The following is a 115343-nucleotide window of genomic DNA, read 5'->3' on the forward strand; positions in this document are numbered from 1 at the left end:
GAGCGAATCATGTGCCAGCGCGCCTCGCGCATGACGGAGCCGAGCGTCAGCGAGGCGCAGGCATGAGCGCGGGCGACGAGATCCGCGAACCGTCCGACGAGACCGGCACGCGGCGGATCGGTAGGGACAGCGTGGTCCGCGTCGGAGTACTGCTCTGGCTGGCCGCGGTCTATATGGCGCTGTGGGGCGACCTGAGCGTCGGCAACCTGGTGGGCGGGCTGGTGGTGGGCGCGCTGATCATGGTGGCGCTGCCGCTGCCCAGGATCCCGGTGAGCGGTCGGCTCAATCTGCTCGCCATGGCCGAGGCCACCGTGGTGTGCGCCTATTACGCGCTCGAATCCAGCCTCCAGATCGCATGGTTCGCGATCCGCCCCGCGCCGCCGCCGGTTTCCGGCGTGCTGCGGGTCGGCCTGAGCACGAAGTCGGACCTGGTGCTCGTGCTCACCACCGACCTGCTGAACCTGATCCCCGGCACCATGGTGCTGGAGATCGACCGGAACCGCTGCCTGGTCTACGTGCACGTGCTCGACGTCGGCAGCGACGCCGCGGTGGCGCGGTTCTACCACCAGACCCGCCGCCTGGAGCGGCTGCTGATATCCGCTTTCGAGCGGCCCGTCCTGAAATCCGACCGGAGGTGAACGCGTGACCGTTGTCGCCGTGCTCGCGGGCGTCCTGCTCGCGGCCGCCGCCGTCATCACCAGCTACCGCATCCTGGCCGGGCCGAGCACGCTCGACCGGGTTGTCGGGATCGACTCGCTGATGGCCATCGCGGCGTCCGGGCTCGCCGTGTGGGCCGCCTACACCGGCGACACCACGGTGCTGCCCGCCATCGTCGCGCTGGCGCTCGTCGGCTTCCTCGGTTCGGTTGCCGTCTCCCGCTTCCGCGTCAGGGACGACCGATGACGGCCTGGCAGTGGCTCGCGGCCGCGCTGATCCTGAGCGGCGCCGCGCTGGCCTGCACCGCCGCGATCGCCATCGTCCGCTTCCCCGACACCCTCACCCGCATGCACGCCGCGACCAAACCGCAGGTAGTTGGGCTGCTCCTGGTGCTCATGGGCGCGGCCATCGAGCTGCGCGGCAAGGGCAACGTGTGGTTGCTCGCACTGGTCGGCCTGTTCACGCTGCTCACCGCCCCGGTGATCGCGCACCTCATCGGCCGCACCGCCTACCGCGAGCAGCGGCACCGCGACGGACTGCTGCGCGTCAACGAACTCGGCGACGAGCTCGACTGAGAGGACACGGCCGCGCACTCCCTGAGGCCTCGTCAGCGCAAAGCCTGCGCTCAGCGACCGTCAGGCGAGGACGTCGTCGAGAGTGGTGGCCGTGATGATGCTTGCGGACGATGGATTCGGCAGGTCGGCGGCGCTATGGCTCGGCGATGAACAGTTTCCGCTCACCCGGTGTTGATCAGGCGAGGACGTCTTTGAGGGTGTCTGCGGTGAGGATGCGGCTGGTCCAGGTTCGTAGCTGGGTGGAGTTGCCGGCGTGGACGGTCTCGATGATCTCGGCGGGTAGCGACCCGAACTTGACGGTCAGCTGTTCGATCAAGGTTTCGACGCGCCCTTCGGCGCGGCCTTCGGCGCGAAGCCGTTCGGCGGTGGTCATGATGGCCTCCTTGGCTCGGGGACCGAGTCGATCGAAGGTGTTCTCGACGGTCTACGAGCCGGTCTGCTCCTTGCGCACGATGGATTCGGCAGGACGGCGGCGCTATGGCTCGGCGATGAACAGTTTCCGCTCACCCCGGTGTTGATCAGGCGAGGACGTCTTCGAGGGTGTCGGCGGTGAGGATGCGGCTGGTCCAGGTTCGTAGCTGGGTGGAGTTGCCGGCGTGGACGGTCTCGATGATCTCGGCTGGTAGCGACCCGAACTTGACGGTCAGCTGTTCGATCAAGGTTTCGACGCGCCCTTCGGCGCGAAGCCGTTCGGCGGTGGTCATGATGGCCTCCTTGGCTCGGGGACCGAGTCGATCGATGAGCGGTTCCAGGTCGGCTTCCTGGGTGTCGCCGACAAGAAGAATGTACGACGTGACGCACTGAAATTCATCTGTGCCGCCGGGACCGTCCAGGATGGCGTGCAGGTCCTCGATCAACGGCAACAACTCCACACCCAGGTCAGTGTTGCCGGGGACGATCTTGTGCAGGGCCAGCATCACGCGGGCGGCGGGGTCAGGTCGCGGGCGCGCAATGCGGGCAGGTCGAGGGCGGCTACGTCGTCCAAGAGGAATCGGAAGCGCGGCAGATGCGGACCCAGCGCCTCCCGGGCGGGCGGATCCAGATCGATGAGCTCGGCCAGCTCTGTCGGCGCAGTCCACCGGCGGCCGGTGTGGTTGCTGTGGACCACCAGCGGTACCACCGCGGGCAGGGTGCGGGTGTCGGGGTGCTCGCGCAGGTAGTGGTTCCAGATGCTGACCAGATAGTCCAGCATCCGAAACGGCATGAGCGGGTCGCTGCGGCTTTGGTGTTCGATCAGCAGGTAGATATAGGCGGTATACCCGTCCAGACGGGTCCGGAACAGCAGATCGCTGTAGCGGGAGCGCAGTTGCTTGGACACGAAACTGCCCGACTGCAGCTCGAGCCCCTCCCAATCCACCCGCGCGGCAACGGCTTCCGGCAGCACCGCACGCAACTCCGACGCCGCGTCGGTGGGTCGGCCCAGGACGTGCCGGAAATACGCGTCGTGCGAGTTCGAGGGCGGCGTGGCGGACATGCCCGCGAACCTACTCGCAACCGCTATCGCCAGGTGCGGGCATGACCGCAGTTCTATTGCGCTCACAGCGAATTCGGACATCCAGTGTCGCCCGATTCCGGGCTCCGCCCTCGGACGACACCCTCGTGGTTTGGTCCGCTTAATGCTGGAAGCGGAGAGCCTCGTGTTCGGTGGATCGACGCTCAGCGCAGCAGCCTCAGCGATCCACGAACCCAACGCCCGCCGGGATTCGCAAATCCACGGCTCAGCGCTCGACCGGCTCGACCTCACGCACCACGACCACATACTCCCGCTGCCCCGCGAACCACGTCGCGTGGAACGCCGCCGCCATACCGGCCAGCAGCGCCAGCACGATGGTCCCGGCGGGCACCGCGTATTCCGCCATCGGCACCGCCAGATAGCGATAGGACAGCAGCAGCACGGCCAGCACCGCCGCCCCGAGCGCAACGAGGCGGATACGGAACCACCCCCAGCCGCGCTCCGGCTCGCGCAGCGCGGATTCCACGGTCAGGCACAACACCGCGCCCGCGACCAGGTCGACGCCGTAGTGGTAGCCGAAGCCAAGGGTGGCGGCCAGCGTCGCGAGCAACCAGAAGGCGCCGCCCCAGCGCAGCCAGCGCGGCGCGGGCGACCCGTCGGCGTCACGGCGGGTGTGCAGGAAGACCGACAGCGCCCACGCGGTGTGCATGGAAGGCATGCAGTTGCGTGGAGTCGCCGCGTCGAAGGGCAGCGGCGCGGGATTGCGGTCGATCGGCGGGAGCACGCCAGGCCAGTAGTTGCCGACCTGGAGTCCGTTGCCGTCCGCCCCGAAGGCGAACATCGGCCCGACCACCGGAAAGAGCACGTAGACGATCGGTCCGATCAGCCCGAGCACCAGGAAGGTGCGAACCAGGTAGTGGCCCGGCCACCGCCCGGAGTCGACCACGCGCCGCAGCTGCCACACCGCGACCACGATCGCGGCCACCGGCAGCTCGATGTAGACCCAGTGCAGCACGGCGTAGACGACCGGTCCGAGCGTGTCGACGACCCGGCCCATCACCCAGGACGGATCGCCGAGCGCGTGATCGGCCAGCATCACGTACTCGTCCAGCACGTCCGGACTGCTCATCACGGTGATGTGCAGCCAGACGTCGCCGACCTTGGTGGCCAGGATCAGCAACGCGCCGAGGGCGGCGGCGTGCAGCGCGTTGCGCCGCTCGACGCCGGTCCAGCGCAGCCAGGCGATCAGGGCCAGTGCGGTGAGCACGATCACCGGACCGTTGCCCACCGTGGGCGCGTCACCGGAAAGCAGACGCGCGCCCGCGCACACCAGGTCGATGATCACCGCCGCACCGAGCGCGACGAGCCTGCGCTGCATCGAGATACCGACCAGCGCGAGGATCAACCCGGCCCACGGCAGCGACATCGATTTCGGCGTGCCCGCGTAATCGCGCCACAGGCTTTCCAGCGGACCCTCGAATCCCCGCTGAAAGGCGACGATCTGGAGCACGATCAGCAACGTGGGCACCGACGCGACAGCCGCTGTCACCCAGACCCGGGACGGCGGTATCTTCAACCGCCGCACCACACTTCCTACGCTGGAACCCGGGTCTTCGACAAGCACGTCGACCATAGTAAACGGGGGATGAACGCCGTCCCCCTGACCAGCTGAACGTCAGACGACCGCTCGCAGTAGCGAAACGCTACTTGTCGAGCTCCTTGACGAGCGCGTCCACCACCGCGATCAGGTCTCCCTGGGTCGCGGCGGCCACCTTGCGCTGGCGCTGATAGGACGCTCCACGCTGGGGTATCTCCGCGACATAAGACAATTCGTCGGAGCAGCCGAGCCGCTTGGCCGTCGGTTCCAGCCGGTTGAGCACGTCCGTCAGGTCGTCGGTGACCAGCCGCTCGGTGTTGTCGGAATCTGTGATGACAATCGCATCGAGGCCGTAACGCGCTGCCCGCCACTTGTTCTCCTGAACATGCCATGGCGGTAGCGATCCGAGGTCCTCGCCCTCTTCGACGCGGCGGTCGAGATCCACGATCAGGCAGTGGATGAACGCTGCGAGCGAGGCCAATTCGGCCCTGGTGGAGATGCCGTCGCAGATTCGCACCTCGATGGTGCCCCATTTGGGTGCAGGCCTGATGTCCCAGTGCATGCCGCCCAGCTGCTCGATGACACCCGTCTGCATCTGGTCGTGCACGAAATGCTCGAACTGCGTCCAGTTCTCGAACTGGAACGGCAGTCCCGCGGTAGGCAGCTGCTGGAACATCAGTGTGCGGTTGCTCGCGTATCCGGTGTCGGAACCGGCCCACATCGGCGAGGATGCCGAGAGCGCGAGCAGATGCGGGTAGGTGAGCAGCAGCGAGTTCAGGATCGGAAAGACCTTCTCCCGGTGCGAGACTCCCACGTGCACGTGTACGCCCCAGATCATCATCTGGCGGCCCCACCACTGGGTGCGCTCGATCAGCTCGTCGTAATGCGGCGAACGGGTCAGCTGCTGCGCCGACCACTGGGCGAACGGGTGGGTGCCCGCGCAGAACAGATCGACGCCGAGCGGGTCGGCGGCGCGGCGCACCGTGTCCATCGTGCCGCTCAGATCGTCCACCGCGGCGCCGACGGTGTCGTGCACGCCGGTGACGATCTCCACGGTGTTGCGCAGCAGCTCCTTGGTGACCTGCGGAGTGCCGTCCCAGGCCCGCAGGTCACCGACGGCATCGAAGACCGCTGCCGCGGTGTTGGACAGGTCGCGCGTCACCTTGTCGACGAGCGCGACCTCCCATTCGATGCCGATGGTCGGCCGGGGCGAACCTGGAAATGGAACTTTCTCGATTGCCCCGCCCATAACGACACCTTGTCTACTGGACTACACCGCACGCAACGCGGCCGCCCGCGTCACCGGTCGCCAGTGTGTTGTCGTCCGGGCCTGCCACGCCGTCGGCACGGACGTAACGATTGGGAATGTTGCCGAAGTTGTCGGCATCGGCGTGGATGATCAACGCCCGATTCTTCAGATCGTCGAGGGTCACCGTGTCGGTGGTGGTGACGAGCTTGCCCTGGCCGTCCGAGCGGACCTGCAGCGAGGTCAGATCGCCGCTGGCCGGGTGGGCGTTGGCGCTGCCCACCTGGAGGTGGCCGCCCGCCGAGAGGAAGTCACCGGCCGCGCCGCCCGTGGGCGCCACCGAGTTGGCCTCGCACTTACCGACCTGGTGGAAGTGCAGGCCGTGGAAACCCGGCTTGAGGCCGTGCGCCTCGACGGTGACCACGAGGTGGTTGCCGTCCTTGGCGATGTTCGCGGTGGCGACCGAGCTGCCGGAGGCGTCCTTCAGCTCGACCTTGGTGCCCGGGTCGGTGGCCGGGCTGCCGTGCTCGGTTCCGGTCCCCTGCCCCTCGGCCGGGGCGGAGGCACCGGTCCACATCGGCGGAGTGGTTCCCTTGACGTCGCTCGACTCCTGGCTGTTCGTGCAGGCAGCGAGGCCGAAGACCGCGACCGCAAGCACCGGGGTCACAGTCCGCCAGGACGGGCGACGAGTTGTGGACGGGGCCATCGGGGAACTCCTTTACGAGTACCGAGTTTACGAGTAAAGCTGGGTGAACACTGTCGTTACCGGACAAGATGATGCCACGCCCGCCGTGTCGCGCCTCGAAGGGGCCGGGCGCGCCGCGCTCCTGTCTCAGTTACCCGTCAAAATGACGAGGACACCCGGAGAACCGTCTCCGATTCCCGCCGACTTGGGCGCGGCGGTCGCGCCGAGCTGCGTGGCGATCACCATCGCAGCCTCCCGTTCGCCAGCCGTATTCCCGTAGTACACAGTCGTTTTCGCGATATTGCCGCCCGCGTAGTTGCCCGGCGAGACATTGGTCCAGCCGCTCGCCGACAACTCCTCGGCGGTACGGGCGGCCAGACCGGGGACCAGACTGTTGTTCAGTACGCGCACCGGCACGGCCCGATCGGCCGTCGCCGCGGGCGCGCCAGCGGTCGTCGTCGGGGCGGCCGACGTGGTGGGCGCGTCGGTCGTCGGCGCCACCGTGGTCGACGCCACCGTGGTCGGCGCGGCCGTCGGCGCGGGCGCGGCCGAGGTGACCTGCTGGGCCGCGGTGGCCGAGGACGACTCCTCGGCGTTCGTGCCGTCGGAATCGGAACTCGACAGCGACATCGCGCCGAGACCCGCGAAGACGATGGCCAGCGCGATCAACACCATCGCCAGCGCGCGCAACGGTGGCCCGCCGGAGGTGGGATTGGTTTGACTCACGCTGTCGACCCTAGTCGCATATCGGGTCCCACTGCCTGCATCACGACCCGAAGACGTGTCATACCTGGAAACCGAGACGCCGTGCGGCTCTGGCCTTCTGCCTGCTCGCGCGAAGCCTGCGCAGCCGCTTCACCAGCATCGGATCGACGGCCAGCGCTTCCTGCCGGTCCACGACGGCGTTGAGCACCTGGTAGTACCGGGTCGGTGACATACCGAACAGTTCGCGGATGGCCTCTTCCTTGGCGCCCGCGTACTTCCACCACTGCCGCTCGAAGGCCAGGATCTCGTGTTCGCGGCGGCTGAGGCCGCTGCCGTCGTCCTCGGCCTTGGCCGAAGCGCCCGCCGTCGTCTCCTCACTCGCGGAAGAGCTGTCCTGGATCGCGGAAAGATTCCGAGCCGCTGCGCCGTCCATCTCGCTCCCTCGCCGAGTTACCACCAGACGAAAAATGGTGCTTGTACGTCGCGGATCATTCAACCACGCGCCAACGGGGATGCTCCCCTTCGTCCCGGCGTGTTGACAACGCCCAGGTAGGCGTACCTCCGCATGCGCTCCGGCCATGCGCAGTCCGAGGACGGACCTCGTCCAGCAGCGCCTGTCGGGCGTAACCTTCGCTCCGGCCATGCGCAGGGCTGTCGACGGACTGCGTCCGGCAGCGCAGGTAGGCGTACCTCCGCATGCGCCCCGGCCATGCGCAGGACTGTCGACGGACCGCGTCCGGCGGTGTAGGTAGGCTTCGTTCCCATGGCAATCCTCCCCATCGTGATCGTCGGTGACCCCGTGCTGCACAACCCGACCGAGCCGGTCACCAAATCACCGGAGGACCTTGCCCCGCTGATCTCGGACATGTACGAGACCCTGGACGCCGCGAACGGCGTCGGGCTCGCCGCCAACCAGGTCGGGGTGTCGCTACGCCTGTTCGTCTACGACTGCCCGGACGTCGGTGCCGACGGCGAGACCTACCGGCGCCGCGGCGCGGTGATCAACCCCGTGCTGGAGACCTCCGAGATTCCGGAGACCATGCCGGACCCCGACCACGACGAAGAGGGCTGCCTCTCGGTGCCCGGCGAGCAGTTCCCCACCGGCCGGGCCGACTGGGCGCGGGTCACCGGCACCGACGAGCACGGCGAGCCGGTGTCGATCGAGGGCAACGGCTTCTTCGCCCGCATGCTCCAGCACGAGGTGGGCCACCTCGACGGCTTCCTCTACGTGGACGTGCTGATCGGCCGCAACGCGCGCGCCGCGAAGAAGTCGATCAAACGAAACGGCTGGGGCACACCGGGTCTCAGCTGGATTCCGGGTACCGTTCCCGATCCCTTCGGACATGACGACTGAGCCCGCCCCCGCGCAGATCCCGCTCGGCCGCCGGGTGGTGATGCGCTACGAACTGCCCGCCGGGTATCCCCAACCGCTGACCGACGTGATCGGCGAACTCGTTTCGCTGGATCCGCCGACGGTGCGCGGCGCCGACGGCCGGGTGGTCTCGGTGTCGCCAGACCGGGTGGTCGCACTGAAAGCCATCGGGCCGAGGCCGATTCGGACCAGAGAGATCAGAGCGCTCGAGGCGGCCGCGGCGGACGCGTGGCCTGGCGTCGAGAGCGCATGGCTCGACGGCTGGCTGCTGCGCGCCGGGCACGGCTACACCAATCGCGCCAATGCGGCTGTGCCGCTGGGGGATTCCGGACAACCCGCAGAACTCTCCACCGACACCCTGCATCGCATCGGCGAGTGGTACACCGCGCACGGCCTGCCGTTGCAGCTGCTGCTGCCCGATCGGCTCGCCCCGGTGCCGCCCGGCTGGCGCACCTGGAACGAAACCCTCGTGCTCGGCATCGACATCACCAATTTCGTACTGCCGCAAGGCCCGCCGATGGTGCGGATCGCGCAGCACCCCGACGAGGCGTGGCTCAGGCTGCACCGCTATCGCGGCGAAGAGCCTGCGGCGCAGCATGTTCCGGAGCCGGTGACCGAGGTGCTGACCGCCGTGCACGAGGGCGAGCTCGGTTTCGCCTCGCTCGGACTGCCGAGCCCCATCGCCATCGGACGCGGCGCGCGCACCACCGCGCCGGACGGTCGCCGCTGGATCGGGCTCACCTGCGTCGCGGTGGCCGCCGAACACCGCAGGCACGGCTTGGCCACCCTGGTCTGCGCCGAGCTGATCCGCTGGGGGCACGAGCGCGGGGCCACCCACGCCTACGTCCAGGTGTCGGCCGATAACGCGAGCGCGCTCGAGCTCTACCGCGGCCTCGGTTTCCTGGACCATCACGGCTATCGCTACGCGGCTCCGCACGGCGGAGAATAAGACTCGACGGCAAGAGGAAGGCATTTCGTGCGTCTGGCGACTTGGAACGTCAATTCGATCCGCTCCCGTCTCGACCGGGTGGCGGCCTGGCTGGACCGCCAGGACATCGACGTGCTCGCCATGCAGGAAACCAAGTGCCGCGACGACCAGTTCCCGTTCGAACGCTTCGAGGAACTCGGCTACGAGGTGGCCCACCTGGGCATCAACCAGTGGAACGGTGTGGCCATCGCGTCGAGGGTCGGCCTGGATGACGTGGAACTCGGCTTCCCCCATCAACCCGGTTTCGACAAGGACGCGGGCGAATCCCTCATCAGCACACCGGTCGTCGAGTCGCGTGCGCTCGGCGCGACCTGCGGCGGCGTGCGGGTATGGAGCCTGTACGTGCCCAACGGCCGCACCCTCACCGACCCGCACTACACCTACAAGCTCGAATGGCTGGAGACGCTGCGCGACAACGCGGCCGCCTGGCTGACCGATGACCCGCAGGCCAAGATCGCGCTCGTCGGCGACTGGAACATCGCGCCGACCGACGACGACGTGTGGTCGCCCGCGTTCTTCGAGGGCAAGACGCACACCTCCCAGCCCGAGCGCGACGCGTTCACCGCCATCGTGGACACCGGTTTCGCCGACGTCATGCGGCCATTCGCACCTGGACCAGGCGTCTACACCTACTGGGACTACACCCAGCTGCGCTTCCCGCGTAAAGAAGGCATGCGCATCGATTTCGTGCTCGCCTCCCCCGCCCTCGCCGCCGCCACCACGGACGCGGGCGTCGATCGCGAGGAGCGAAAAGGCAAGGGCGCCAGCGATCACGCCCCGGTCATCGCCGAATTCGACATTCCCCTAGAGCGCCGCTGACGGCGGCGGGGAGGGTGCTGCGTCAGCCCGCCGACGCGTTGCCGCGAGTGGCGCGGCCGTAGCGTTCGCGGGCCTGTCGGGGGGTGACCGTGACGGGGTGCTGCGGCACCCCGGCGGCGAGGTGTTCCCGGTAGAGGCGCGCGGTCATCGGGCCGAGGAAGCTGCCGAGTACGGCGAGTTTCGCCCGCTCGTTGCCGAGCACCTCGATCGCGGCTCGCATCGGCAGCCGGTAGGCCGCGTCGACCAGGGCGGGTTGATCGAAACCACCGGTCGACCGCATCCAGGCGGGCAGCGTGGCGATGGCGGCCGGTGCGACAAGCCGGCTGCCCGCCCATAGCTTGAAGCCGCGGTCGCGCGGGGTGTGCAGCAGGTAGTGCATGCCGCGGTGCGCGCGTTCGGAGCTGCACAGCGTCGGCCGGACGGCGGCGAAGTACTCGCGGACCTCAGCGCGCGAGGACGGCACGTCGGCGGCCTTGCAGGTCTGCAACTCCGCGGCGATCACGCATTCGGCCCAGTAGCGCCGCTCCTCCTCCGGCGAAAGCGGCCCGGGTCCGTAGACCTCGTAGCACTCGAGCACCGAATGCCAGCCGGTCACGTGGATCCACAGCTGCGACGCGGGATTGTTCGCGCTGTAACGCTTTCCGGTGATCGGCTCGATGCCGATCGCCTGCGCGTGCACTGCCATCAGGTGCTCGGACGCCTCGATGGCCATCCGGCTGTCGGCGACGGCCGCGATGAGGAAGTAGGCGAAGGTGTGGTCGAGCCTGCCGGTCGGATCCTTGTAGATGCCCTCGACGTCGGCGACCGCCGCGGTCAACGCCGGGTCGAAATGCTCGAGAACCACCGAGCGCTGGAAGCCGATGACCGCGGTCGGCGCGGTCCAAACCTTCCACGTCGGCGAATCCGGGCCGAAGAATCCGTAGTCGACCTCCCGGATAGTCCGGGCGGGCGCGTCGAATTGCGGCCGCGTTGCGGTAGCGGTCATCGTCTGCTCCCTTGCATGCGATGCTCCGGCTTTGCCGGAGATTCGTTCCTGGTGGTGATCGGGGCCATGCGCCTACGGGTTCATGGCGTAGGTGCCCGCGTGCGCGCGAGCCTCGGCGAGCACCTTGTCGAAGCGGGCGGCATCGGTTGCCGGGCGGCGAACCAAGTCCAGTGCCCGTGCCTGCTGCGCTTTCGTCGCGTTCGGCTTGCTGTGCAGGGCGAGCGCGTTCTTGGCGAACTCCCGCACGAAGACGTCGAAGAGCTGATCGAGCACGGCGGCGTCGGCGCCATCGATCGCGGCCTGTTCGAGGATCAGCTGCGCGTACGGGATCGCCGTGAACAGCTCACCGATCGCAAAAAGGAAGTCCACGTCGCGCTGCTGTTCGGCGGTGGGCTCGGCCACCGTCAGCAGCGTCTGGAAGGCGAGCGCCTGCTCCAGGAACACCGCGACGTTGGGCACGTGGGCGAACTTCTCGAAGACCGGACGCCAGTCGGCGAAGCGGATGCGGCCCAGACCCGCGCTCGGCCCCTGCCGGAACAGGAATTCGTCGTCCGTGGCGTCGCGGCGGGTCGGCACCTCGGGATACTCCGCGGCCGCCAGTTCCGCGCGCAGCTTGGGCACCGCCGCGCCCGCCCGCGGTGCGAGTCTGCGACTGGACCAGCTCAGCGCCGAGGACACCACCCGCACAGCGACTTTGGGTGCTACCGCGGCCCCGGGCAGCACGCGCAACGCGGCCAGCCCGGCATCGGACGGATGGAACATGTAGTTGGCCAAGAACTTCAGCGACAGCGCCATGTTCACGTGTACCGTGCCCTCCAGGCGCGGCAATCCGAACAGGCCGAGCATGGCCATCGGAAAGTACATGTCGTTCTCGAAGCCGCGGGCGGCGATCACGTCGGCGAGATCCTCGATGACGCGCTGACCCTGGCGCGTCACGGTCATCTTCTCGATCGCGTTGAACAGCAGGTAACGCCGGTCTTCGGGGTACGCGGAGCGCAGGTAGTCGATGGCGCGCTCGCTGTAGAGCTTCATGCCGATCAGCCGCGCGTATGAGTCGGTCAGCAGCGAGCGCACCTGCGGGAACTCGGTCACCCGGTGCCCGAACAGGATTCGGTTCTCCGCGTGCGTGATCGACTCGTAGAAGGCGTGTTCGCAGGCGCCGACCGCGCCGAAGCCGAGGTTGAACTTGCCGACGTTGACGGTGTTCATCGCGGCGTGGAATGCGGCCTCGCCGCGATGCAGCACGTCCTCCTCGGCCACCGGATAGTTCTCCAGATCGAAAGCGGCCACGTACATCTGACTGTCCACCACATTGCGGCGCAGCTTGTAGTTCTTGTGCTTGCTGTCTGCGACGAAGAACAGATACCCCTCGTAATCCTCCTGCGCCGGTTTGACATTCAGCGCCTGTGCGCTGTCGATGATCGGCTTGTCGGCGCGCCGGCCGAACACCGAGACCATGCCCGCCAGGTTGCCGTTGCCGATGTAGTGCTTGCCGCCGGTCGCGGTGAAGCCGCCGCCGCGCTTCGGCTTCAGCACCATGTCGGTGGAGTACACGTCGGCGCCGTGCTCCTTCTCCGACAGGCCGAACGCGAAGATCTCGCCGGAGTCGAGCAGCGCAGCGGCGCGCTGCTTGGCGGCCTTGTTGTCGCTCTGCCAGATCGGGCCGAGCCCGAGGATGGTGACCTGCCAGACGTACCAGTAGGACATGCCGTAAAAGCCGAGGATCTTGCTCATCATCGCGATCCGGCCGGTGTCCCAGCGCTTGTTCGGATCGCCGTTGGCCTCGGCCGCCGGGGTGAGGAAGGTCGCGAAGACCCGCTCACGCTTGACGAAGTCGAGGAAGTCGGAATACCAGACGCGCTCGCGGTCGTCCCGCTTCAGCGCCGCCTTGCCGCGCCTTTCGAACCAGTCGACCGTGGCGCGCAGCAGTCGCCGGGTCTCGGCGTCGAACTCGGCGAACTCGCAGGTCTTCGGGTTGAACAGGGTGCCGGTCATCGGTGACTCCTCGGCCGTCTCGGCGGCGCCCGGCATCCGACCGGGCCACTTCATTCGCGACCGTAGCATTATTATTCACAAATGTAGGAAACTGGCGAGGGCCTGCCCCGTCACCTGCCCCTGGCAGGTACTCTTGTGCGGAGTCGGCGCACGAGCGGCCCCTGCGTTCCCGTTGCAGGTACTCAGCCAGAGAACCACGCCAGAGCAGGTACACCTGCTCACGCTATGTTGGTGCCCATGGGTACCGAGCAAGCCGTGCGAACGCGTCAGCGCGCGCGGCACCTCGGACCGGAACGCCGCCGCCCGCAGGTGCTCGACACGGCGCTGGCCATCGCCGTCGAGCACGGCGTCGCGTCGGTCACCATCGCCGCCGTCGCCGAGCGGATGAACGTCACCAGGCCGGTGGTCTACGCCTGCTTCGCCGATCGCGTCGCACTCATCCAGGAACTGATCCGCCGCGAGGAGGGCCGCCTCCTCGAAGGCCTGCTCGAGGCCACCCCGCGCCGCGCGGTCGACGCGGGCGAGACCGTCTTCGTCGAGGGCTTCCAGACGCTGCTCGAGATCGCCGCGGCCCGGCCGGATTCGTGGCGGCTGCTCTACGGCAATCCCGATCCCGCCGTTGCGGATTCGTTCGGCCGTGGCCGCAAGCTCGCGGTCGAGCGGTGCACCCAGCTGCTGCGTCCCACACTGCGCGCGTGGGGCACCGAGGACGCCGAACGGAAGCTGCCGATCCTGGTGGAACAGTGGGTCTCGGCGGGCGAGGGCGCGGTGCGCTCACTCCTGGCCGACGAGGGCGACTGGACGCCGCAGACGCTCGGTGCGTTCGTCGGCGCCGCGGTCTATCGCGCGTTGCGCCAGGCGTAGCGCGATTTCGGACGCGGCTCGCTCGTCCGATATTTCTCCGACTGTTCCGTCCTGGTGTCGTCGAAATGCCATCAATCAGCGCGATACATCGACGGATTTGTGGCACGGGCGGGCGCGTTTCCCGATCGGCGCGGGCGTCGGCTCACTACGATGGAGATCGACTGATCCGACCAGCGATCTGGCGGGAGGTGCGAGCATGGCGTTCTATCGGCAGGTCGGCGCGGTGCCGCCGAAGCGGCACACCCAGCACCGCGACGAGCACGGCAAGCTCTACTACGAGGAGCTGATGGGCGAGGAGGGCTTCTCCGGCGATTCCGCGTTGCTCTACCACCGCGGACTGCCGCCCGCCATCGTCGACGCCACGGTCTGGGAGCTGCCGGACCAGACGACGACGCCCAACCATCCGCTGCGCCACCGGCATCTGCGCCTGCACGATCTGTTCCCCGGCGACGTCGCGGCCGAGACCGACCCGGTGACCGGCAGACGCCTGCTGCTCGGCAACGCCGACGTGCGGATCTCCTACGTCGCGGCCAAGGGCGCATCGCCCTTGTACCGCAACGCGATCGGCGACGAATTGGTGTACGTGGAAGCGGGCGAGGCTACCCTGGAGACTGTCTTCGGCACGCTGCCGGTCCGCCAGGGCGACCAGGTTCTCATCCCGCGCGCCACCACCCACCGCTGGCTGCCCGCCGGAACGGAGCCACTGCGTGGGTATGCGATCGAGGCCGCGAGCCACATCACGCCACCCAAGCGCTACCTGTCGAAATTCGGTCAGCTGCTGGAGAATTCACCGTACTGCGAGCGCGACCTGCACGGCCCGGACACTCCGCTGCTCGAATCCGGCACCGACGTCGAGGTCCTGGTGAAGCATCGGGCGAGCGGCCGGGTGGTCGGCACCCGCATGGTCTACGCGACACACCCGTTCGACGTGGTGGGCTGGGACGGGTGCCTGTACCCGCTCACATTCAACATCGCCGACTTCGAGCCGATCACCGGACGGGTGCACCAACCGCCGCCGGTGCACCAAGCGTTCGAGGGGATCAACTTCGTGGTGTGCAATTTCGTGCCGCGCAAGGTCGACTACCACCCGCTGTCGATTCCCGTGCCGTACTACCACTCCAATGTCGACTCCGACGAAATCATGTTCTACTGCGGCGGAAACTACGAGGCGCGCAAGGGTTCCGGGATCACGCAGGGTTCGGTGTCGGTGCATCCCGGCGGCTACGCGCACGGACCGCAGCCCGGCGCCTACGAGCGCAGCATCGGCATCGAGTTCTTCGACGAACTGGCCGTCATGGTGGACACCTTCCGCCCGCTCGAGCTCGGCGAGGGCGCGCTGGCCTGCGAGGACCCCACCTACGCGTGGACGTGGTCCGGGCGGGGTCCGCAGTGAAAACCCGCCTCGACGTGCCGGACGATTCGCTGTTCGGTCTGGAAAACCTGCCCTACGGGGTGTTCGCGCCCGCTGGCGGCGAACATCGGGTCGGCGTGCGAATCGGTGATCGGGTCATCGATCTCGCTCTGGCGCTGGAGGATTCGACCTTCGCCGCAACGGACCTGAATCCCTTTCTGGCGCAGGGTCCGGCGCGCTGGCGCGAGGTGCGCGAGCGGGTGCGTGAACTGGTCGAATCCGAGATACCCGGCGAGGCGGTGTATTCCCTCACCGACGTGTCGCTGGCGCTGCCGATAAGCGTCGGCGACTACGTGGACTTCTACGCGAGCATCGACCACGCCACCAACCTCGGACGCCTCTTCCGCCCGGATGCCGAACCGCTGCTGCCGAATTGGCGGCATCTGCCGGTCGGCTACCACGGCAGGGCAGGCACCGTCGTTGTCTCCGGCACCGATGTCGTTCGGCCGAACGGCCAGCGCAGAACCGACTCGGGCGCACCGGATTTCGGACCTTCCCGGCGGCTCGACATCGAGGCCGAACTCGGCTTCGTCGTCGGCGTCGGTTCCGAACTGGGCAGGCCGATCGATATCACCGAGGTCGACAACCACCTGTTCGGCGTGGCACTGGTCAACGACTGGTCGGCCCGCGACATCCAAGCCTGGGAGTACCAGCCGCTCGGACCGTTCCTCGGCAAGTCGTTCGCGACCTCGCTATCGGCTTGGGTAACGCCGCTGGCCGCCCTCGACGCGGCGCGGATAGCACTGCCGGAACAGTCCCCGCCGCCACTGCCCTACCTCGCCGCCGATCAGCCGTGGGGGCTGAACATCGACCTGACCGTGCGCTGGAACAGCCACATCGTCACCCATCCGCCCTACGGACGCATGTACTGGTCGCCCGCGCAGATGCTTGCGCATTTGACCGCCAACGGTGCCGCGACCCGCACCGGCGACCTGTTCGCCTCGGGAACCATCTCCGGTCCGGAGCCTGGACAGCGTGGATCGTTCATCGAATTGTCCTGGGGCGGAAAGGAACCCGTACGCGTCGGAGAAGACCTGCGGACGTTCCTGGAGGACGGTGACGAGGTGGTTATCACCGCGTCCGCTCCTGGTCCGGGCGCTGCCCGCCTTGGACTCGGTGAAGTGCGCGGGCGAATTCTGCCTGCCCGCGATCGGTTCTGAGGGGGGTCGCCCGGGCCGGCTGCGCCTGCGGGCCTGGCTTCGGGCTTGGCACGGCGCGTGCATGTGGTCGGCGGTTTCCAGTGCTCACGGTGTCGCAGTGGGTGTGCCTGCGCAGCATTTGGTTTGGAGCTCGGCTCGGTGTTGTGTGGCGCGTGCGGTTGGTCAACGGCGCCCAGCGCTCACCGTTCGTAGTGGTGTGCTCGCCCAGCGTTTGGTTTGGAGCTCGGCTCGGTTTCGTTCGGCGCATGCGGTTGGTCGACGGCGCCCAGCGCTCACCGTTCGCGTGGTGCGCCTGCTCAGGTTTCCGCTCGAGCCGGGCTGGTTTTGTGCGGCACGTGCGTTTGGTTGCCGGTTCCCGGGGTTCACCGCTTGCAGTGGGTGCGCCTGCCCAGGTTTTCGCTCGAGCCGGGCTGGTTTTGTGCGGCACGTGCGTTTGGTTGCCGGTTCCCGGGCTTCACCGCTTGCAGTGGGCACACCTACCCCATGTTTTCCTCCAACGGTGCTGGGCGCCTCGCCAGCGGTACCCGGCTTACCTCCCGCTATCGAGAGCGCAAGCCGGACTTCCAGCCCGGTCAACCGGCTGTGGTTGCCTCTAGAGCCCGGTATCGAAATGAAAGCCCTTTCCGTGTCAACTCCGCAACCACCATTTCTCTCCCGTCGATAGAGAAATGGTGGTTGCGCTGGATCGACGGTAGTCAAATGGTGGCTGATCGACCTCCAACAGCCACCATTTGACTACCGTCGATTCCCGGCCACCACTCGACTCCCATCGATCCGCTCCCACACCCGCCACACCGGGCAGGGGCGAACCCCCCGCCACATCAGCACCACAACCCCCCGACAACCCCACCGGTGGGCGGTCCCACACACCGTGTGCACGCCTCGCATAGGCACCGGCTATGCGAGGCGTATGGAAAGTGTGTGACCCGGAAAGTGACGTACCTCCCCCGGCCCGTCCCACAGAACGCAACCACAACCGGTCGACCCCGCCGCAACCGCAACAACATGCACCCAACAGCGGGAGGTAAGCCGGGTACGGCTCTCAACGCGCCCAGCACCGTTCGAGGCAAACCTGGGACCACCACACGTGAATAGCCTGGCGCACAACCGGAACCACGTCCCCCAACGCACCCACGACGCCCGACCGAACGAAACCACCCGACGCCACCTACCAAAAACGCAACCACAGCCGGTCGACCCCTCCAGGACCGCAACAACGCGCACCCAATGGCGGGAGGTAGACCGGGTACTCCACCCAACGCGCCCAGCACCGTACGAGGCAAACCTAGAACCACTGCACGTGAATAGCCTGGCGCACAACCGGAACCAACGTCCCCTAACGCACCCATCGCACCCGACCAGACGAAACCCACACCCACGCAACCCAGAAGAACCCCGCAGTGAAGGGCAGGCCGAACCTACGGCCCCGCATCTCCCGAGGCACCCGCCCGAGCGAACCCTGCCCACACAGCACCCGTCCAGCGACGGGACATGGCCCAATCCACAGAACGTGACGCCCCACACTTTCACCTATGGACGTGGCCAGCATCACCACTCCCGCCGATTCAGTTGGGTCGACCACCCGGTTTACCGTTCGGTGAATCACCCATCGGACGGGAGCCCGCGGCAATGTTGACCACCCTCGCTCGGTTCGCTGTCGCGCGCCCACGCGTCGTTCTCGGCCTCGCCCTGCTGCTCATGCTGTTGTGCGGCCTGTTCGGGGCGACCGCGCAGTCGCACATGAAGTCCGGCGGGTTCGTCACTCGAGATCTGGAGTCGGTCAGGGCCGCCGACTTCATCGCCGACCATTTCACCGGCGGCGACCCGAACTACATCCTGCTCATCACCGCCGAGGACGGGGTCGACAGTGCGGCGGCGAAGGCGGCCGCGCAGCGGGCGACCGACCAGCTACGCACTTATCCCGAGGTCAACGGCATCCAGTCGTACTGGTCGGCGCGGCCCGATTTGGCGCAAGCGCTGCGCGGCAGCGACGGTCGCAGTGGGATCGTCGTGGCCAGTATCGAGGGCGACGACGGTGAACTCAGCGAGCGCGCGGCGAAGATCAGCGAGACGGTGCAGACCAGCGGCGATGGCGTCACCGTCCGCGCGGGCGGGCTGGCCGCTGTCTTCGCCGACATGAACTCCCAGATCAGCGAGGACCTGATCGTTGCGGAGGCCATCGCGGTGCCGCTGACCGGGCTCTTGCTGATCCTGGTGTTCGGCAGTGTGGTCGCCGCCGCGCTGCCGATCGCGATCGGCCTGTTCGCCATCGCCGCCGCGCTGGGCATTCTGCGGGCGCTGACGGCGGTCACCGACGTCTCGATGTACGCGCTGAACATGACCACCGCGCTCGGTCTCGCGCTGGCCATCGACTACAGCCTGTTCATCGTCAGCCGATACCGGGAGGAGCTGGCCCGCGGCCTGGATTCCGGTGCGGCCGTGGTGCGCTCGATCCAGACAGCGGGCCGAACCGTGGTGTATTCGGCCTTGGTGGTCGCGCTTTCGCTGGCGGCGCTCGCGGTGTTCCCGCAGTACTTCTTCAAATCGTTCGCCTATGCGGGCATGGCGGTGGTCGCGGCGGCTGCGGGAGCCGCTGTCGTCGTCCTGCCTGCGATTCTGGTGCTGGTCGGCGAGCGAGTGAACGCACTGGACCTGCGAGTCCCGTTGCGCCGCATGCTCGGTCGGCCCGCGCCCGCGGAGCAGACTCCTGAGCGCAGCCTGTGGTACCGGTGGGTCGTCGGGGTGATGAAGCGCGCTGTGCCGGTCGCGGTGATCACGACCCTCGCACTGTTGCTGCTCGGATCCCCTTTCCTGTCCGCACATTTCGGGTACCCGGATGATCGTGCGTTGACACAGTCCGCGCCGAGCCGCCAGGTCGGCGATGCGCTGCGCAGCGACTTCTCCGCCGATCTCGGCGCGAGCACCTACGCGGTGCTGCCCGGTTTCGACGGCGGCCAAGCCGAGATCGGGGCGTACGCCGCGGCGCTGTCCAAGGTGGCCGACGTGCCCGCGGTGCTGTCGAGCGAAGGCGTCTACGTCAACGGATTGCGCGCCGCCGCGGCGCCGCCCGGAATGTCCAGCGCGGAGGGCGCTTTCCTGTCCATCGGGACCCGCCTCGATCCGTACTCGACGGAGGGCAAGGATCAGCTCGCCGAGTTCCGGGCGATCCCCGCGCCGGGCGACGTGCTCTTCGGCGGCGCCGCCGCACTGAATCAGGATTCGGTCTCCGCGATCGCGGACCGGCTCCCGCTCGCCGCCGCGCTCATCGCCGTCACCACCTTGATCCTGCTGTTCCTCTTCACCGGCAGCCTGCTGCTTCCGGTGAAAGCCCTGCTGCTCAATATTCTTTCGCTGGCCGCCACCTTCGGCGCCATGGTGTGGATATTCCAGGACGGGCATCTGTCCGGACCGCTCGGCTTCACCCCGACCGGCAAGCTCGACCTCGCGATGCCGATCCTGATGTTCAGCCTCGCGTTCGGCGCGTCGATGGACTACGAGGTGTTCCTGCTCTCCCGGATCAGGGAGGAGTGGCTGGCCGGCGAGAAGACCGCGGCGGGCAACACCCACGCCGTCGCCATGGGCGTGGCCAGGACCGGCCGGATCTTCACGGCCGCCGCGCTGTTGATGAGCATCGTCTTTCTCGCACTCGCCAGTTCCGGTGTCGCGGCCATGAAGCTGTTCGGCATCGGGTGTGCGCTGGCGGTGCTCAGCGATGCCACGGTGATTCGCGCGCTGCTCGCACCCGCGCTGATGCGGGTGATGGGGACCGCCAACTGGTGGGCGCCCAAACCCCTTGCGGCGCTGCACCGGCGCTTCGGCTTGTCCGAGGAATCGGAGGTTCCGGCGCCGCGAGGCGGCGACGTCACTTCCGGAGCCGGCGCTGAAGCTGCCGAACAGGTTCCGGCTGTAGTGCGCGAATAGCACTGAACCGCAGCCGCACAGGTTGTGGCTATAGTGCGCGATCAGTACTTCAACGCCGTGAACAAGTTGCGGTGCGTGAATAGCGGTGCGCCGCAGGGCTTACGGCTGCATGCCTCGCCCGACGTAGACCACGCCGACGAATTCGGTCAGGTCATCGATCAACGTCTGCGCGTCGTCGCGCGCGCCCCCGTCGTCGTGATGATGCAACGAATCGGCGACCAGCTCGAACATGCCGCCGATGGTGGCCAGCGCCAAGGCCAGCCGCCTGCGCTGCGCACGCTCGTCCGGCGCGGGGCCCGCCGACCATTCGCCGTCCAGGAACGCCGCCGCCCAGCGCCGGTTGTGTCGGCGCTGTTTCTCCACCGTCGGCGAAATACCGCCCGCCTCACCGAAAGTCACCTTCGCCAGGCGCGGATCGTCGGCGATCGCGTGCACGAACGCGCCGATGACCGCCGCAGCGCGCTGTGACCAGTCGCGTCCCGCCACCTCCGCCGCGACCTCGGCCACGCGTTGCTGGACCTGCGCCGTGATCTGCTCGAGCAACGCGACGTAGCAGGCTTCCTTGCTGTCGAAGTGGTCGTAGAACCCCTTCGTGCCGACGTAGGCGCGCTGGCAGATCTGTTCGATCGACGTGCCCGAAAAGCTCTGTTCGGCAAACAGTTCGGTGGCGGCCTCCAGCAGTTGACTGCGTCGCTGCGCGCTGCGCTGCTCGGCATCGAGGCCGCGGATCCGCCGTCGGGGTGGAGCCGGGTCGGGCCGCGCGGCGGATTTGCTGCGGGTCATGTCACGACCATAGCGGCAGTCCTTTCAGAAAGAAGTCTTGTTGGCAACTGGAACTCATGCTGTAATCGCTGAACCGACGAGGAGGGACCGACGTGTCAGTGATCGAAGGCGATTCGGCCGGAAGAAGCTCCGCGTTCGCGCGCGTTGTCGTCGCCGCGGCGATCGTCGCGTTGGCCGTCGCGCTCGCGGGCGGAGCATCACCCGTTCCAGCGGCGGCGATGCCTCTGCCGCAACATGATTCGTTCTACGAGCCACCACGGGACTTCGCCGACGCCGAGCCGGGGACAATCCTCCGCTCGCGCGAGGTGCGGCTCGCCGTGCTCACGCTGCTGCCGCTGAACGTGCGGTCCTGGCAGTTGCTGTATCGCACGACCGACCTGTTCGACGAACCGGCGGTCGCGGTCACCACCGTGGTGCTGCCCGCGGGCGCAGACCCGAACCGCTCCCGCCCGCTGGTGTCGCTGCAGTTCTACTACGACAGCGCAAGCCCGTCCTGCGCACCGTCGTACGTGCTGCGGCAGGGTGCGGGACTGCCCGGCGTCGAGGGCATCCACTCCAACAGCGAGCTGATCGCGCTGGCCGCGCTGATCAGCCAGGGCTGGGCCGTGTCGATCCCGGACTACGAAGGCCCGGAAGGCCATCTCGCCGTCGCCAAGGAACCCGGGTACATGACCCTCGACGGAATCAGGGCCGCACAACGATTCGAGCCGCTGGGCTTGGACGGTGCGAATACGCCGGTGGCCCTGTGGGGTTATTCCGGTGGCGGGATGGCCTCCGGGTGGGCCGCCGAAATGCAGCCGAGCTACGCGCCGGAACTGAACCTTCGCGGCGCCGCGCTGGGGGCGCCTGCCTCGGATGTCGAATCGTTGCTGCACGTCAACGGATCCATGTTCGCGAGCTTGATCGGCATCGGGATCGCGTCGCTGTCCAACGCCTATCCGCGCTTCCACGAGGTGACCTACCGGCACCTCACGCCCGAGGGACGTGCGCTGCTGGACCGAACCAACGCGCAGTGCCTCCCGCGCAACGCGCTCAGCCAAATGTTCGTGGATTACCAACGGCTGCTGACGATTCCGATCGCCGAGTACCTGGCGCTGCCGGAGATCCGCGAGGTGTTCGACGCGACCGTGCTCGGCGGCAACGCCCCGACCACACCGATCCACCTGTACCAAGGCGTCTTCGACGAAGCGGTGCCGGTGTGGACCAACGACCGCCTGGCCCAGCAGTATTGCGCGGCGGGCGCCTCCGTCGTGTACAAGCGCGACCACCTCAGCGAGCACCTGACGTTGCCCTCGCTCGGCATGGCCGACACCTTCGATTGGCTGAAGGGCAGGCTGGCGCCGAACGCGCCGGAACAGGTCGGCTGCCGGACCGAGAACGTGGTGTCCATGCTCGCCGACGTCGACGCGCTGCTGACTCAGCTCGAGATCAATCTGAACGCAGGCCTCGGCGCACTCGGGTTCCCGATCGGCCCCAGCGAACGCTGACCGCGGCCGCACATTTTCCCTCCGGATGGTGCGATGAATTCGGCCGAGCTGGGAAGTCTGCACAGGCGAGGACCGACCCACGTCAGGAGATGGCCATGCAGAAGATCGTCACGAATCTCTGGTACGACACCCAGGCCGAGGAGGCGGCGGAGTTCTACTGTTCGCTCTTCCCGGACTCCAAGATCACCGACATCCAGTACTACGGCGAGGCGGGACCGCGCGAGGCCGGGCTCGCCATGGTCGTCGACTTCGAACTGAACGGTCAGAAGTTCACCGCCATCAACGGCGGCGGCGAGTACCACTACACGCACGCCATGTCGCTGCTGGTCAACTGCGAAAGCCAGGTGGAGGTCGACCGCCTGTGGCTCGCGCTGCTCGCCGACGGCGGCCAGGAGATCGAGTGCGGCTGGCTCAACGACAAGTACGGCATCCCATGGCAGATCTGGCCGGTACAGGCCAACGAGCTGATGAAGGGCGATCCCGCGGCGGTCGCGCGCGCGACCAAGGCCATGCTCGGCATGAAGAAGATCGACGTCCAGGCCATGCGGGACGCCTACGAGGGGGCCTGACCGCCGCATTTCACTTCGCCGAATCCCGCGCCGTGAGTCGCTGGCCTGCGCGACCGCGCGCGGGTTCAGGTCATCGCCGGGCGTGTCCGCTCGGCGGGCGGGTATGGTCGGGCGGGAAATTTCACATCGCCAACGGGGGCTCGCACCAGCGGGCTGAGAGGACGGCTAGCCCGAAAAGGGCGGCGAGGGCCGTCGACCGTATGAACCTGACCGGGTAATGCCGGCGTAGGGAGGAGAAGCATGGCCACCGCCAACGGAGCCGCCGCGCCCGTCGACACCGTGACCACCGGTCCCATCGAGGGCAGCGTCAAGCACTACCAGGAAGTCGACGACCTGCGCATTCCGGTGCGGCGGGTCAATCTGACGACCGGCGAGCACTTCGACGTCTACGACACCTCGGGCCCGTACACCGACGACAACGCGACCATCGACCTGGAAGCCGGTCTGCCCAAGCTGCGCGACACCTGGGCCAAGCCGCAGGTGGACGGCCCGCCCACCCAGCTGGCCTGGGCGCGGCAGGGGATCATCACCCCGGAGATGCGGTTCATCGCCGCCCGCGAGGGCGTCGAGCCCGAGCTGGTGCGCGACGAGGTCGCGGCCGGGCGCGCGGTCATCCCGGCCAACCACAAGCACCCGGAGCTGGAGCCGACGATCATCGGCAAGAAGTTCCTGGTGAAGATCAACGCCAACATCGGCAACTCCGCGGTGTCCTCCTCCATCGCCGAGGAGGTGGAGAAGATGGTGTGGGCCACCCGGTGGGGCGCGGACACCATCATGGACCTGTCCACCGGCAAGAACATCCACGAGACCCGCGAGTGGATCCTGCGCAACTCCCCCGTCCCGGTCGGCACCGTGCCGATCTACCAGGCGCTGGAGAAGGTGAACGGCGATCCGACCCAGCTCACCTGGGAGATCTACCGCGACACCGTCATCGAGCAGGCCGAGCAGGGCGTGGACTACATGACCGTGCACGCCGGCGTGCTGCTGCGCTACATCCCGTTGACCGCCAAGCGGGTCACCGGCATCGTCTCGCGCGGCGGCTCCATCATGGCCGCGTGGTGTCTCGCCCACCACCGGGAGTCGTTCCTGTACACGCACTTCGAGGAACTCTGCGAGATCCTGGCGAAGTACGACGTGACCTTCTCCCTCGGCGACGGCCTGCGTCCCGGCTCCATCGCGGACGCCAACGACGCGGCCCAGTTCGCCGAGCTGCGCACCCTCGGCGAGTTGACGAAGATCGCGAAATCCCATGGCGTGCAGGTGATGATCGAAGGCCCCGGGCATGTGCCGATGCACAAGATCGTGGAGAACGTGCGGCTCGAGGAGGAGCTGTGCGAGGAGGCGCCGTTCTACACCCTCGGCCCGCTCGCCACCGACATCGCGCCCGCCTACGACCACATCACCTCGGCCATCGGCGCCGCGATCATCGCCCAGGCGGGCACGGCCATGCTCTGCTACGTCACCCCGAAGGAGCACCTCGGCCTGCCCAACCGCGACGACGTCAAGGTCGGCGTGATCAGCTACAAGATCGCCGCGCACGCCGCCGACCTCGCCAAGGGCCATCCGCACGCTCAGCGGCGCGACGACGAATTGTCCAAGGCCCGTTTCGAATTCCGCTGGCGCGACCAGTTCGCCCTCTCGCTCGACCCCGACACCGCGCGGGAGTACCACGACGAGACCCTGCCCGCGGAACCCGCCAAGACCGCCCACTTCTGCTCCATGTGCGGCCCGAAGTTCTGCTCCATGCGCATCTCCGCCGACGTGCGCGAGTACGCGGAGAAGAACAACCTCACCGACGTGGAGGCCATCGAAGCAGGCATGGCGGAGAAGTCCGCCGAGTTCGCGGATTCGGGGAAGCAAGTTTACCTGCCGGTGGTTTCGTAGGTTTTCTGGTTTGCGCCCGTCCCGGTCTGTGTGATCGGGGCGGGCGTTTGCCGTTGCAGGGGTCCTCGGTGGAGGCGGTTTCGTCCGGTTGGCCGTTGTAGGACAGGGATTCCGGGGTGAACGTGCTCAATCACGCTCGGCTTCTGGGGTTCTTCTGGGGTGCGTGGGTGTGGATTTCGTCTGGTCGGGCCCCTGTGGGTGCGTTGGGGGACGTGGTTCCGGTTGTGCGCCAGGCTATTCACGTGCAGTGATCCCAGGTTTGCCTCGAACGGTGATGGGCGCGTTGAGAGCCGTACCCGGCCTACCTCCCGCTGTTGGGTGCATGTTGTTGCGGTTGCGGCGGGGTCGACCGGTTGTGGTTGCGTTCTGTGGGTCGGGTCGGGGGAGGTGCGTCACTTTCCGGGTCACTGGTAGATGCGTGATCTGCGGCAAAAGCGGACGTTCTCGGAGGGTTAGCAGTGGCCTGGCCGTTGAACGACCTGCGCGGTGGGTCGATCCGTCCATAGCGGATGATCACTGCAGTCGCCGGTATGGTGCTGCGGCGGCAGTGGAGATGAGGCGTGATGACGAGGGAAGAGGGCTTCGATCGTCGGATCGAACCGTTCCGGACGGAGCTGCTGGCGTACTGCTACCGGATGCTGGGCTCGGCGCACGACGCAGAGGACCTGGTCCAGGACACGTATCTGAGGGCGTGGCGCGCGCGGGATCAGTACGACGCTACGCGCAGCTCACTGCGCACCTGGCTCTACCGGATCGCGACCAACGCCTGTCTGACCGCGCTGCAGGGTCGCGGCGGCCGACCGCTGCCTTCGGGACTGGTCGCCGCGGCGGCTCCGCTCGGGCCGCTCGTCCGTGGAGAGCACGCAGCCTGGCTGCAGCCCTTACCGGATTCGTTGCTGGACACCGGCGATCCGGTCGGGACCGTGATCGACCACAGCAGCCTGCGCTTGGCATTCGCCTCCGCCCTGCAGCACCTGTCGGCGCGGCAGCGCGGTGCGCTGATCCTGCGTGAGGTGCTCAGCTTCTCCGCGGCCGAGACGGCGGAAATCCTCGATACCACCGTCGTATCGGTGAACAGCTCCCTGCAGCGGGCGCGCACCCGCCTGAAGGAGATCGGGGTCGGGCTGGAACGAGTCAGCGAACCGTCCACGGCTGAGCAGCGCGCCTGGGTCGAGCGCTATATGGCGGCGTTCGTGCAAGCCGACATCGAGGGCCTCAAGCGTCTGCTCACCGAGGACGTCATCATGGAGATGCCGCCGATGTTCAACTGGTTTTCCGGCCGCAGCAACTACGGCCTGTTCATGGAATGGGTCTTCGAGATGGCCGGGAAGGACTGGCTTCTCGAGCGGGTCGCCGCCAATGGCGGCCAACCCGGATTCGCCGCCTATCAGCGCGTCGATGGCCGCTACGAACTGCACACGCTCCAGATCTTCACAGTCACCGCCGAGGGCATCAGCCGGAACTCGGTGTTCCAGGATCCCGCGATTTTCGCGGCTTTCGGCCTGGCGGCCCGACTCGACGCTTAGCCCCCGAGACTTTTTCAGCGGGCGCGATGAGTTCGGACGCCGCCGCCGGTATGTATTCCCGAGGTCGCCGGAACACTCCCGGCGGTCCGATCAACAAGGGAGACTCCGATGTCGAACAATCGTGCCGCCGACGAGGCCGCAATCCAGGCAGTGCTGGCTGATTCCTACAAGGCGTGGGAGGCGGGCGACGCCGACGCCATGGTCGCCAACTACACCGCGGACGCGACCGCCATCATGACCGGCTCGCTCCGAGACAGCCGAGAGGTGATCCGCCAGAACATGGCACTGGCCTTCGAGGGGCCGCTCGCGGGCAGCTCGACCTACAACAAGCAGCTCAGCATCCGTTTCGTCGGTAAGGATGCCGCGATCGTCATCAGCGAATCCGCCATCCTGTTCGCCGGCGAGACCGAAGTTCCCGCCGAGGAGCGCAAGGTGAACGCGACCTGGGTCTTCGAGAAGCGCGACGGCCAATGGCTGATCGCCGCCTATCACAACAGCCCGGTACTGGCGCCTGCGTGAGCCGCGGCGTGAACTAGCCACCTCGCTGAACGGACGGCCCTCATCCGCCAAGGCGATGAGGGCCGTCCGTCGCGGTCATGCCCGCCGCGCAACTGCGGAACATTCGCACGCAATTCAGCATGTGCGGGCGTCCGGCCGGGGTGCGTTTGCCAGCTCAGAACGCCCGGGTCGCGGCATTATCGTGCGTTCACTCGGGCCGACCGGGGTGGCGTTGGCTGCCGAAACGTGAGGGGCAGCGGCCGGGCTGTGGCGCAAGACCCGCTTCTGTCGTTCGAGATTCCGGGAGCCGTAGCGGCCAAGTGCTCGCGCTCGGTGGGCCAGCCCTAGTGGCTCACGTGTGGAACTGAAAAGCCTTCAGGCACAAGCCGGTTCCGTAGTGTTCGCGTCGAAGAATATGACATAGGGGTGCCGTAGCATTCGCCGAGAATCGGGCGGATATGGCGCCCAACGAGATGTAGAAAGCCACAACATGGGGAAAGGGCCACGAACCGATGGGAACTGGAGCGTGAGTGAGGGTCGGCCCGCCGCCATGGCGGGCCTCGGAGAGGTGCTGTCGTGCATCGGGCCGACCTGTGGGGACACTATCGACTGGATTGCGGTGGAGCGGATCTACGGAACCTCTTTGCCGACCGACTATCGGGCCTTCGTCGCAGCCTTCGGCAGCGGCATGATCGAGCAGATGGTCGCCATCTTCATCCCTGTTGTCTCTGCGGCCGAGCCACGGATGCTCAAGGTCTCGAGGCTCTCGGAGGCAGCGCTCACGGCCGATGAGGTGAACCAGTGGGCTCTCGCCGACCGGGGCCGGTATCGGTTGGAGGACCTGCTCATCTGGGGCGGAACAGCCGCAGCCGACACACTGTGCTGGATCACGACGGATCCGGACCCGGACCGATGGCCGGTCGCGGTGTACTCGCGCGGGGACCTCGAGTGGTCGGTGTACCCGTGCGGTATGGCCGAGTTCCTACTCGAGCTCCTGCGCAACGAGTGGCAGCGGTGGCCGATCAGCGACGACTCGCTCCAGGACGCGGTGGACCCGCGCTTCCTGCACGACAAGGACGAGGCAGCCTCATACGAGGCGGGGCTCGATCCCTGGGAGTACTGATCCCGACAACCTGCTCAATCACGCACGGAGAACTTCGTCTGGTAGCGGCTCGCAAACCCAAACGCACATCGGCATGAGCGCGCGTCCGGTCGGTTTGCTGGCTATGCGCCCGGGTGCGCCAACTGGCCGCCTGCGGGGACGCAGAACTGGCCGTCCGTGGGGAATCTCGACTGGCCGCTGACACTACCGTCGATCCAGCGCAACCACCATTTCCCTATCGACGGGAGAGAAATGGTGGTCGCGGGGTTGACACGGGAAGGGCTTTCATTTCGATACCGCGTCTCTAGAGGCAACCACAGCCGGTCGACCGGGCTGGAAGTCCGGCTTGCGCTCTCGACAGCGGGAGGTAAGCCGGGTACCCCACCCAACGCGCCCAGCACCGTTCGAGGAAAACATGGGTAGGTGTACCCACTACGAACGGTGAACCCCGGGAACCGTCAACCAACCGCATGCGCCGAACGAAACCGAGCCGAGCTCCAAACCAAACGCTGAGTGAGCACACCACTACAAAGGTGAACGCTGGGCACCGCCGACCACACGCACGCCGCACAAAACCAGCCCGGCTCGAGCGAAAACCGAGCAGGCGCACCACCACGAACGGTGAGCACTGGGCACCATCGACCAAACGCATGCGCCGAACAAGAAGAGCCGAGCTCAAGCCGAAACCCTTTGCAGGCGTAGGTTATTGATGATCTCCTACCGCACAGTGCTGTCGATAAGCCGCCGTGCAGCCTTGTCGGTTCGGCCGACATCTCCGGTAATGATCCGATCCTGAAGTATCCCCCGCAACCCCGAAACCAGCAGAGTCGCAACAACGTCCGCATCATCCACACCCAACCCCCGCAGTCCGTCGGCGAGCGTGGCGACGAAGGTGGCGATGGCGTCGGTGGCGTAGGCGGCGTACGGCCCGTCGGACGCGCACGCCGCGCCGAGCACTTGGAGCATCACCTTGACGCTCGTCGCACCCGCGCCGGTGGTGTTGGCGCGCCAGAAATCCCACAGGCGGGCGCGCAGGGCGGGGGCGTCGGTGATGTCGGCGAACAGGGCTCTGATGTTCGGGCGCTGGGTGGCGAGGGCTTGGACCAGCAGCTCTTCCTTGGTGTCGAAGTAGTAGATGAGCATGCGCGAGCTGGTGCCGAGTTCGGCGGCGAGCGGGCGCAGCGAGAGTTCGGCGAGGCCGTGCGCGGCGATGTAGTCGACGACGCCGGAGAGGAGCTCGGCGCGTTTGGCGTGGTCGAGTGGGCGGGCCATGGGTTGACTGTAGCGAGTGCTACAGGTATTCATAACTCCGTGACTGTAACACTCGCTTCAGAAACTACGGATTCCGTCGTCGTCACCGCCTACGCGGCCACCACTTCGCTCGCCGACGACATGGATACGACCTGGTCGGAGCTGTTGCGAGGACAGACGGGCATCGGCGTGCTCGACGACGACTTCGTCGCCGAATACGACCTGCCGGTCCGCATCGGCGGCAAGCTGAAGGCGCATCCGTCCGCGCAGCTGAGCAGGATCGAGCAGCGCAGGCACTCGTATGTCGAGCAGCTGGCGCTGATCCTCGGCAGGCGGGTATGGCAGGCGGCGGGCGCGCCGGAGGTCGAGGGCGAGCGACTGGCGGTGGCCATCGGCACCGGCCTCGGCGGCGGCGACGCGCTGATCGACGCCGTCGACGCCCTGCGCGCGGGCGGCTACCGGAAGGTGTCGCCCATGTCGGTGCCGATGGTGATGCCGAACGGTCCGGCCGCCACGGTCGGTCTCGAAATCGGTGCCAAGGCAGGCGTTTTCGCCCCCGTCTCGGCGTGCTCCTCGGGCTCGGAGGCTATCGCGCACGCGTGGCGGCTGATCCGATCCGGCGAGGCCGACGTGGTGGTCACCGGCGGCGTCGAGGGCCACATCCACGCCGTGCCGATCGCGAGCTTCGCCATGATGCGCGCCATGAGCATCCGCAACGAGGAACCCGAACGCGCCTCGCGCCCCTTTGACCGGGATCGCGACGGCTTCGTCTTCGGTGAGGCGGGCGCGCTCATGGTGCTCGAATCCGAACGGCACGCCAGGGCGCGCGGCGCCGAGATCCACGCCCGCGTGCTCGGCGCTGGCATCACCTCCGACGCTTTCCACATCGTCGCCTCCGACCCGGAGGGCATCGGCGCGGCCCGTGCGATGCGCAAGGCCATCGAGACGGCCGGGCTGAACACTTCCGACATCGCCCACGTCAACGCGCACGCCACCTCGACTCCGATCGGCGACGCGTCGGAAGCCAACGCCATCGCCGCCGTCACCCCGCACGCCTCGATCTACGCACCGAAATCCGCGCTCGGGCATTCCATCGGCGCGGTCGGCGCCCTCGAATCCATCCTGACCGTGCTCACCCTGCGCGACCAGATCGTCCCGCCCACCCTCAACCTCGACAACCAGGCCCCCGACATCGATCTCGACATCGTCGCGGGCGCGCCCAGACGGCAGCGGATCGACTACGCGGTGAACAACTCCTTCGGCTTCGGCGGCCACAATGTCGCGCTGACCTTCGGCCGGGCCTGAGCACAGACAGTCGATGTCCAACTACACCGAGCGACCCCGGCGTCCGACCGTAGCCGCCGTAGACCGACCCGCAACTCGGGGCTTCCGACCGCGCATCCGCCCAGGCTATCGCGTGCAGGGATGAGCCCAGGAGGTGATACGCAGTCGCCGCGATGCCGAAGTGCTCCCGGCGTATACGGGGATGAGCCCGGTCGACAAGTCGTCGACTACCAGGCCGACGGGTGCTCCCCGCGCATGCAGGCATTACGGCTCGATCCCCTGAGCCCACGACTGCGGTGGGCGCGGCTGGCCTGCCCATCGAGCGTGGCAGAATCGTTAACCGGACGAACTATTCGACGACCGGCAGCGGCGCCGGCCCGAAGGACGGACGACGACGTGAGCAAGCGTCAGCGAGCGAACCACCGACACGGCGTGCTATCGCGCACGACGCAACCGAGCGTCAGCGAGGCACAGTCGTGAGCGAAGCCTTCTACCTCCCGGATGCGGACGACCCGGCGCGGTTCATCTCCACCGAACTCACGCGCGGGCCGTGGTCGCCGGACGCGCAGCACGCGGGCCCGCCGTCGGCGCTGCTCGGGCACGTTATCGAGCGCTGCGAGCCGCGCGCAGGATTCCAGGTCGGGCGGGTCGCGGTGGAGATCCTGGGGCCGGTGCCGCTGGAACCGCTGTTCGCCGAGGCCCGCGTCACCCGGCCGGGGCGCAGCGTGGAGTTGCTGGAGGCGACGCTGTCCACCGAGCGCGGTCCGGTGATGAAGGCCAATGCGTGGCGGTTCAAGCTGGCCGAACCCGAACTATCGCTGCCCGAGGAAATCCAGCCGACGGGCATGCGTCCAGGTCCGGAGCACGCGCCCGCTCCCACTCCCTTCCCCGCCGCGCACGACGTCGGCTTCCACACCGCCATCGAATACCGTTTCGTCACAGGCGCTTTCGGCGAGCCCGGGCCTGCGATCTGCTGGATTCGGCTGAAGTATCCGATCGTCGCCGGCACCACCCCGAGTCCGCTGGAACGGACGCTGGCCGCGGCCGATTCGGGCAACGGTGTGAGCGCGGTGCTCGACTGGTCGCGCTACCTGTTCATCAACACCGATCTCACCGTCACCCTGCACCGCCAGCCGGTGGGCGAATGGGTCTGCCTCGACGCGGTCACCTACCCGCAGCCGCACGGCATCGGCCTGGCCGAATCGGCGCTGTTCGACGAGAAGGGCCCGCTCGGGCGCAGCACCCAGACGCTCTACCTCGGCACTCGCTGAGCTACGGCCGGGTGGAGATCTGCTGGATCGCCCATCCGTTGCCGTCGGGGTCCGAGAAGAATACGAACCCGACGTTGTCGAGCGGATCCGGCATCTTCGTCGGACTCTCGCCGAGTACCTGGATCTCGCTGACCTCCACGCCGCGTTCGTCCAGTTCGGCGCGCGCCTTGCGCAGATCGGGGACCACCAGCTGCACGCCCTGCAACGAACCGGGCGCCATCGATGGAACCGCACCCTTGCCGATCACGATCGAGCAGCCGGAACCGGGCGGGGTCAGCTGCACGATGCGGATGTCGTCGCCGATCTCGGTGTCGTGGTCGACCGTGAAACCCAGTTGCCGCGCGTAGAAATCCTTGGCCCGGTCGATGTCGGAGACCGGAACCACGATCACCTCGAGCGTCCAGTTCATGGCGAACCCCTTCACGTCAGATGTTTCGTTCCTACCAGGCTGCAGCCAGACTCCGTGCCCCATTCCCGCGCACTGCCGCCAACGCCGGGGTCGTAGCGGCCGATCCCGCGGAGCGAATGACGGCCACCAGGATCACATGAGAAAGGCGGCAAGGCACGAAACGCTGGGTGTTCACAGCCCCCGACACCAAGCGACTTCACCTTGCGCGAGCCGGGGTGCGCCCACCCGAACCTGTCGGCACGAGGCGAACTCGGCAGCCATTCCGCGTGACCGCCGACAGCACATCAACCGCGCGGCTGCCAGCGCCAAGCGAATTCGCCTGGCTCCGGCGGCGGGCCGGGCAGATCACCGTCCGCGGCGAGGCCCGCGACGAGCAGCGCCAGCGTCCGCCTGCGCAGCTGGGCGGTGCGTTCCGCGTCCGGCATGGCGATCGCCGAGCAAGCCTCCAGGATCAGCCCCAGATCCTGCGGATTCACGTCCGCCCGTAGCCGGCCGGAAGCGTGGGCGCGACGGATCAATTCGGCGTTCACCTCGCCCGCGTGCACCACGTCGGGCCACATCGCGTCGTCGGGGGTGAAGGTGCCCGCCAGGTGCACGGTGAGCGAGTGCACGTCGGCGTCGACCACCCGCTCCAGGAAGCCGGCCAAACCGCGCCAACCGTCCGAATCCTCCAGTGCCGCATCGGCTTCCGCGTTGTAGCGACGCAACCCCTCGTGGCAGAGGGTGCGCAGCAGCACCTCCTTGCTCGGGTAGCGGCGATACAGCGCGCTGATGCCGACGCCCGCCCGCTCGGCGACCGCGGCGATCGGGGCGTTGGCGTCGGCGAGGAACACCGTCCGCGCCGCCTCCAGAATCAGCCCGTCGTTGCGGGCGGCCTGCGCCTTGCGGCCGGGCAGGCCCTTGCGAGCTGGGACTCCTTGCGTCTCCGACATGACTTCAGCCTAACACTTGAAACGGAATGATCCGTTCTGTTACGGTTGAAACAGAACGAAGCATTCCGTTTCAATTAAGGAGCGCCCGATGGCCGCCATCACCCCCTTCCGCATCGACATCCCGCAGGCCGAGCTCGACGACCTCCAGGCGAGGCTGGCCCGCACCCGGTGGGCCGATCAGATTCCCGGCTCCGGCGATAGCTACGGAGTGAGCGTCGATCGCGTGCGGCACCTGGTCGACTACTGGCGCACCGGCTTCGACTGGCGCGCGGTGGAGTCGAAAATCAACGCCCACCCGCAGTTCACCACCGAGATCGACGGACAGACCGTGCACTTCCTGCACGTGAAATCGCCTCGCGACAACGCCTTTCCACTGATCCTCAGCCACGGCTGGCCCGGCACCTTCGTCGAGTTCCTCGACATCGTCGACCCGCTCTCCGCGGCGGGCTTCGACCTGGTGATCCCCTCCGTCCCCGGATACGGATTCTCCGGCCCGACACAGGAATCCGGCTGGGACAACAGCCGGATCGCCAAGGCGTGGGCGGAGCTGATGAGCAGGCTCGGGTACGCCCGCTACGGCGCGGTCGGTAACGACGGCGGCGCGCAGATCTCCGCCGAGGTCGGCCGGGTCGATGCCGAACACGTTGCGGGCGTGCATGTCTCGCAGGTCTACTCGTTCCCGTCCGGGGATCCGGCCGAGCTGACCGACCTGACCGAGGACGAGCAGCAGTCGCTGGCGACGCTGGAGTGGTTCGCGCAGAACAAGATGAGCTTCAACATCCTGCAGGCGCAGCAGCCGCAGACCTTGGCGCACGCGATCACGGATTCACCGACCGGGCTGGTCGGCTGGAACGCGCAGTTGCTCGGCCCCGAGCTGGACGACGAATTCGTGCTCACCAACATCGCGATCCACTGGTTCACCAACACCGCGGGCTCGGCGATCCGGCAGTACTTCGAGAACGCCAAGGCGCAGCATCCGTCCGGACCGACCACCGTCCCGCTGGCGCTCTGCGGATCCACCGGCGATTTCCACGGCATCCGCCGCTTCGCCGACCGCGACCACAAGGCCATCGTCTCCTGGCGGACCCACGATGTGCCGACTCACTACCTGCATCACTCGGCGCCCGAGCTGATCGCGGGCGAGATCACCGCGTTTTTCGCGGCGTACCGGTAACGCCGAAGCGGCGCGCATCCGCCCCCGGGTGCGCGCCGAGCGTGTGGACGTTCGCTTATGTCATCGAGAGTCACGGCCATGGTTCGTCTCACCTCCCGCTGATGTACTGGATTCACCAACGGCACACCGGCTTTCATCGAGAGGGAGAACACCATGAAAATCGCAGTCTTCGGAGCCACCGGCAGCGTCGGCCGCCTGGTCGTCGAGCAGGCGCTCGAGCAGGGTCACGAGGTCACCGCCTTCACCCGCGACGCGGCGGGCATCGCCCAGCGGCACGAGCGGCTTCGGGTGGTGGAGGGCGACGTCTTCGACACCCACCAGGCCGAGCGGGCGGTCGCCGGTCAGGACGCGGTGCTGATCGCGCTCGGCGACGGCCGCAAGGGTCTGGTCCGCTACGCCGGGACCAAGTCGGTGGTGGAGGCGATGCAGCGGACCGGGGTGAAGCGGCTGATCTGCCAGAGCACGCTCGGCGTCGGCGACAGCCGCGACAACCTCAACTTCCTGTGGAAGCACGTGCTGTTCGGCATGCTGCTGCGCCGCGCCTACAACGACCACGTCGAGCAGGAGGCATTCGTGCGGGCCAGCGACCTGGATTGGACCATCGTGCGGCCGAGCGCGTTCACCGACGGGCCGCGCACCGGCAGCTACCGGCGCGCGTTCCCCGGCTCCGAGCGCGGGCTCACGCTGAAGATCGCGCGGGCCGACATCGCCGACTTCTTGCTCGAGCAGCTCACCGATTCGACCTATCTGCACCGGACGCCGGGCATCTCGAACTGATGCCAATCCCCCACGGCAACGAACTCGCCACGCCTACAAGAGGATCGACGGCAGTTCCCACACAGGCCACGCACCCCTCACAGCGCCAGCGCTTATGTGAGGCGTGTAAACCCTGTGTGCGATCACCTGCCGCGACCCACGCCCTCTCAATCGCGCGTGGGTCGTGGCAGGTCTGGTTGCCGAGCGGCGGCGGGACGAAGCGGACGCGACACTCGACCGGCGCGACCACCACGGTTCAGGCGTGCTCGTGCAGCTCGCCCCACGCCGGGAACGGGTCATCGAAGTCGGACCAAACCTCTGGGCCCGCGGCGAATTCGGCGTCGGTCAGCAGCGCGTCGTCCAGCAGGGCGCGCACCCGGTCGCCGTCCAGCCGCACGCCGATGAAGACGATCTCCTGCCCGGCGGGCACTTCCAGCGACGACCACCACGCGGCCGGCTCGAAGGTCAGATTGGGTCCCGCCTGCGACCAGATCGCCGCCAGACTCGCCCGGCTGGCGATCCAGCAGAATCCCTTGCTGCGCAACATGCCTCGCAGCTGGTCCAAAGCCGATGCCAATCGACCCGGATGGAACGGACGCTCGGCGGTGTAGGTGATGCTGCGGATGCCGTACTCTTCCGTCTCCGGAACATGGCCGCCGGCAAGCTCTTCGGCCCACCCCTCGGTCTCGGCCGCGATCACCGGGTTGTACCGTCCGGTGCCGAGCACCTCACCGAGTTCGACCACGCCGCGCTCGGTGCGCAGCACGCGAGCGCGCGGATTGAGCCGTCGCACCGTTGCTTCCACCGTCCCGGCGGCGTTCGCGCTCACCAGGTCGGTCTTGTTGATCAGCAGCACGTCGGCGAATTCCACCTGGTCCACCAGCAGATCGGCGATGCTGCGCTCGTCGCCCTCGCCCGCCTCCAGATTCCGCTCCGCGAGCGCCTGTCCGCGCACCAGCTCGCCGAGGAAGGTCGAGGCGTCCACCACCGTCACCATGGTGTCCAGCCTTGCGATGTCGCCGAGCTTGAAGCCGTCCTCGAATTCCCAGTCGAAGGTCGCCGCCACCGGCATCGGTTCGGAGATCCCCGTCGATTCGATGACCAGCTGATCGAAGCGCCCCTCCCTGGCCAGCCTGCCCACCGCCTCGATGAGGTCCTCGCGCAACGTGCAGCAGATGCAGCCGTTGGTGAGCTCGACCAGCTTCTCCTCGGTGCGGTCCAGGTGCCCCTGACCCGCGACCAGCGCCGCGTCGATGTTCACCTCACTCATGTCGTTGACGATGACCGCGACTCGGCGGCCCTCGCGGTTGGCCAGGATGTGGTTGAGCAGCGTCGTCTTGCCCGCCCCGAGGAAACCGGACAGAACGGTGACGGGCAACGGGTCGGAGCGCGTGGAAGTGGTCACGAGTTAATGATAATGGTTTTCATTTGCCCGATAGTGATCGGGTGGGTGCTGCCTTTCAGGGGTTAGGGTCGGGCTGTGAAACTGCTGCCCCTTCCCGCCGACGGACAGACCCCGGTCCGCGTCCTCACCATCGCAGGCACCGACTCCGGCGGCGGCGCCGGAATCCAGGCCGACTCGCGCACGATGGCGATGTGCGGAGTGCACGCGTGCGTCGCGGTCGCGGCGGTGACGGTGCAGAACTCGGTGGGCGTGAGCGGCTTCCACGAGATTCCGCCGCAGATCGTCGCCGACCAGGTGCGTTCGGTGGTCGGCGATATCGGCGTCGGCGCGGCCAAGACGGGCATGCTCGCCTCGACGGCCATCATCGAGGCGGTTGCCGAGGTCTGCCGCGAGGTGGGCATCGGCCGCGACGGCGCGATTCCGCTGGTGGTCGATCCGGTGGCGGCGTCCATGCACGGCGACCCGCTGCTGCACGCGGAGGCGCTGGATGCGGTGCGCCACACGCTGATTCCGCTCGCCACGATCGTGACGCCCAACCTCGACGAGGTCCGGTTGATCACCGGAATCACGGTCACCGACCAGGCCGAGGCGCGCCGCGCGGCCGAGGCGCTACACGCCCTAGGCCCGCGCTGGGTGATCGTGAAGGGCGGACACATGCGCTCCTCCGAGCTGAGCACCGACCTGCTCTTCGACGGCGAGAACTTCCACGAATTTCCCGCGCCGCGGATCACCACCGGCAACGACCACGGCGGCGGCGACACCCTCGCGGCCGCCATCGCGTGCGCCCTCGCGCACGGCTACCCGGTGCCGGAGGCGGTCGAATTCGCCAAGGAATGGACCCGCCGATGCCTGGCCGCCTCCTACGATCTCGGCGCGGGCCACGGTCCGGTCTCACCGCTGTGGCGGCTGAGTCATTCCTGACGTCCGCGCCGTCTCGTGCGGTGAGCCGGGCGGGAAAACTTGTCGGTGGGTGGGTCCATACTGAGGTTGTCGCGAACACGGCCGGCCTCAACGGCGCGGCTCGGCAGGAACAACGGCGTTCGCAGTGGACGCGGCAAGGCCCCGCGTGCCGTCCGCGGCGGCGGCACCCCGGGGCGGCTCAGGACGATTCGGCCGAAAAGGCTCGGTGCAGGGGCAGATCGGCGTCGATGACGATGCCGTTGAGACGCGCGTTGGCCTCGGCGAGCGCCGAGACGATCTCGGCGATGTAGGCGACGAACCTCTCGATCGGCATGGCGTTGGCCTGGAGCCGATTCGCTCCGAGCCACCAGTCGGTGGCCGAGGCAATCGCGCCGAATATCGAATAGTTGACGAGCTCGACGCTGGCCACGTCGATCGACTCGTCCTCGACCAGACCGGCGAACAGCTCGGCGGCCCGGCGCGCCGACTGTCTGGCCGATTGCAGCGCCCGCTCGGACTCGTCGGCCTGCTGGGTGAAGTGACTGTGCAGCATGAAACGGAAGACGTTCGGATGCTCGGTCACCACCAGCGCGTACTCCGCGGCCCCTCGGCGCACCAGTTCGCGAGCCGAGTCGTTGGAGAGATCGATGCTGGAGATGATGCGCTCCCACAGCATGTCGCGCACCCGGTCGACGACGGCGTTGTAGAGGTCGGTCTTGTCCTCGAAGTGCCGGTACAGCTTGGGCTTCGCGGCGCCCGCTTCCTTGGCGATATCGCCCATGCTGGCGTCGGGGCCGAACTTGTCCAGCGCGCGGAACGCCGCGTCGACGAATTCGTCGCGCACCTTCACCCGATGCGCACGCCACCGCTCGGTGCGGGCGTCGACCCGCTTGGGGCGCGCCTTGTCGACTTCCCGGCGGCTGTGCATCACGGATCCGACCGTACCAATCCCTCACCCGACCTCGGGCAACTCGGTCGGAACCGGGAACGGCGGGGTGCTCTTGCCCGTGATACGAAAGCGCCGCCACGGATCGGGATCGCCGACGTAGCCCTCGCGGGCGCTGTGTTCGGTGCGGATGGTCACCTTGGTGCGCGGCTCGTCACCGAGCGCGACGGCCAGGTCGTCGTTCGGGCGGATCCGGCCGAACCACCGGTAGATGCCGTCGATCGGTTCCCGATAGCCGCGCAATTCGACCTGCACCGGGATCTCGCGACCATGCACGACGAGGATCGCCGCGCCCAGGTAATCGGAGCCCGCGTGCGGGCTGTCGGCGAAGGCGCTGTTCATGTCGGCTCCTGCGTTCGCTCCTGAAATCCCGCTCGACCTCGACCGTTGACATCGAGTGAGACGTGGGACACACTCGTCAATGTACACGGAACTAGCGGTACTGGGTACTAGGAGTTCCGCATCGCGGTTCCTCGTACCTCCGCCTTTCCGGCACAGCGGATTGACACCCAGCAGAGAGAGCTGGTGAGGACAATGACGTCCAGCCACGACTACGGCTTCCGGCCCGCCACCACGTCGTCCGGCGGGGCCGTCCGACGCCGCCACCACATCGGTGATCGGCAGACCACCGCGCGGCGGCTGCTGTTCGCGGGCGCCGCCGAGGCGGCCTACGATCCCGATCTCGACATCGACTGGGACGCGGCGCCCGATCCCGCGAAGCATTGGCTTCCACCGGAACGCGTTTCGCTGTACGGCAGCAGGTTGTGGGAGCGGCTGACCCCCGAGCAGCGGCGCGAACTCGGTAAGCACGAGCTGGTCAGCATGCTCGGCATCGGCATCTACGCGCAGTCGATGCTCTCCATGCTGATGTTCCGCGACGTCATAGAAGGCCGCGATCCGGTAGACGATCACATGCGATTCACGCTCGCGGCGATTCACGACGAGAGCCGCAACTCCACCATGTACAGCAGGCTGATCAACGCGGCCGGCCTGCCGCCCTACCGGCCGCCGGCGCCGCTGCGTGCGCTGACCAAGCTCACGCTGTGGATTCCGGACGGTCCGAGCGCGCTCGGCTTCCGCTTGCTCGTCGAGGAGATGGCGGCACAGCTGCTGCGCGAGCTCACCGCCGACCCGGACATCCAGCCGCACCTTCGCCAGCTGGCCATGCTGCACGCCGCTTCCAGCGCGCGCCACATCGAGGCTACGCGCGCGGAATTGTTGCGCGCCATCGACTCTCGCGGTCCGATCCGCGTCGCGCTGCACCGCTGGGCGCTCAGCGCAGTGGCGGCGGTCGCCTACGCGACACTCGTGCACCCGGCCGTCTATCGCGCCGTCGGCATCCATCCGCTCGCCGGAGCCGCGGCCGCGGTCACCACCGGCGCCTATCGACGCAACGCACGCGCCGCGACCGCGACCGTGCGCGAGTTCCTCCGCGAAACGCAACGGCCCCACGGCATGTCGAGCGTTCGCTCGATCACGAACAGGAGAGCGGTGCGATGACCACCGAAGCCAAACCCATCGTCACCACCGCGGGCGCATCGACGGTGCGCCGCAAGACGGTCGGCGACCGGCAGAAGACCGCCAAGCGCCTGCTGCGCTCCTCCGCCGAGCGCGCCTACGACGGCGAGGTGGACATCGATTGGGACGCGCCGATCGAGCCGGGCAAGCACTGGATGCCGGAACACCGGCAGTCGCTGTACGGCACCGCGCTGTGGGAACGGCTCACCCCGGAGCAACGCACCGAACTCGGCCTGCACGAACTGGTCAGCGTGCTCAGCTTCGGGATCTTCGCGGAGGCGGGGCTGAGCACGATGCTCTTGCGCACCGTGCTGGAGAGCGAGCAACTGGTGGACGATCACACCCGCTACGCGCTGGCCGAGATCGGCGAGGAGACACGGCATTCCACCATGTTCAGCCGCCTGGTGAATCTCACCGGCTTGCGGCCGTATCTGCTGCCTGAGCCCTGGCGCAAGCTGGGCCGCCTCGCCGCCTTCATCCCGCTCGGTCCCTCGGCCCACGCGGGCACCCTGCTGATCGAGGAGATCCTCGACCGGTTGCAGCGCGAGGCCATGAACGATCCGGACCTGCAACCCCATGTGCGCCAGCTGATGAAGATCCACGTGTTGGAGGAGGCGCGCCACATCACCTACGCCCGTGAGGAATTGGTGCGCGCCATCGAAGCGCGCGGCAAGGCGGCGAACGCCTTTCACCGGCTGGTCTTCGCGGTGATGGTGCTCGGCGTGTACCCCGTGCTGATCAATCCGCGTGTCTATCGGTCGGTGGGCATCGATCCGCTGCACGGCTTCCTCGCCGCCTTCACCTCACCGAATTTCCGGGCGAACGCGACCTTCGCGGGCGAACCGCTGCTGCGTTTCGCGCACGAGGTGGGCATGCTCGACGGCGCGGTGACGCGACGGCTCTACCGCATGTCGCGCAGCGTGCCGCAGGACATTCTCGACGACCTCGACCGCCGTGCGGCGGCGTGACCCGTGGGAGTGAAGCGATGGCGACGCGGCATTCGGTTCCGGTGCACACCGAGGTACTGATCATCGGCAGCGGATTCTCCGGCCTCGGCATGGGAATCGCACTGGACAAGGCAGGATTCGGCGACTACCTGATCGTGGAGAAGGCCGACGACATCGGCGGCACCTGGCGCGACAACACCTATCCGGGCTGCGCCTGCGACGTGCCGACCCACCTGTACTCGTATTCCTTCGAGCCACGATCGAATTGGCGACGTCTGTTTTCCGAGCAGCCCGAGATCTTCGGCTATCTCCAGGAAGTCGCGGCCAAGTATCGGCTGCACGGCCGAATCCGATTCGACCAGCGCATGATTCGCGGCTATTGGGACGAGGGCGAGCGGCACTGGCACGCCTTCAGCGCCGACGGACAAGAGTACGTCGCGCGCTTCATCGTCTCGGCCATCGGGGCGCTGCACATTCCGAGCATTCCGGAATACCCGGGCAGTGCCGAATTCGCGGGCGCGGCGTTCCATTCGGCGCAGTGGGACCACGCGGTCGACCTGCGAGGAAAACGGGTGGCGGTGATCGGGACCGGGGCGAGCGCGATCCAGTTCGTCCCGGAGATCGTCGGCGAGGTGGGCGCGCTGACCGTGTTCCAGCGCACCGCACCGTGGGTGCTGCCGCGCGCCGACGTGGTCTTCTCCGATCGGTTCCGCGCCGCGTTACGCCGGGTGCCCGGACTGCGCTTCGCGCTGCGCAACGGCATCTACTGGGGCGCGGAGGTCGGCGCGTACGCGATGACCCGCAGGCCCGACCTGCTGAAGACGCTCGAATGGCTCGGCAAGCGGCACATCGCGCGCCAGATCGCCGATCCCGCGCTGCGCGCCGCGGTGACGCCGGACTACCGCGCCGGCTGCAAGCGGCTGCTCGGCTCGGACACCTACTATCCTGCGCTGGCCGACCCGAAGACGACGGTGGTCACCGACCGCATCGACCACTTCACCGCCGGGGGCATCGTCACCGCGGACGGCGTCGAGCACCCGGCCGACGTGATCGTCTACGGCACCGGATTCCACGTCATCGATTCGTTCACCAACCTGTCCATCACCGGACGCGACGGCGTCGACCTCGCCGCACGCTGGACCGTGGAGGGCGTGCAGGCGCACCGCGGGATCACCGTGGCCGACATGCCGAACGCCTTCTTCCTGCTCGGCCCGAACACCGGGCTCGGCCACAACTCGGTCATCTTCATGATCGAATCGCAGATCCACTACGTGCTGGACGCGATCCGGCAGGTGCGGGCGCGCGGCGCGGTCGCGCTGGTGCCCCGGCGGGCGGCACAGGACCGATTCAACGCCGAACTCCAGCGCAAGCTGGTCCGCTCGGTGTGGAACACCGGCGGCTGCCGCAGTTGGTATCTGGACGAGCACGGCAACAATCGCACGCTGTGGTCCGGCTTCACCTGGCAGTACTGGCTACAGACCAGGCGGCTGCACGCGGACGAGTACGAGTTCATCGGTCCCGCGGCGCGCCCGACCATCGTGCTGGAAAACTCTCCCGCCCAAACCTTTCCGACCACGATCACCGGCAACTGAAAAGGGGATCCCGTGCGCCACTTCGACAACAAGGTCGCCGTCATCACCGGCGCCGGCTCGGGCATCGGCCGGGCGCTCGCACTGGAGCTGGCGCGGCGCGGCAGCCGCCTCGCGCTGTCCGATATCGACACCGGCGCAGTGGCCGACACCGCGGGTCGCTGCGAAAAGCTCGGCGCCACAGCGATTCCCTATCAACTCGACGTCGCACAGCGGGCCGCGGTCTACGCGCACGCCGAGGACGTTCGCACCGAATTCGGCGGCGTGGACCTGGTAGTGAACAACGCCGGGGTGGCGCTCAGCGCCGACGTCCTCGACATGGGCTGGGACGATTTCGACTGGCTGATGAACATCGACTTCTGGGGCGTCGCGCACGGCACCAAGGCCTTCCTGCCCGATGTGATCGCCTCCGGCGACGGGCACATCGTCAATATCTCCTCGGTCTTCGGCCTGATGGGGATTCCGTCCCAAAGCGCCTACAACGCGGCGAAATTCGCGGTGCGCGGCTTCACCGAGGCGTTGCGGCAGGAAATGCGCATCGCCCGATATCCGGTCGGGGTCACCTGCGTGCATCCCGGCGGCGTGTCGACCGCCATCGCCGCGAACGCGCGCGGCATTCCGGACGGGGTCGACCGGGAGACGGTGCGCCGCGGCTTCGAGCTGATCGCCATGACCAGCCCGGAGACGGCCGCGAAGATCATCTTGCGCGGCGTGCGCAAGAACAAGGCGCGCGTGCTCATCGGGCCGGACGCCCGCGGCTTCGACCTGGTCCCGCGGCTGCTCGGGCCGCACTACCAGGATCTCGGCGTGCCGCTGTACCGGCTGGGCAAGCGGGCCGCGCGCCGGTTCGGCGTCGAGCTGTAGGCGGGGACCGATGACGCGGGCCAATTCCCACGTGCACACACTGGAAGTGGTGGAGGTGATCAAGGAGACGGACGCGGCGGTCTCGCTGGTGTTCGAGATTCCCGACGTGCTCGTCCCTCGATTCCGTTACCACCCGGGGCAATTCCTCACCCTGGAGGTACCGAGCGAGCGCACCGGATCGGTGGCCCGCTGCTATTCGCTGTCCAGCTCACCGCATCTGGACGACGACGCGATCGTCACCGTGAAGCGCACGCCCGGCGGCTACGCCTCGAATTGGTTGTGCGACAACGCCGCTGTCGGCATGCGGCTGCGGGTGCTCGCGCCGTCCGGGGTGTTCGTGCCGAAATCGCTCGACGCCGATCTGCTGCTGCTTGCGGCGGGCAGCGGCATCACCCCGGTCGTGTCCATCGCGAAGTCGGCGCTGATCGCGGGTTCGGGCACGGTGCTGCTGATCTACGCGAACGACGACGCGAGCGCGGTGATCTTCGGCGCGGAGCTGACGGACATCGCGGTCGAATTCCCGGATCGGTTCACGGTGGTGCACTGGCTGGTCGACGAGCGCGGGCTGCCGACGACGTCCGCGCTGCGCGACCTGCTGCTCCCATACCCGCGCTACGACGCATTCCTATGCGGCCCAACACCTTTCATGGCTGCTTGCACGGCGGCGCTGCGCGCGATCGGGATGCCGGAGTCGCACATCCACCACGAGAAGTTCCAGTCGTTGACCGGCGACCCGTTCGCCGACATCGAACTGCCCGGCGGGGACGCCGAATCCGATGCGGCCACCGCTACCGTGACACTCGACGGACGCACGCTGGAACTGCCGTGGCCGCGCACCCGCACGTTGCTCGACGTGCTGCTGGCCAACGACTACGACGCGCCGTTCTCCTGCCGAGCGGGCGAGTGCAGCGCATGCGCCTGCACGGTCCGGGCGGGCGAGGTGCGGATGCTGCGCAACGAGACGCTGGTCGACGCCGATCTCGCCCTCGGCCTGACCCTCGCGTGCCAATCCGTTCCCGTCTCCGACCACGTCCACATCGACTTCGATCAGTAATCGTTTGCCGAAACGGCAAAGAATCTGGCTCGACTTCTCCACTTGCGTGCACCATGCTCTTGCGGGTTGTTCCCGCAGTTCATCACCGGCATACGCAGGTCAGGAGAGGCGTTCGATGACCGAAACCACCGCTCAGAATTACTGGGAAGACTTCTACCGTGAGCGCGATCAGGTCTGGACCGGCAAACCGAATGTGTTGCTGGTCCGCGAAGCCGCCGATCTCGCGCCCGGCACCGCGCTCGACCTGGGCTGCGGCGAGGGTGGCGACGCCATCTGGCTGGCCGAGCGCGGCTGGCGGGTTCGGGCGGCCGACGTGTCGGCCATCGCGCTGGCGCGGGGAGCCGAGCGCGCCGCCGCTGCGGGCGTCGGAGACCGAATCACCTGGGAGCGGCATGATCTCGCGCATTCCTTCCCCGAGGGCTCGTTCGATCTGGTGTCGGCCCAGTTCCTGCATTCGCCGGTCGCCGCGGACGGTGAACGCGACAAGATCTTGCGGCTCGCCGCCGAGGCCGTCGCGCCAGGCGGTGCGCTGATCATCATTGGACACGCGGGCTGGCCCACCTGGATGACCGAGCCGCCGTCCATCGAATTCCCCACCATCCCAGGCACACTCGCCGCTCTCGAGCTGAAGCCAGGGGAATGGCGGGTCGAGATCGAGGAGGTCGTCGGTCGCGAGTGGCCCGGTCCCGAGGGGCAGGAGGGCCGCAGGGAGGACACGGTGCTGCGCATCCGGCGACTGCAGTAGGCGTACCTCCGCCTTCGCTCCGGCCATGCGCGGGGCTGAGGACGGACTGCGTCCGGCTGCGTTGGATGTGCATACCTCCTCGGGTCTGCATACCCCCAGCAACCTCACAGCCCGGTACCAGCGTCACGGCAGCTGCGCCACCGACGGTGATCACCATGACCGAAACCGTGGCCGTCGCCAGCGCGGCGGAGCAGAACCGAGCCGCGGGCCGACCGCCCGTGCTCGACGTGGTGATACCCGTCTACAACGAGGAGACCGACCTGGGCGTCTGCGTACGCAGACTGCACGCGTACCTGGGTGGCGGCTTCCCCTTCCCTGCGCGTATCACCATCGCCGACAACGCGAGCACGGACACGACCCTCCAGGTCGCCCAGCTGCTCGCGGCGGAATACGACGACGTGCGCGTCGTGCACCTGGACGCCAAGGGCCGCGGCCGGGCGCTGCGCGCCGTGTGGGAGCACTCCGACGCGCAGGTCGTCGCCTATATGGACGTCGACCTGTCCACCGACCTCGACGCACTGCTGCCCCTGGTGGCTCCGCTGGTCTCCGGTCACTCCGACCTCGCCATCGGCACCCGCCTGTCCGCGGGGTCGCGGGTGGTGCGCGGACCGAAGCGCGAATTCATCTCTCGCAGCTACAACCTGATCCTGAAGGCCGCGCTGCGCATCGGCTTCTCCGACGCGCAGTGCGGTTTCAAGGCGATGCGCACCGATGTCGCGCGGCGGCTGCTGCCGCTGGTGCAGGACGGCGAATGGTTTTTCGACACCGAACTTTTGGTGCTCGCGGAACGCGCGGGCCTACGCATCCACGAGGTGCCGGTGGACTGGATCGATGATCCCGACAGCCGCGTCGACATCGTCGACACCGCGCGCAAGGATCTCCAGGGCATCTGGCGGCTCGGCCGGGCCATGGCCACCGGCGCACTGCCGCTCGACGACGTGCGGCGGGCCATCGGGCGGGAACCGCTGGTGCCCGGCGTGCCGGTGGGCATGGTGGGCCAGGCGGTGCGGTTCGCGCTCGTCGGCGTCGTTTCGACCATCGCGTACCTGCTGCTCTACCTGCTGTGGCAACCGCTCACCGGGCCGCAGGCGGCGAACCTCCTCGCGCTGCTGGTGACGGCCGTCGGCAACACCGCAGTCAACCGTGCCTTCACGTTCGGTGTGCGCGGCACGAACGGTGCTGTCGCACAGCACTTCCAGGGTCTGCTGCTGTTCGGGTTCGGCCTGCTGGTCACGAGCGGTTCGCTGTTCGCGCTGCATCGCTGGGCGCCGGACGTGGCCGTGCAGTGGGAGCTGCTGGCACTGGTGGTCGCCAACCTCGTGGCGACCCTGGCGCGGTTCATCGGATTGCGCTGGGTCTTCCGGAACGCGGGCGACCGCCAGTACCCGACGACCGCGGTGGACGGGGGAAGCCGATGAGCACCGCGACGCTGGCTCCGTCAGAATCCGTTCCGCTTCAGCAGAACTCGGTTTCGCCGAGGCACAATCGCTGGGAGTACCCGGCACTCGCCGCGCTGCTTGTCGGGACGGCGGTGGCCTACCTCTACAACCTCGGCGCGAACGGCTGGGCGAACGCCTTCTATTCAGCCGCCGTGCAGGCGGGTTCGCAGTCGTGGATGGCGTTCTTCTTCGGCTCCTCCGACGCGGGGAACTCGATCACCGTCGACAAACCGCCCGCCTCGCTGTGGCTGATGGAACTCTCGGTGCGTCTGTTCGGCCTGAGCAGCTGGAGCATTCTGGTGCCGCAGGTGCTGCTCGGCGTCGGCACGGTGGCGCTGCTGTGGGCGACGGTGCGGCGCTCGTTCGCCCCCGCCGCCGGTCTGCTCTCCGGGCTGGCGCTCGCCGTGACTCCCGTCGCCGCGCTGATGTTCCGGTTCAACAACCCCGACGCGCTACTGGTGTTCCTGATGGTCGCCGCGGCGTGGGCCATGCTGCGCGCGGTCGCGGACGGCCGCTGGCGCTGGCTCGTGCTCACCGGCGCCTTCATCGGTTTCGGCTTTCTCGCCAAACAGTTGCAGGTGCTGCTCGTGGTGCCCGCGCTCGCGCTGACCTACCTGATCGCGGGTCCGCCCGCGCTGGGCAAGCGGATCGCGCAACTGTGCGCGGCGGGCGCTTCGATGGTGCTGGCGGCGGGCTGGTGGCTGCTGACGGTGGAGTTCTGGCCCGCGTCCTCGCGGCCGTGGATCGGTGGCTCTCAGAACAATTCGATCCTGGAGCTGACCCTCGGCTACAACGGCCTTGGCCGGTTGAACGGCAACGAGACCGGCAGCGTCGGCCCCGGCGGCGAAGGCGGCCGTGGCATGACATGGGGTGACACCGGCATCACCCGGCTGTTCGAGCCCGCGCAGGGCGGGCAGATCGCCTGGCTGATCCCCGCCGCATCGATAGCGCTGATAGCAGGAATCATCCTGTGCGCCAAGGCCCCTCGGACCGACGGCAGACGCGCCGCGCTGGTGCTGTGGGGCGGATGGCTGCTGGTGACCGGCCTGGTCTTCAGCTTCATGGCCGGGATCTTCCACCAGTACTACACCGTCGCTCTCGCGCCCGCGATCGCGGCGTTGGTCGGCTCCGGTGCGGTCCTGCTGTGGCGCGAACGGGACCGCGTCCTGGTGAGGGTGGCGCTGGGCGTCGCGACGGGCGCGACAACCGCAACAGCCTGGGTATTGCTCTCGCGCAGCTCGGATTTCGTGCCGTGGCTGCGATGGGTGGTCTTGGTGGCCGGTGTCACCGCGACCGTTGCGCTGCTATTTCCCTTGGGGCGCAGGCGTTCCCTCGCCGCTGCACTCACCGTCGCGTTCGTCGGCTTGGCCGGACCGGTCGCGTACACCGCCCACACCCTGGCAACACCGCATTCCGGTCCGATCCCGACGGCAGGACCGAATGTCGGGTCAGGCTTCGGCGGTCACCCCGGTGGCGGACCGGGCGACGATGGCGGTATGCGCGGTGGGCCGATGATGCCGGGGCGCAACAGCCAGGGCAAACGCATTAGCCCGGAAGGCGGAACCATCGGCAGCCCAGCCGGTTTCGGTGCGCCGACCGGTGGATTCCTGAGCGCGAGCACTCCGGGCGACGAGCTGGTCGCGCTGCTCGAGGACAACGGCGACGCCTACACCTGGGTGGCGGCCACGGTCAGCTCGAACAGCGCGGCGGGCTATCAGCTCGCCACCGAGCTGCCCGTGATGCCGATCGGCGGCTTCAACGGCACCGATCCGTCGCCGACGCTGGAACAGTTCCAGCAGTACGTGGCCGATGGCAAAATCCACTACTTCCTCGGCGGCGACAACACCCCGAACGGCGACCAGTCCTCGGAGAGCGCGAAGATCACCGCCTGGGTCCGCGCCACCTTCACCCCGGTCGAGGTGGACGGAGTCACCGTCTACAACCTGACCGCCCGCTGAACCCCACTGGCGCACCGGCGACTTCGCAGACGTTCGGCACGCTTCGCAGAGGCTGTAAACCCTGCGAAGCGTGCGTATCCTCTGCGAAGTCGCCTGTGCTGGGTGCTCAGCGGGCCGGGTAGGTCGCCTCGAGCCACTCGGCGAAGGTCGGGCCCGCCAGGGTGGCGTGCGGTCCGGGGAGCAGGGTGCCGTCCTCGAACCGCTCGCGGTCCGGGTTGGCCGGGTCGCTCACCTCCTGCACCTCGATCGCGTCGCCGCGCCGGGCGGCGAGCAGCGCGGCCGCGCCCGCCATGGTCTCCGGCTGGGGGCCGGCGATCTCCGGGAACGGTCCGTCGGTGGTCTCCGGGGCGGGGTTCACCGCCAACTCGACGAGCTTCTCGGCGACGGCGCGGGCGGCCACCAGCTGGGTGCGCATGTTGGGCAGGTAGGCGACCTCACCCTGGGTGCCCCACTGCATCATCACTTCGACCAGCTCGTGGAACTGCGCGGCCCGCAGAATCTGCACCGGCAGCGGGCCTTTCGCGAGTTCCTGCTCATGGGCCAGCTTCGCGGCGTTGTAACCCGCGACCGTGCTGTCGATGCCGATGATGGACGCCACGACCAGCCGCGCGACCCCGGCCTCGCGGCCTGCCTCGTGCAGGTTGCGCGCGGCGGCGGTGAAGAACGCGGTGGCGATGTCCTTGTCGGCCGACGGCGTGCTGGAGGCGTCGATCACCACGTCCACCCCGGCCAGCGCCTCGACGAGGCCCGCGCCGGTCTCGATGTCCACGCCGTTGGCGCGGGAGAAGGCCACCACCTCGTGGCCCTGTTCGTTGAGCACGTCGACCACGTGGCGGCCGAGGCGTCCGGTGGCTCCGGCGACGGCGATCTTCTTGCTGGCGTTCATGTCCCGCTCCTTGTGTTCCGCTGCGGCGGTGTTCCGCGTTCACAGGGAGGACGACACGGGGCAGTTGAGTGTGACATCGCAAAGAACACGCAGGTCAGGAGCTGCAGGTGCCGCCCACTGCGGGAACCGCGCAATGCGGGAACCGCGCAATGCGGGAACCCCGCAGTACAGGAACCGCGCAATGCGGAACCGCGCGATGCGGGAGCCCAGCAATGCCGAACCGCGCGGCGCGGGAGCCCCGCAATGCGGAAGCCGCACGAGTCAGAAGCCGCGCAGTGCAGACCTCAGCGTGGCGCGGCGAGCGCCGAGTGCAGCGTCGCCGACCACTGCTGGACGATCTCCTTGCGGCGGGCCGAGTCGTCGGTGAGGACGTCGGCGAGGCCGAGGCCGCGGGCCAGGTCCAGGGTCGCCTGCACCAAGTGGTGCGCGACCGGATCGGAGTCGTCGACACCGAGCGCCTCGACGGCCCTGCGGTGTGCGATCCGTCCGAACTTCGCTTCCAGCGGCACGATCCGTTCGCGCAGGACCGGGTCGGCGGCGGCGTGCGTCCACACCTGCAACGCCGCCTTGAACAGCGGGGACGTGTAGGACTCGACCAGTCCCGCGACGACGGCCTCCGTCCGGCCAACGCCCTCGGCAACCCCCGCGATCGTCCGCGCCTCCGCCTTGGCCTGATCCATGCGCGTGTCGAACATGTACTCCAGCGCGCCCGTGATCAAGTCCTCCCTGGTCGGGAAGTGGTGCTGGGCAGCACCGCGCGACACCCCGGCCCGTTCGGCGACCACCGCGACCGTCGCGGCAGCCCAGCCCATCTCGGCCAGGCAGTCGATAGACGCCTCGAGCAGGCGCTGCCGTGTTGCCCGGCTGCGGTCCTGCTTGGGTTCGTGGGGTGTCGCCATGGCGCTATTCTGCCCAGCTCGGTGCGCGCCGCTGCAGGAAGGCCAGCATCCCCTCGTGCACCTCGGGGGTGCCGAAGAAGCTCGCCGAACGTCGCGCGAGCTCTTCAGCGGAGGCGTCGAACGCGGTCAAGATGTCCGTGTTGACCAGACGCTTGGCCTCGGCCAGACCCTGCGGCGAACCTTTGCGCAGCTCGCCTACCAGCCGCGCGACCTCGGCCGCCGGGTCATCGGCGGTGATCGTGACCAGCCCGATCTCGGTGGCGACCTCGGCGCCGAACTTCTCGCCGGTGAGGTAGTAGCGGCTCGCCGCACGCGGGCTCAGCCGCGGCAGCAGGGTGAGCGAGATCATGAATGGCGCGAGGCCGATCCGCACCTCGGTGAGCGCGAAGGAGCTGCCCGGTCCGGCCACCACCAGGTCGCAGGCCGCGACTATGCCCATGCCGCCCGCCCGCACGTTGCCGTCGATCTGCGCGATCACCGGCTTCGGGATCTCCACGAGCCTGCGCAGCACGCCGATCATCACGCGGGTGCGCTGATCGGCGGCCACCGCGGGGTCGGTGTCGCTGGCCTCGCTGAGGTCGGCGCCCGCGCAGAAGGTGTTGCCGGTGTGCGTCAGCACGATGCCGCGCACCGCGGGATCGGCCCACGCGTCGTCGAGGCCGCGGAGCAGATCGGCGACCAAGCGCGAGGACAGCGCGTTGCGGTTGTGCGGAGAGTCGAGAGTGAGGACCGCGAAGCCGTCGCGGACCTCGTAGCGAACGAGCGGCGCGGTGGAAGTGTCGGTCATCGGGGTCTCCTGTGATTCGTCGATCGGGGACCCCGCTCCGTCCTTCGGATCGTTCCGAAGCCGCGCTTGCGATTTCGGCGGACGGAGCGGGATCGGCTGCGTCAGTAGGACTTCGGCAGACCCAGCGAGAACTGGGCGACGAAGTTGAGCACCATCTCCCTGCTGACCGGAGCGATCCGGCCGATACGGGCCGCGGCGAGCATGGCGGCGAGTCCGTAGTCCGCGGTGAGACCCGCGCCGCCGTGCGTCTGGATCGCCTGATCCAGCGCCTTGATGCTCGCCTCGGCCGCCGCGTACTTGGCCATGTTCGCGGCCTCGGCGGCGCCCATCTCCTCGCCCGCGTCGTAGAGCGTGGCGGCCTTCTGCATCATCAGCTTGGCCATCTCCAGCTCGATCTTCACCTGCGCCAGCGGATGCGAAATACCTTGGTGCGCACCGATCGGCGTCTTCCACACGGTGCGCTCCTTGGCGTATTCCACCGCGCGGTCGATGGCATAGCGACCGAGGCCGACGGCCATCGCGGCGCCCATGATGCGCTCCGGGTTCAGACCGGCGAACAGCTGCATCAGCGCCGCGTCCTCCTTGCCGACCAAGGCGCTGGATGGCAGGCGGACGTCGTCGAGGAACAGGGTGAACTGGTGGTCCGGTTCGATGATGTCCATCTCCTGCGCCGTCTTGGTGAAGCCGGGCGAGTCGGTGGGCACGATGAACAGGGCTGGCTTGAGCTTGCCGGTCTTGTGGTCCTCGGTGCGCGAGACGATCAGCACCGCCTCGGCCTGGTCGACACCGGAGATGAAGATCTTGCGGCCGTTGAGGATCCAGTCGTCACCGTCGCGGCGGGCGGTGGTGGTGATCTGGTGCGAGTTCGACCCGGCGTCCGGCTCGGTGATGCCGAAGACCATCTTGCCCGAGCCGTCGGCGAGCTTGGGCAGCCACTCCTGCTTCTGCTCGTCGGTGCCGTACTTGGTGATGATGGTGCCGCAGATGGCCGGCGAGACCACCATGAGCAGCAGGCCCGCGCCCTGCGCGGACAGCTCCTCCATCACCAGCGCCAGCTCGTACATGCCCGCGCCACCGCCGCCGTACTCCTCCGGCAGGTTCACCCCGAGGAAGCCGAGTTTGCCTGCCTCGTCCCATAATTCGGTGAGCGGCTCGTGCTTGCGCGCCTTGGGCAGCACGTAGTCGCGGTAGCTGTACTTCGCGGCGAGCGCGGCCACCGCGGCCCGCAGCTGCTTGCGCTCGTCGGATTCGATGAAGGTCATGGGTTTACTGCTCCTGGTTCTCGTTGACCGCGTCGTCGGGATCCACGACGGCGAGGACGGCGCCGATGTCGACCTGCTGGCCGACGGTGACATTGAGCGCGCTCAGCACGCCCGCGGTGGGCGCGGCGATGGCGTGTTCCATCTTCATCGCCTCCAGCCACAGGATCGGCTGCCCGGCGTCCACTCGGCTGCCGGCTTCGGCGCCGAGCCGGATCACGCTGCCCGGCATGGGGGCGAGCAACGAACCGGTGGCCACCTGGTCGGCCGGATCGCTGAAGCGCGGCAGCCTGCGCGCGCTCACCGGCCCGAGCGGCGAGTCGACGCAGACCAGATCGCCGTAGCGCGCGACGGTGAACGCCCGCCGCACCGGTCCGCGTTCGCCGGGCACGCTCAGCACCACGCGCTCGGGGCTCAGCTCCACCAGCTCGACGTCCTCGTGGCCGTCCACCGTCACGCCGGAGCGGGTGAACCGGTAGCCGACCTCGTGCACGCCGCTGATGCGGCTCTCGTAGGACTTGCGCTGCGACTGCGAGGGCAGATTGCGCCAGCCGCTCGGCAGTCCGCCGCCGACCCGCGCCGCCACGCGGTTGACCGCGGCGTCCGCGAGCGCGGCCGCGACGATGGACAACGCCTCGTCGGGCTCGGAGACCAAAGGCGCTGCGAGCGTCGACAATCCGTGCGTCTCGAAGAACGCCGTGTCGGTGTCGCCGGCCAGGAAGGCGGGGTGACGCAGCACCCGCACCAGCAGGTCGCGGTTGGTCACCAGGCCGTGGATGCGGGCGCGCTGCAAGGCCGTGGCGAGCAACCGGGCCGCCTCGCTCCTCGTCTCGGCGTAGGAGATGACCTTGGCCAGCATCGGGTCGTAGTGCACGCCGACGACCGAACCATCGACGACGCCGGTGTCCAGGCGCACACCTGCGCGGTCGAGCAGATCGAATTCCGTGGTGACCGAGGGGATGTCGAGCCGGTGCACGGTGCCGCTCTGCGGCTGCCAGTCGTGCGCCGGGTCCTCGGCGTAGAGCCGGACCTCGATCGAATGTCCGCGCATGGCGGGAGGTTCGGCGGGTAGCCTGCCGCCCGCGGCCACGTCCAGTTGCAGGCGTACGAGATCCAGTCCCGTCGTGCATTCGGTGACCGGATGTTCCACCTGGAGACGGGTGTTCATCTCCAGGAAGAAGAAATCGCCCTGCTCGTCGGCGAGGAACTCGACGGTGCCCGCGCCGGTGTAGCCGATCGCGCCCGCGGCCAGCCGAGCCGCCTCGAACAACCGCTCACGCATGAGGTCGATCCGCTCCACCAGCGGCGACGGCGCCTCCTCCACGACCTTCTGGTGACGGCGCTGAATGGAGCACTCGCGCTCGCCGATCGACCAGATCGTGCCGTGCGTATCGGCCATCACCTGGACTTCGATGTGCCTGCCGGTCTCCAGGTAGCGCTCGCAGAACACGGTCGGATCGCCGAACGCGGATTCCGCCTCGCGCCGGGCCGCCGCGATCTGCGGTTCCAGGTCGGCGAGCTCGCGCACCACCCGCATGCCGCGCCCGCCGCCACCGGCCGACGCTTTGATCAGCACCGGCAGGTGCGCGTCGGTGACCTCGGTCGGGTCCAGTTCGGCGAGCACCGGCACGCCTGCGGCGTCCATCATCTTCTTGGACTCGACCTTCGAGCCCATCTGCTCGATGGCCTCGATCGGCGGTCCGATCCACACCAGACCCGCCCCTTGCACCGCACGCGCGAATTCCGCGTTCTCCGAAAGGAATCCGTATCCGGGATGGATGGCGTCGGCTCCGGCGGAGAGTGCGGCCTCGACGATCAGCTCGCCGCGCAGGTAGGTCTCTGCGGGCGTGTTGCCGGGAAGCCGGACCGCGGCGTCGGCCTCGCCGACGTGCGGGGCCGCTGCGTCCGCGTCGGAGTACACCGCGACGGTCGCGAGGCCCATCCGCCGGCAGGTGGCGAAGACGCGGCGGGCGATCTCGCCGCGATTCGCGACCAGAACGGTCGAAATGGACGCGCCCGTCGCCAGGCCGCTCGAATCACTGTGCGCTGCGCGCTCGCCCGTCACCGAATCACTCTGTGATGCTGTCATTTTCGGCCTCACATCCGGAAGACGCCGAAGCCGTCGGCGCCCTTGATCGGGGCATTGTGGATGGCCGAGAGCGCCATGCCCAATACCGTACGGGTGTCGCGGGGATCGATGACGCCGTCGTCGTAGAGCCTGCCCGACATGAACATCGGCAGCGATTCGGCCTCGATCTGCGCCTCGATCATGGCGCGCATGCCCGCGTCGGCCTCCTCGTTGAACGGCACGCCCTTGGCCTCTGCGGCGGCGCGGCCGACGATCGAGATGACACCGGCCAGCTGAGCGCCGCCCATGACCGCGGATTTCGCGCTGGGCCAGGCAAACACGAAGCGCGGATCGTAGGCGCGACCGCACATGCCGTAGTGCCCCGCGCCGTAGGAGGCGCCCATCAGCAGCGAGATGTGCGGCACCTTGGAGTTGGAGACCGCGTTGATCATCATCGCGCCGTGCTTGATGATGCCCTTCTGCTCGAACTCCTTGCCGACCATGTAGCCGGTGGTGTTGTGCAGGAACAACAGTGGCGTATCCGACTGGTTGGCCAGCTGGATGAACTGCGCCGCCTTCTGCGCCTCCTCGGAGAACAGCACACCGCGCGCGTTGGCGAGGATGCCGACCGGATAGCCGTGCAGCTCGGCCCAACCGGTGACCAGGCTGCTGCCGTACAGCGGCTTGAACTCGTCGAAATCGGAGCCGTCCACGACGCGCGCGATCACCTCGCGCGGGTCGAACGGGATCTTCAGATCGGAGGGGACGATGCCGAGCAGCTCCTCGGAGTCGAACAGCGGCTCGATCACCTCCGCGCGTGGCGCGGGACCCTGCTTCTTCCAGTTCAGGCGCTTGACGATGGACCGGCCGATGCGGATCGCGTCCTGCTCGTCTGCGGCCAGGTAGTCGGCCAGACCCGATGTCCTGGCATGCATTTCGGCGCCGCCGAGGGATTCGTCGTCGGACTCCTCGCCGGTGGCCATCTTCACCAGCGGCGGGCCGCCGAGGAACACCTTGGAGCGCTCCTTGATCATCACCGTGTAGTCGGACATGCCAGGGATGTAGGCGCCGCCCGCCGTCGAGTTGCCGAATACCAGCGCGATGGTCGGAATGCCCATCGCGGAGAGCTTCGTCAGGTCGCGGAACATCCGGCCGCCGGGGACGAAAACCTCTTTCTGCGTGGGCAAGTCGGCGCCGCCGGATTCCACGAGCCCGATCACCGGCAGCCGGTTCTCCATGGCGATATCGTTCATGCGCAGGTTCTTGCGCAGCGTCCACGGGTTGGAGGTGCCGCCGCGCACGGTGGGATCCGGTGCGACGATCATGCATTCGACGCCTTCGACGATGCCGATGCCCGCGATCACACTGCCGCCGACGTGGAAATCGCTGCCCCACGCCGCCAGCGGGCACAGCTCGAGGAACGGCGAGTCCTCGTCGATGAGCAGTTCGATGCGCTCGCGCGCGGTCAGCTTGCCGCGCTTGCGATGCCGCGCCATCTTGTCCGGGCCGCCACCCGCGACGTTCTTGGCGAACTCGGCGCCGATCTCGGTGAGCTTGGCGTTCATCGCCTCCGCGGCGGCGCTGTACTCGACCGAACCGCTGTCGAGTGTGCTGCGCAGAATCGTCATGACTGGTACCCCAATCGTTTGGCCGCCAGTGCGGTCAGGATCTCGGTGGTGCCACCGCCGATGCCGAGGATGCGGATGTCACGGTACTGGCGCTCCACCTCGGACTCGCTCATGTAGCCGAGACCGCCGAAGAGCTGGACGGCCTGGTTGGCCACCCACTCGCCCGCCTCGACCGCGGTGTTCTTCGCGAAGCACACTTCGGCGATCAGATCGGTCTCGCCATTGGCGCTGCGCTGCACCACATCTCGGGTGTAGACGCGGGCGACGTCGATGCGCCGGGCCATCTCGGTCACCGTGTTCTGCACGGCCTGCCTGCTGATCAGCGGGCGGCCGAAGGTCTCGCGGTTGCGCACCCATTCGAGGGTCAGCTCGAGACAGCGCTGCGCCTGCGAATATGCCTGCACCGCGAGGCCGACCCGCTCGCTGACGAACGCGCCCGCGATCTGATAGAAACCGGAATTCTCCTGTCCCACCAGGTTTTCCACCGGCACCCGCACGTCCACGTAGGACAGTTCCGCGGTGTCGGAGGCGCGCCAGCCCATCTTGTCCAGCTTGCGGCTGACGGTGAAACCGGGCGTGCCCTTCTCCACGACCAGCAGCGAGATGCCTCCCGAACCGGAGCCGCCGGTGCGCACCGCGGTGACCACGAAGTCGGCGCGGCAGCCGGAGGTGATGTAGGTCTTCGCGCCGTTGACGATGTAGTGATCGCCGTCCCGGCGCGCGGTGGTGGTGAGGTGGCCGACGTCGGAGCCGCCGCCCGGCTCGGTGATGGCCAGCGAGCCGATCTTCTCCCCGGCCAGCGTCGGGCGTGCGAAGCGCTCGATCAGGTCCTCGTTGCCGGAGGCGATGATGTGCGGCACCGAGATGCCGCAGGTGAACAGCGAGGCGAACAGCCCGCCGGACGCGCCGGCCTGGTGCATCTCCTCGCAGACGATCATGGCGTCCACGCCGTCGCCGCCGGAACCGCCCGCCGACTCGGGGAACTGCGCGCCGAGCAGGCCGAGCGCGCCCGCCTTCTTGTGCAGCTCGCGGGGGATCTCGCCGTCGCGCTCCCAGTCGTCGAGGTGCGGCAGGATCTCGCGCTCCACGAAACCGCGCACGGTGGAGCGCAATTCGCGTCGCTCCGGCGTGTTCCAGGGACTGACTACGGCACTGGTCATGAGAGCAGCTCCACGGGGATATCGAGGTGACGGGACCGCAGCCATTCGCCGAGCCCCTTGGCCTGCGGATCGAAGCGGGCCTGGTAGGCCACGCCCTTGCCGAGCAGGCCGGAGACGATGAAGTTCACGGCGCGAAGGTTCGGCAGCACGTGCCTGGCGACCGGCAGGGAAGCGGCCTCCGGCAGCAGTTCCTTGATCCGGTCCACGGTAAGCGTGTGCACCAGCCAGCGCCACTGGTCGTCGGTGCGTACCCAGACGCCTACGTTCGCGTCGCCGCCCTTGTCGCCGCTACGCGCCAGCGCGACGGCGCCGAGCGGGGCGCGGCGAGTTTCGCCCGCAGCCAACGGCTCCGGCAGATACGGTTCCGAAATACTTTCCAGCGCAGCGGTTTCCGTCGCGGACGCGACCTCGATACGAGTGCCGTCCGGCAGCACCGCGGAGTGCGGCACTTCGGCGGCGTCGACGAATCCGGGCGTGAAGACGCCATACGGCGAGCCGTTGCCGGGCAGGGTGGTGAAGGTACACCCGGGGTAGCTGGCCAGGGCGAGTTCCACCGCGACGTTGGAGAAGGCGCGGCCGACTTTGTTCGGGTCGGGGTCGCGGACCACGCAGCGCAGCAGCGCGCTGGCCTGCTCCTCGGTGTCGGCGTCCGGCCGGTCCAGCCGGGCCAGCGTCCACTCCAGCTCGGCCGGGCGCACCGGCAGCCAGGATTCCAGCTGACGTTGCGCCAGTGCGGCTTTCGCCGCGATGTCCAGGCCGGTCAGCACGAATTCCATCTCGTTGCGGAAGCCGCCGAGGGTGTTCAGCGAAACCTTGAGCTGCGGCGGCGGCGCCTCGCCCCTGACGCCGCTGATGAGCACCCGGTCCCGGCCCTCCTGGCTCAGCCGGATGCTGTCGAGCCGCGTCGTGACGTCCGGGCCCGCGTAACGCGCGCCCTGGATCTCGTACATCAGCTGGGCCTCGACCGTGTCGACGGTGACCGCGCCGCCGGTGCCCTCGTGCTTGGTGATCACACTGCTGCCGTCACGGCGGATCTCGGCGATCGGGAAGCCCGGCCTGCCGAGATCGGCGAGCTCGGTGAAGAAGGCGTAGTTGCCGCCGGTGGCCTGGGTGCTGCACTCGATCACGTGTCCCGCGACCACGGCGCCCGCGAGCGCGTCGTAATCGGTTCTGCCCCAGCCGAAGTGCGCCGCGGCCGGGCCGACGATCACCGAGGCGTCGGTGACCCTGCCGGTGACCACGATGTCGGCGCCCGCGTTCAAGCATTCGACGATGCCCCACGCGCCGAGGTAGGCGTTGGCCGTGAGCGGGTTGCCGAGTCCGAGTTCGCTTGCGCGCGAGAGCAGATCGTCGCCTTCGACGTGCGCGACCTTGGCGTCCAGCCCGAGATCGGCGGCCACCTTGCGCAGCTTCTCGGCCAGCCCGGCCGGATTCAGGCCGCCCGCGTTGGCGACGATCTGCACATTGCGTTCCAGCGCGAGCCCGAGGCAGTCCTCGATCTGCTTGACGAAGGTCTTGGCGTAGCCGAGGCTCGGGTCCTTCATCCGGTCCCTGCCCAGGATCAGCATGGTCAGCTCGGCGAGGTAGTCGCCGGTGAGCACGTCGAGCTGCCCGCCCTCGAGCATCTCGCGCATGGCGCTGAGCCGATCTCCGTAGAACCCGGAACAGTTGCCGATGCGGATGACATCCGGATCGGCGGCCAACTTTGTCATCAGCCGGAGGCCTCCTTGCGGTGGAGTTCACGTTCCGGAACTCAGCATCACATCCGATCGGAAAAAAATCAAGCGTGCGTGCTTGTTAATAGTTCAAGCAGGTCAGGGGCACGGCGGCATACCCGCCGGGGCCCTTTGGAGCCGCAACCCACCAGAATGGATCCATGTCCACCGACGTCACCGTGATCCTGCTGCTCGCCCTCGCCGGCTTCCTGATCGGCGGCGCGTACTCCACCTGGAAGACCTCTCGCCCGCTTTCCATCTCCTTGGCAGTCTGCGCCATCCTCGCCGCGGGCGGGGCCATCGCCTGGGGTTTCTTGTAGTGCGCCTTGCAGGCCCTCACCCTCCTTGATGGCGCGGGTGAATTGCACACGGATGCCGCTCGGCCTCCATGCGCAGGGAGGTAGGGGTGACGTCCTCGATCAGTTCGGCCCGTGGGTTTCGCCTGAACATCGCTGCCACAAACCGTGCATACGCTTCACACCGGCACCGCCTCTGTGAAGCGTATGAAACCTGTGTGGAAAGTTCCTAGCCGTTTCGAGACAGGCGGAAGATGCGGAGGTCTTCCGGGACGCCGCTGAGGGGTGCCGCGAAGAAACTGCGTCGGTAAGGCTTGACGGTCAAGCCGAGTTCGGTGAGGGTTTCCGGCTCCAGGGATTGGAGGGTGGCCTCGGAGAGCATGGTGTTGCCGTTGCCGCCCGCCTCCATGACGCGCGCGGCGATGGTGACGTCGACGCCGAGCCAGTCGCCGCCGATCTCGCGCGGCGAGCCTGTGTGCAGGCCCATCCGCATGCGCGGGCGGTAACCGCGCAGGTCGACCTGGCTGAGGTTGCGCTTGGCCTGCACGGCGGCGCGCACGGCGCGGTCGGCGGAGGGGAACACCGCCATGACGCCGTCACCCATCCGCTTCACCACCCGGCCGCCGCGGTCGGCGATGGGCGGTTCGATGGCCTTGGCCACTTCGCGCAGCAGTTCGAGGGTCACCTCGTCGCCCGCCGTCAGCGACCAGCTGGAGAAGGCCACCAGGTCGGTGAACATGACGGTGATCTCTTCGCTGCCCTTGCCGCGGCCGACGCGCTCCAGCATGGCCTGCCAGACCTGCAGCGCGCCGAAGCCGATCTCGCGGGCCGCGCTTGGATTGTCGCCGACGAGCTTGTCGGCGGCCCTGGCGACCGCGCGGGCGCCGCCAGGCCCGCTGACGGACAGCGGATCGCCGAAGGACGGGTCACCCGGAAGTTGTTCGCGCGCCTTGCGGAGCACGTCGATCAGATCCGGGCGCTGGTTGGCCGCGTTCATCAACGCCGCGATCTGTTTCTTGCGAAGAGCCCGCCCCGAACGACGGGCGCCGTTGGCCTCGTCGGCGGGCGACAACGGAATCACGACCTCGGATTCGACGCCGCCATCGTCCTCCGGCCGCGACCCTGGTTCGGCACCGCCGGACGGTGTATCGCTCACGCCCCGAGCGTATCTCAGCCCGCGCAGCGTCGGCCGGTTACCAATCATCGGCGGGAAACAACCACCGGCCCGGCGGTGAAGGGGGATTGTCTTCACGCGCCGGGCCGGTGACGCGCACAGCCCGCCGGGCAGTGGCGGACAGTGCTACGGGGCCGCGAACCTCCCGACAAGGTCGCTTCCCCGCGCCCGAGTGGCGAGGGAGGCAACTCGGGCAGCTCTTCGGTTTTCTCAGGCGTCGCGCTTGTTCACCACGACCAGCGCCGCGCCGAACACGAGGGCGACGAAGGCCGCGAAGTAGAGCAGCGCGGTCCAGGCGCCCCAGTGCCACGGCAGCGCGGTGTCCTCGAGCCCGAGGAAGCGGTTGGCGTTCTGGAAGGGCAGGAACACCTGGATGTTGCGGCCGTACTTGCCGAAGGCGCCGACGATCGGCTCGATCAGCACCGGCCACACGATCAGCAGCGACAGCGCGCCCGCCGACTGGCGGATCAGGGCGCCGACGCCCACCGAGAGGAAGACGACCAGCGCGGCGAAGATCGGCACCGCGTAGAAGACCTTCAGATCGCCGTCGGTCAGGCTGAGCTTGCTGCCGACATCGCTGTCGGTCAGACCCGCGAGGATGAGGAAGCTGAGGAAGGTGAGGATCGCCGACAGCACCGCGGCGCCGACCGCGATCATGCTCGCCTTGGTGACCAGCACCACGGAACGGTGCGGCACCGCGAGGAAGGTGGCCTTGATGGTGCCGAAGCGATATTCGCTGGTCACCGCCAACGCGGCCAGGATCATGATCAGGATGTAGCCGAAGCCGGGGATGAACGAGACACCGGTGATACCGAGGCCCGCCATCACGTTCTCCGCGAACGGCGGTTCCGGAGCGATCGACGGGTCTTCCTTGTAGGCGTTCATCGACACGTTCAACAGCAGGCTGAACAAGGCCGTGATGCCGAGGGCGAACACCACCGTGAGGGCGGTGCACCACCAGGGCGACCTGGTCGAGGTGAGTTTGATCCGTTCCGCTGCCAACACGCCCATCAGAGCGCACCTCCCATCGCTGTGTAGGACGCGGCGTCCGCGGGTCCCTTCGTGGTTACGCCGGCTGCCGCCTCCGGGCCCGTCGCTCCCGCCGGGTCGAAACCTTCGCCGTGGTACTGCACCGAACCGCCTGTCATCCGCATGAACGCCTCCTCCAGCGAGGCACGCTGCGGCGAGAGCTCGAACAACGTGATGTCGTTCGCGCCAGCCAGCTTGCCGACCGCGTCGCTCGGCACTCCGGCCACCAGCAGCGCCGCTCCGTCCGAACCGTCCTCGCGCACAGTCATGCCGTTCGAGGTGAGCAGGCTGCGCAGCTGGTCGAGCTGCGGGCTGCGCACCCGCACGGACTGCTCGGAGGCGCGTTCGATGAACTCGCGCGTCGTGGTGTCGGCGATCAACTGACCGCGACCGATCACCACCAGATGCTCGGCGGTCTGCGCCATCTCCGAGAGCAGGTGACTCGAGACGAGCACCGTGCGGCCCTCGGATGCCAGCCGCTGCATGAACCGGCGGATCCACAGGATGCCCTCCGGGTCGAGGCCGTTCACCGGCTCGTCGAACAGCAGCACCTCGGGATCGCCGAGCAGCGCGCCCGCCAGGCCCAGCCGCTGCGACATGCCCAGCGAGAAGCCGCCCGCGTTCTTGCCCGCGACCTCGGAGAGGCCGACGAGACGCAGCACCTCGTCCACCCGCGACTTGGCGATGCCGTTGGAGGCAGCGAGCCACTGCAAATGCGAGCGTGCCGAACGGTTCGGATGCACCCACTTGGCGTCCAGCAGCGCGCCGACGGCGCGCAGCGGATGGTCCAGCTCGTGGTACTGCTTGCCCTTGATGAGCGCGGTACCCGCGGTCGGTTTGTCCAGGCCCAGGATCATCCGCATCGTGGTGGACTTACCGGCGCCGTTCGGTCCCAGGAAGCCCGTCACCTGTCCGGGTCGCACGATGAAGGACAGATCCTGAACCGCGGCGGTCTGGCCGTAATGTTTGGTCAGGCCCCTCAGTTCGATCATGGGGTCCAGCATTCCGCAAAACCGCGCGTCGCGCGTCCCTACTGAGTTGTCGATCCCGTCATCCTTGCGGATGAGTTGGCCCCTGAGTCCCGGGTTCAGAGCTCCGGGGAAGACGCCTGGGCCCAGAAGCGCTTGGGGATGCGGCCCGCCTGCCTGGCGAGATGGCCCGCGCGGACGGCGTCGGCCATCGCCGCGGCCATCAGCTCGGGCCGCTTGGCGCGGGTGACGGCGGTCGCGAGCAGCACCGCGGAGCAGCCGAGTTCCATGGCGAGGGCGGCGTCGCTCGCGGTGCCGATGCCCGCGTCCAGGATCACCGGGACGCCCGCGGCGGCCACGATCATCTCGATGTTGTGCGGGTTGCCGATGCCGAGCCCGGTGCCGATCGGGGCGCCGAGCGGCATGACGGCGGCGCAGCCCGCGTCCTCCAGACGCCGCGCCAGCACCGGGTCGTCGGAGGTGTAGGGCAGCACGACGAAGCCCGCGTCCACCAATTGTTCGGCGGCGCTGAGCAATTCGATCGGATCCGGAAGCAGGGTGCGTTCGTCGGCGATCACCTCCAGCTTCACCCAGTTGGTGTCGAGCGCCTCGGCGGCCAGCTGCGCGGTGAGCACGGCCTCGGCGGCGGTGCGGCAGCCCGCGGTATTGGGCAGCGGCATGATGTCGAGACGCTTCAGCAGGTCGAGCACGCCGGTGCCGCCCGCTGCGTCCACCCTGCGCATGGCGACGGTGGTGAGCTCGGTGCCGGAGGCGATCAGCGCCTCCTCCAGCACGGCGAGGCTTTCGGCTCCCCCGGTGCCCATGATCAGCCGGGAACCGAACTCGCGGTCGGCGATTCGTAGCGGGGACTGCGTGATCACATTGCCTCCGTAGCACTGTCGAACGGTGCACGTCGACCGGGGAAGCGCAATGCCTTCGGTCGCGCCTCGGCGTCCAGTGCCCGCTCAACCACCCTGGACCGCCGTCAGCACCTCGAGGGTCCAACCGCGACCGACCTGCTCGTCCCAGCGCGACTTCGGGAACACCGCGCCGTCGACGGCGAGCGCCACTCCCTGACAGGGCAGCTCGAGGCGGGCCAAAAGCTCACGGACGGTGAGCGGTTCGGCGAATTCGTAATCCTGCCCGTTCACGGTGACGCCGATGGGAACGGATGTCGCGGTCATCGAACTCCTCCTGCTGTGGATAGGGACGACGCGCCCGGCGTCGTCGAAAAGCGTTGCGGGTCAGCGGCTTGCGCCTCGGTAAGCACCGTGCCGTCGAGCAGAGCGAGCACCGCGTCGACGGTCAGCGGCACGGTGAGCATGCCGTTGCGGCCGTGTCCGGTGGCGGCGATCACCCGATCGGCGAGCCTGCCGATCAGCGGCAGGTTGTCGGGGCTGCCCGGCCGGGAACCCGCCGCGGCCTCGGCGAGTTCGTATTCGCCGATGCCGGGCAGTACGGCCTCGGCGTCGGCGATCAGGTCGCGGACCCCGGCCACCGTCACCGCCGTGTCGAAACCGGCCTCGTACTGCGTTGCGCCAACGACGATTCCGTCCCGGCGCGGGACCAGATACACCGGCCTGCCGTGCACCCTGGCGCGGATCACCCGCTGCGGGGCGGGCGCCGCGCCCGGCCGGTGCCTCAGCCGCAGGATCTCCCCCTTGACGGGTCGCACCGGCAGTCCAGGCCACAGTCGCGCCGAGGCCGCGCCCGCGGCGAGCACGATCTGGTCGAAGGCGAGCGCGTCCAGGTCGGTGATCTCCTCGGCGCGCAGTTCGACGCCCGCGGCGGCCACGGCGTCGCGCAGGCCGTCGAGCAGACGCCGGTTGTCGGTGGCGGGTTCGGCGGAAGCCAGCAAACCGGCGCGCACGGTGCGGGCGAGCGTCGGTTCCAGCGCGCGCACGCCCGCGCGGTCCAGCACGCGCAGTTCGTGACCGTGTCCGCCCACCCAGTCCGCGACGGTGCGCAGGTCGGCGGCGTCCGCGCCGTCCAGCGCGACGGTGAGGGTCTCGTCGGCGACGAAGACCTGTGCGCCCGAGACGGATTCCAGCCTGGCCGCGAACTCCGGCCAGCGAGCCAGCGCGGCGGCGCCGAATTCGAGAACGCGATCCTCACCGGGCCAGCCCTCCGAGAGCGGAGCCAGCATCCCGCCCGCGACCCACGAGGCGCCCGATCCGACCGCGGGATCGAACAGCGTGACCTGCCATCCCGCCTCGGCGGCCCGCCACGCCACCGACAGCCCGATGACGCCGCCACCGACGACGGCGAGAGTCCGCATGCTGTCCACCTACCTCATCCGTGCGGGGGTACTCACGCACCGTCCCGGCGCGCCGCGGCCGACGTGCTCGTCCCGCCTTCTGTTCGCATCCCCACGGTAGCGCGGCTACCGTCGAAGGCGTGCAACCCTCCCTCCCGAACCGAACGCTGCCGCCACGGGAGCGCCTCGCTACCGCGCGGCTCTATCTGTGCACCGACGCCCGGCGCGAGAAGGGCGATCTGGCCAAGTTCGCCGAAGCCGCGCTCGCGGGCGGGGTCGACATCATCCAGCTCAGAGACAAGGGATCACCGGGCGAGGCCAAATTCGGGCCGATGGAGGCCAGAGCCGAACTCGGCGCGCTCGCCGAGCTCAAGGCCGCGGCCCGCAGGCACGGCGCGCTGCTCGCGGTGAACGACCGCGCCGACATCGCGCTCGCCGCGAACGCCGACGTGCTGCACCTCGGCCAGGGCGACCTGCCGCCCTGGTACGCGCGCCGCATTCTCGGGCCGGACGTGGTGATCGGCCGCTCGACACACAACCGTGCCCAGACCGGGCTCGCCGCCATCGACGAGCACATCGATTACTTCTGCACCGGTCCGGTGTGGACCACCCCGACCAAGCCGGGCAGGCAAGCCTCGGGCATCGACCTGATTCGCTCGACTGCCGACGCGCACCCGACCCGGCCGTGGTTCGCCATCGGCGGGATCGATCAGCAGCGGCTGCCCGAACTGCTTGCGGCGGGCGCCGAGCGGATCGTGGTGGTCCGCGCCATCACCGAGGCCCGTGACCCCGAGGCCGCCGCCCGCGAACTCAAGTCCGCGCTGCTGGCCAACGCGAGGCTGTAGTCAGGACAGCACCTGTCCCCTGGTCAGCGAGAGCACAGTGACCGGGGGCGGCAGCTGTTCTGCGGCCGGTTCCTCGGTCGCCGCGTCGAGGATCCGCGCCACGCCGCCCGGGCCTTCCGGATCCGAATGCAACCAGATGAATCCCTGATCGGCGAGGTCGACGGTGCGTGGAAGGGCCTCGGCGACGGCTCGCGAATCATCGAGCTCGGTGAGACAGGCCCTGGCCGGGACGGCGCGCAGTGCGGGCCAGGCGACAGCGAAACCGGGGTGCAGCGGCCGCGCCTCGACCTCGCCCTCCGGTACCCAGGCCAGTTCGGTGCTCTCCCGGTTGGCGCTGGTCGGCAAGGTCATCACCGCGTCGGCGATCACCGTGGTGTAGGTCCAGCCGCTCAGCGCGGACGCCGTCACGCGTTCCGCGCGCACCCGGACGTCCGAGGGGTGGATGCCCGCCTCCTCCCATGCTTCCCGCACCGCCGCGTGCACCGGGGTCTCGTGGCTGTCGCGCGCACCGCCGGGCAACGCCCAGGTACCGCCCTGATGACTCCACGGAGCGCGATGCTGGAGCAGCACCGCCGAGCCGCCCGCGGCAAGCGGCGCGCGCAGCAACAATCCGGCAGCACCGAACTTGCCCCAGTGCTTCAGTCCGTCCGGACCTCGCGACCACCCGTCGCCGTCACCGCGCATCGCCAACCATCCTCATCCAGCCGTGGCAGGGGGTGTTCGACACGCCACGGCACCGGTAGGACCACAATAAACTGCGACACAGGGGCACAGATGGGGCGCGGACCCGGAGGTGGACGATGGCTCGGACCGAGCAGCTTGCGGCGGTGCGACCGCCGTCGGTCGCTGCCGAGCACCCGCGCAAACACCTCCGCGCCGTGTCCGCCGCGGCCGTCCGCGAGCACCTCGATCTCGCCAATCTGCGGTCCTTCGCACACTCGTCGCCCGGCCGGCTGATTGCCCTTGGATTGCTGCTCATCGGCCTGTGCGTGACCGCGGGCGCGGTGACGGCGGCGACGGTGAGCGATCGCCAAGAGCAACTGCGCATTCTGCTCGACGAGACCGAGCCGAACGCGCACTCCGCGCACCGCCTCTACACGTCGCTGTCCATCGCCGACGCCGCCGCGAGCACCGCGTTCATCGCGGGCGGTGTGGAGCCGGAGCCGGTGCGCGACAGATACTCCCAGGCGGTCGGCGAGGCGGCGGCCGAGCTGGTCACCCAGTCCGGGCGCGCCGACACCCGCGCCGACGCACGACTGCGGACCGGCATCGCGACCGGTCTACCGGTCTACTCCGGCTTGGTCGAAACCGCGCGCACCAACAATCGCACCGGTCATCCCGTCGGCGCGGCCTATCTGAGCGAAGCGTCGAATCAGATGCAGACCACCCTGCTGCCGATGGCCGGGGAACTCCAGGACCATCGCTCCGAAGCCGTGGACGCCGCGCAGCGCGCCCACGTCCGCCCGCCGTGGACGGCCATCGGCTTGCTGATCCTCGCCCTGGTCGTCCTGGTCTGGGCGCAGACTCAACTGGCGAGGCGGTGGCGGCGCACCTTCAATGTGGGCCTGCTGCTCGCCTCCGGCGCGATGCTGATCCTCCTGGCGTGGACCGTGATCGCGGGATCGATGTCAGCTGTCTCGATGATCAGCGGCCGCGACGACGCGGCGGTGCCCGCCTCCCGGCTGATCGAAGGCCGCATCGTCGCCCAGCAGGCCCGCGCCGCGGAGACGCTGAAGCTGGCGCGCCGCGAACTGACCGGCGACTACGACCGCACCTTCGATGCCAGCATCGCCCGCCTCGGCGAACTGCTGGGCGGCTACCCGGGTTCCGCGTACGCCGCCGACGACGTCGCGAATGCCCGTGCCGCACTGGAGCGTTGGCGGATATCACACGAGCGGATGAACGAGGCGCTCGCGCGCGGCGATTTCCACGGCGCGGCGGTGGTGGCCACCGGACCGGGCGTTGCCCAGTCCACCGCGAACGTCGACGCGCTCGACAGCTCGCTCGACAACGGCATCACCGAGACGCGGAGCACCCTGCGCTGGGAGATCTCCCAGGCCATTCGCGTGCTCGGCTTCCTCGCCACCGGCGCCTTGGTCCTCGGCATCGTCGCCGCCGCCTATGTCGGCCTCGGCCTGTGGCCTAGATTGCGGGAGTATCGATGAACACAGCATCGATGAACACGGCACGCGGCCTGCTGGCCGCCGCACTCGCCGCCACCGCCTTCCTCGGCGGCTGCGCGGCGCCCCCCGATACCGCGGGCACCGCCAAGGTCGGCTCCTACACCGAGCCGCCGCTGCCCGCGAAAGCCACTCCGGTAGAGACCGATACGCCGCTGCCGAACCCCGACGAGCTGCAGTGCGGTGACCCCACCGCCAGCCTGCGGCCCACCGGATCCGGCCGGGCCGCCAGCGGCCCGACCCTCGACGCAATCCGTGCCCGCGGCCGGTTGCTGGTCGGCCTGGACACGGGCAGCAACCTGTTCAGCTTCCGCGATCCGGAAACCGGCTCCATCGAGGGCTTCGACGCCGACATCGCCCGCGAGGTCGCGCGCGACCTGCTCGGCAGCCCGGATCTGATCGAATTCCGCGTTCTCGGCTCGGCCGATCGGGAGCGGGCCCTGCAGGAGCACACCGTGGACGTGGTCGCCAAGACCATGACCATCACCTGCGAACGGCGCACGAAGGTCGCGTTCTCCACCGTCTACCTGCGGGCCGACCATCGGATCCTGGCCATGGAGAACTCCGGCATCACCGGCGTCGCCGATCTCGCGGGCAAGCGGGTGTGCGTGGTGCGCGGCACCACCTCGCTGGACCGCATCCGCCGCGAACAGCCCGCCGCAGCCCTGCTGACCGTGCCGACCTGGGCCGACTGCCTGGTGGTGCTGCAACAACGGCAAGTCGACGCGGTGAGCACCGACGACGCGGTCCTGTTGGGCCTGGCCACACAGGACCCGTATACCGAGCTGGTCGGCGGCAGCATCAGCGTCGAACCGTACGGCATCGGCATCCCCAAGGAAGCCGACGATCTGGTGCGATTCGTCAACGGGACCCTGGAGCGGGTGCGCGCCGACGGCACCTGGACCCGGATGTACGAGCGGTGGCTCGCCGCACTCGGCCCGACGCCGAGTCCGCCCGCTGCCACGTATCAAGACTGAGGGGCGATGACGACGCGATACCTCCCCTTCCCGCGACCGGACGACGGCAACGAGCCGATGGGCTCCGGACCCTCCGGCTCGGAGTCGGGCGACGCCGAAGCGCCGCCGACTATCCGCTGGTCGGATCCACTCGCTCACCGGCAGGACAGCGACGAATCATCCGGGGGCACAGCCCATTCCGATGACGAAGGACCGGCAACCCAGCTGAGCCCGCCGTCCTCGCGCACCGACGACGACGAGCACACCGGGCCGGTAGCGGACCGCCGGACGGAGTCCGCCGACACTGCGGCGGGAGGCGCCGCGACCGCCGCGGCGCAGCCTCCGAACCAAGCCGTCGAACCGACCGGCACCATGGCGTTCGCCGAACCGCCAAGCACGATGGCCGCCGAAGTCAGCGACGAGACCCTCCGCTCCGAGCCGGATTCCGCTGGGGCATCGCGTACCTCGGGCCGCAGCGTGCGGTCCCGGCCATCGGTGCGCAGGCTCGGCGGCGGCTTGGTGCCGATCCCGACGGTCCCGCCCGCGGACCCGATGGCGGCGGTGCTCACCAATCCGGTGGTCGCCGAGAGCAGGCGCTTCTGCTGGCGCTGCGGCAAACCCGTCGGCAGGGCGACCGCGGTGCGCCCGGCGACGACGGCCGGCGCCTGTGAGACCTGCGAAGCGTCTTACGATTTCCGTCCTTCGCTGCGCCCTGGCGATATGGTCTCCGGCCAGTACGAGGTCCAGGGCTGTCTGGCGCACGGCGGGCTCGGCTGGATCTACCTCGCGATCGACCGCAACGTCAGCGACCGATGGGTCGTGCTGAAGGGCTTGCTGCACGCGGGCGACGCCGAAGCGCAAGCGGTCGCGGTGGCCGAGCGCCAATTCCTCGCCGAGGTCACCCATCCCAGCATCGTCAAGATCCACAACTTCGTCGAGCACCCCGGTCTTGACGGCTTCCCGATCGGCTACATCGTGATGGAGTACGTCGGCGGACGTTCGCTGCGCGCGGTGCTCGACACCTGCGAACGGCCCGCGCGGCTGCCGGTCGCCGAGGCGATCGCGTACGTGCTGGAAATCCTGCCCGCGTTGGACTACCTGCATTCGACCGGCTTGGCCTACAACGACCTCAAGCCCGACAACATCATGATCACCGAGGACCAGGTCAAACTGATCGACCTCGGCGCGGTCACCACGTTCGACGCGTACGGAAACCTGTACGGCACCAAAGGATTCCAGGCACCGGAGATCGGCAAGACCGGCCCGACGGTGGCCTCCGACATCTACACCGTCGGTCGCACACTCGCGGTGCTCACCCTGAACATGCCCATGGAGCACGGCCGCTACCTGGACGGCATCCCCGATCCCGCACAGCAGCCCGTGCTGGAACGCTACGAGTTCTTCCACCGCCTGCTGCTCACCGCGACCGATCCGGACCCGGCGCGCAGGTTCGGCTCGGCCCGCGCGATGGCGGCTCAGCTGTCCGGCGTCTTGCGGGAAATCCTCGCGCTGGACACCGGCGCCGAGCATCCACAGTTGTCCACGGTGTTCAGTCCACAGCGCACCAGCTTCGGCGCCGAGGAACTGATCAGCCAGACCGACGCCTACGTCGACGGCATCGGCCGCAGCAGCCTGCTGCGCTCCGCGGACATCGCGGCGGCGCTGCCGATTCCGCTGATAGACCCGGCCGACCCGTCCGTTCCCCTGCTCGCCGCCGCCGTGCACCCGGAGCCGCGGCAGGCGCTGGAGGCGCTGCACGAGGCTCGCGAACGCGCCGCCGCCGATCCCGAGAACGCCCCGGAGACTTTGGATCTGGAGCTCTCTCTCGCCGAGGCCAGGTTGCGGCTCGACATGGGCGAGCCTGCCACGGTGCTGTACCTGCTGTCCCGAATCCCGGCCTACGACTGGCGCATCGACTGGTACACCGGTCTCGCGGAGCTGCGGGAGCAGAACTACGAGCGGGCGTTCGCGGCCTTCGAGTCGGTGCTGCATGTGCTGCCCGGCGAGATCGCGCCCAAGCTCGCACTCGCCGCGACCGCGGAACTGATTCTCCAGCACTGGGATTCGGATGATCCGGAACAGTGGCGGGCGTACGCGGAGAAGTTCTACGGCACCGTCTGGCGCACCGACCGCGCGGTGGTGAGCGCGGCATTCGGGCTGGCCAGGCAGCTCGCGGCGGCGGGAGGGGTCGAGGCCGCGGTGGACGCGCTCGACGAGGTCCCCAGCTCCTCGCGCTGCTACGCCGCGGCGCGGATGACCGCGGTGCTCTTGCTGCTCACCGCGTCCCCGGTGGCCGAGCTCGACGAGCCGACGCTGCACGTGGCAGCCTCGCGGGTGCAGATGCTGCCCGCCGGTGAGAGCCGCGCGCTCCAGATGCGGGTGCTCGTGCTCGGCGCCGCGCTGGCCTGGCTGCAAGCGGGCAACACTCCGAAACGCCCCGACGCCAAGCTGTTCGGCGCCGCGTTCACCGAACGGGATCTACGCGACGGCACCGAATCGGGGCTGCGCGCCCTCGCCCGCCACGCGCCCGGCCGCGAACATCGCTACGCGCTGGTCGATCTCGCCAACAGCATCCGCGCCCACACCTGGTTCTGACCCGAGAAACCCGGCCGCTGCGGCGGAACAGCGGCCGGGCCGGATCCGGGCGCGGGAGCAATCGGCAGCCGGGAAGGTCCGCGGGCCGCGCCGCGCCGGGGGCAGCCGGAGCGGCTGGAGGGAGGCGAGGGCGTCGCTCCCAACGGCCCGCGGGGCTCCTCGGATACCTGGCGACCCCGATCCGCTTTCCATCCTGGCGGGGCGACCATGAGGAATCCGTGAGGTTTTCTAGAGTGTGGCTACCGCTCCGAAACCACCCGACGGGCGGCGCGGGCGATGGCGAGTTCCTCGTTGGTCGGCACCACCAGAACCGCTACCCGAGCATCCGGCGGGGAGATGAGTCGTGCGGCGCGGTCTGCGGCGGTGTTGCGCGCCGCGTCGACCTCGATGCCGAAACCGGACAGGCCGGCCAGCGCGTCGGCGCGGACATCCGGGCTGTTCTCGCCGACTCCCGCGGTGAACGTAATGGCGTCGACGCCGCCCAGCTCTACCAGATACGCGCCGAGGTAGCGGCGCAGCCGGTGGATGTAGACGTCGTAGGCCAGCTGGGCAGCGGCGTCGCCCGCGTCGATCAGCCTGCGCAGTTCGCGGAAGTCGTTGACACCGGACAGGCCCTTGATGCCCGAATCACGATTGAGGAGTTCCTCGATCCGCTCGATGTCGAAGTGAGCCGAGCGCACCAGGTGACCGATGATGCCGGGGTCGATGTCGCCGCCCCGCGTACCCATCACCAGGCCCTCCAGCGGCGTCAGGCCCATGCTGGTGTCGATCGGCCTGCCGCCGCGGATCGCCGACGCGGACGCGCCGTTGCCCAGGTGGAACACGATCTGGCGCAAGGTTTCCTGGTCGCGACCGAGCACCTCGGCGACCCGCGCTGACACGTATTCGTGCGAGGTGCCGTGAAAGCCGTACCTCCGGATGCCATGCGCGGCGGCGACTTTCGCGTCGATGGCGTACGTCTTGGCCGCGTCGGGCAGACCGTGGAAGAACGCTGTGTCGAACACCGCGACCTGCGGCACGCCGGGCAGCAGTTCCCTGGTGCTCTCGATCCCGGTGACATTGGCCGGATTGTGCAGCGGGGCGAGGGCGGAGAGCTTCGAGATCTCCTCGACCACCTCGTCGGTGATCAGCGTCGGCTCGTAGAACACCTCGCCGCCGTGCACCACCCGGTGCCCAACCGCCCGCACGCCCGCACCGGCCAGGTCGTAGCCCGTCTCCGCGAACAGGTCGAACACCAGCTGCAAGCCGGCCTTGTGGTCGGCGATCGCCTCGGCGCGCTCGACGGTGCGGCCCCCTGCGCGGTGCTCGACAGCCCCTTCCCGCTCCCCGATCCGTTCCACCAGACCGGAGGCCGCCACGGCGCCCGTCTCCGGGTCGAGCAGCTGGTACTTGATGGACGACGAGCCGGAATTGATCACCAGCACAAGGTCATCGGCCGCGTTGCTCATCATGCCTCCTGCGTCTTCCTGCGACCCCGCACCGTACCGATGCGCGGCCCCTACCCGCGGCAACCCTGCTCACCGCACGTTTGTTCCTGGTGGGCGAGTGCGGAGTCTCACTGCCCCTGCGCCTGGATGGCGGTGATCGCCACGGTGTTGACGATGTCGGCGACCAGCGCACCGCGCGAGAGGTCGTTGACCGGCTTGCGCAGGCCCTGCAACACCGGGCCGATCGCGACGGCGCCCGCGCTGCGCTGCACCGCCTTGTAGGTGTTGTTGCCGGTGTTGAGATCCGGAAACACGAACACCGTGGCCCGTCCGGCCACCTCGGACTCGGGCAGCTTCGCGTCGGCGACCGTCGGTTCGATCGCCGCGTCGTACTGAATCGGGCCCTCCACCAACAGTTCCGGGGCGCGCTCGCGGACCAGCTTGGTCGCCACGCGCACCTTGTCCACGTCGGCTCCGCTACCGGATTCGCCCGTGGAGTAGGACAGCATGGCGATCTTCGGGTCGATGCCGAACCGCGCGGCGGTCTGCGCGGAGGAGATCGCGATATCGGCCAACTGCTCGGAGGTCGGGTCGGGAACGACGGCGCAGTCACCGTACGCGAGCACCCGGTCGGCCAGGCACATGAGGAACACGCTGGAGACGGTGGCGACGCCCGGCACCGTCTTGATGATCTCGAAAGAGGGCCGGATGGTGTGCGCGGTGGTGTGCGCCGCGCCGGAGACCATGCCGTCTGCGATGCCCTTGTAGACCATCATGGTGCCGAAATAGGAGATGTCCGCGACGGTTTCGCGGGCCCGCTCCAGCGTCATGCCCTTGTGCTTGCGTAGTTCGGTGTACTCGGCGGCGAACTCGTCGAGGTAGCCGGAGGTGCGCGGGTCGAGCACCACGGCCTCGGAGATGTCGACGCCGAGTTCGGCGGCGCGGGCCCGGATGGCCGACTCGTCGCCGAGGACGACCAGATCGGCGATCTTGCGCTGCAACACTCGACCCGCGGCGCGCAGGATGCGGTCGTCGTCGCCCTCGGGCAGCACGATCCGCTTGCGATCGGCCCTGGCCTGCTCGATCAGCTGGTACTCGAACATCTGCGGGGTGACCACCGAGCTGCGCGGAACGCTGATGCGCCGCAACAACTCCGGCGCGTCCACATGCTGCTCCATCAGGGCGAGCGCGGTGTTCACCTTGCGCGGGTTGCCCGCCGACATCCGTCCCCTGGTGCGGTACGCGGCGCTGGCCGTGTCATAGGTGCCCAAGCTCGTGGTGAGGATCGGCAGCTTCTGCTTCAGGCCTGCCATCAGGCGCGCGACGGCGGGGTGGGGCAGCATATCGCCATTCATGATGATGCCCGACAGCGACGGAAAGCCCTCGGCCTCATGGGCGTTCACCACGCTCAGCAGCACGTCCGACCGGTCGCCCGGCGCGATCACCACGACACCGTCGACCAGCCGCTCCAGAATGTGCTCGGCGGTCATGCCGCCGACCATGACCTTCAGCGCCTCGCGTTGCAGCAATTCCGGGTCACCGCTGTACATTTCGCCGTCGACCGCCTCGCACAGCTCCGCCATTGTCGGCGCGATCAGCAGCGGCACCTCCGGCAGCGACCAAGACGGCACGTCGAAACCGCTCAGCACGGAGCAGATTTCCTTCAGCTCGTCCGGATCGCAGCGGTTCGCGACGATCGCCACCAGCGCCGCGTGCTCCTGCTGCAGTTCGCTCGCACACAGCTCGACCAGCTGCCTGATCTCGACCGGGGTGCGGTCGGAGCCGCGCACCACGAGCAGCACCGGCGCGCCGAGGTTCACCGCGATCCTGGCGTTGAACCGCAGCTCGCTCGGGCTTGCCACGTCGGTGTAGTCGCTGCCGATCACCACCACCGCGTCGCAGACCTTGGCCACCTCGTGGAAGCGCATCACGATCTCGCTGATCGCGGCGTCCGGATCGTTGTGCACCTGTTCGTAGGTGACGCCGACGGCCTGGGCGTAGTCGATGTCGGCGGTGCTGTGCTCGAGCAGCAACTCCAGGATGTAGTCGGGCTCGGTGGTCGAGCGGGTGATCGGACGGAACACCCCGACCCTCGCGGTGGTGGCGCACAGCATCTGCAGCATGCCGAGCGCGACCGTCGACTTGCCGGTGTCGCCCTCCGGCGAAGCGATGTAGACGGTGGACGGAGCGGATTCGACCATGATCCCGAGCTTAGTGAGCCGACACGGCGAGGCCCGGCCAACCGATGGCAAATATTCGGGAAATCACGTTCGGCGGCGACCTCGCCTATATTCCGGCATATGACGACGCAGTTCCCGGACCGGCAGTGGGGTTCGCGCACCAACATCCTGTCCCGCGTGGCGAACCGTTTCGCGGCGACCGAACCGGGGTCTTGGGTGATTCGCAAGATCACCCCGCTGGACCGCCAGGTGCTGGAGCGCACCGACGCCAAGTACACGATTCTGGGACCGATCGGCGCGCCGGTCATCCTGCTGACCACCACGGGCCGCAAATCGGGTCAGCCGCGCACCCAGCCGCTGCTGTACGTGCACGACGGCGACACCCTGTACGTCATCGGCAGCAACTTCGGCCAAGCGCACCACCCGGCCTGGACCACCAACCTGCTCGCCGACCCGAACGCGACCGTCGCCATCGCCGGCGAACGCATCCGCGTCACCGCGACGCCGGTCGAGGGCGAGGCCAAGGAGCCGATCTTCCAGCGTTTCGTGGAAGTGACCGGTGCGTACGCCGCCTACCGCGACCGGACCACCCGCGATCTGCGCATCTTCGCGCTGACTCGCGCCTGAGTCGGTCAGGCGGCGAGGCGAGAGACCGGAGCGCGATGATCGGTCACCGATCAATCGCGCGAGGGGTCGGGTTGCCATGGGACATATGGTCGCCCGTCGGCTTCTGCTGCTTGCTCGGCTGAATGTAGCTGGAACGCAGTGATGCCGCCGCCGTCCCACGGGCCGACCGATCCGGCGGCAACCGCGGCAGACGACTTGGACGTCAGGTCGATCTCGTTGCGCACCACGGTGATCGGGCGGTCCGCGAGAGTGAACCAGTCCAGGTCGAGGAAATCGTGGCTGCCCTTGGTGAGGGCGCCACGGCGCATGGCGTCGGCGAGGCGGGTGGCCATGCCCGCGGTCCGCAGGTGGCCCTCGTTTGCCTCGAACAGGCCGGCACCGGCGTGCAGGTAGCCGGTTTCGAAGAGGGAGACCACCATGGCGAGCAGGCTGAAAGCGCGCGGGTCGTCGTTGGCGCGCGCCATGAAAGCGAAGACCTCGATCTCGTTTTCCAAGGTGGTGCCGTACCCGGCGAGCACGTGCACCCAATCGTGCTGGGCCAGCAGTGGCGGCGCCGAACCAGGCAGACCCGGGGTGACGAAGCCGCGATCGCGGTAGAAGTCCGCGACGCCGCGGCCGAGGGTCCCCACCGGCAGGTCGCGCAGCGACGCCCAGCGTGCGGCCAGCGCCGGGTCGTCGCTGACCTGGCCCCAGGAACTGTCCAGGCTGTCGGTGTGCAGCGCGGTGAGCCTGCGCGGGTCGAGGCCACCGAGGTATCCGTTACGTGCGAAATCGACCGCGGCGAGATCGATGGCGCCTTCGGCGTACTTGTGCGCCACCGCGATCATGTCGTCGTCGACGTCCAATGCGTCGGCGAACTCCCGCAACCGGGTCGCGACCACCGGCGGCAGCGGCCGCACCACCAGCGCGGCCAGCAACATGGTCTGCACGATCCGTTCACGGAAGATCCGGTTGCGCCGAGCCAATCGGACCGCGAATTCCGGCGCGGTGATGGACTCCACTGTCGCCAACTCGACCCGGTGGCCGGTCATGGACAGGAACAGCGCGGGAATCAGCAACTGCTGCAACGGTGTCAGACCGTCCTCCCCCTGCGCGGCCGTGACCACGCCGCGCGCGAGTAACTGCACCTCGTCGAGGTCTGGCGGTGTCAGCAGTACATCGTCCATCCGGTTCACCCTCCGGGCCTCTCGAGCATCGGTTTTCACGGCTCATTATCGATGCGAATCGGCTTCGGCGCGTAGTTGTTTCGCCGTCGGCGTACGCGCTGCATCCCTTCACGCGACGGGGCTGAACGGTGCCCAGCGTTTGATTACCCAGGCACCGCGGACGGACGGTCGCCGCCATGCTGCCCCGGGCGGATGTCCCGGGGCAGCGGTGTCAGCGTTTCTTGGCCCGTTACTGCAGGGGGATCCGGCTGGCCATGAGGCCGGCGAAGATGGTCAGCAGCACCTGCACTGCTGTCGGCCAGTCGACCAGAAAGCCGACGGGCACCGCCAGGATGACCGCCGCGTACAACTCCCAGAAGGGAACCTGCCCCGAGGGTGTCGGCTGTGGGCGGTGATCTTCGACGGGCGGGGTTACGCTCATGGAGACTCCGTTCTTCGCGCATTCAACAGGGGACGGGGTTACCGCTGCCCTCACCTCTGGCCAGGTGGGGGCAGCACCCGTTTGAGAGAGTGGCACGAAATCGCGGCAAGAGCAGCCTTGCTCTCGCCGTTGAACCTGCCTCCGAACCACCCGATCAGTACTGCCGTACTAGAAATTTCGAGTAGTCGGTTACCTTCGATTCCGGCCGCTGCCTGCTGCGATCAGGTACGGTCCATCAGCCTTCGGATAGCCGGATCCGAAGGTGCGTTTGTTATGAAACCGTTACAGCGATTCCGCGATTGCGCCAGGTATCCAAACCCAGTTCACAGCATGTGTTCAGGCGATGGCAGCACGCCCACCTCGGGCGTACGTTATCAATTCGTTACCCTGCGAGGTGGCCTTGGCGGGTTCTCGTCAACACTTCGACACCAGCAAGAGGGCGACGATCCGTTACCCGCTCCGGGATCCCACGTCGCGTCCTATCGTGGTGATATGCGGATCTCGGTGGCGGCGGACGAGTGCGTTGGCGTGGCAAAGGAACTGGTGGGCGAGCTGGGGAGGCGCGGGTTCGAGGGGGTGCTCACGCACGGCGCGCTGTCGGAGAGCGAGCGAGACGACTGGGCGTGGGCCAGCGAGGCGGCGGCGCGTGACGTCGCCGAGGGTCGCGCCGACCAGGCGATCGTCTGCTGCTGGACCGGCACCGGCGCGTCCATCGCGGCCAACAAGGTCGCGGGCGTTCGAGCCGCACTGTGCGCCGACGCCGCGACCGCCGCAGGCGCGCGCAAGTGGAACGACGCGAATGTGCTTGCGCTGAGCCTGCGTTCGACCTCGGCGGCCGAGCTCACCGAGATCCTCGACGCCTGGTTCGCGGGCGAGCCGAGCACTGACGTGGCCGACCGGGCCAATATCGCGCATCTGACCAAGATCGAGCGGGGGCACTGAGCCCAGCGAGGTACCGCGCACGGCCGCAACCCTCGATCCATTGACAGCATGCTGTCAAATATGACAGAATACTGTCATGCCCACGAAGACAGTGCACACCGCCATCTACGACACCCTCGCCGACTGGGAGGTCGGAGCCGCCACCGCCCACATCAACAATCCGGCCTGGCAGATCGCGCCCGGAACCTTCGAGGTCAAGACCGTCGGGCTCACCCGCGACCCGATCACCACCAAGGGCGGCATGCGGATCGCGCCCGATCTGACGCTGGCCGAGCTGTCCCCCGCCGAGAGCGCGATGCTGATCCTGCCGGGCGCCGACACGTGGATGACCGGCGAACTCACACCGTTCGCTCGCAAGGCGCGCGAATTCCTCGAGGCGGGCGTGCCGGTCGCGGCCATCTGCGGCTCGACCTTCGGCCTGGCGCAGGAGGGCTTGCTGGACGACAAGGCGCACACCAGCAACGTGGCCGAGTTCCTCGCCTACAGCGGTTACGCGGGCGCAGACCGCTATGTCGAGCAGCCCGCGGTGACCGACGGCAACGTCGTCACGGCTTCGGCGACCGCGCCGTTCGAATTCGCCCGCGAGGTGCTCGGACTGCTCGGCGTCTACGAACCGCACATTCTCGACGCCTGGTACCGGCTCTTCGCGCACAACGATCCGGCGGCCTACACGGTGCTCGACGCCTACGACAAAGCAGCGTCGCGGGCATGACCGACACACCGGAACAGGAGCTGTTCAGCACCGCCGCGATCACTTCGTTCCGGCTCAACGGCCAGTTTCTCGCCATCGCCGAGGAACTGGCCAAGCCCGCCGGGCTGACCGCGGCGTGGTGGCAGGTGCTCGGCGCGGTGCTTCGCGAGCCGCTGCCGGTGGCGGGCATCGCGCGCGCCATGGGCATCACCCGGCAGAGCGTGCAGCGCATCGCGGACCTGCTGGTGGACAAGGGGCTCGCCGAGTACCGCCCGAATCCGGCGCACCGCCGCGCGAAGCTGGTCGCCCCCACCGAGGAGGGCTACGCGGCGGTGCGGCGGATCCATCCACGGCACGCGGTGCTCGCCGACCGGCTCGCCGCCGAACTCGGCACGGACGAATTCGCCCGCATCGTCGAGGCGATCACCCGTCTGTCCGCTGCGGTGGACGCGATCACCGAGCGCGAGGACTGACGGTCGACGAGCTCCCGGCGACCCATTGGCCGCCGAACTCGGCGCGAAGAACTCACACGCACCGTCGAAGCACTGACTCGGCTGTCCGCCGCGGTCGACGCAATCACCGAGCGCGAGGACCGGCGGTCAAAGGGCTCCCCGCGATCCACTAGCCGCCGAACTCGGCGCGAGGGAACCCACGCGCACGGCAGACGGCGACGAGCGCCCGCGAGAATTCGCGTCAGTCGAACGGCTTGTGCGTGCGCCCCACCAGATCCGCGACCGAGTCGATGACCCGCGTCGGCCGGTACGGGTACTGCTCGACGGACGCGCGGGTCGAAATGCCGGTGGTCACCAGGATGGTTCGCATGCCCGCCTCCAGTCCGGAGATCACGTCGGTGTCCATGCGGTCGCCGATCATCACGGTGGACTGCGAGTGCGCGCCGATGCGCCGCAGCGCCGAACGCATCATGAGCGGATTGGGCTTGCCGACGTAATACGGTTCGCGCCCGGTCGCGCGGGTGATCAACGCGGCGACCGAACCGGTGGCGGGCAGGACGCCCTCGCGGGACGGCCCGGTGGCGTCCGGATTCGTGGCGATGAAACGAGCGCCGCGTTCGACCAACCGGATGGCGGTGGTGATGGCCTCGAAGGAGTAGGTGCGGGTTTCGCCGAGCACGACGTAGTCGGGGTCGCTGTCGGTGAGCACGTACCCGATCTCGTGCAGCGCGGTGGTGAGCCCGGATTCGCCGACCACGTAAGCGGTTCCGTTCGGGCGCTGGTCGTTGAGGAAGGTCGCGGTGGCCAGCGCGGAGGTCCAGATGGCCTCCTCCGGGATGTCGAGACCGGTCTGGCGCAGCCGCGCTTGCAGATCGCGGGGTGTGCGGATCGAGTTGTTGGTGAGCACGAGGAACGGCGTCTCGTTGGCGCGCAGTTCGGCGAGGAACTCGTCGGCGCCGGGCACCAGGTGCTCCTCGCTCACCAGCACCCCGTCCATATCGGTCAGGTAGGACAGGATCGGCTCTTTGTCTGCGTTCACCAGACAATTGTCGGTTATCGGCCGTCGGGAGGCATCGGACCCGGCCCAGATGCGGCCGGTCACACACCCCGCCACCGCCGTGACTATGGTCGATGCAGGCCGTGCGAGAACCCGATCGCGCGTGCCCGTCCGTCGGATGCGGCGGAGCGATCTCGCTCAGCCCACGGGATGCGGCACCGATCGGCGCGTCCGAACGACCGACGGGATGCGGAAGGCCGCATCCGCACAGCGAAGCGACAGGAGTGGCGCACATGGGTGATCTGAAGCTCGGATACAAGGCGTCGGCGGAACAGTTCGGACCGCGCGAACTGGTGGAGATCGCGGTGCTCGCGGAGGAGCACGGCCTGGACAGCGCCACGGTGAGCGACCACTTCCAGCCCTGGCGGCACAAGGGCGGGCACGCACCGTTCTCGCTGGCCTGGATGGCCGCGGTCGGCGAGCGCACCAAGCGCATCCAGCTCGGCACCTCGGTTCTCACGCCGACCTTCCGGTACAACCCCGCGGTGATCGCGCAGGCCTTCGCCACCATGGGCTGCCTGTACCCGAACCGCGTCATGCTCGGCGTCGGCACCGGCGAGGCGCTCAACGAGATCGCCACCGGCTACACCGGCGAATGGCCGGAATTCAAGGAACGTTTCGGCCGTTTGCGCGAATCGGTCGACCTGATGCGCGCGCTGTGGACCGGCGACCGCGTCGACTTCGACGGCCAGTACTACCGGACGGTCGGCGCGTCCATCTACGACGTGCCCGAAGGCGGCATCCCGATCTACATCGCCGCGGGCGGACCGCTGGTCGCGCGCTACGCGGGCCGCGCGGGTGACGGCTTCATCTGCACCTCGGGCAAGGGCATGGACCTCTACACCGAGAAGCTGATGCCCGCGGTGGCGGAGGGCGCGGCCAAGGCGGACCGCACCGTCGACGACATCGACAGGATGATCGAGATCAAGATCTCCTACGACACCGATCCCGAACTGGCGCAGGAGAACACGCGCTTCTGGGCGCCGCTCTCGCTGACCGCCGAGCAGAAGCACAGCATCACCGACCCGATCGAAATGGAAGCCGCCGCCGACGCGCTGCCCATCGAGCAGATCGCCAAGCGCTGGATCGTCGCCAGCGACCCCGACGAGGCGGTCGCCCAGATCCAGCCCTACCTCGACGCGGGCCTCAACCACCTGGTCTTCCACGCTCCCGGCCACGACCAGCGTCGCTTCCTCGACCTCTTCCAGCGCGACCTGGCTCCCCGCCTCCGCAAGCTCGGCTGACCCTCGCAGACTTTCCACACGCTTCGCAGGGGCCGCAACCTCTGCGAAGCGTGTGAAGTCTCTGCGAAGACCTACTTCGGCTGGGTGTGCGGCTTTTCGCATACCAGTAGGTGGAACTGCATGCGGCCGTTGCTGATACGGCGGTCCTCTCGGAGTACGAGGCCTGCGGCCTGCAGGTGTTCGACGATTTCGGCGATCGGCCGCAACCGGAATCGGTTCTCGGTGAACGGCATTCGGGCCATATCGGCGGGATCGCCGACGCCGAGCACCACCCGGCCCGATGGGCGCAGCACCCGCGCGAGCTCGGCGAACGCTGCGCCGAGGTCATCGATGAAGTAGACGGTGTTGGTGCTGATCGCCGCGTCCAGCGAGGCCGTGGCCAAGGGCATTTCGTGCATGGCCCCGGCGTGGAGCACGAGTCGACCCGCGGCGATTTCGGCGCGGTACCGCTTGCCCGCCTGGTCGAGCATGGTCGGCGCGATCTCCAAGCCGTGCACGGTGCCCGTCTCGCCGACCGCGGCCAGCAACTCGTCGAGGCCGATCCCGCCACCGAAACCGACATCTGCCACCGTCGCGCCCGCACCCGCTTCCGTGGCAGCGACGGCGGCGGCCACGGTTGTGTAGTTGCCGCGGTTGAGAATTCGACCGACCACGCGTCCGGCTATCCCATGCGGCCGTCCCAACTGCGAGGCGACCGAGTCCCACAAACGATCTGCAATCCGCATGCCGACCATCATCGCCACCGACCGCGCGGAACGGAACACCAACGCGCAACCTGGTCCCCGCCTCGGCAAGCTCGGCTGACCCTCGCAGACCTTCCACACGCTTCGCAGGGGCCGCAACCTCTGCGAAGCGTGTGAAGCCTCTGTGAGGACCCATCTACTCCGCGGCGGACCGGGCGAGGCGGCGGACCATGAGCGCAGCCGCGCCGAGCACCACCAGGTACGCGATGACGTACGCGTTCATCAGCAGCGGCGCGGCGGGCCAGGACGGCGGCAGCAGGAAAACGCCTACGCTGACCCAGGTTTCGCTCCAGCGGTAGGTCCAGCCGCCGATCCACAGGTACAGGACGGCGGCGACGATCCACCAGCGCGGGTTCACCTGCGCCCGGTGCACCAGGTAGACGAGCAGGGGCACGAACCACACCCAGTGGTGCCCCCACGAGAACGGGGAGACCGCGCAAGCGGTCAGGCCGGCGAGGGTGACCGAGAGCAGCCGTTCCCCATGCCGATGCAGGGCGGTGGCGACGACCAGGCCGGCGGCCAGCACCGGCAACGCGAGGAGCAGCCACAGCCACAGCGGCGCGGGCCCGTGCACCAGGTGGGCGAGGACGCCGCGCAGGGATTGGTTGGCGGGGTGGGTGTCCGGGGCGATGCGCTCGGACTGGAAGAAGGTCGTCGTCCAGTACGTGCTGGAATCGGCGGGCAGCACGAACCAGGTCAGCACGATGGAGGCGACGAAGGTCAGCGCCGCCGTGCCCGCCGAACGCCATTGCCGCGACGCGAGCAACTGGACGACGAAATAGAGCGGCACGAGTTTGATGCCCGCGGCGATGCCGACGCCGATGCCGCGCAGTCTCGGTAGACGCACGAAGGCCGTCGAAAACCCGCGCACGTCCGGCGCGGAGGCGGAGGTACCCCCGCGTTCCTCGCGCGAGAAATCCCAGAGCACCAGCAGCATGAGAATGAGGTTGATCTGCCCGTAGAACAGCGTGGTGCGGACCGGTTCGATGAAGGTGCAGGTGAGCGCGAGCAGGGCGCTCCCCGCGGCCAGTCGCCCGGAGAACCGGTAGCCGAGCAGCCGCCAGCTCATCATGATGCAGCCGAACAGCACGCCGAGGTTGAGCGTCAGCCAGATGGAGCTGAGGTATTGCCAAGGTATGAGGTTGGTCGGCAGGAAGACGATCGCCGAGAACGGGGTGTAGGTGTAGAGCAGCCCGCGGAGGGTGGGCTCGGTGTAGAGGGGCTGGTCGTGCAGGATGCGCGAGGCACCATCCCGATAGACGTGCACGTCGAGCCCGCCCACCAGGATGCCCGCCTTGTCCAGCCACGGATCGACGGTGGTGAAGATCAGCGTCACCGCGGCGATCGCGCAGGCGAGCAGGAGAAGCAGCGTCGCGTTGGTCGGCGATGCGATGCGCGGAGTCGACGGCGTGACCCGGGTGTTCACGCAGGCGGACCCGCGCACGGCGCCCGGTCTTCGAGCTGCCCGAGACGATGGAAAACGCCTGCGCACAGCCGTGTTCGAGCCGTGTCGAGGCAACCGATCGATGCCTGCGTCGGGATGGTCCTCCGTGTCGACGGAGGCTTCACAGCGACTTTCGTTACCGAGCCTCATCGACTTCGACCATAACCGCCGCCGTCCGGCCGGTGGCGGCCGAGTCGACGGGCATCGCCTGCGCGGCAGCGAATTCGAGCTTCGGACCGCGCCGATCAGCTGCGCCGCAGACTCATTCGATCGCGGGGAACGGAATCGTATCCGCCGGTTCGATTCTCGGCAGTTCGTCTCGGCGCAGCGGGAGGGTCGGCTGCTCCGTGCGGTGCAGCGGCAGCGTCGGGGCGGGGTCGTCCGCCTGACGCTCCCTGGCCGGGAGGTGGTAGAACGCGCGGGCGTTGTCCTCCAGGACCGCGTACATGTCGACGCCGACCACGTCGCAGATCAGGTCGACATCCGCGTCCCTGAACGGCCGTCCCGCCCGGGTGCCTGGCAGGTCGGTGCCGAACATCAGCGCCTGCGGGTTCACGGCGTGGATGCGGCGCACGGTGTCGGCGACGTTCATCGCGACCCGTCCGAAACCGGTGGCCTTCACGTGGGCGCCGCGGTCGACGAGATCGAGCAGGTACGGCAGGCCCTCGTCGGACATCCCGAGATGGTCGACCGACAGTGCCGGCAGCTTCGAGATCACCGGTTGCAGCGACGCCAGCATCTGACCGTCCATGTACAGCTCGACATGCCAGCCTGCGAGCTCGTGGGCGCGCAGCGCCTGCAATGTCATCTGGGTGATGTCGGCGGCGGCACGCTTGAGATTGAAGCGCAGCGCGCGCACACCGACGCGGTCGAGTTCGAGGATCTCCTCGTCGGAGGCGTCCAGGTCGAGCCTGGTCACGCCGACCCATCCTTCGCCGAGCTCGGCAAGCGCCGCTTTCAGATAGGTCTGATCGGTCCCCTGGAACGACGCGCTGACCACGGCCCCGCCGCCGATGTCGAAGCGGGACATCCGCTTTCGATAGTCGGCAATGGTGTACGGGTCGGGCAGGTAGCCCTCGTTCTCGATCAGCGGAAACCGCGGATCGATGATGTGGACATGGGCATCGAACACTTGTACAGAATGCCAGGGGCGGGTGAACCTTTCCATGGGGAGGTTCTCTGGATGGGTACCTCCAACGGGAAAGACCGGGCTGCTCGTGCACGCTCTACGCACAGGTTCACCAGCCAGGGGCGGTGAACCTGTGCGTAGACGGCGCACAGACAACCCGGTCTCATCCGTTGGCAGGTGCACAAGCGGAGAACTACACCTCAGCAGGTAAACCTGCTCACACCTTGTGCGGCTCGCTGGCGCGGAGCATGTCCTCGCGCTCGACGACCTTGACCCGCTCGCGGCCCTCGGGCTCGCCCAGTGCGCGCTCGTGGGCATCGAGGCGGTACCAGCCCGCCCAGGTGGTGAACGGGATGCCCTTGCCCTCGAGGAATTCGAGGACGGCCTGCGGGTCCGGGTTCTCGGCCGGGGCGAAGCCGGGGGCGTCGTCCAGCAGGCAGGCGATGGTCTCGTTGGCGTCGCCCTTGGTGTGGCCGATCAGGCCGACCGGGCCGCGCTTGATCCAGCCGGTGACGTAGGTGGCGGGCAGGTAGCGCGCCGGGCCGTCCGCGTTCTCGTCGGCGATGACGCGGCCCGCTTCGTTGGGCACGGTGCCCGCCTGGTCGTCGAACGGCAGCTGGTTGATGTTCTGCGACAGGTAGCCGACGGCGCGGTAGATCGCCTGCACGTCCCAGTCCTTGAACACCCCGGTGCCCTTGACGTTGCCGGTGCCGTCCAGCTGGGTGCGCTCGGTACGCAAACCGACGACCTTGCCGTTCTCGTCACCGAGCACCTCGGCCGGGGACTCGAAGAAGTGCAGGAACAGCTTGTGCGGGCGGTTGCCCTGATCGCGGATGGCCCACTGCTCGAGGGTGTTGGCGACCATGTCGACCTGCTTGGAGTGGCGGCGCGCGGCCTCCGAACCCTCGTCGTAGTCGATGTCCTCGGGATCGACGATGACCTCGATGGTCGGCGAGTGGTCGAGTTCGCGCAGCTCCAGCGGGGTGAACTTGGCCTGCGCCGGGCCGCGGCGGCCGAACACGTGCACCTCGACGGCCTTGTTGGCCTTGAGTCCGTTGTAGACGTTCGGCGGGATCTCCGTCGGCAGCAGCTCGTCACCGGTCTTGGCCAGCACCCGCGCCACGTCCAGCGCCACGTTGCCCACGCCGAGTACCGCGACCTTCTCCGCGTCCAGCGGCCACGAGCGCGGCACGTCCGGGTGCCCGTCGTACCAGGACACGAAGTCCGCCGCACCGTAGGAGCCGTCCAGATCGATGCCCGGGATCGGCAGCGCGCGGTCGGCGTTGGCGCCGGTGGAGAAGATCACCGCGTCGTAGAAACGACGCAGGTCGTCGAGGGTGATGTCGGTGCCGTAGTCGATGTTGCCGAGCAGGCGCACCTGCTCCTTGTCGAGCACCTTGTGCAGGGCGGTGATGATGCCCTTGATTCGCGGATGGTCCGGAGCCACGCCGTAGCGGATCAGCCCGAACGGAGCGGGCATACGCTCGTACAGGTCGATGCTCACGTCGGCATCGGACTTCATCAACGCGTCGGCGGCGTAGATCCCGGCCGGTCCGGCGCCCACGATCGCAATGCGGAGCGGGCGGGTCGCCGCGGTGTCAGCGTCAGGCCCGGAGGAGGCAGCCTGCGTAACCACGGAGGGCCCGGGAACACCGCTCGTTGATGCTGCACTCTGTTCGGTCATCTCTTACGCGCACCCTTATGGTCGAAACGTTCAATGGCGTCCGTCTTAGCTTAGGCTAAGTTGACGGACCGCTTGTTTGCACCCTGCGCCACGAGCGCTGGTGATGCTGGCTCGTGGCTCCACGGTCCCCAGGTCGCTACGACGGTGCACTGCCATATGGCTACGGCAGCAGATCTCAATCTCGCGATTCTATCGGTGCCGCCCGTGATCACCCGCGCCGGTGCGGCGAACCGGCTGGCTGCCCACCTGCGCGAGCGTCGTACCGGTTCGCCCCCTTCTCCACCATAGCGGCGTCGTTCGGGCCGGTACGGGGTCCGCGCGGCCAATGACGGGGCCGGGCGTCGGATACCCGCGCCGACCAGGGATGATCGATCCATGACCGAGCAGCATTCCCCCGACGAAAGCGAACCGATCGTCGTCGATCAGACCGACAAGCGTTCCATCGCGCCGTTCCTGGGCGCGGCCGTGTTCGCCGTCGTCGTGCTGGTGGCCATCGGGCTCGGCGGAGTGCTCTCGCCCGCTGAGAAAAATGTCACAGAGGCCGAGAAGATCGCGAGCGCGGTCGGCAATTTCGTCGAGGGCGCCAACAACACCGACATGGTGCCGCCACCCGGTACGGGCTGCCCCGATTTCGACCCGGCCAAGTCGCCGTTGGCCGGGCAGGAAGGCGTCGGCAAGACAATCGAACTCATCGCCGTCACCGATCAGACCATGAACGGCGATCGGGCCAAGGCCACGGTGACCACGAAGGTCGACGGCAAGGAGCACACCGCGACCTGGAACCTCACCAGGTCGGACGGCAAATGGCTGGTCTGCAATGTTTGACACGGTGACCTCGGTGCAGGCAATCTCAGTCACTAGGTCATGAGAACCAGCGCCAAGCCCCGGCTGGCTGGTCGGCAACCCTCCTCCGCGGTGGGGTGCTCCGGGTGACGACCTGGCCGCGCACCGAACCTGGTGCGGCAAGTGCGGATTCACAGGAGGTTCCAGATGAGTTATGCCGGTGACATCACCCCGCAGCAGGCGTGGGAGGTGTTGCGCGACAACCCCGCCGCCGTCCTGGTGGACGTGCGCACCGAGGCGGAGTGGCGCTTCGTCGGAGTGCCCGACACCAGTTCGATCGAGCGGCCCACCGTGCTGATCGAATGGGTGGACGGCACCGGCGCGCGCAACCCGGAGTTCACCGAGCAGCTGAGCAAGGCGCTGGAGGGCCGCGACCCGGAGGCGCCCGTCGTCTTCTTGTGTCGCTCCGGCCAGCGTTCGGCGCACGCGGCCACCGTCGCCACCCAGCTCGGCATCGGACCGTCCTACAACGTCATCGAGGGCTTCGAGGGCTCGCTCGACACGTCCGGACATCGCGGCGCGACCGGCTGGCGCGCCACCGGCTTGCCCTGGCGGCAGTCGTGATCACCGGCGGCGCATTCGACAAGCCGCTGCCCGAAGGCGTCGGCCCCGCCACCCTCGGCGTACGCGGCGGCCTGCGCCGCTCCGGCTTCGAGGAGACCTCCGAGGCGCTTTATCTCACCTCCGGTTTCGTCTACGAAAGCGCGGAGGCGGCCGAGGCGGCGTTCACCGGCGAGGTGGAGCACTTCGTCTACTCCCGCTACGGCAACCCGACCGTTGCCATGTTCGAGGAGCGGATCCGTCTGATCGACGGCGCCGAGGCGGCGTTCGCGACCGCCAGCGGCATGTCGGCGGTGTTCACCGCGCTCGGCGCGCTGCTCGGCGCCGGTGATCGGCTGGTGGCCGCGCGCAGCCTGTTCGGCTCCTGCTTCGTGGTGTGCAACGAGATCCTGCCGCGCTGGGGCGTGGAGACCGTGTTCGTCGACGGTGACGACCTCGACCAGTGGGAGCAGGCGCTGTCGGTGCCGACCACCGCGGTGTTCTTCGAGACGCCGGCCAACCCCATGCAGACCCTGGTCGACGTGCGCCGGGTCACCGAGCTCGCGCACGCCGCGGGCGCGAAAGTGGTGCTGGACAACGTCTTCGCCACTCCGCTGCTGCAGAAGGGCTTCGAACTCGGCGCGGACGTCATCGTGTACTCGGGCACCAAGCACATCGACGGCCAGGGCCGCGTCCTCGGCGGCGCGATCCTCGGCTCGCAGGAGTACATCGACGGACCGGTGAAGACACTCATGCGCCACACCGGCCCCGCGCTCAGCCCGTTCAACGCGTGGACCCTGCTCAAGGGTCTGGAGACGATGCCGCTGCGGGTGCGCCACAGCACCGAGTCGGCGCTGCGGATCGCGCGCTTCCTGGAGTCCAACAAATCGGTCAGCTGGGTGAAATACCCCTTCCTGGAATCGCATCCGCAGTACGACCTGGCGCGCGGCCAGATGTCGGGCGGCGGCACAGTGGTCACCTTCGAGCTGAACGCGCCCGCCGACGAGGGCAAGAAGCGCGCCTTCGAGGTGCTGAACCGGTTGCGCGTCATCGACATCTCCAACAACCTCGGCGACGCCAAGACCCTCATCACCCACCCGGCCACCACCACCCATCGCGCCATGGGCCCGGAGGGCCGCGCCACCATCGGCCTCTCCGACGGCGTGGTCCGCATCTCCGTCGGCCTCGAGGACGTCGAAGACCTCCTCGCCGACCTCGACCACGCCCTGAGCTAGGGGCCTCGCGCACGCCGCCCAGCGCCGACAAACGCTGGGCGGCTCTTGCTTTCGTGCCGACAACTTGCTGCCACACACCCTGCGTACGCCTCACATAGCCAGCGCCTATGTGAGGCGTGTGCAAGGTGTGTGGCGACATCAGATTCGCTCGCTTGGCACCCAGGTGCCGAGAAGGTGGGCGGGGTTGCCGATCGTCGCGGCGCGCCTGAGGCGGCCCAGCCAGGGAGCAGGGGTGTCCAGGTCGCTCCATGTCCAGCGGACGACGAGCCAGCCGAAAGCACGCAACTCGTCTTCGCGGGCCTTCTCGGCGACGACGACTTCTTCCGCCGTGCGCGAGCCGCGCAGGGCCGCGCCGTATTTCATCAAGCCATCGAATTCGCCGATCACGCCGAGGGCGGGAAAGAGGAAGTCGACGCGTCCGATGAATCGCCCGCTCGGGGATTCGAGGACGGCTTGCGGTTCCGGACGAGGCAGGCCCGCGACATCCAGGACGACGCGGCTGCGTGACTCGCCCGCGCTTTCGGAGCGACCGTCCAAGAACTCGACGACCCGACGTGCGGCGGGTGCCCCCGGGCGCCCTGCCGCGCGGGCGAGTTGGCCGGATAGTTCGGCGCGCGTGGTCTTTCCGAGCCGTAGTGCGCTGTCGCCGATGACTACCGCCTGTTCGAACGGGACAGTGCGAGCCAGGTCGATGACGGTTCTGGCCGCGCTGGTCACCCGCAGTCCGTCGATTCGCACCACCTCGTCCGGCTCGATGCGCGTCGCATGCACCGTGACCCGACGGGTAACGCGGCCGCCCGTGGACCGATCGCGCGTCAGATGGACTTGGCCCATCGGGACGTTCCAGTGCGTCAATCCGTGCGCGACCGAAGCCGACACGTGGCTCACCACCGCCTCGTGACTCGCGCCCGCCGCGACGGCTCGAGTCAGCACCAAGTGGCGCTCTTCGAGGCACAGACCCTCGGTCTGCTTCGCCTGGATATACGCGCCGCGGTGCACCCTCCGCCATTTTGGTCCGTGCAGTTCCCGATCGGTGAACCCCGCTGCCACCGCACGACATCGGGAAACAGGGAAGGGTGCGTCCATGGCTCGATCCTGCACCCTTCGCGCACGTGTCCTCCCCTGATCCACTAGCACCTGTGGACAACTCCCGCCTGGGGATAACCTGGGCGCCACATACTTTTCATACGCCTCACACAGGCACTGGCTATGCGAGGCGTATGTGGGATGTGTGGGAACTACGCGATGAAGGCGCCGGTGATCCAGGTGGCGGTGGCGAGGAGGGCGCCGAGGAGTTCGATCAGCATGGAGAGGCCTACGCCCTTGAGGGCGTGTTTGGTTGCCTGCCAGGCGGGTTGGTTGCGGCCGAGGCGTTGGAGTTCGGAGAGGTATACGCCGAGGACGAAACCGACGAACAGGCCGACGACCGGGATGACGAAGAAACCGATGATGCCGAGCACCGCGCCGAGGAGCAGGGCTCGGTTGGAGACGCCCGCGTCCTTCATCTTGCGACCGGGCCAGGTGTACTTGATGATCCCGGAGAGCACCAGGAAGACCGTGCTGATCGCGAAAACGGTCCATGCCGTCGCGCCGCCGGTCATGATCGCCCAGGCAAGGATGGCGCCGAAGACCAGGATCACGCCGGGCAGGATCGGGATGATGATGCCGAGCAGTCCGACCAGGATCAGGAGGCCGATGACGACCTCGCCCCACACGCTCATGCCCGCGCCTCGCTGGTGCCCGACTTCGGCACGTGCCTGACCCGCTGACCCATGATTCGCTCGCTCACCGCTTGGTTCCCTCCCGTTTCCGCGCATTGGCACGCTGCTGGGATTCTCGCCTACCGGGCCGTCCGGTGCACGACGGAGGGTTCCGATAGAAAGTGGCGGCGTTATTGTCATACTGTCAATACATCCGCGGGCGATGCCCGGGGGACCGCACCGCCGGGCGGTGCGCAGGGATCAACGACGAACCGAGGTAAGGCGTGACCACACCATCCACCGCCACCGAGCAGGGCCCGCTCGCGGGCATCAAAGTTGTCGAGCTGGCCGGTATCGGCCCCGGTCCGCACGCCGCGCTGTTGCTGGCCGATCTCGGCGCCGACGTGGTGCGGGTGCAGCGGCCGAATCTGCTGCCCGGGTTCATGGAGCGTCCGCAGTGGCGCGGCCGGACCATCATCGAGGCGAACCTCAAGGACCCGGCCGACATCGAGAAGGTGCTCGGGCTGATCGAGAAGGCCGACGTGCTCATCGAAGGCTTCCGTCCCGGCGTCACCGAGCGCATGGGCCTCGGCCCCGACGAGGCGCTTGCGCGCAATCCGCGGCTGGTCTACGGCCGGATGACCGGCTGGGGCCAGGACGGCCCGCTGGCCGACCGCGCCGGTCACGACATCAACTACATCTCACTGACCGGCGTGCTGAACGCAATCGGCCGCAAGGGCGAGCGCCCGGTGCCGCCGCTGAACATGGTCGGCGACTTCGGCGGCGGCTCGATGTTCCTGGTGTTCGGCATCCTCGCCGCGCTGGTGGAGCGGCAGAGCTCCGGCAAGGGCCAGGTGATCGACGCGGCGATGATCGATGGCGCGCTTGCCCTTTCGCACATGATCTGGGGCATGCGCGGAGTCGGCCTGTGGTCCGACGAGCGCGGCACCAACCTGCTCGACACCGGCATGGCCTTCTACGACACCTACGAGACCTCCGACGGCAAGTACATGGCCGTCGGCGCGATCGAGCCGCAGTTCTACGCCGAGCTGCTGAAGGGTCTGGAGATCGACCAGGAAGGTCTGCCGATGCAGATCGACCCGAACGGCCAGGATCAGCTGAAGAAGCTGTTCGCGGAGAAGTTCAAGACCAAGACCCGCGACGAGTGGGCCGCGATCTTCGAGGGCACCGACGCCTGCACCACTCCGGTGCTGACGCTGACCGAGGCCACCGAGAACGCGCACATCGCCGCGCGCAACGGGCTGGTCGACATCGACGGCGTGGTGCAGCACGCGCCCGCGCCGCGCTTCTCACGCACCCCGGCCGCGATCCCGACGCCGCCTCCGACCGAGGCGACGCCGATCGAATCCGTCTGGGCGGACTGATATTTCGTTGCGGATGCCCCGTGGCCGACCGACCACGGGGCATTCGCCTGTCGCGCACCGCCGATCGGTCCGCTGCGGCAATGCGCGGCGTGCGACATTGGCGGCATAGCAATTCGCGGCATACCGACGCTCGCCGTATGCCGCGCTTCGATTCGTTCGAGCGACCATGACGGACGCGTTGACCTCGATCGAGCGACCACGCCAGGCCACGCACATATCGCGCCGGACGACCACCAGGCCACGCACGCATCGCGCCGGACGACCACACCGGGCCGCACCCGCCCGACCAGGTACCAGCTCGCGAAATCAATAGCAGGTCAACGGATTCAGCGGATCGGCGGCGCGGGGAGTGAGTGCCTCGTAAGCGGAGGCAACGGCTTTCACCGCCAGCCGCAGATCGCCCTCTTGGTGCGTGAACGGCAGACGTAGGAACCGCTCGAAAGCGCCCTGGACGCCGAAACGCGGTCCGGCGGCGAGCAATACGCCGTGATTGGGCGCGGTGGCGGCGAGCGCGGTGGACACCGGAGCGGGCAGCTGGGCCCATACCGACATCCCTCCCACCCCGGAGCTGATCCGCCACTCCGGCAGCTCTTCGGCCAGCGCGGCGCGCAAAGCGGCTCGCTGACTGCGCAATTGATCGCGCCGACGGTCGAGAATGGTGTCGGCGTGCTCCAGCAAATGCACCGTGGCGAGCTGATCCATCACCGGAGTGCCGAGGTCGACGGTGGAGCGAATGCCGAGCAGTTTCGTGATCAGCGTCTGGTTGGTGCGGATCCAGCCGACCCGCAGACCACCCCAGAACGACTTGGAAGCCGAACCGATCGTGATGATCTCGGCGCCCTTGGCGAACGCGGCGACCGGCGGCGGCAGGGTGTCCACGTCCAGCCCGAGGTCGACCATCGACTCGTCTACGACGACCGTCATGCGGGTCTCGCGCGCGATGGCGGCCAGTTCCGCGCGCCCTTCGGCGTCGAGCAGCATGCCGGTCGGGTTGTTGAAGTCCGGCACCAAGTACGCCAAGGTGGCCGCGGTTTGCCTTGCGGCGCTGCGAATTCCGTCCAGATCCCAACCCGAGCGCGGACTTTCCGGCAGCAGCGGAACCGGGACGGGTCGCGCGCCGACATCGCGGATGGCCTCGATGGCGTTCGGGTAGGTGGGGTGCTCGATCAAGACCCGGGCGGCCGGTGCGGTCAGCACATTGAGCAGCAGGCGCAGGCCGTGCTGGGCGCCGAGCGTGATGAGGATCTGTTCGGGCTCGGTGGGCAGTCCGCGCTCGGTGTAGCGGCGGGCCACCGCCTCGCGCAGCGCGAGCACGCCGACCGGATCCATGCCGTGCGTGCCGAGGTAGGCCGGAATGCCTTGCAGCGCATCGGAATACGCGTCCTGCATCTCGCGCGGCGCGGCCATCGCGGCATAGGTCATGTCGATGGTGGTCAGCTCGGGCTGCGCCATCAGCGCCAGGATGCTGCGCGCCGGTTTGGTGCCGTCGTGCGGCACGGCGGGGGGCAACGCCACGGTGCTGCGCGAACCCTGGCGGCTGATCAGGTAGCCGTGCTCGCGTAGCAGCGCGTAGGTGGAGGTGATGGTGGTCCGGCTGACGCCGAGCGTGCCGGCCAGGTCGCGTTCACTGGGCAGGGCGACGCCGAGCGGCGCGCGGCCGTCGTGGATGAGCAGCCGGATGCCCTCCGCGAGGGCCAGGTACGCCGGACGCGCCGCGCGGCGCGCCGGGTCGTCGTCACCGGCGCTGCGCCAGCTGCCCAAGTCGCGCGCCAGGCTGGCCGCGCCGATCACTCGTGTCGCCATACAGTCCAGTATTGGGGGATTGGATATTTATTCGCAAGGCCAGTTGGCGGAACGTGTCCAGTATGACCGCCCTGCTCACCTTCCTCGTCGTCACCGCGTTCAGCTACGCGATCTACCACTACGCGCCGAATCGCACCAAGGACCTGTTCGAGCTCGAGCGGTTCCGTCCGGTCGACTCGCTCGCCGACGCCCGCCTCACGCACTACGATGACCTGCGGCAATACGCGGATCTCGCCGCGATGCGCGGCCGCGGCGACGAGCCGGAGCCGGAGTTTTCGCCGTCGCGCGCTCCGCTGGCGGCCGCGGTGCGGCGAGCCCACAGCGTGAGCCGAAGGACGCTTAAGGCCAGTTCTGAAAAACTGGCCTGATCTATGCCGCCCATGGGTTTTGTCGGTGCCCGGGTGCACACTGACGGTATGAGTGAGTCCGCTCGCCCGGCCGTCGCGACGCTGTTCGACACCGCGATCGGCGTCTGCGCGATCGCTTGGAGCGGCGACGCCGTGTTCCGGTTCCAACTGCCCGAGGCGGACCGGGAAGCCACCCGCGCCCGCATCACCCGGCGACGTGCCGGCGCCGAGGTGCCGGAAGGCGCGCCGACCCCCGTGATCGCCGAGGCCATAGCGGGCATCCGCGCCCACCTCGCCGGCGAACTGGACGACCTGCGCTGGATCCCGCTGGACACCAGCGCGCTCCCGGAGTTCCACCGCGCCGTCTATGCGGTGACCCGCGCCATCGCCCCCGGCCACACCCTCAGCTACGGCCAGGTCGCGAACCGCGTCGGCGCGCCGGGTGGCGCGCAGGCGGTGGGTCAAGCGTTGGGGCGCAACCCGATTCCGCTCATCATCCCGTGCCATCGGGTACTCGCCGCGGACAATGCGCTGCACGGGTTCTCCGCGCCGGGCGGGATCTCCACCAAAGAACGCCTGCTGGAGATCGAGCGCACGCCAGGGTTCGGAGAGCCGACGCTGTTCTGACGCTCGGACGGTTGCGGCGGATACCGGAACCGGAGTGGGCGGCGGTACGTCGGTGCCACGCGAGGCCAGGGGTGGCTGCTGCCCAGGAGCGAAACGCGAGGTCTACACGACCGTCACACTGACCACCCTGCGCCGGTTTGTGACGAGAGCCGGCGGGGACGGACTCCGGCGGCATCGCACCAGCCCACTGCGGATAGCGTTGCGGGTGCGATTGAGTTCGCGCCGTCCGACGACCGAGCGAAAAGGAGCGCAGGCATGGAGACAGTCACTTCCGCGGACGGGACGACGATCGCGTTCGACCGCGTCGGCGACGGCGACGCAGGCTCGGTGATCCTGATCGGCGGGGCGTTCGGGTATCGGACGTTCCCCAAGATGGTGCGGCTGTCCGAGGCGCTGGCCGAGGGGTACGGACTGACCGTGATCAACTATGACCGCCGGGGTCGTGGCGACAGCGGGGACACTCCCGGCGTGTACGACGTGTACAACGAGATCGATGACATCGCCGCGCTGGTGCGGGCGGCGGGCGGGTCGGCGGCGCTCTTCGGCTGGTCGTCGGGGGCGGTGCTGGCGCTGCGCGCGGCGGCTTCGGGGCGGGTGCCGGGCATCACGAAGGTGGTGGCGTTCGAACCGCCGTTCGTGGTGGATCGCTCCGGGCACATTCCGCCCGCGGACCTGGATGTCCGGCTGCACGAATCGATCGCGGGCGGCAAAAGCGACAAGACGGTGCGGTACTACATGACCAAGGCGATGGGCGTGCCGTGGACGATGGTGACGGCCATGCGGGTGACGCCGTTCTGGAAGAAACTCAAGGCGGTGGCGCCCTCGACCGCGCACGACTGGGCCGTAATGCGCCAATACGTGCGCGGTGAGCGGTTGCGCGCGGTCGACTGGTCGGGCGTGACGGTGCCGACGCTGGTCGTCGCGGGCGCCGACAGCGCCGCCCTGGTGAAGAACGGGGCCAAGGCCATCGCCGCGGCGCTGCCCGACGCGGAGCACCGCGAGCTGGCCAAGCTCGGCCACGACCCGAAGGTCGAGATCCTCGCGCCTGCGGCGGGTGAATTCCTCACGCGCACGGAGCGATGACCCCACCGGCGCAACGTTGAGTCCACCCCGCAGCAATCACCTCACCTGCGCAACGCTTAGTCCACCAGCGCAGCGATAACCACACCGGCGCAATGGTGAATCCACGCCCGCAGCGAGGACCACACCGGTCAGTGCAGCACTGAATTCTCCAGCGCCGCGAGAACTTCACCAGCGCCGCGTTGAATTCTCCAGCGCAGCGATGAATTCGCGGGCGGGGCTCCGTCTACACCCGTGACGGCCACACACGGCCGATGACGACCCCGCCGAGGAGTACCCGTGAAGACCGAAAAGCTTTTGGCCGCAGGCGTTCTCGCCACACCCCTGTTCTTCGTCGTCGCGCTGACTCAAGCGTTCACCAAGAACGGATTCGACCTGCGCGAGCACATGATCAGCCAGCTGGCGATCGGCTCGCTCGGCTGGATCCAGATCGCGAACTTCCTGGTGACGGGCGCGCTGTTCGCACTGGTCGCGGTCGGGCTGCGTCGAGGCCTCACCGCCGGGATCGGCCGGGTGTGGGTGCCGCGCCTGATCGGGGTGTTCGCCGCGGGGATGATCGGCGCGGGGCTCTTCGTCTGCGACCCGCACCGGGGCTACCCTGCGGGCGCCGCCGAGGTGATGACCTGGCACGGCACGCTGCACGGAGTGTGCGCGGCCGTCGCCGGTCTGGCGCTGGTCGCGGCCATCGTGATCCTGGCGCGGCGGTTCCGCAGCGAGCGGCGTACCGGAGCTGCGGTGCTGAGCATCGTGATCGCGGTGGTCTACGTCGTGCTTCCGGTGTCGATTCCGGCGCTCACCAGCATCACGTTCGCGGTCGCCTCGTTCCTGGCGTGGGGTTGGGTCGCGGTGTTCGCGGCCGGGCTGCGCACCGAGCGTGTCGCGGACCCCGCCCTTCCGTCCGGGCAGCTGCAACCCGCCTGAGAACGCTACGCTGGGCACCTCGAAAGCCCTGGGCACTGAAGTCGATCGCACCCCGGCCAGCCGGGTCTCGCGACGACTCCGGGTCCGGGGCTGTTCCGTTCACTGCTCCGGCGGATGCTGCCGGTAGAACTCGCACGCCTCACCGGTGAGGTAGCCGTCCATGCAGGCGAAATAGGTCTGGATACAGCTGTTCGTCGTGCAGCCGAGTTCGAGCAGTCGCTCGTGGATGCGCCGGTTGCGCTCCTGCTCGGGGTTGAGGGCGGGCGCGGTGCGCACCACCGTGGACGACGGCACAGGCTTCCCGGACTCGGCGCACCCCGACAGCGCCATGAGCGCGACCGCCGCCGCACCCATCGCCGCTACCCACCGCGCCATCCTCGACAACCTCCTCGATCGCTTAGAGGTGACCGTACCCCGTCGGCTCGGGTCCCTCGATCCGATAGCCGATAGATGGCCACGACTCCAGATGACGCAAGCCGCGGTACCGCTCCTCTGCTTCCGGACGCCGAGTTCGTCGGCGCAGACCGGCGACGACATCGAAAGCCTGCTCGACCGGCCGGCCTAGATACTCGGCAAACTGGACGTTGCGGTCGGCGTGCTGCTGCCGGAGATCCGACGGCCGCCTCTGCCGCGCTGATCCCGGCAACTCGACGAACGCAGCCGCCGCGAAGCGCTACGAGGACGATTCCCCGCGCATCAGCGCCCCCAGCGACTCGCGGTCGGTGACGTCCATCTTGATGCACGCCCGATACAGATGCCCCTCGACGGTGCGAACCGACACGGTGAGCCGGTCGGCGATCTGCCGGTTGGACAGACCGGCCGCGACCAAATTCGCGATCTCGCGTTCGCGTGCGGTGAGGGGCAGCGGTTGGGCCGCCTTGCGCAGGGCGGGGGTGGCGGCGCCGCCACAGGCCGCGGCGAGACGGTTTGCGGCAGCGGCGGATTCGAGGAGGCGGCGACGGTCGCCCGCCCGCTCGTGCGCCGACGCGGCCTGCGCGGCGGAATCGGCGGCCGAGAGTATCGCGCCGATGGCCTCGAATTCGGTTGCCGCGGAGTCGAGTCCGGGGCCGTCGTGGGCAGCCAGCGCGACCGCGTGTTTGGCCTGAACCTGGACGAGCCTGCCGTCCACCCGAGCCGCCAGGTCCGCGAGCCTGCCCGCCACCGAGTGATCGCCGAAGCGTGCGGCGGCGTGCAGCGCCATCGCTTCGATCGCGTGCTGGCGCGAACGCGCGGCCGCGTCGGCCGCGCCGATCGCCAGCCGGACGGCCGGGGTGGCGGTGCCCTCGGCGCCGGCCACGCAGGCCTTGGCGATCTCGAGCTGCGGCTCGTAGACGGCACTGTGCCGACCACCGCGCCGCACCGCTTCGGCCACCGATTCGGCGGCGTCCTGCGCCCGGCCCAATGCCGAATAGGCTTCCGCCAGACGGATTCTCGCCGGGAACAGCCATGCCGCCGCGCCCTCGGTGGTCAGCGCGGCCAGCGCCTGCTCCAAGTGCTCGATGCCGTCGATGAAACGTCCCTGCGCCACGTCGACGGTGCCCTGCAAAATCTTGGACATGCCCCACGCCAGATACTGCCCGGGCGCGGTGTAACCGAAAGACGGTGCGGCGCAACGCCTCGCGGCCTCGAACTCGCCGCTGTAGATCAGCGCGAGCACCTCGGCGTGGGTGGACATGAACCGGTTGAGCCCATCGATCTCGCGCTCCACCTCGTGCCCGCGTGCGGCGTACTGCCTGGCCGCCTCGGCCTTGCCCATCAGCGCCAAGGCCAGGCCGCCGCCGAAGGATGCCCACCAGACCGCCCAGTGCGGTGCGCCTTTGGTGGTCATCACCGACTCGGCCTCGGAGAAAGCGTCCTCGACGCGGTTCTCGTTCACCGCGCACGCCGAGGCAAGCCCGGCCAGCGTTGCGATGATCTTCGGATGCTGCACCCGCGCCCTGATCTGGGCGAGCACCTCGTCGGCGCGATCCGCATCACCCATGGCCCATAACAGGTTCGACACCCGGGTGCTGCCCCAGCGGGCCAGCTGCACCTCGTTGAGCTCGTCGGCGTCGAAGCTGGCCAGCGTGCGTTCGGCTTCGATCCGGTGTCCCTGCCAGAGCAGCGCCCTGGCCAGCAGATCGGCAGACTCGACACCGCCGCGCCGCTCCACCGCCGCCCTGGCGAACCGTTCGCCGAGCGGCAGGTTGGCCAATCCGATGGCATCGGCGGCGGCCGCCTCGAAGAGCTCGAGATCAGCGGATTTGTCGCTGTCCAAAGCCAATTCGGCCAATCGGATGCGGTCGGCGGCGGAATTGATGCGGCGCTCGTTGAGCGAGGAGTACAGCCTGCCGCGCAGCCGTCGTGCCGACGCGATGCCGAGCCTGCGCCGGATCACCTCACCGAACAGCGGATGGTTGTAGCGCACGAAGAGCTGGTGGGCGTTCTCCACCACCCGGATCACACCGCGGGTTTCGGCGGCCTCCACCGCGTCCTCGCCGGCCAGTTCGGCGAGCACGTCGAGGTCGATCGGTTCGCAGAAGGTGAGCAGCTCGAGCACCCGAAGCACCTGCTCGGGCAACTGCTCGACCCGATCCTCGAGCAGCGCAGCCAATTCCGAGGTCACCGCGGCGCGGCCGCGCAGCTGCCAGACGCCGTTGACCTGGCGCAGGGTGCCCGCCTCCAGCGCGCCCTCCACCAAATGCCGCAGAAACAGGGCGTTTCCGCCGGAGGACTCCCACATCAGATTGGCGGTGAAGCCCTCGAGCTGACCGCCGAGCATCGACTCGACCAGGTCGACGCTCTGCGACTGGGTGAACGGGTTGAGGTCGACGCGCAGCAGGTGCCCGTCCTTCCACAGCGAGGTCACCGCGTCGGGGACCTGCACCCCGCTACGCACGGTGGCGACGATATGGGCGGCTTTGTCGATGGCCAACTGCAACAGCAAGGTTGCGGACAGTTGGTCCAGAAGATGCGCGTCGTCGACGCCGATGATGGTGTGTCCGTCGGCGAGCAGGGCCTCACGCGCGGCGGACATGAAGGTGACCGGGTCGTGTGCCGTATAGACGCCGACCATGTGCGCGAATACGCCCAGCGGAATACTGCGGGCCGACTCCGTGCCCGCTACCCACCGAATATTCCCGCCGACCGCCGCGGTCGCCTGTCTGGCCAGCGTCGTTTTACCCACCCCGGCATCACCGGTCAGGACAGCACCCACGTACGCCGAACCGGTGAGTGCGGACCGAATCGCCTCGAACTCGGTCTCGCGCTCGATCATCGGCCAGTTCCGAGCCATGATCTAACTGTAGTTCTTCGCAGTTCATGATCGAAGGGAACTGCGAATGGCAATCGCTCTCAGCGCGTCATGAGCGGAAAAACGCTGTGGTTCAGCCGAGGACGTCGTGCCGAACGATCGTTTGGTCGCGGCCAGGACCGACGCCGATGCAGGAGATCCGCGCACCCGAGAGCTCCTCGAGCCGCGTCACGTACGCCCGCGCGTTGGCGGGCAGGTCCTCGAAGGTTTTTGCTCCGGAAATATCCTCCCACCAGCCGGGCATTTCCTCGTAAATCGGCTTGGCGTGGTGGAACTCGGTCTGCGTGGTCGGCATCTGCTCGACGCGCTGACCGTCGATCTCGTACGCGACGCAGATCGGCACCCGGTCCAAGCTGGACAGCACGTCCAGCTTGGTGAGGAAGTAGTCGGTGATGCCGTTGACGCGCGTGGCGTAGCGGGCGATCACCGCGTCGAACCAGCCGCATCGGCGCGCACGGCCGGTGGTGACGCCGATCTCGCCGCCCTGCTTGGCGAGGAATTCGCCGTGCTGGTCGAAAAGTTCGGTCGGGAAAGGACCCGAGCCGACGCGGGTGGTGTAGCACTTCAGGATGCCGAGCACCGTGTTGATCTTGTTCGGTCCGATGCCCGAACCGACGGCCGCGCCGCCCGAGGTCGGGTTGGACGAGGTGACATACGGGTACGTGCCGTGGTCGACGTCGAGCAAGGTGCCCTGAGAACCCTCGAGTAGCACGGTTTCTCCACGCTCGAGCGCCTCATTGAGCTGGAGGCGGGTGTCCGCGATGCGGTGCTTGAAGCTGTCCGCCATGGAGAGCACTTCGTCCACCACCTGCTGCGGGTCGAGCGCGCGGCGGTTGTAGATCTTCACCAGCACCTGGTTCTTGAACTCCAGGGCGGCCTCGACCTTCTGGGTGAGGATCTTCTCGTCGAGCACGTCCGCGACGCGCACGCCGACGCGGGCCACCTTGTCCTGGTAGCACGGGCCGATGCCGCGGCCGGTGGTGCCGATCTTCTTGTTGCCGAGGAAGCGCTCGGTGACCTTATCGATGGCCACGTGGTACGGCATGATCAGGTGCGCGTCGGCCGAGAGCAGCAGGCCCGATGTGTCGACGCCGCGATCCTCCAGCCCGGCCAGCTCGGCGAGCAGCACGCCGGGGTCGACCACGACACCGTTGCCGATGACGTTGCGCACACCCGGGGTGAGGATGCCGGACGGGATGAGGTGCAGCGCGAACTTGTCGCCGTTCGGCAGCACCACGGTGTGACCGGCGTTGTTGCCGCCCTGGTATCGGACCACCCATTGCAGCCTGCCGCCGAGCAGATCGGTTGCTTTGCCCTTACCCTCGTCGCCCCACTGGGCGCCGATGAGGACGATTGCCGGCATGGTGGTGTCTCCTACGGTTCGACGCGCAACACCCTGTGTTGCAGCTACCTGCCGTACTGAGGCGGTGGCCGGAAGCACAGTTTACCGAATGGCCTAGGGCACCCCGGCGGGAAGGCACCCTGCGCCGGTCACAATGCCGACTCGGCCCGGGCGCAACGGGTTGAACACGGCTATGGTTGCTGCGGGCGGACCGGGGCAGCGTGCCCGCCTGATAGGTGCGAGGGAGTCGGCGGGGTGTGCCGGCAGGATTCAAGGAGGGTGTACCGCAGTTTGAGTACCCATGTTCTCCGCTGCGATGGCGCGCCGGTCCCGATCGCTCTCGCCGCACTGCCGACAACTCAGACGGCCGCAATCCCCGACACCGCGGTGATCGACGAACTCCTCCCGGTGCTCGCCGCCGACAGCCTGCCACGCCTGATCGTGCTCGGCGAAGACGCCGCGCTGGCCGCGGTGCTGACCCACCTGATGCGGACCGAGCGGCTGCACGTCGAGATCGGTTACGTGCCGATCGACAAGACCTACGGCTCGCGCGCCTACCAGACCGGCACCGGCAACGCCGCCGCCAAGCGGGCTATCGAGGGCAAGGCGGTCGAGACTCCGCTGGTCCGCGACGACACCGGCAAGGTGCTGGTCGGCCGGGCGACCATCACCGGTCCCGGTGGCGCGAAGCTCGAGGGCGAGGCCTACGTGGACGACATCCAGCTGTTCTCCGGCAAGGTGACCGCGATGCACGTCTCACCCACCCTGTACATGCCCGGCGTCCGGGCGACCGTGCGGAAGGGTCTGCGCAAGCGCCGCTGGATCGAGGGCCGGGCCGCGCAGCTCGGGACCCCGGGCGCTGTGGTCACCCGTGACGGCATTCTCACCGAGCGCCCGGTGCCGCGCTCGACCTTCTACCGGCATCACGAATCCTGGCTATTGGTGCGATGAATTACTCCTTCCCGCAACGCCGAACGGGTCTCGGCGCGGTTCGTCCGAGTCCGGTCTTCCTGCTCGTCGTCGCGATCACCGTCGTCGGCGGCGTGCTGGCCTGGGCGTCCGACTACGGCTCGACCCGGGCGGACGTCGGGGTGTTCGTGCTCGTGGTGGCGGGCTGGATCGTGACGCTGTGCCTGCACGAGTTCGCGCACGCGTACATGGCTTGGCGCGCAGGCGATCACGAGGTCGAGCTGCGCGGATATCTCACGCTGAATCCGTTGAAGTACTCGCACCCGCTGCTGTCGATCGTGCTGCCCGTGGTGTTCATCGCGCTCGGCGGATTCGGTCTGCCAGGCGGCGCGGTGTACGTGCACACGCACAGCGTCAGCGCGCGGATGCAGCGGCTGATCAGCGGAGCGGGCCCCGCGGTGAACGCGGCCTTCGCGGTGGCGCTGCTCATCGCGGTGGAGGTGTTCGGCAGCCAGACCTCGCACGCCGCGTTCTGGTACGGGCTGGCGTTTCTCGGCTTTCTGCAGGTGACCGCGGCGGTGCTGAACCTGCTGCCGATTCCCGGTCTCGACGGGTACGGGATTCTCGAGCCCTCGCTGAGTTACCAGACTCGGCGCTCACTGGACCAGCTCAAGCCGCTCGGCATGCTGCTGCTGTTCGCGCTCATCCTGACGCCCGCTGTCAACGAACCGTTCTTCGACGCGATCTACGCCATCTGCGAGGTGTTCGGCGTCGAGTCGTCGTGGATCGCCAGAGGCGCAGGCGCCGTGCGTTTCTGGCTCTGAGAATCGGCCGCCCGGCCCGCATCGGGGCCGGGCGACCTGCTCCGCTCGACGTCGCCGCGCCGCTACCCGCCCGGCCACCACAACCGCTATGGCCGGTGCGTCGCCCGCATCGTCGTGCGAAGTGTTCGACCGCAACACCCCTCGTCGTCGCGGTCACGAAACGAGACTAGGGAGCGGGGCGCGTCCTGGCGCGAGTAGTCGACTACCCGAAGATCAGCTCGGTGACGCCGCAGCCGCGGCCGAATACGTCGCGGGCGCTGCGAGTGTCCGAATGCCGCTGAGTAGCGCGGTCAATCCTCCGGTCGCACATAGGGATTCGGGACCGTCGGCGGCAACAGCGCGATCGCCGAGATCCGCTTCATGCCGCACACCTGCATCAGATCGACCACGATCGAACGCACCTGCGCGAACACCACATGCGCCGAAAGTCCGGCTCCCGTCACGAGTTCCGGCCGCGCGCCCTTGGCGACGGTGCGCAGCACCCTGGTCGCCTCCGCACGATCGGGCTGCTCGCCGGGATCGGCCAGCATCATCCTGCGCACCACCTCGACGGCCTGGGCGAGCCGCTCCACCTCGTCGACCAGGCGCGGGTCGAGAATCTCGTCGTCGCGCACCAGGGTGAGCGAACGACGCAGCAGCACCCTGGTATTGCGGACCGCGTTGTCGAGCGGGTCGGCGGTGGCGTGAATGCGCTCCAAGCGGGGCCGGGAGTTCCAGTACAGCGGGGAGATTCGGCTGATCTCGCGTCCGCCCTCCAGGCTGGAGCGCAGCGAATCGATCTGCGACTGCGTCGCGCGTGCGGCCGACAGCGCCGAGCGGATCTTCTCCGGATCCTGCTCGAGCAGGCCGTCAGCGCACTGGGTCAGCGATTTACCCATCACCGCAAGGATTTCCGCGGCGTGCTCGCGTGCGCGACGCACCGGATGCAGCGGAATCGCCGCGACGACAACGATCCCGACCAGCCCGCCGATCAGCGCGTCGATCATGCGGGCGAAACCGCCGCCCGCCGAAGGCGGCATCAGCGTGGCGACCAGCACCGCCGAACCGGCCGCCTGCATGGTGATGATGGAACCGCCGTCGAGGAACACGGCCAGCGCCATGGCCACCGCGACCACCAGCGCGATCTGCCAGACGCCGGTGCCCGCGGTGGAGATGAACAGGTCGCCGATGCCGATGCCGACCGCGACGCCGACCACCAGCTCGATGGCGCGCCTGAGCCGAGCCCCGAACGAGATGCCGATGGAGACGACCGCGGCGGTCGGCGCGAAGAACGGCACCGGGTGGCCGACGATCCGGTGCGCGATGAACCAGGCCAGCGCCGCGCCGAGCGCGCACTGCACGATCGGGAGAGCCGAGAGCCGCAGGCGCGCCCATGCACCGCGCAGTCGCTCGGCGCCGCCCACCGTGGCGACGCCGAAACGCGATTCCGGGTCGATCAACTACGACTCAGTCGAGGCCGAGCTCGGCCGCCGCGCGCGGGTCGCAGTCCTCCAGCAGGTCGAGGCAACGCGCGTATTCCTCGGCCTCACCGATCGCCTTGGCCGCCCTGGCCAGCGCGCCGACGCTGCGCAGGAAGCCGCGATTCGGTTCGTGACTCCACGGCACCGGGCCGAAACCCTTCCAGCCGTTGCGGCGCAACAGATCGAGGCCGCGGTGGTATCCGGTGCGGGCGAAGGCGTAGGCGGCGACGATGTCGTGGTTCACCGGGGCGTCCGCCTCCCCCGCGCCACCGCGCTCGAGAGCGGCCTCGGCGAGGTAGGCCCAGGCGATCGACGCCGCCGGGTGCGCGGCCGCGACCTGCACCGGATCGGTGTTGTCGAGCAGCGCGTCCTCCGCCTCGGAGTTTTCGGGTAGCAGTACCGGTTGCGGGCCGAGCAGATCACCGAACGAGGTCATGCGGTTCATTGTGCACTTCGGGAGGGCGGTCGCGCCCACGGGCCGGGGCGTGGCGGTGCCACCGCATTGCTGCCGCCGGGCACGGGCTATTGACGGACTTCGCCCCGCCGCTCCTATTAGGCTGGCCGTCGACTTCACAGATCCGTAGGAGCGAGGGGTAGTAGGTGTCCGACCCGAACGACGAGAAGAACCCGGCGCGCGACGCCGGTTCCGCCGATCAGGCGGGAGCGCGGGACCCGCGCGAGCAGCGTCCCGTCGTGCCGGAGAACCCGCAGGCCACCACCCCCACCCAGCCGATGCCCGCCGCGGGCTCGGGCCAGTCGCGAATCATTTCCGGAGGAGGGTTCGGCGCGGCCTGGGATCAGGACGAGAGTTCCGCCGATTCCGCCGCCCCGAGCGCGTCGGCCGACCGGTCCGGCGCACCGCAGGCCGGTCAGCAGGGAACGCCCGCCGGCCGATCTGGCGCCGCGCAGTCCGGCGCACCCGACGCGGCGACCACGGAAATCCCGCGCGACGACTCGGACGAATCCGAATGGGATCGACCGACCGGCACGGGGTCTTCCCCAGCTGCCAGCGCGGGAGCAGGGACCGCGGCCGCCCAAGCACGACCTGCCGCCGCTGGCGCGGGGGTCCAGTCCGTGGGATCGAACGCCGCCCCGCAGCAGGGCGAATCCGAAGGCCAGCCGAATACGGCTTCTGGGCAGCGTGCTGCCGCGCCCGCTGAGCCTGCAGCCGCCGACCGCCCTGGAGCCAGCACCGCCGCAATTGGCTCCGACGCCGCGACCACGGAAATCCCGCGCGGCAGCTCGACCAACGCCGGGCCGGGTCGACCGACCGGCGCGAGCCCCGCGGCACCTGGCCCAGGAGCCGGGACCGCCCGCCTAGACGCGGCGGCCGCCCAGCAGGGCGCACCCGATTCCGCCGCCGCCCAGCAGAGCGCACTCGGTTCGGCCGCAGCCCAGCAAGGCGCACCCGGTTCCGCCGCCAAGCAAGGCGCACCCGGCTCCGTGCCCGGAACCAACGCCGCTCAGCCCGCCGCAGCCGACGCGGCTCGGCCGGGCAGCCCCGCCACCACCCAGCCAGGCGGGGCCACGCCAGCAGGCTCGAGCGCCGCCGCAACCGGTTCCGACGCCTCTCGGTCGGGCGCTCCCACCGCCACCGGAGCCGACGCTGCCGCTCGAAGAGCCACCGGAACTGCGGCCGCCCAGTCGGCCCCTGCCGCCGCGGCGGGCAGCCAGGCCGGGGGATCGAATGCCGCCGCGCAGCAGGGCGAATCCGGGGGTCCGTCGACCGCACGCGATGCCGCAGCTGCTCAGCGGCCCACCGCCGCGCAGTCGCAGGGCACCGCAACGCAAAGCGGCTCCGCCGACCAGCGCGCCGAGGCCAACCAGCAGGGCACTTTCACCGCACGGCAGGGCGCGCCTGCCAACCAGTCCGGCGGCACCGCGCCGGGTACGACCGCCACCCAATCCGGCGGACCCGCACGCCAGGGCACACCGCCGACCCAATCCGGCGGCTCGGCACAGCAGGGCGGTGCGGCCGGACAGCAGAGTCCGGCCGCGACTGGCGCGGATCGAGCGGCGGCGACGGCTCAGGCGCGCGGGGCTTCGCAGCCGCAGGGCGCTGCCGCCACACAGCAGGGTCACCCCGGCGGTCCGGCCGCATCCGCCGGACAACAGAGCACAGCTACTTCGCAGGCGTCCGGCGGCCAAGGCACGGCCCCGGCACGAGGCGCTGCCACCACACCGCAGGGTGGGCCCGGGGGCGCAGCCGCCGCACGGCAGGGTTCGGGCGCTCCGCAGGCGACGTCCGGCGGTCGAGGCACCAACCCGGCGCAGGACGCTGCTGCGGCACAGCGCGGCGCCGCCAGCGATCATCGGGGTGCAGGCGGTCAGCAGAGCGCTCCCACCGGACAGCAGGGCGCACCCGCCTTCCGAACTGGCGGCGTGCAGCAGGGCGGACCCTCCGCGCCGCAGAACCCGAGCGCGGGCGGCGTGGGTCGCCCGGCGGCAGCCCCAGCAGCGGGCGCGGTAGCTCCTGCGGCCGCGCAGCAGGGCGCGGGTTCTCGACCGCAAGGTTCTGCCTCGCAGCAGGGCGGACCTGCCGGACAAGGCGCGGCCGTCGACAACCAGGCCACCGCCGGTGACCAGGCGGCATCGAACCTGGCCGCCGCCACTCAGCGCGCCACCTCCCCTATCCAGCAAGGCACCGCACCCACCCAGCTGGGCACCACACCAACCCAGCAGGGCCCGGCACCCGCCCAGCAGGGCACCACATCCACCCAGCAGGGCAGCACACCGACCCAGCAGGGCGGCCCCGCCGAGCAAGGCTCCACCCCGGTGCAGGGCGCTCCCGCTCCTCAGCCTGCCGCCGAAGCCAAGACCACAGAGATTCCGCAGAACCGCCCGGGCACCGCGGACGAGCGGCGTCCCGCACCGTCGAGTGCCGACTACGAGACCATGGTCATGCGGCGGGTCGATCTGGTCGGCCAGGACGACGAGGACGAGTCCGGTCCGGCGGGCGCGGATGCCGCGACGGTGGTGATGCGGCGTGAGCCGCAGGACCCGCAGGCCGATATCGCCGGGGACGATGCCGCGACGATGGCGATGCCGATCGTCCCGCACGCCGGTGACGACGACGCGAAGACGATGGCGCTGCCGATTCAGCGTCCGGCAGGCACCGACAAGGTGCAGGGGCAGCGCCCGCCGCTGTCGAAGCCGCCGACCACCCCGCGTCCCGCGCCGGGTCCGAAGCAGGCCGGTCCGCAGGGTCCGTCGAGTCGGCCGCCGAGCTCGCCCGAAGAGGTCGAGGACACCCGACCTTCGCCTCCGCGCCCGGCTCCCCCGCAGCGCCAGGTCGCGTCCGCGCCCTCGCCCGCCGATCTCAACGCGACCCGTCCGGCGCAGTCGGTGATGGACGGTCCTGTTCAGCGTCCGCCGCAGCCCCAGCAACCGCAGCCCCAGCAGCCGCGCACGATGGCCCAGCCGCAGCGCGTTCCCCCGGCTCGGCCGACCCAGACCCCGGCCGCGGAACCGGCCCCCGCGGGCCGCTCCAAGCGCTTGCTGCTCATCGCGGGCGCCGCTGCCGTTGTGCTGGTGCTCGCCCTGGTCGGATTGTTCGCGGCCATGGGCGGCGAAACCGACGAGGACAAGGTCCGCACGGCGATCGGCGACTACACCAGCGCGCTGCGCGACGGCGACCTCTCGACGCTGCGCAACAGCACCTGCGGGCCGCTGCACGACTTCTACCAGAACATCCCCGACGACCAGTTCGCCGGCGTGCACCGGCTCTCCCAGGAGCGCAAGAACATTCCGGTGGTGGACAGCATCGACGCGATCCGCATCACCGACGGCACAGCCATCGCTCAGGCCACGGTCTACACCGAGGCCGATCCGAGCAAGCGTTCGGCGCGCACCTTCGATTTGGAGCGCACCGACGACGGTTGGAAGGTGTGTGATCCGCCTGCGGCTACCCCGTAGGCGTCAAGCCGGGTGAGCGGTGCCAGTGGTCACACTTGCCTGGTCAACGGACCGGTACGGCCAGTAGCATGGCCCGGATCATGCGCAGGGAGCAGACGATGGCGGAGCCGGGAGTCGTGGATACGGCGTCGCTGGCGGGACGGCGATTCCAAGTCCGGGACCATTACGAGGTCGGCCGGGAGAAGGTGCGCGAGTTCGCGCGGGCGGTGCAGAATCACCACGACGCACACCACCGCGAACCGGACGCACGCGATCTCGGCTACGACCGCATCGTCGCTCCGCCCACCTTCGCCTCGGTGATCGGCATGGCGGGCACCAAGGCGCTGCTGGACACGGTGCTCACCGACTACGACCTGACCCAGATCCTGCAGACCGATCAGGTCTTCGAGATGCACCAGCCGATCCTGGCCGGTGACTCCATCCGGTGCCGGATGCTGATCGAGTCGATCCGGCAGTTCGGCGACAACGACTTCATCACCGTGAAGTTCGAACTCGCCAATCAGCACGACGAGATCCTGCAGATCGGCTCGACCACGATCGTGGCCCGCCGCGGCGCCGAGGTGGACCCGAACCTGATCGAGGCGGTCGACAAGATCTTCATGCACTCGCGTCCGGAGCCGGAGCGCGGTGATCCGTTCCATCACGACACGCTCGTCCCGATCGAGTCCGATGCGAACGAGCACACGCCCGTCTCCCCGCCGAGGCCCGTGCACACCGTCCCGAAGTTCGACGAGCTGACCGCCGGCGGCGACCTGCCCGTCGGGACCGCGTCGCTGACCCGCGGCGACCTGGCCAACTACGCGGGCGTCGCGGGCGACCCCAATCCGATCCACTTCAGCGAGCGCGCGGCCGAGCTGGTCGGGCTCCCGACCGTCGTCGCGCACGGCATGCTGACCATGGGCTTGGCCGCTGAGTACCTGACCGCCTGGCTCGGTGATCCCACGGCATTCGAGAAGTTCAGCGTCCGCTTCTCGGGATTCGTTCCGGTGCGCGCCGACGCGGCGAGCACGATCGAGTTCACCGGCAAGATCAAGTCGCTCGATCCCGAGCGGCGGGCGGGCACCATCGTGCTCAGCGGCACCTCCGAAGGCCGCAAACTGTTCGGCCGCGCCATCGCCGAGGTCCGCTTCTCCTGACCGTCACTCCTCGATGGTGGCGTGCATCAGGTAGACGTTGTAATCGCTCCAGGTCGAGATCTTGAAGTACAGGTCCGAGCCCGTCGACCACGGGTGGATGAAACCGCCGTACAGCTCGGGATAGTCGAACACGGTGACCGTCCTGGCGCCCGCGGACCACACGCCCTGCGGTGAATCCGCTTCGCGCACAACGATGGCGGCGCGGGCGGTGTCGAGATAGCTCATCTGCCAGACGTCGCGCGCCGCGTCGTAGCGGACCGAGAGTTCGCCTGCGGGCGCGTCGACGATCGGCGTTGCGCCGCCCGCACCACCGACAGGTGTCCACGCGCCGTCTCGCCAGTACTGATAGGCGGTGGTGTTGAGGATCTGATCCTTCGCGACCCTCGCCAGGCCGACACTGCCGAGCCGAGTGTTGGGCGTGCCGAACACGTAGACGTGATCGCCGTGCGGAACCATCGCGCTCACTTGAAAATTCGCGAGCCCGAAGATGTTGTCCCAGCGCGCGTGCGGGTCCTTGGTCCAGGTCTGGCCGTGATCGTCGGAGTAGGCGATGCCGCCGTAGTTGGTGAAGAACGTGCCCGGCACGCTGTTCCAGGTGCGAATCGACATGTAGCTCAGGTACTGCCGGTCGCCGAGCGCGAAACCGGAGGTCGGGATGGTGGTGATCTCGACGTTGTCGAGCTTGCGGCTGGACAGCACCTCGCCGGCGTGGCACCGGCCGTCGGTCACCATCCGGTCGTAGGTCATCCCGTCGGACAACTCGCGGTCGGTGCTGAAGGCGAGCACGTTGCTGCGCCAGTCGCCGCCCATGCCGCCGGGCGGATGGAACCCGCGCCCGACGGTGTCGCCGAACGCGACGGCGATCTCGCCCGGCGCGCTCTCCCACATGATGCCGAGGTCGGTGCCGTCCACCTGCCAGCGCTTGTCGGTGCGGTTCACCGAGTTGGCGCCGGTCTGTTTGGCCACCTCGCGCACCGCGGTGATGCGCGGCGCTGGGCGCTCGGGCGACTGCGCCGCGGGTTCGACGGGCGGGTCGACGCGCGGCGGCGGCACCGGTCCTGGATCCGGTCCGGGGCCGGGCACGCCGAAGTGGAAAGGCTTGGGGCTCAACAGGACCTCGGGGATACCGAGCCGACCGGCCAGGCTGGGAGGAGGCGGCGGGCCGTCGGTGAGGTCGGGACACGGGTTCACGCACGGATCCTCGGGCAGCGCCACGTCGGTGCGCACCGGCACGGGGTCGGGCTGCTGCGGCGGCAGCACGGTGACCACCGGGTACGGGATAGGCACCTCGAGTGTCTTGGGAATGAGCGATTCGTGCACGGGCCGTGGGTCACTCGCGCACGGGCCGCTGCCCGGCACACCCGGCACGGGCGCCGCCTGGGCGAGCGATTCGCCGTACACCAACGCGCCGGCCCCGAACACCACGGCGCCGACCGCGGCCATCAGCCGCATGGCCATATGCAACCTCTCGACGTTTGACGCACTCCACGGTCGGGTCGACCCTACCGGCCACCACCCACAGACCAGGGGATACTTCTCGAAATCCCCTGCACAGCCGAGAGTGTCGGCCGGTCGCCGAGACGGTTGACGGACTCCCTCGAGAGGCGCACGTTGGAAGCGTGAGCACTTCAGTGATACGCCGCTGCGCCGCCGCGGTCTTCGGCATGGTGAGCGTGATGGGCATGGCCGCACCCGCTATCGCCGAGTCACCGCCGTTTTCGGTGGTTTCGGGTCCGCGGGATGCCGATCCGGGACCGGCGTATCGGCCGGGACCCAAGGGCAACAACGTGCCGCCGCCGGAAGAAGACGACGAACGCCCCCGCCGGTACTACACCGACTGCGATCAGGTGCGCGCCGAAGGGGCCTGGCCGCTGTACCGCGGCCAGCCCGGCTACGCGTCGTACCTGGACACCGATGGCGACGGAATCGCCTGCAACTGAGGCGTACCGCTGCCTCGAGGGGTGCGGACCTCGCAGACCTTCTACACGCTTCGCAGACCCTGTAAGTACTGCGAAGCGTGTAGAAGGTCTGCGTAGTGCTGTTCGACAGCGTGCGTCGCGGGCCTTCCTACTGGACGGCCTGGAAGATCAGGATGGTGGCCCCGATGCGGATGGCGTCGCCGTCGGCGAGCAGCGCGCCGCTCTCGATCTGCTCCTCGTTGATGTACACACCGTTCGCCGAATGCAGATCCTTGATCAGGAGTCCGGCCCGGCTCGGCATGATGTGCGCGTGGTAGCGGCTGGCCTTCGGGTCGTCGAGCACCAGGTCGTTGTCGGTCATCCGGCCGATCCGCATGCCGCCCAACGCGATCGGCTGCACCCGTCCGTCCGGCATGCGCAGCTGACCGCTGCGCACCGTGCGCGGCAGCTCGGTGACGGTCTCGGTCATGGCGGCGGCCAAGCGCTCGGTGCGCTTGAACTCCACGGTGCTCAACGGCTCTTGGCGCAGCACCCGCTGTTCCAGCTCGACCAGCGCCGGGCCAGGGTCGATCCCGAGCTCCTCGGCGAGCACGGTGCGCACCCTGCGGCACGCGTCGAGCGCGTCGGCCTGGCGGCCGGAGAGGTAGAGCGCGGTGATCAGCTGACCCCACAGCGGTTCCCGCAACGGATGCTCGTTGGTGATCGAGACGAGCTCGCTGATCACCGAAGACGCTCGCCCGCAGGCGATCTCGGCGTCGATGCGGGCCGAGACGGCGAGCAGCCGCTCCTCGTCCATCGCGGTCGCGAAACCGTCGGCGAATTGCAAACCGGCCAGGTCGGACATCGCCCGGCCGCTCCACTCGCGCAGGGCGTTGCCGAACAACTGCGCGGCGCCCGCGTGATCACCGACGCCTGCGGCCTTGGCCGCGGCATCCCTGGTCGCCTCGAAACGGCCGAGGTCGCAGGCCTCCTCGGGGATCTCCAGGCGGTAGCCCGATGACTCGGTGCGCAACACCTGCGCCGGATCCACACCCGAATTCCGCAGCGCCTTACGGATGTTCGAGACGAACACCTGCAAGCTGGCGGCGTAGGAATCCGGCGGATCCTCGTTCCACACCATGTCGGCCAGTGCGGCCGATGCCACCGCGCGCCGCCGATTGACGGCCAATGCGGCAAGCAACGCTCGCGGCTTGGGCCCGCCGACCGCCACCGGCTCACCACCGACGAGCAGCCGAACGGGCCCGAGCACACGCACATCAAGACTCATGAGCTCGGGCCCCCGGAGAGAAAAGGGGTCAGGCGCTGATCGACCGCCCCGCAGACTTCAGATCATTGCACGCCTCGACGACGCGCGCCGCCATCGAGGTCTCGGCCTTCTTCAGGTAGCTGCGCGGGTCGTAGGTCTTCTTGTTGCCGACCTCGCCGTCGATCTTGAGCACACCGTCGTAGTTGGCGAACATGTGCGCGGCGACCGGACGGGTGAAGGCGTACTGGGTGTCGGTGTCGACGTTCATCTTCACCACGCCGAAACGCAGCGAGTCCTCGATCTCCGACTTCAGCGAGCCCGAGCCGCCGTGGAAGACGAAGTCGAACGGCTGCGCGTCCGAGCCGAGGCCCAGCTTGGCGGCCGCGACGCGCTGGCCCTCGGCCAGCACCTCGGGCTTGAGCACCACGTTGCCCGGCTTGTAGACGCCGTGCACGTTGCCGAAGGTGGCGGCGAGCAGGTACTTGCCGTTCTCGCCCGCGCCGAGGGCGTCGATGGTCTTCTCGAAGTCCTCCGGCGACGTGTAGAGCTTCTCGTTGATCTCGGCCTCGACGCCGTCCTCTTCACCACCGACGACGCCGATCTCGACCTCGAGGATGATGTTGGCCGCGGCGGTGGCCTTGAGCAGCTCCTTGGCGATCTCCAGGTTCTCGTCGATCGGGATCGCCGAGCCGTCCCACATGTGCGACTGGAACAGCGGAAGGCCGCCCGCGTTCACCCGCTCCTGGGAGATGGCGATCAGCGGACGGACGAAGGCGTCCAGCTTGTCCTTGGGGCAGTGGTCGGTGTGCAGCGCGATGGTCACGTCGTACTTCGCGGCGACCACGTGCGCGAACTCGGCCAGCGCGACCGCGCCGGTGACCATGTCCTTCACACCGAGTCCGGAGCCGAACTCCGAACCTCCGGTGGAGAACTGGATGATGCCGTCGCTGCCCGCGTCGGCGAAGCCCTTGATCGCCGCGTTGATCGTCTCGGACGAGGTGACGTTGATGGCCGGGAAGGCAAAGGAGTTCGCTTTGGCCCGACCGAGCATCTCGGCGTAGACCTCCGGAGTCGCGATGGGCACTGTGAAGACCTCCGTGTCGTGCGGCAAAAGGCGATAGCCAAATTCTGTCAGGCCATACCCTAAGGCAGGGGCGTTTCGCGACCTATACGGCCCGGTATCGCGGGCGGGTCCGACAGAGCAGCCCCGAGACCCGTCCCGCGGTGAACCGGACACGACCGACCGCCGCTCCCGGGTCGCAGGAGCGGTGTCACCCGCCTGGTTAATGGAGGGTAATTTCTCGCTCGACGGGGGATTCTCAGTCCGACCCGGTACTGTGGGCCGGGTAATTGCGCTGGCAGCTTCCGATGCGGTGGCAAGCAACGTATAGCCAGCCGCACCCCGGGACAGGAGGCCGCGTGATTCTGCAGGCAGCGACCGAATCGGTGTCGACCAACCTCGCACTGACCCAGTTGCTGGATCCGGTGTACCTGCTCACGGAGTCGTGGCTGAAGAACGCGGTGCTGCCCGCGATCCTCGTGATCGTCTTCATCGAGACCGGTCTGCTGTTCCCGCTTCTTCCGGGCGACTCACTGCTGTTCACCGGCGGCCTGCTGGCCGCGCAGGACAATCCGCCGGTGTCCATCTGGGTGCTGGTGCCCGCCGTCACGTTCGTCGCCTTCGCCGGTGACCAATGCGGTTACTGGATCGGACGCGCCATCGGCCCGGCGATCTTCCGCAAGGAGGACACCCGCTTCTTCAAGAAGTCCTACGTGACGGAGACGCACGAGTTCTTCGAGAAGCACGGCCCGAAGACGATCATCCTGGCCCGGTTCGTGCCGATCGTGCGGACCTTCATGCCGGTGCTGGCGGGCGTGTCCAAGATGGATTACCGCAAGTACGTCGCGTTCGACATCGTCGGAGCCGTCCTGTGGGGCGGCGGCGTCACCGTGCTCGGCTACTTCCTCGGCGGCGTCGACTTCATCCGCGATCACGTCGAGGCGATCTTCCTGCTCATCGTGTTCGTCTCGATCCTGCCCGGGATCGTTGCGGTGGCGAAGAAGCTGATGAACCGCGGCGCCGAGGAGCCCGCGGTCATCGAGCCCGAGCTGACCGCTTCGGCGAACGAGACCACCCGCTGAGGCCAGTGTCCAGCGCGTCGTCGCCCCTCGCGATGGGCAGTTTC

106 protein-coding genes and 2 riboswitches (1 of these 108 running past the window's edge) are annotated in these 115343 nt (G+C 68.5%); of the genes, 54 read left to right on the forward strand and 52 right to left on the reverse strand.

The window, feature by feature from the left end:
• Window positions 1–116: 116 nt before the first annotated feature.
• From AB0H50_RS06160 to mnhG, 3 genes are read left to right on the forward strand one after another with little or no spacing between them, the layout of a single operon-like run.
• On the forward strand, window positions 117–638 hold the full coding sequence (locus AB0H50_RS06160; RefSeq protein WP_357449314.1) for a Na+/H+ antiporter subunit E: 522 nt from the start codon (window positions 117–119) through the stop codon (window positions 636–638).
• A gap of 4 nt (window positions 639–642) precedes the next feature.
• Window positions 643–903 carry a monovalent cation/H+ antiporter complex subunit F gene (locus AB0H50_RS06165; RefSeq protein WP_357447694.1) on the forward strand — a complete coding sequence of 87 codons (261 nt, stop codon included), beginning with the start codon at window positions 643–645 and terminating at the stop codon, window positions 901–903.
• Entirely contained in the window at window positions 900–1232 is a 333-nt protein-coding gene (gene mnhG / locus AB0H50_RS06170) for a monovalent cation/H(+) antiporter subunit G (RefSeq protein WP_357447697.1), read from the forward strand. The genes AB0H50_RS06165 and mnhG overlap by 4 nt, the downstream gene beginning before the upstream one ends.
• A 175-nt stretch (window positions 1233–1407) precedes the next feature.
• On the opposite strand, the gene AB0H50_RS06175 is transcribed toward mnhG, so the two are convergent.
• The 8 genes from AB0H50_RS06175 to AB0H50_RS06210 form a co-directional block, all read right to left on the reverse strand.
• Entirely contained in the window at window positions 1408–1605 is a 198-nt protein-coding gene (locus AB0H50_RS06175; protein ID WP_357447700.1) for a hypothetical protein, read from the reverse strand.
• Between the two features lie 145 nt (window positions 1606–1750).
• Window positions 1751–2152 (reverse strand): hypothetical protein, encoded by a 402-nt coding sequence (locus AB0H50_RS06180; RefSeq protein WP_357447703.1) that lies wholly within the window; start codon window positions 2150–2152, stop codon window positions 1751–1753.
• On the reverse strand, window positions 2149–2706 hold the full coding sequence (locus tag AB0H50_RS06185) for an Rpn family recombination-promoting nuclease/putative transposase (RefSeq protein ID WP_357447705.1): 558 nt from the start codon (window positions 2704–2706) through the stop codon (window positions 2149–2151). Before AB0H50_RS06185 ends, AB0H50_RS06180 begins: the two co-directional genes overlap by 4 nt.
• Before the next feature lie 244 nt (window positions 2707–2950).
• Window positions 2951–4318: a DUF5933 domain-containing protein gene (locus AB0H50_RS06190; protein ID WP_357447708.1), complete on the reverse strand. Its 1368-nt coding sequence runs from the start codon at window positions 4316–4318 to the stop codon at window positions 2951–2953.
• A gap of 70 nt (window positions 4319–4388) precedes the next feature.
• Window positions 4389–5531, reverse strand: a complete 1143-nt coding sequence (locus tag AB0H50_RS06195) for a glutamate--cysteine ligase (protein ID WP_357447711.1) — start codon at window positions 5529–5531, stop codon at window positions 4389–4391.
• Window positions 5532–5544: 13 nt separating this feature from the next.
• Window positions 5545–6234 (reverse strand): superoxide dismutase family protein, encoded by a 690-nt coding sequence (locus AB0H50_RS06200; RefSeq protein ID WP_357447714.1) that lies wholly within the window; start codon window positions 6232–6234, stop codon window positions 5545–5547.
• 126 nt (window positions 6235–6360) lie between these two features.
• Entirely contained in the window at window positions 6361–6939 is a 579-nt protein-coding gene (locus tag AB0H50_RS06205) for a LytR C-terminal domain-containing protein (protein WP_357447717.1), read from the reverse strand.
• Window positions 6940–6997: 58 nt separating this feature from the next.
• Complete coding sequence (locus tag AB0H50_RS06210) at window positions 6998–7351, reverse strand: DUF3263 domain-containing protein (protein ID WP_357447720.1); 354 nt, start codon at window positions 7349–7351, stop codon at window positions 6998–7000.
• A 330-nt stretch (window positions 7352–7681) separates the two neighbouring features.
• Here AB0H50_RS06210 and AB0H50_RS06215 point away from each other — a divergent pair, with 330 nt between their 5' ends.
• Genes AB0H50_RS06215 through AB0H50_RS06225 form a run of 3 tightly spaced genes read left to right on the forward strand, consistent with a single transcriptional unit; the run spans window position 7682 to window position 10097 of the window.
• Complete coding sequence (locus AB0H50_RS06215) at window positions 7682–8272, forward strand: peptide deformylase (protein ID WP_357447723.1); 591 nt, start codon at window positions 7682–7684, stop codon at window positions 8270–8272.
• Window positions 8262–9239, forward strand: a complete 978-nt coding sequence (locus tag AB0H50_RS06220) for a GNAT family N-acetyltransferase (RefSeq protein ID WP_357447726.1) — start codon at window positions 8262–8264, stop codon at window positions 9237–9239. Before AB0H50_RS06215 ends, AB0H50_RS06220 begins: the two co-directional genes overlap by 11 nt.
• Window positions 9240–9266: 27 nt before the next feature.
• Window positions 9267–10097, forward strand: coding sequence for an exodeoxyribonuclease III (locus AB0H50_RS06225; RefSeq protein ID WP_357447729.1), 831 nt, complete (start codon window positions 9267–9269; stop codon window positions 10095–10097).
• Window positions 10098–10119: 22 nt separating this feature from the next.
• On the opposite strand, the gene AB0H50_RS06230 is transcribed toward AB0H50_RS06225, so the two are convergent.
• Both AB0H50_RS06230 and AB0H50_RS06235 read right to left on the reverse strand, forming a co-directional pair.
• A complete protein-coding gene (locus AB0H50_RS06230) occupies window positions 10120–11082 on the reverse strand; it encodes an oxygenase MpaB family protein (protein ID WP_357447732.1) in 963 nt (320 codons plus the stop codon).
• 72 nt (window positions 11083–11154) lie between these two features.
• Window positions 11155–13077: an acyl-CoA dehydrogenase family protein gene (locus AB0H50_RS06235; RefSeq protein ID WP_357449316.1), complete on the reverse strand. Its 1923-nt coding sequence runs from the start codon at window positions 13075–13077 to the stop codon at window positions 11155–11157.
• Between the two features lie 237 nt (window positions 13078–13314).
• Between AB0H50_RS06235 and AB0H50_RS06240 the strand changes: the two genes are divergently transcribed.
• From AB0H50_RS06240 to AB0H50_RS06255, 4 genes are all read left to right on the forward strand, one after another.
• Window positions 13315–13941: a TetR/AcrR family transcriptional regulator gene (locus AB0H50_RS06240; RefSeq protein ID WP_357447735.1), complete on the forward strand. Its 627-nt coding sequence runs from the start codon at window positions 13315–13317 to the stop codon at window positions 13939–13941.
• 196 nt (window positions 13942–14137) lie between these two features.
• Entirely contained in the window at window positions 14138–15334 is a 1197-nt protein-coding gene (locus AB0H50_RS06245; protein ID WP_357447737.1) for a homogentisate 1,2-dioxygenase, read from the forward strand.
• Window positions 15331–16512, forward strand: coding sequence for a fumarylacetoacetase (fahA, locus tag AB0H50_RS06250; RefSeq protein WP_357447740.1), 1182 nt, complete (start codon window positions 15331–15333; stop codon window positions 16510–16512). The genes AB0H50_RS06245 and fahA overlap by 4 nt, the downstream gene beginning before the upstream one ends.
• 1629 nt (window positions 16513–18141) lie before the next feature.
• Complete coding sequence (locus AB0H50_RS06255; RefSeq protein ID WP_357447743.1) at window positions 18142–20433, forward strand: MMPL family transporter; 2292 nt, start codon at window positions 18142–18144, stop codon at window positions 20431–20433.
• A gap of 99 nt (window positions 20434–20532) precedes the next feature.
• On the opposite strand, the gene AB0H50_RS06260 is transcribed toward AB0H50_RS06255, so the two are convergent.
• The gene (locus AB0H50_RS06260; protein WP_357447746.1) at window positions 20533–21216 is read right to left on the reverse strand and encodes a TetR/AcrR family transcriptional regulator; all 684 of its coding nucleotides are present in this window, start codon (window positions 21214–21216) and stop codon (window positions 20533–20535) included.
• A gap of 92 nt (window positions 21217–21308) precedes the next feature.
• Between AB0H50_RS06260 and AB0H50_RS06265 the strand changes: the two genes are divergently transcribed.
• The 6 genes from AB0H50_RS06265 to AB0H50_RS06290 all read left to right on the forward strand — a co-directional run bounded on the left by AB0H50_RS06265 (window position 21309) and on the right by AB0H50_RS06290 (window position 28303).
• On the forward strand, window positions 21309–22703 hold the full coding sequence (locus AB0H50_RS06265) for a lipase family protein (RefSeq protein WP_357447749.1): 1395 nt from the start codon (window positions 21309–21311) through the stop codon (window positions 22701–22703).
• Window positions 22704–22798: 95 nt separating this feature from the next.
• Window positions 22799–23272 (forward strand): VOC family protein, encoded by a 474-nt coding sequence (locus AB0H50_RS06270; protein ID WP_357447752.1) that lies wholly within the window; start codon window positions 22799–22801, stop codon window positions 23270–23272.
• Window positions 23273–23393: 121 nt separating this feature from the next.
• A riboswitch (TPP riboswitch) is annotated at window positions 23394–23521 on the forward strand.
• Window positions 23513–25156: a phosphomethylpyrimidine synthase ThiC gene (gene thiC, locus AB0H50_RS06275; protein WP_357447755.1), complete on the forward strand. Its 1644-nt coding sequence runs from the start codon at window positions 23513–23515 to the stop codon at window positions 25154–25156. (Overlaps the previous riboswitch by 9 nt.)
• Before the next feature lie 563 nt (window positions 25157–25719).
• Complete coding sequence (locus tag AB0H50_RS06280; protein ID WP_357449318.1) at window positions 25720–26682, forward strand: RNA polymerase subunit sigma-70; 963 nt, start codon at window positions 25720–25722, stop codon at window positions 26680–26682.
• A 108-nt stretch (window positions 26683–26790) separates the two neighbouring features.
• Window positions 26791–27201, forward strand: a complete 411-nt coding sequence (locus AB0H50_RS06285) for an SgcJ/EcaC family oxidoreductase (RefSeq protein ID WP_357447758.1) — start codon at window positions 26791–26793, stop codon at window positions 27199–27201.
• Between the two features lie 505 nt (window positions 27202–27706).
• Window positions 27707–28303, forward strand: a complete 597-nt coding sequence (locus AB0H50_RS06290) for a hypothetical protein (protein ID WP_357447761.1) — start codon at window positions 27707–27709, stop codon at window positions 28301–28303.
• A gap of 696 nt (window positions 28304–28999) precedes the next feature.
• Here AB0H50_RS06290 and AB0H50_RS06295 read toward each other — a convergent pair.
• Window positions 29000–29554: a TetR/AcrR family transcriptional regulator gene (locus AB0H50_RS06295; protein WP_357447764.1), complete on the reverse strand. Its 555-nt coding sequence runs from the start codon at window positions 29552–29554 to the stop codon at window positions 29000–29002.
• A 39-nt stretch (window positions 29555–29593) separates the two neighbouring features.
• On the opposite strand from AB0H50_RS06295, the gene AB0H50_RS06300 reads away from it, so the two are divergent.
• Together AB0H50_RS06300 and AB0H50_RS06305 are read left to right on the forward strand one after the other, a co-directional pair.
• Window positions 29594–30838, forward strand: a complete 1245-nt coding sequence (locus tag AB0H50_RS06300) for a KasA/KasB family beta-ketoacyl-ACP synthase (RefSeq protein WP_357447767.1) — start codon at window positions 29594–29596, stop codon at window positions 30836–30838.
• Window positions 30839–31293: 455 nt separating this feature from the next.
• A complete protein-coding gene (locus AB0H50_RS06305; RefSeq protein WP_357447770.1) occupies window positions 31294–32088 on the forward strand; it encodes a thioesterase family protein in 795 nt (264 codons plus the stop codon).
• 1 nt (window position 32089) lies between these two features.
• On the opposite strand, the gene AB0H50_RS06310 is transcribed toward AB0H50_RS06305, so the two are convergent.
• Entirely contained in the window at window positions 32090–32497 is a 408-nt protein-coding gene (locus AB0H50_RS06310) for a VOC family protein (protein WP_357447773.1), read from the reverse strand.
• 284 nt (window positions 32498–32781) lie between these two features.
• On the reverse strand, window positions 32782–33429 hold the full coding sequence (locus AB0H50_RS06315; protein WP_357447776.1) for a helix-turn-helix domain-containing protein: 648 nt from the start codon (window positions 33427–33429) through the stop codon (window positions 32782–32784).
• 88 nt (window positions 33430–33517) lie between these two features.
• Between AB0H50_RS06315 and AB0H50_RS06320 the strand changes: the two genes are divergently transcribed.
• Both AB0H50_RS06320 and AB0H50_RS06325 read left to right on the forward strand, forming a co-directional pair.
• Window positions 33518–34603 (forward strand): epoxide hydrolase family protein, encoded by a 1086-nt coding sequence (locus AB0H50_RS06320; RefSeq protein WP_357447779.1) that lies wholly within the window; start codon window positions 33518–33520, stop codon window positions 34601–34603.
• 153 nt (window positions 34604–34756) lie between these two features.
• On the forward strand, window positions 34757–35380 hold the full coding sequence (locus AB0H50_RS06325; RefSeq protein WP_357447782.1) for an SDR family oxidoreductase: 624 nt from the start codon (window positions 34757–34759) through the stop codon (window positions 35378–35380).
• 235 nt (window positions 35381–35615) lie between these two features.
• Here AB0H50_RS06325 and AB0H50_RS06330 read toward each other — a convergent pair whose 3' ends face one another.
• Entirely contained in the window at window positions 35616–36764 is a 1149-nt protein-coding gene (locus AB0H50_RS06330) for a GTP-binding protein (RefSeq protein WP_357447785.1), read from the reverse strand.
• A 75-nt stretch (window positions 36765–36839) separates the two neighbouring features.
• On the opposite strand from AB0H50_RS06330, the gene thiD reads away from it, so the two are divergent.
• Window positions 36840–37685 carry a bifunctional hydroxymethylpyrimidine kinase/phosphomethylpyrimidine kinase gene (gene thiD, locus AB0H50_RS06335; protein WP_357447788.1) on the forward strand — a complete coding sequence of 282 codons (846 nt, stop codon included), beginning with the start codon at window positions 36840–36842 and terminating at the stop codon, window positions 37683–37685.
• A 178-nt stretch (window positions 37686–37863) separates the two neighbouring features.
• On the opposite strand, the gene AB0H50_RS06340 is transcribed toward thiD, so the two are convergent.
• Complete coding sequence (locus tag AB0H50_RS06340; RefSeq protein WP_357449320.1) at window positions 37864–38592, reverse strand: TetR/AcrR family transcriptional regulator; 729 nt, start codon at window positions 38590–38592, stop codon at window positions 37864–37866.
• A gap of 24 nt (window positions 38593–38616) precedes the next feature.
• Window positions 38617–38952, reverse strand: coding sequence for a DUF4873 domain-containing protein (locus AB0H50_RS06345; protein ID WP_357447791.1), 336 nt, complete (start codon window positions 38950–38952; stop codon window positions 38617–38619).
• Between the two features lie 192 nt (window positions 38953–39144).
• Between AB0H50_RS06345 and AB0H50_RS06350 the strand changes: the two genes are divergently transcribed.
• From AB0H50_RS06350 to AB0H50_RS06385, 8 genes are all read left to right on the forward strand, one after another.
• Complete coding sequence (locus AB0H50_RS06350) at window positions 39145–40110, forward strand: diiron oxygenase (protein WP_357447794.1); 966 nt, start codon at window positions 39145–39147, stop codon at window positions 40108–40110.
• Window positions 40107–41096, forward strand: coding sequence for a diiron oxygenase (locus AB0H50_RS06355; protein WP_357447797.1), 990 nt, complete (start codon window positions 40107–40109; stop codon window positions 41094–41096). Before AB0H50_RS06350 ends, AB0H50_RS06355 begins: the two co-directional genes overlap by 4 nt.
• 17 nt (window positions 41097–41113) lie before the next feature.
• Window positions 41114–42667, forward strand: a complete 1554-nt coding sequence (locus tag AB0H50_RS06360; RefSeq protein WP_357447799.1) for an NAD(P)/FAD-dependent oxidoreductase — start codon at window positions 41114–41116, stop codon at window positions 42665–42667.
• 12 nt (window positions 42668–42679) lie between these two features.
• Complete coding sequence (locus tag AB0H50_RS06365) at window positions 42680–43528, forward strand: SDR family NAD(P)-dependent oxidoreductase (RefSeq protein WP_357447802.1); 849 nt, start codon at window positions 42680–42682, stop codon at window positions 43526–43528.
• A 10-nt stretch (window positions 43529–43538) separates the two neighbouring features.
• Window positions 43539–44582, forward strand: coding sequence for a ferredoxin--NADP reductase (locus AB0H50_RS06370; RefSeq protein ID WP_357447805.1), 1044 nt, complete (start codon window positions 43539–43541; stop codon window positions 44580–44582).
• A gap of 115 nt (window positions 44583–44697) precedes the next feature.
• A complete protein-coding gene (locus AB0H50_RS06375; protein ID WP_357447808.1) occupies window positions 44698–45327 on the forward strand; it encodes a methyltransferase domain-containing protein in 630 nt (209 codons plus the stop codon).
• 155 nt (window positions 45328–45482) lie between these two features.
• The gene (locus AB0H50_RS06380) at window positions 45483–46745 is read left to right on the forward strand and encodes a glycosyltransferase (RefSeq protein ID WP_357447811.1); all 1263 of its coding nucleotides are present in this window, start codon (window positions 45483–45485) and stop codon (window positions 46743–46745) included.
• A complete protein-coding gene (locus tag AB0H50_RS06385) occupies window positions 46742–48724 on the forward strand; it encodes a glycosyltransferase family 39 protein (RefSeq protein ID WP_357447814.1) in 1983 nt (660 codons plus the stop codon). The genes AB0H50_RS06380 and AB0H50_RS06385 overlap by 4 nt, the downstream gene beginning before the upstream one ends.
• Window positions 48725–48830: 106 nt before the next feature.
• Here the strand turns inward: AB0H50_RS06385 and AB0H50_RS06390 are convergent, their stop codons facing one another.
• The 8 genes from AB0H50_RS06390 to AB0H50_RS06425 form a co-directional block, all read right to left on the reverse strand.
• Window positions 48831–49610: an NAD(P)H-binding protein gene (locus tag AB0H50_RS06390; RefSeq protein ID WP_357447817.1), complete on the reverse strand. Its 780-nt coding sequence runs from the start codon at window positions 49608–49610 to the stop codon at window positions 48831–48833.
• Window positions 49611–49894: 284 nt separating this feature from the next.
• Window positions 49895–50509 carry a TetR/AcrR family transcriptional regulator gene (locus AB0H50_RS06395; RefSeq protein WP_357447820.1) on the reverse strand — a complete coding sequence of 205 codons (615 nt, stop codon included), beginning with the start codon at window positions 50507–50509 and terminating at the stop codon, window positions 49895–49897.
• A 4-nt stretch (window positions 50510–50513) separates the two neighbouring features.
• Window positions 50514–51296 (reverse strand): enoyl-CoA hydratase family protein, encoded by a 783-nt coding sequence (locus tag AB0H50_RS06400; RefSeq protein WP_357447823.1) that lies wholly within the window; start codon window positions 51294–51296, stop codon window positions 50514–50516.
• Between the two features lie 101 nt (window positions 51297–51397).
• A complete protein-coding gene (locus tag AB0H50_RS06405; protein ID WP_357447826.1) occupies window positions 51398–52558 on the reverse strand; it encodes an acyl-CoA dehydrogenase family protein in 1161 nt (386 codons plus the stop codon).
• A 4-nt stretch (window positions 52559–52562) separates the two neighbouring features.
• Window positions 52563–54620, reverse strand: a complete 2058-nt coding sequence (locus tag AB0H50_RS06410; protein WP_357447829.1) for a biotin carboxylase N-terminal domain-containing protein — start codon at window positions 54618–54620, stop codon at window positions 52563–52565.
• Between the two features lie 32 nt (window positions 54621–54652).
• Window positions 54653–56251, reverse strand: a complete 1599-nt coding sequence (locus tag AB0H50_RS06415; protein WP_357447832.1) for a carboxyl transferase domain-containing protein — start codon at window positions 56249–56251, stop codon at window positions 54653–54655.
• A complete protein-coding gene (locus tag AB0H50_RS06420; protein ID WP_357447835.1) occupies window positions 56248–57411 on the reverse strand; it encodes an acyl-CoA dehydrogenase family protein in 1164 nt (387 codons plus the stop codon). Before AB0H50_RS06420 ends, AB0H50_RS06415 begins: the two co-directional genes overlap by 4 nt.
• A complete protein-coding gene (locus AB0H50_RS06425; RefSeq protein ID WP_357447838.1) occupies window positions 57408–59123 on the reverse strand; it encodes an acyclic terpene utilization AtuA family protein in 1716 nt (571 codons plus the stop codon). The genes AB0H50_RS06420 and AB0H50_RS06425 overlap by 4 nt, the downstream gene beginning before the upstream one ends.
• 164 nt (window positions 59124–59287) lie before the next feature.
• Between AB0H50_RS06425 and AB0H50_RS06430 the strand changes: the two genes are divergently transcribed.
• Window positions 59288–59446, forward strand: a complete 159-nt coding sequence (locus AB0H50_RS06430) for a hypothetical protein (protein WP_357447841.1) — start codon at window positions 59288–59290, stop codon at window positions 59444–59446.
• Between the two features lie 205 nt (window positions 59447–59651).
• On the opposite strand, the gene AB0H50_RS06435 is transcribed toward AB0H50_RS06430, so the two are convergent.
• The 6 genes from AB0H50_RS06435 to thiO form a co-directional block, all read right to left on the reverse strand.
• Window positions 59652–60419, reverse strand: a complete 768-nt coding sequence (locus AB0H50_RS06435; protein WP_357449322.1) for an adenylate/guanylate cyclase domain-containing protein — start codon at window positions 60417–60419, stop codon at window positions 59652–59654.
• Between the two features lie 387 nt (window positions 60420–60806).
• Window positions 60807–61607, reverse strand: a complete 801-nt coding sequence (locus tag AB0H50_RS06440) for an ABC transporter permease (protein WP_357447844.1) — start codon at window positions 61605–61607, stop codon at window positions 60807–60809.
• Window positions 61607–62617: an ABC transporter ATP-binding protein gene (locus tag AB0H50_RS06445; RefSeq protein ID WP_357447847.1), complete on the reverse strand. Its 1011-nt coding sequence runs from the start codon at window positions 62615–62617 to the stop codon at window positions 61607–61609. Before AB0H50_RS06445 ends, AB0H50_RS06440 begins: the two co-directional genes overlap by 1 nt.
• 95 nt (window positions 62618–62712) lie before the next feature.
• On the reverse strand, window positions 62713–63471 hold the full coding sequence (locus AB0H50_RS06450; protein ID WP_357449324.1) for a thiazole synthase: 759 nt from the start codon (window positions 63469–63471) through the stop codon (window positions 62713–62715).
• A gap of 87 nt (window positions 63472–63558) precedes the next feature.
• Window positions 63559–63777 (reverse strand): sulfur carrier protein ThiS, encoded by a 219-nt coding sequence (thiS, locus tag AB0H50_RS06455; RefSeq protein ID WP_357447850.1) that lies wholly within the window; start codon window positions 63775–63777, stop codon window positions 63559–63561.
• Window positions 63774–64871, reverse strand: coding sequence for a glycine oxidase ThiO (gene thiO, locus AB0H50_RS06460; protein WP_357447854.1), 1098 nt, complete (start codon window positions 64869–64871; stop codon window positions 63774–63776). The genes thiS and thiO overlap by 4 nt, the downstream gene beginning before the upstream one ends.
• Before the next feature lie 119 nt (window positions 64872–64990).
• Here thiO and thiE point away from each other — a divergent pair, with 119 nt between their 5' ends.
• On the forward strand, window positions 64991–65695 hold the full coding sequence (gene thiE, locus AB0H50_RS06465) for a thiamine phosphate synthase (protein WP_357447857.1): 705 nt from the start codon (window positions 64991–64993) through the stop codon (window positions 65693–65695).
• Here thiE and AB0H50_RS06470 read toward each other — a convergent pair whose 3' ends face one another.
• Window positions 65696–66379, reverse strand: a complete 684-nt coding sequence (locus AB0H50_RS06470; RefSeq protein ID WP_357447860.1) for an NUDIX hydrolase — start codon at window positions 66377–66379, stop codon at window positions 65696–65698.
• Window positions 66380–66495: 116 nt separating this feature from the next.
• Here AB0H50_RS06470 and AB0H50_RS06475 point away from each other — a divergent pair, with 116 nt between their 5' ends.
• Genes AB0H50_RS06475 through AB0H50_RS06485 form a run of 3 tightly spaced genes read left to right on the forward strand, consistent with a single transcriptional unit; the run spans window position 66496 to window position 71426 of the window.
• Entirely contained in the window at window positions 66496–67860 is a 1365-nt protein-coding gene (locus tag AB0H50_RS06475) for a hypothetical protein (protein WP_357447862.1), read from the forward strand.
• Window positions 67861–67871: 11 nt separating this feature from the next.
• Entirely contained in the window at window positions 67872–68852 is a 981-nt protein-coding gene (locus AB0H50_RS06480) for a glutamate ABC transporter substrate-binding protein (RefSeq protein ID WP_357449326.1), read from the forward strand.
• Window positions 68853–68858: 6 nt separating this feature from the next.
• A complete protein-coding gene (locus tag AB0H50_RS06485) occupies window positions 68859–71426 on the forward strand; it encodes a serine/threonine-protein kinase PknG (RefSeq protein WP_357447865.1) in 2568 nt (855 codons plus the stop codon).
• 239 nt (window positions 71427–71665) lie between these two features.
• On the opposite strand, the gene AB0H50_RS06490 is transcribed toward AB0H50_RS06485, so the two are convergent.
• Together AB0H50_RS06490 and pta are read right to left on the reverse strand one after the other, a co-directional pair.
• Window positions 71666–72874 (reverse strand): acetate kinase, encoded by a 1209-nt coding sequence (locus AB0H50_RS06490; protein WP_357447868.1) that lies wholly within the window; start codon window positions 72872–72874, stop codon window positions 71666–71668.
• A gap of 107 nt (window positions 72875–72981) precedes the next feature.
• Window positions 72982–75054 (reverse strand): phosphate acetyltransferase, encoded by a 2073-nt coding sequence (gene pta / locus AB0H50_RS06495; RefSeq protein ID WP_357447871.1) that lies wholly within the window; start codon window positions 75052–75054, stop codon window positions 72982–72984.
• A 99-nt stretch (window positions 75055–75153) separates the two neighbouring features.
• Between pta and AB0H50_RS06500 the strand changes: the two genes are divergently transcribed.
• On the forward strand, window positions 75154–75660 hold the full coding sequence (locus AB0H50_RS06500) for a nitroreductase/quinone reductase family protein (RefSeq protein ID WP_357447874.1): 507 nt from the start codon (window positions 75154–75156) through the stop codon (window positions 75658–75660).
• Window positions 75661–75710: 50 nt separating this feature from the next.
• Here AB0H50_RS06500 and AB0H50_RS06505 read toward each other — a convergent pair whose 3' ends face one another.
• Window positions 75711–76826, reverse strand: a complete 1116-nt coding sequence (locus AB0H50_RS06505; RefSeq protein WP_357447877.1) for a hypothetical protein — start codon at window positions 76824–76826, stop codon at window positions 75711–75713.
• A gap of 229 nt (window positions 76827–77055) precedes the next feature.
• On the reverse strand, window positions 77056–77247 hold the full coding sequence (locus AB0H50_RS06510; RefSeq protein WP_357447880.1) for a hypothetical protein: 192 nt from the start codon (window positions 77245–77247) through the stop codon (window positions 77056–77058).
• 492 nt (window positions 77248–77739) lie between these two features.
• Here AB0H50_RS06510 and AB0H50_RS06515 point away from each other — a divergent pair, with 492 nt between their 5' ends.
• From AB0H50_RS06515 to AB0H50_RS06525, 3 genes are all read left to right on the forward strand, one after another.
• On the forward strand, window positions 77740–78189 hold the full coding sequence (locus AB0H50_RS06515) for an RpiB/LacA/LacB family sugar-phosphate isomerase (protein ID WP_357447882.1): 450 nt from the start codon (window positions 77740–77742) through the stop codon (window positions 78187–78189).
• A gap of 76 nt (window positions 78190–78265) precedes the next feature.
• Complete coding sequence (locus tag AB0H50_RS06520) at window positions 78266–78901, forward strand: type 1 glutamine amidotransferase family protein (RefSeq protein WP_357447885.1); 636 nt, start codon at window positions 78266–78268, stop codon at window positions 78899–78901.
• The gene (locus AB0H50_RS06525; RefSeq protein WP_357447888.1) at window positions 78898–79353 is read left to right on the forward strand and encodes a MarR family transcriptional regulator; all 456 of its coding nucleotides are present in this window, start codon (window positions 78898–78900) and stop codon (window positions 79351–79353) included. Before AB0H50_RS06520 ends, AB0H50_RS06525 begins: the two co-directional genes overlap by 4 nt.
• A 220-nt stretch (window positions 79354–79573) precedes the next feature.
• Here the strand turns inward: AB0H50_RS06525 and AB0H50_RS06530 are convergent, their stop codons facing one another.
• Window positions 79574–80329 carry an HAD-IIA family hydrolase gene (locus AB0H50_RS06530; RefSeq protein WP_357449328.1) on the reverse strand — a complete coding sequence of 252 codons (756 nt, stop codon included), beginning with the start codon at window positions 80327–80329 and terminating at the stop codon, window positions 79574–79576.
• A gap of 293 nt (window positions 80330–80622) precedes the next feature.
• Between AB0H50_RS06530 and fgd the strand changes: the two genes are divergently transcribed.
• Window positions 80623–81633, forward strand: a complete 1011-nt coding sequence (gene fgd, locus AB0H50_RS06535) for a glucose-6-phosphate dehydrogenase (coenzyme-F420) (protein ID WP_357447891.1) — start codon at window positions 80623–80625, stop codon at window positions 81631–81633.
• A gap of 71 nt (window positions 81634–81704) precedes the next feature.
• Here the strand turns inward: fgd and AB0H50_RS06540 are convergent, their stop codons facing one another.
• The 4 genes from AB0H50_RS06540 to AB0H50_RS06555 all read right to left on the reverse strand — a co-directional run bounded on the left by AB0H50_RS06540 (window position 81705) and on the right by AB0H50_RS06555 (window position 86522).
• Entirely contained in the window at window positions 81705–82358 is a 654-nt protein-coding gene (locus AB0H50_RS06540; RefSeq protein WP_357447894.1) for a class I SAM-dependent methyltransferase, read from the reverse strand.
• A gap of 154 nt (window positions 82359–82512) precedes the next feature.
• On the reverse strand, window positions 82513–83802 hold the full coding sequence (locus AB0H50_RS06545; RefSeq protein ID WP_357447897.1) for a glycosyltransferase 87 family protein: 1290 nt from the start codon (window positions 83800–83802) through the stop codon (window positions 82513–82515).
• Between the two features lie 280 nt (window positions 83803–84082).
• Window positions 84083–84952, reverse strand: a complete 870-nt coding sequence (locus AB0H50_RS06550; protein WP_357447900.1) for an amidohydrolase family protein — start codon at window positions 84950–84952, stop codon at window positions 84083–84085.
• A gap of 214 nt (window positions 84953–85166) precedes the next feature.
• Window positions 85167–86522, reverse strand: a complete 1356-nt coding sequence (locus AB0H50_RS06555; protein ID WP_357449330.1) for an FAD-dependent oxidoreductase — start codon at window positions 86520–86522, stop codon at window positions 85167–85169.
• A gap of 486 nt (window positions 86523–87008) precedes the next feature.
• Between AB0H50_RS06555 and AB0H50_RS06560 the strand changes: the two genes are divergently transcribed.
• The 3 genes from AB0H50_RS06560 to AB0H50_RS06570 all read left to right on the forward strand — a co-directional run bounded on the left by AB0H50_RS06560 (window position 87009) and on the right by AB0H50_RS06570 (window position 89251).
• Complete coding sequence (locus AB0H50_RS06560) at window positions 87009–87458, forward strand: hypothetical protein (RefSeq protein ID WP_357447902.1); 450 nt, start codon at window positions 87009–87011, stop codon at window positions 87456–87458.
• A gap of 35 nt (window positions 87459–87493) precedes the next feature.
• A riboswitch (SAM riboswitch) is annotated at window positions 87494–87608 on the forward strand.
• Window positions 87609–87623: 15 nt separating this feature from the next.
• Window positions 87624–88040 (forward strand): rhodanese-like domain-containing protein, encoded by a 417-nt coding sequence (locus tag AB0H50_RS06565; protein ID WP_357447905.1) that lies wholly within the window; start codon window positions 87624–87626, stop codon window positions 88038–88040.
• Complete coding sequence (locus tag AB0H50_RS06570) at window positions 88037–89251, forward strand: O-succinylhomoserine sulfhydrylase (protein ID WP_357447908.1); 1215 nt, start codon at window positions 88037–88039, stop codon at window positions 89249–89251. The genes AB0H50_RS06565 and AB0H50_RS06570 overlap by 4 nt, the downstream gene beginning before the upstream one ends.
• A gap of 138 nt (window positions 89252–89389) precedes the next feature.
• On the opposite strand, the gene AB0H50_RS06575 is transcribed toward AB0H50_RS06570, so the two are convergent.
• Entirely contained in the window at window positions 89390–90337 is a 948-nt protein-coding gene (locus AB0H50_RS06575; protein WP_357447911.1) for a hypothetical protein, read from the reverse strand.
• A gap of 152 nt (window positions 90338–90489) precedes the next feature.
• Window positions 90490–90972, reverse strand: a complete 483-nt coding sequence (locus tag AB0H50_RS06580; protein WP_357447914.1) for a DUF456 domain-containing protein — start codon at window positions 90970–90972, stop codon at window positions 90490–90492.
• Window positions 90973–91235: 263 nt separating this feature from the next.
• On the opposite strand from AB0H50_RS06580, the gene AB0H50_RS06585 reads away from it, so the two are divergent.
• On the forward strand, window positions 91236–92336 hold the full coding sequence (locus AB0H50_RS06585; protein WP_357447917.1) for a CaiB/BaiF CoA-transferase family protein: 1101 nt from the start codon (window positions 91236–91238) through the stop codon (window positions 92334–92336).
• Between the two features lie 306 nt (window positions 92337–92642).
• Here AB0H50_RS06585 and AB0H50_RS06590 read toward each other — a convergent pair whose 3' ends face one another.
• Window positions 92643–94139 carry a PLP-dependent aminotransferase family protein gene (locus tag AB0H50_RS06590; protein ID WP_357447920.1) on the reverse strand — a complete coding sequence of 499 codons (1497 nt, stop codon included), beginning with the start codon at window positions 94137–94139 and terminating at the stop codon, window positions 92643–92645.
• A 62-nt stretch (window positions 94140–94201) separates the two neighbouring features.
• On the opposite strand from AB0H50_RS06590, the gene AB0H50_RS06595 reads away from it, so the two are divergent.
• From AB0H50_RS06595 to AB0H50_RS06610, 4 genes are all read left to right on the forward strand, one after another.
• Complete coding sequence (locus AB0H50_RS06595) at window positions 94202–94507, forward strand: hypothetical protein (protein ID WP_357447923.1); 306 nt, start codon at window positions 94202–94204, stop codon at window positions 94505–94507.
• 48 nt (window positions 94508–94555) lie between these two features.
• Window positions 94556–95113: an MGMT family protein gene (locus AB0H50_RS06600; RefSeq protein WP_357447926.1), complete on the forward strand. Its 558-nt coding sequence runs from the start codon at window positions 94556–94558 to the stop codon at window positions 95111–95113.
• A gap of 255 nt (window positions 95114–95368) precedes the next feature.
• Window positions 95369–96196, forward strand: a complete 828-nt coding sequence (locus AB0H50_RS06605) for an alpha/beta hydrolase (protein WP_357447929.1) — start codon at window positions 95369–95371, stop codon at window positions 96194–96196.
• Between the two features lie 276 nt (window positions 96197–96472).
• Window positions 96473–97114: a DUF998 domain-containing protein gene (locus AB0H50_RS06610; protein ID WP_357447932.1), complete on the forward strand. Its 642-nt coding sequence runs from the start codon at window positions 96473–96475 to the stop codon at window positions 97112–97114.
• 99 nt (window positions 97115–97213) lie between these two features.
• On the opposite strand, the gene AB0H50_RS06615 is transcribed toward AB0H50_RS06610, so the two are convergent.
• The 3 genes from AB0H50_RS06615 to AB0H50_RS06625 form a co-directional block, all read right to left on the reverse strand.
• Entirely contained in the window at window positions 97214–97489 is a 276-nt protein-coding gene (locus AB0H50_RS06615; RefSeq protein WP_357447935.1) for a hypothetical protein, read from the reverse strand.
• A gap of 298 nt (window positions 97490–97787) precedes the next feature.
• Window positions 97788–100388 (reverse strand): LuxR C-terminal-related transcriptional regulator, encoded by a 2601-nt coding sequence (locus tag AB0H50_RS06620; protein ID WP_357447938.1) that lies wholly within the window; start codon window positions 100386–100388, stop codon window positions 97788–97790.
• A gap of 91 nt (window positions 100389–100479) precedes the next feature.
• Window positions 100480–101769: an adenylosuccinate synthase gene (locus AB0H50_RS06625; protein ID WP_357447941.1), complete on the reverse strand. Its 1290-nt coding sequence runs from the start codon at window positions 101767–101769 to the stop codon at window positions 100480–100482.
• A gap of 270 nt (window positions 101770–102039) precedes the next feature.
• Between AB0H50_RS06625 and AB0H50_RS06630 the strand changes: the two genes are divergently transcribed.
• Window positions 102040–102699 (forward strand): hypothetical protein, encoded by a 660-nt coding sequence (locus tag AB0H50_RS06630; RefSeq protein ID WP_357447944.1) that lies wholly within the window; start codon window positions 102040–102042, stop codon window positions 102697–102699.
• A complete protein-coding gene (locus AB0H50_RS06635; protein WP_357447947.1) occupies window positions 102696–103481 on the forward strand; it encodes a site-2 protease family protein in 786 nt (261 codons plus the stop codon). Before AB0H50_RS06630 ends, AB0H50_RS06635 begins: the two co-directional genes overlap by 4 nt.
• Window positions 103482–103771: 290 nt before the next feature.
• On the opposite strand, the gene AB0H50_RS06640 is transcribed toward AB0H50_RS06635, so the two are convergent.
• Complete coding sequence (locus AB0H50_RS06640; protein WP_357447950.1) at window positions 103772–104920, reverse strand: FUSC family protein; 1149 nt, start codon at window positions 104918–104920, stop codon at window positions 103772–103774.
• Between the two features lie 7 nt (window positions 104921–104927).
• Window positions 104928–105377 (reverse strand): DUF3151 domain-containing protein, encoded by a 450-nt coding sequence (locus AB0H50_RS06645; protein ID WP_357447953.1) that lies wholly within the window; start codon window positions 105375–105377, stop codon window positions 104928–104930.
• A 164-nt stretch (window positions 105378–105541) separates the two neighbouring features.
• Between AB0H50_RS06645 and AB0H50_RS06650 the strand changes: the two genes are divergently transcribed.
• Both AB0H50_RS06650 and AB0H50_RS06655 read left to right on the forward strand, forming a co-directional pair.
• Entirely contained in the window at window positions 105542–108856 is a 3315-nt protein-coding gene (locus AB0H50_RS06650; protein WP_357447955.1) for a hypothetical protein, read from the forward strand.
• Window positions 108857–108954: 98 nt separating this feature from the next.
• Window positions 108955–109992 (forward strand): fused (3R)-hydroxyacyl-ACP dehydratase subunits HadA/HadB, encoded by a 1038-nt coding sequence (locus AB0H50_RS06655; RefSeq protein ID WP_357447958.1) that lies wholly within the window; start codon window positions 108955–108957, stop codon window positions 109990–109992.
• Between the two features lie 3 nt (window positions 109993–109995).
• Here AB0H50_RS06655 and AB0H50_RS06660 read toward each other — a convergent pair whose 3' ends face one another.
• On the reverse strand, window positions 109996–111450 hold the full coding sequence (locus tag AB0H50_RS06660) for a DUF4185 domain-containing protein (RefSeq protein ID WP_357447961.1): 1455 nt from the start codon (window positions 111448–111450) through the stop codon (window positions 109996–109998).
• 161 nt (window positions 111451–111611) lie between these two features.
• Between AB0H50_RS06660 and AB0H50_RS06665 the strand changes: the two genes are divergently transcribed.
• Window positions 111612–111932: an excalibur calcium-binding domain-containing protein gene (locus tag AB0H50_RS06665; RefSeq protein WP_357447964.1), complete on the forward strand. Its 321-nt coding sequence runs from the start codon at window positions 111612–111614 to the stop codon at window positions 111930–111932.
• Window positions 111933–112059: 127 nt separating this feature from the next.
• Here AB0H50_RS06665 and AB0H50_RS06670 read toward each other — a convergent pair whose 3' ends face one another.
• Entirely contained in the window at window positions 112060–113178 is a 1119-nt protein-coding gene (locus tag AB0H50_RS06670) for a BTAD domain-containing putative transcriptional regulator (RefSeq protein ID WP_357447967.1), read from the reverse strand.
• Window positions 113179–113206: 28 nt separating this feature from the next.
• On the reverse strand, window positions 113207–114241 hold the full coding sequence (fbaA, locus tag AB0H50_RS06675) for a class II fructose-bisphosphate aldolase (RefSeq protein WP_357447970.1): 1035 nt from the start codon (window positions 114239–114241) through the stop codon (window positions 113207–113209).
• Between the two features lie 362 nt (window positions 114242–114603).
• Here fbaA and AB0H50_RS06680 point away from each other — a divergent pair, with 362 nt between their 5' ends.
• Both AB0H50_RS06680 and AB0H50_RS06685 read left to right on the forward strand, forming a co-directional pair.
• Window positions 114604–115299 carry a VTT domain-containing protein gene (locus tag AB0H50_RS06680; RefSeq protein ID WP_357449333.1) on the forward strand — a complete coding sequence of 232 codons (696 nt, stop codon included), beginning with the start codon at window positions 114604–114606 and terminating at the stop codon, window positions 115297–115299.
• Between the two features lie 32 nt (window positions 115300–115331).
• Window positions 115332–115343 carry the start of a DedA family protein gene (locus AB0H50_RS06685; protein ID WP_357449335.1) on the forward strand. Its footprint extends 666 nt past the window's final position, so only the first 12 of its 678 coding nucleotides appear in the window; the start codon lies at window positions 115332–115334; the stop codon falls past the right edge of the window.

The organism is Nocardia sp. NPDC050793 (assembly GCF_040654065.1).
Lineage (GTDB): Bacteria > Actinomycetota > Actinomycetes > Mycobacteriales > Mycobacteriaceae > Nocardia.

Coding starts and splice junctions, on each gene's coding strand:
- mnhG (WP_357447697.1), top strand. CDS start 900: ATGACGGCCTGGCAGTGGCTCGCGGCCGCGCTGATCCTGAGCGGCGCC.
- AB0H50_RS06175 (WP_357447700.1), bottom strand. CDS start 1,605: ATGACCACCGCCGAACGGCTTCGCGCCGAAGGCCGCGCCGAAGGGCGC.
- AB0H50_RS06185 (WP_357447705.1), bottom strand. CDS start 2,706: ATGTCCGCCACGCCGCCCTCGAACTCGCACGACGCGTATTTCCGGCAC.
- AB0H50_RS06190 (WP_357447708.1), bottom strand. CDS start 4,318: ATGGTCGACGTGCTTGTCGAAGACCCGGGTTCCAGCGTAGGAAGTGTG.
- AB0H50_RS06195 (WP_357447711.1), bottom strand. CDS start 5,531: ATGGGCGGGGCAATCGAGAAAGTTCCATTTCCAGGTTCGCCCCGGCCG.
- AB0H50_RS06200 (WP_357447714.1), bottom strand. CDS start 6,234: ATGGCCCCGTCCACAACTCGTCGCCCGTCCTGGCGGACTGTGACCCCG.
- AB0H50_RS06210 (WP_357447720.1), bottom strand. CDS start 7,351: ATGGACGGCGCAGCGGCTCGGAATCTTTCCGCGATCCAGGACAGCTCT.
- AB0H50_RS06215 (WP_357447723.1), top strand. CDS start 7,682: ATGGCAATCCTCCCCATCGTGATCGTCGGTGACCCCGTGCTGCACAAC.
- AB0H50_RS06220 (WP_357447726.1), top strand. CDS start 8,262: ATGACGACTGAGCCCGCCCCCGCGCAGATCCCGCTCGGCCGCCGGGTG.
- AB0H50_RS06230 (WP_357447732.1), bottom strand. CDS start 11,082: ATGACCGCTACCGCAACGCGGCCGCAATTCGACGCGCCCGCCCGGACT.
- AB0H50_RS06235 (WP_357449316.1), bottom strand. CDS start 13,077: ATGACCGGCACCCTGTTCAACCCGAAGACCTGCGAGTTCGCCGAGTTC.
- AB0H50_RS06240 (WP_357447735.1), top strand. CDS start 13,315: ATGGGTACCGAGCAAGCCGTGCGAACGCGTCAGCGCGCGCGGCACCTC.
- AB0H50_RS06245 (WP_357447737.1), top strand. CDS start 14,138: ATGGCGTTCTATCGGCAGGTCGGCGCGGTGCCGCCGAAGCGGCACACC.
- AB0H50_RS06255 (WP_357447743.1), top strand. CDS start 18,142: ATGTTGACCACCCTCGCTCGGTTCGCTGTCGCGCGCCCACGCGTCGTT.
- AB0H50_RS06260 (WP_357447746.1), bottom strand. CDS start 21,216: ATGACCCGCAGCAAATCCGCCGCGCGGCCCGACCCGGCTCCACCCCGA.
- AB0H50_RS06270 (WP_357447752.1), top strand. CDS start 22,799: ATGCAGAAGATCGTCACGAATCTCTGGTACGACACCCAGGCCGAGGAG.
- thiC (WP_357447755.1), top strand. CDS start 23,513: ATGGCCACCGCCAACGGAGCCGCCGCGCCCGTCGACACCGTGACCACC.
- AB0H50_RS06280 (WP_357449318.1), top strand. CDS start 25,720: ATGACGAGGGAAGAGGGCTTCGATCGTCGGATCGAACCGTTCCGGACG.
- AB0H50_RS06285 (WP_357447758.1), top strand. CDS start 26,791: ATGTCGAACAATCGTGCCGCCGACGAGGCCGCAATCCAGGCAGTGCTG.
- AB0H50_RS06295 (WP_357447764.1), bottom strand. CDS start 29,554: ATGGCCCGCCCACTCGACCACGCCAAACGCGCCGAGCTCCTCTCCGGC.
- AB0H50_RS06310 (WP_357447773.1), bottom strand. CDS start 32,497: ATGAACTGGACGCTCGAGGTGATCGTGGTTCCGGTCTCCGACATCGAC.
- AB0H50_RS06315 (WP_357447776.1), bottom strand. CDS start 33,429: ATGTCGGAGACGCAAGGAGTCCCAGCTCGCAAGGGCCTGCCCGGCCGC.
- AB0H50_RS06320 (WP_357447779.1), top strand. CDS start 33,518: ATGGCCGCCATCACCCCCTTCCGCATCGACATCCCGCAGGCCGAGCTC.
- AB0H50_RS06325 (WP_357447782.1), top strand. CDS start 34,757: ATGAAAATCGCAGTCTTCGGAGCCACCGGCAGCGTCGGCCGCCTGGTC.
- AB0H50_RS06340 (WP_357449320.1), bottom strand. CDS start 38,592: ATGCACAGCCGCCGGGAAGTCGACAAGGCGCGCCCCAAGCGGGTCGAC.
- AB0H50_RS06345 (WP_357447791.1), bottom strand. CDS start 38,952: ATGAACAGCGCCTTCGCCGACAGCCCGCACGCGGGCTCCGATTACCTG.
- AB0H50_RS06350 (WP_357447794.1), top strand. CDS start 39,145: ATGACGTCCAGCCACGACTACGGCTTCCGGCCCGCCACCACGTCGTCC.
- AB0H50_RS06355 (WP_357447797.1), top strand. CDS start 40,107: ATGACCACCGAAGCCAAACCCATCGTCACCACCGCGGGCGCATCGACG.
- AB0H50_RS06360 (WP_357447799.1), top strand. CDS start 41,114: ATGGCGACGCGGCATTCGGTTCCGGTGCACACCGAGGTACTGATCATC.
- AB0H50_RS06370 (WP_357447805.1), top strand. CDS start 43,539: ATGACGCGGGCCAATTCCCACGTGCACACACTGGAAGTGGTGGAGGTG.
- AB0H50_RS06375 (WP_357447808.1), top strand. CDS start 44,698: ATGACCGAAACCACCGCTCAGAATTACTGGGAAGACTTCTACCGTGAG.
- AB0H50_RS06380 (WP_357447811.1), top strand. CDS start 45,483: ATGACCGAAACCGTGGCCGTCGCCAGCGCGGCGGAGCAGAACCGAGCC.
- AB0H50_RS06385 (WP_357447814.1), top strand. CDS start 46,742: ATGAGCACCGCGACGCTGGCTCCGTCAGAATCCGTTCCGCTTCAGCAG.
- AB0H50_RS06390 (WP_357447817.1), bottom strand. CDS start 49,610: ATGAACGCCAGCAAGAAGATCGCCGTCGCCGGAGCCACCGGACGCCTC.
- AB0H50_RS06395 (WP_357447820.1), bottom strand. CDS start 50,509: ATGGCGACACCCCACGAACCCAAGCAGGACCGCAGCCGGGCAACACGG.
- AB0H50_RS06400 (WP_357447823.1), bottom strand. CDS start 51,296: ATGACCGACACTTCCACCGCGCCGCTCGTTCGCTACGAGGTCCGCGAC.
- AB0H50_RS06405 (WP_357447826.1), bottom strand. CDS start 52,558: ATGACCTTCATCGAATCCGACGAGCGCAAGCAGCTGCGGGCCGCGGTG.
- AB0H50_RS06415 (WP_357447832.1), bottom strand. CDS start 56,251: ATGACGATTCTGCGCAGCACACTCGACAGCGGTTCGGTCGAGTACAGC.
- AB0H50_RS06420 (WP_357447835.1), bottom strand. CDS start 57,411: ATGACCAGTGCCGTAGTCAGTCCCTGGAACACGCCGGAGCGACGCGAA.
- AB0H50_RS06425 (WP_357447838.1), bottom strand. CDS start 59,123: ATGACAAAGTTGGCCGCCGATCCGGATGTCATCCGCATCGGCAACTGT.
- AB0H50_RS06430 (WP_357447841.1), top strand. CDS start 59,288: ATGTCCACCGACGTCACCGTGATCCTGCTGCTCGCCCTCGCCGGCTTC.
- AB0H50_RS06435 (WP_357449322.1), bottom strand. CDS start 60,419: ATGAACGCGGCCAACCAGCGCCCGGATCTGATCGACGTGCTCCGCAAG.
- AB0H50_RS06440 (WP_357447844.1), bottom strand. CDS start 61,607: ATGGGCGTGTTGGCAGCGGAACGGATCAAACTCACCTCGACCAGGTCG.
- AB0H50_RS06445 (WP_357447847.1), bottom strand. CDS start 62,617: ATGATCGAACTGAGGGGCCTGACCAAACATTACGGCCAGACCGCCGCG.
- thiS (WP_357447850.1), bottom strand. CDS start 63,777: ATGACCGCGACATCCGTTCCCATCGGCGTCACCGTGAACGGGCAGGAT.
- thiO (WP_357447854.1), bottom strand. CDS start 64,871: ATGCGGACTCTCGCCGTCGTCGGTGGCGGCGTCATCGGGCTGTCGGTG.
- AB0H50_RS06470 (WP_357447860.1), bottom strand. CDS start 66,379: ATGCGCGGTGACGGCGACGGGTGGTCGCGAGGTCCGGACGGACTGAAG.
- AB0H50_RS06475 (WP_357447862.1), top strand. CDS start 66,496: ATGGCTCGGACCGAGCAGCTTGCGGCGGTGCGACCGCCGTCGGTCGCT.
- AB0H50_RS06480 (WP_357449326.1), top strand. CDS start 67,872: ATGAACACGGCACGCGGCCTGCTGGCCGCCGCACTCGCCGCCACCGCC.
- AB0H50_RS06485 (WP_357447865.1), top strand. CDS start 68,859: ATGACGACGCGATACCTCCCCTTCCCGCGACCGGACGACGGCAACGAG.
- AB0H50_RS06490 (WP_357447868.1), bottom strand. CDS start 72,874: ATGAGCAACGCGGCCGATGACCTTGTGCTGGTGATCAATTCCGGCTCG.
- pta (WP_357447871.1), bottom strand. CDS start 75,054: ATGGTCGAATCCGCTCCGTCCACCGTCTACATCGCTTCGCCGGAGGGC.
- AB0H50_RS06500 (WP_357447874.1), top strand. CDS start 75,154: ATGACGACGCAGTTCCCGGACCGGCAGTGGGGTTCGCGCACCAACATC.
- AB0H50_RS06505 (WP_357447877.1), bottom strand. CDS start 76,826: ATGGACGATGTACTGCTGACACCGCCAGACCTCGACGAGGTGCAGTTA.
- AB0H50_RS06510 (WP_357447880.1), bottom strand. CDS start 77,247: ATGAGCGTAACCCCGCCCGTCGAAGATCACCGCCCACAGCCGACACCC.
- AB0H50_RS06515 (WP_357447882.1), top strand. CDS start 77,740: ATGCGGATCTCGGTGGCGGCGGACGAGTGCGTTGGCGTGGCAAAGGAA.
- AB0H50_RS06520 (WP_357447885.1), top strand. CDS start 78,266: ATGCCCACGAAGACAGTGCACACCGCCATCTACGACACCCTCGCCGAC.
- AB0H50_RS06525 (WP_357447888.1), top strand. CDS start 78,898: ATGACCGACACACCGGAACAGGAGCTGTTCAGCACCGCCGCGATCACT.
- AB0H50_RS06530 (WP_357449328.1), bottom strand. CDS start 80,329: ATGGACGGGGTGCTGGTGAGCGAGGAGCACCTGGTGCCCGGCGCCGAC.
- fgd (WP_357447891.1), top strand. CDS start 80,623: ATGGGTGATCTGAAGCTCGGATACAAGGCGTCGGCGGAACAGTTCGGA.
- AB0H50_RS06540 (WP_357447894.1), bottom strand. CDS start 82,358: ATGCGGATTGCAGATCGTTTGTGGGACTCGGTCGCCTCGCAGTTGGGA.
- AB0H50_RS06560 (WP_357447902.1), top strand. CDS start 87,009: ATGACCGAGCAGCATTCCCCCGACGAAAGCGAACCGATCGTCGTCGAT.
- AB0H50_RS06565 (WP_357447905.1), top strand. CDS start 87,624: ATGAGTTATGCCGGTGACATCACCCCGCAGCAGGCGTGGGAGGTGTTG.
- AB0H50_RS06575 (WP_357447911.1), bottom strand. CDS start 90,337: ATGGACGCACCCTTCCCTGTTTCCCGATGTCGTGCGGTGGCAGCGGGG.
- AB0H50_RS06580 (WP_357447914.1), bottom strand. CDS start 90,972: ATGAGCGTGTGGGGCGAGGTCGTCATCGGCCTCCTGATCCTGGTCGGA.
- AB0H50_RS06590 (WP_357447920.1), bottom strand. CDS start 94,139: ATGGCGACACGAGTGATCGGCGCGGCCAGCCTGGCGCGCGACTTGGGC.
- AB0H50_RS06595 (WP_357447923.1), top strand. CDS start 94,202: ATGACCGCCCTGCTCACCTTCCTCGTCGTCACCGCGTTCAGCTACGCG.
- AB0H50_RS06600 (WP_357447926.1), top strand. CDS start 94,556: ATGAGTGAGTCCGCTCGCCCGGCCGTCGCGACGCTGTTCGACACCGCG.
- AB0H50_RS06605 (WP_357447929.1), top strand. CDS start 95,369: ATGGAGACAGTCACTTCCGCGGACGGGACGACGATCGCGTTCGACCGC.
- AB0H50_RS06615 (WP_357447935.1), bottom strand. CDS start 97,489: ATGGCGCGGTGGGTAGCGGCGATGGGTGCGGCGGCGGTCGCGCTCATG.
- AB0H50_RS06620 (WP_357447938.1), bottom strand. CDS start 100,388: ATGGCTCGGAACTGGCCGATGATCGAGCGCGAGACCGAGTTCGAGGCG.
- AB0H50_RS06625 (WP_357447941.1), bottom strand. CDS start 101,769: ATGCCGGCAATCGTCCTCATCGGCGCCCAGTGGGGCGACGAGGGTAAG.
- AB0H50_RS06635 (WP_357447947.1), top strand. CDS start 102,696: ATGAATTACTCCTTCCCGCAACGCCGAACGGGTCTCGGCGCGGTTCGT.
- AB0H50_RS06645 (WP_357447953.1), bottom strand. CDS start 105,377: ATGACCTCGTTCGGTGATCTGCTCGGCCCGCAACCGGTACTGCTACCC.
- AB0H50_RS06655 (WP_357447958.1), top strand. CDS start 108,955: ATGGCGGAGCCGGGAGTCGTGGATACGGCGTCGCTGGCGGGACGGCGA.
- AB0H50_RS06660 (WP_357447961.1), bottom strand. CDS start 111,450: ATGGCCATGCGGCTGATGGCCGCGGTCGGCGCCGTGGTGTTCGGGGCC.
- AB0H50_RS06670 (WP_357447967.1), bottom strand. CDS start 113,178: ATGAGTCTTGATGTGCGTGTGCTCGGGCCCGTTCGGCTGCTCGTCGGT.